Source organism: Micromonospora haikouensis (assembly GCF_000876225.1).
Taxonomy (GTDB): domain Bacteria; phylum Actinomycetota; class Actinomycetes; order Mycobacteriales; family Micromonosporaceae; genus Micromonospora; species Micromonospora haikouensis.
In genome coordinates this window covers 3,160,128-3,275,470 of sequence record NZ_JXSX01000001.1, presented here as the reverse complement: position 1 = coordinate 3,275,470, position 115,343 = coordinate 3,160,128, and the positions used below count along the sequence as shown (strand labels likewise).

Annotated in this window: 86 protein-coding genes and 1 pseudogene (2 of these 87 cut by a window edge); 37 read left to right on the top strand and 50 right to left on the bottom strand. The window is 75.5% G+C overall.

Annotated elements, in window-relative coordinates; translation table 11 throughout:
* Both TK50_RS13455 and TK50_RS13450 read right to left on the bottom strand, forming a co-directional pair.
* On the bottom strand, positions 1–281 hold the start of the coding sequence (locus tag TK50_RS13455; protein WP_043963057.1) for an extracellular catalytic domain type 1 short-chain-length polyhydroxyalkanoate depolymerase. The gene continues 1,033 nt to the left of window position 1, outside the view; 281 of the gene's 1,314 nt are visible here — the first part of the coding sequence; it begins with the start codon at positions 279–281; its stop codon lies off the left edge, out of view.
* 140 nt (positions 282–421) lie between these two features.
* Entirely contained in the window at positions 422–1,795 is a 1,374-nt protein-coding gene (locus TK50_RS13450; protein WP_043963056.1) for an endo-1,4-beta-xylanase, read from the bottom strand.
* Between the two features lie 391 nt (positions 1,796–2,186).
* Here TK50_RS13450 and TK50_RS13445 point away from each other — a divergent pair, with 391 nt between their 5' ends.
* Positions 2,187–3,047 carry an exonuclease/endonuclease/phosphatase family protein gene (locus tag TK50_RS13445; RefSeq protein ID WP_199486020.1) on the top strand — a complete coding sequence of 287 codons (861 nt, stop codon included), beginning with the start codon at positions 2,187–2,189 and terminating at the stop codon, positions 3,045–3,047.
* Here the strand turns inward: TK50_RS13445 and TK50_RS13440 are convergent.
* On the bottom strand, positions 3,028–3,477 hold the full coding sequence (locus TK50_RS13440) for an iron chaperone (protein ID WP_043963055.1): 450 nt from the start codon (positions 3,475–3,477) through the stop codon (positions 3,028–3,030). The genes TK50_RS13445 and TK50_RS13440 overlap by 20 nt on opposite strands.
* A gap of 152 nt (positions 3,478–3,629) precedes the next feature.
* Positions 3,630–4,601: a PaaX family transcriptional regulator gene (locus TK50_RS13435; protein ID WP_043963054.1), complete on the bottom strand. Its 972-nt coding sequence runs from the start codon at positions 4,599–4,601 to the stop codon at positions 3,630–3,632.
* 303 nt (positions 4,602–4,904) lie between these two features.
* Here TK50_RS13435 and TK50_RS13430 point away from each other — a divergent pair, with 303 nt between their 5' ends.
* Both TK50_RS13430 and TK50_RS13425 read left to right on the top strand, forming a co-directional pair.
* On the top strand, positions 4,905–6,254 hold the full coding sequence (locus tag TK50_RS13430; RefSeq protein WP_043963052.1) for an extracellular catalytic domain type 1 short-chain-length polyhydroxyalkanoate depolymerase: 1,350 nt from the start codon (positions 4,905–4,907) through the stop codon (positions 6,252–6,254).
* A 323-nt stretch (positions 6,255–6,577) separates the two neighbouring features.
* Positions 6,578–8,665, top strand: coding sequence for a HelD family protein (locus TK50_RS13425; protein ID WP_043963051.1), 2,088 nt, complete (start codon positions 6,578–6,580; stop codon positions 8,663–8,665).
* 17 nt (positions 8,666–8,682) lie between these two features.
* On the opposite strand, the gene TK50_RS13420 is transcribed toward TK50_RS13425, so the two are convergent.
* The 9 genes from TK50_RS13420 to TK50_RS13375 form a co-directional block, all read right to left on the bottom strand.
* Positions 8,683–8,985, bottom strand: coding sequence for a YbaB/EbfC family nucleoid-associated protein (locus TK50_RS13420; protein WP_144420230.1), 303 nt, complete (start codon positions 8,983–8,985; stop codon positions 8,683–8,685).
* On the bottom strand, positions 8,975–10,363 hold the full coding sequence (eccB, locus tag TK50_RS13415; RefSeq protein WP_043963050.1) for a type VII secretion protein EccB: 1,389 nt from the start codon (positions 10,361–10,363) through the stop codon (positions 8,975–8,977). The genes TK50_RS13420 and eccB overlap by 11 nt, the downstream gene beginning before the upstream one ends.
* Positions 10,364–10,371: 8 nt before the next feature.
* Entirely contained in the window at positions 10,372–11,778 is a 1,407-nt protein-coding gene (gene eccD / locus TK50_RS13410) for a type VII secretion integral membrane protein EccD (protein WP_043963049.1), read from the bottom strand.
* 1 nt (position 11,779) lies between these two features.
* Entirely contained in the window at positions 11,780–15,748 is a 3,969-nt protein-coding gene (locus tag TK50_RS13405) for a type VII secretion protein EccC (RefSeq protein WP_043963048.1), read from the bottom strand.
* Positions 15,749–15,773: 25 nt separating this feature from the next.
* Positions 15,774–16,118 (bottom strand): hypothetical protein, encoded by a 345-nt coding sequence (locus TK50_RS13400; protein WP_043963047.1) that lies wholly within the window; start codon positions 16,116–16,118, stop codon positions 15,774–15,776.
* Positions 16,111–18,657 carry a hypothetical protein gene (locus tag TK50_RS34140; protein WP_158499168.1) on the bottom strand — a complete coding sequence of 849 codons (2,547 nt, stop codon included), beginning with the start codon at positions 18,655–18,657 and terminating at the stop codon, positions 16,111–16,113. The genes TK50_RS13400 and TK50_RS34140 overlap by 8 nt, the downstream gene beginning before the upstream one ends.
* A gap of 54 nt (positions 18,658–18,711) precedes the next feature.
* On the bottom strand, positions 18,712–19,494 hold the full coding sequence (locus TK50_RS13385) for a hypothetical protein (RefSeq protein WP_043963045.1): 783 nt from the start codon (positions 19,492–19,494) through the stop codon (positions 18,712–18,714).
* An 84-nt stretch (positions 19,495–19,578) separates the two neighbouring features.
* Complete coding sequence (locus TK50_RS13380) at positions 19,579–19,881, bottom strand: WXG100 family type VII secretion target (protein ID WP_043963044.1); 303 nt, start codon at positions 19,879–19,881, stop codon at positions 19,579–19,581.
* Between the two features lie 27 nt (positions 19,882–19,908).
* The gene (locus TK50_RS13375) at positions 19,909–20,229 is read right to left on the bottom strand and encodes a WXG100 family type VII secretion target (protein WP_052503733.1); all 321 of its coding nucleotides are present in this window, start codon (positions 20,227–20,229) and stop codon (positions 19,909–19,911) included.
* A 273-nt stretch (positions 20,230–20,502) separates the two neighbouring features.
* Between TK50_RS13375 and TK50_RS33670 the strand changes: the two genes are divergently transcribed.
* From TK50_RS33670 to TK50_RS13350, 5 genes are all read left to right on the top strand, one after another.
* Positions 20,503–20,919 (top strand): YbaB/EbfC family nucleoid-associated protein, encoded by a 417-nt coding sequence (locus TK50_RS33670; RefSeq protein WP_043963043.1) that lies wholly within the window; start codon positions 20,503–20,505, stop codon positions 20,917–20,919.
* Positions 20,916–21,713: a hypothetical protein gene (locus TK50_RS13365; protein WP_043963042.1), complete on the top strand. Its 798-nt coding sequence runs from the start codon at positions 20,916–20,918 to the stop codon at positions 21,711–21,713. The genes TK50_RS33670 and TK50_RS13365 overlap by 4 nt, the downstream gene beginning before the upstream one ends.
* A 6-nt stretch (positions 21,714–21,719) precedes the next feature.
* Positions 21,720–36,491: a hypothetical protein gene (locus tag TK50_RS13360; protein WP_043963041.1), complete on the top strand. Its 14,772-nt coding sequence runs from the start codon at positions 21,720–21,722 to the stop codon at positions 36,489–36,491.
* Positions 36,492–36,640: 149 nt separating this feature from the next.
* Positions 36,641–37,705 (top strand): hypothetical protein, encoded by a 1,065-nt coding sequence (locus TK50_RS13355; RefSeq protein WP_052503732.1) that lies wholly within the window; start codon positions 36,641–36,643, stop codon positions 37,703–37,705.
* A 6-nt stretch (positions 37,706–37,711) separates the two neighbouring features.
* The gene (locus TK50_RS13350) at positions 37,712–38,488 is read left to right on the top strand and encodes a type VII secretion system-associated protein (RefSeq protein WP_063838569.1); all 777 of its coding nucleotides are present in this window, start codon (positions 37,712–37,714) and stop codon (positions 38,486–38,488) included.
* Here TK50_RS13350 and TK50_RS13345 read toward each other — a convergent pair.
* A complete protein-coding gene (locus TK50_RS13345) occupies positions 38,377–39,342 on the bottom strand; it encodes a GlcNAc-transferase family protein (protein ID WP_063838568.1) in 966 nt (321 codons plus the stop codon). The genes TK50_RS13350 and TK50_RS13345 overlap by 112 nt on opposite strands.
* Before the next feature lie 30 nt (positions 39,343–39,372).
* Complete coding sequence (locus TK50_RS13340; protein ID WP_241773985.1) at positions 39,373–40,287, bottom strand: AfsR/SARP family transcriptional regulator; 915 nt, start codon at positions 40,285–40,287, stop codon at positions 39,373–39,375.
* A 303-nt stretch (positions 40,288–40,590) separates the two neighbouring features.
* On the opposite strand from TK50_RS13340, the gene TK50_RS13335 reads away from it, so the two are divergent.
* From TK50_RS13335 to TK50_RS13305, 7 genes are all read left to right on the top strand, one after another.
* Positions 40,591–41,454 carry a hypothetical protein gene (locus TK50_RS13335; RefSeq protein ID WP_144420229.1) on the top strand — a complete coding sequence of 288 codons (864 nt, stop codon included), beginning with the start codon at positions 40,591–40,593 and terminating at the stop codon, positions 41,452–41,454.
* Positions 41,432–42,658: a sensor histidine kinase gene (locus TK50_RS32190; RefSeq protein WP_052503730.1), complete on the top strand. Its 1,227-nt coding sequence runs from the start codon at positions 41,432–41,434 to the stop codon at positions 42,656–42,658. The genes TK50_RS13335 and TK50_RS32190 overlap by 23 nt, the downstream gene beginning before the upstream one ends.
* Entirely contained in the window at positions 42,655–43,317 is a 663-nt protein-coding gene (locus TK50_RS13325) for a LuxR C-terminal-related transcriptional regulator (protein WP_043963038.1), read from the top strand. Before TK50_RS32190 ends, TK50_RS13325 begins: the two co-directional genes overlap by 4 nt.
* Before the next feature lie 225 nt (positions 43,318–43,542).
* Positions 43,543–46,023: a hypothetical protein gene (locus TK50_RS13320; protein ID WP_043963036.1), complete on the top strand. Its 2,481-nt coding sequence runs from the start codon at positions 43,543–43,545 to the stop codon at positions 46,021–46,023.
* Positions 46,020–49,289 carry a right-handed parallel beta-helix repeat-containing protein gene (locus TK50_RS13315; RefSeq protein ID WP_043963035.1) on the top strand — a complete coding sequence of 1,090 codons (3,270 nt, stop codon included), beginning with the start codon at positions 46,020–46,022 and terminating at the stop codon, positions 49,287–49,289. Before TK50_RS13320 ends, TK50_RS13315 begins: the two co-directional genes overlap by 4 nt.
* An 11-nt stretch (positions 49,290–49,300) precedes the next feature.
* On the top strand, positions 49,301–49,621 hold the full coding sequence (locus TK50_RS13310) for a hypothetical protein (protein WP_229404522.1): 321 nt from the start codon (positions 49,301–49,303) through the stop codon (positions 49,619–49,621).
* An 80-nt stretch (positions 49,622–49,701) separates the two neighbouring features.
* Positions 49,702–50,325: a helix-turn-helix transcriptional regulator gene (locus tag TK50_RS13305; RefSeq protein ID WP_043963034.1), complete on the top strand. Its 624-nt coding sequence runs from the start codon at positions 49,702–49,704 to the stop codon at positions 50,323–50,325.
* Between the two features lie 123 nt (positions 50,326–50,448).
* On the opposite strand, the gene TK50_RS13300 is transcribed toward TK50_RS13305, so the two are convergent.
* Positions 50,449–51,558, bottom strand: coding sequence for an NAD(P)/FAD-dependent oxidoreductase (locus TK50_RS13300; RefSeq protein WP_043963033.1), 1,110 nt, complete (start codon positions 51,556–51,558; stop codon positions 50,449–50,451).
* A gap of 55 nt (positions 51,559–51,613) precedes the next feature.
* Positions 51,614–52,258 (bottom strand): class I SAM-dependent DNA methyltransferase, encoded by a 645-nt coding sequence (locus TK50_RS13295; RefSeq protein WP_043963031.1) that lies wholly within the window; start codon positions 52,256–52,258, stop codon positions 51,614–51,616.
* Positions 52,259–52,334: 76 nt separating this feature from the next.
* Here TK50_RS13295 and TK50_RS13290 point away from each other — a divergent pair, with 76 nt between their 5' ends.
* From TK50_RS13290 to TK50_RS13275, 4 genes are read left to right on the top strand one after another with little or no spacing between them, the layout of a single operon-like run.
* On the top strand, positions 52,335–52,874 hold the full coding sequence (locus tag TK50_RS13290; RefSeq protein WP_043963030.1) for a PadR family transcriptional regulator: 540 nt from the start codon (positions 52,335–52,337) through the stop codon (positions 52,872–52,874).
* A gap of 34 nt (positions 52,875–52,908) precedes the next feature.
* Positions 52,909–53,652 carry an ABC transporter ATP-binding protein gene (locus TK50_RS13285; RefSeq protein ID WP_052503729.1) on the top strand — a complete coding sequence of 248 codons (744 nt, stop codon included), beginning with the start codon at positions 52,909–52,911 and terminating at the stop codon, positions 53,650–53,652.
* A gap of 1 nt (position 53,653) precedes the next feature.
* Complete coding sequence (locus TK50_RS13280) at positions 53,654–55,432, top strand: FtsX-like permease family protein (RefSeq protein WP_043963029.1); 1,779 nt, start codon at positions 53,654–53,656, stop codon at positions 55,430–55,432.
* A gap of 48 nt (positions 55,433–55,480) precedes the next feature.
* Entirely contained in the window at positions 55,481–56,035 is a 555-nt protein-coding gene (locus tag TK50_RS13275; protein ID WP_082106284.1) for a P-loop nucleotide/nucleoside kinase family protein, read from the top strand.
* 34 nt (positions 56,036–56,069) lie between these two features.
* Here TK50_RS13275 and TK50_RS13270 read toward each other — a convergent pair whose 3' ends face one another.
* Positions 56,070–57,038: an aldo/keto reductase gene (locus tag TK50_RS13270; RefSeq protein ID WP_043963028.1), complete on the bottom strand. Its 969-nt coding sequence runs from the start codon at positions 57,036–57,038 to the stop codon at positions 56,070–56,072.
* Positions 57,035–57,844 carry an SDR family NAD(P)-dependent oxidoreductase gene (locus TK50_RS13265; protein WP_043963027.1) on the bottom strand — a complete coding sequence of 270 codons (810 nt, stop codon included), beginning with the start codon at positions 57,842–57,844 and terminating at the stop codon, positions 57,035–57,037. The genes TK50_RS13270 and TK50_RS13265 overlap by 4 nt, the downstream gene beginning before the upstream one ends.
* A gap of 175 nt (positions 57,845–58,019) precedes the next feature.
* Here TK50_RS13265 and TK50_RS13260 point away from each other — a divergent pair, with 175 nt between their 5' ends.
* Positions 58,020–59,024 carry an LLM class flavin-dependent oxidoreductase gene (locus TK50_RS13260; RefSeq protein WP_241773984.1) on the top strand — a complete coding sequence of 335 codons (1,005 nt, stop codon included), beginning with the start codon at positions 58,020–58,022 and terminating at the stop codon, positions 59,022–59,024.
* A gap of 38 nt (positions 59,025–59,062) precedes the next feature.
* Here TK50_RS13260 and TK50_RS13255 read toward each other — a convergent pair whose 3' ends face one another.
* From TK50_RS13255 to TK50_RS13220, 8 genes are all read right to left on the bottom strand, one after another.
* The gene (locus TK50_RS13255) at positions 59,063–60,007 is read right to left on the bottom strand and encodes an acyltransferase domain-containing protein (RefSeq protein WP_043963025.1); all 945 of its coding nucleotides are present in this window, start codon (positions 60,005–60,007) and stop codon (positions 59,063–59,065) included.
* A gap of 156 nt (positions 60,008–60,163) precedes the next feature.
* Positions 60,164–60,616 (bottom strand): hypothetical protein, encoded by a 453-nt coding sequence (locus TK50_RS13250; protein ID WP_043963024.1) that lies wholly within the window; start codon positions 60,614–60,616, stop codon positions 60,164–60,166.
* Positions 60,617–60,641: 25 nt separating this feature from the next.
* Positions 60,642–61,550, bottom strand: a complete 909-nt coding sequence (locus tag TK50_RS13245) for a hypothetical protein (RefSeq protein WP_043963023.1) — start codon at positions 61,548–61,550, stop codon at positions 60,642–60,644.
* Between the two features lie 65 nt (positions 61,551–61,615).
* Positions 61,616–62,929: a M48 family metallopeptidase gene (locus TK50_RS13240; protein WP_144420228.1), complete on the bottom strand. Its 1,314-nt coding sequence runs from the start codon at positions 62,927–62,929 to the stop codon at positions 61,616–61,618.
* Between the two features lie 124 nt (positions 62,930–63,053).
* Entirely contained in the window at positions 63,054–63,455 is a 402-nt protein-coding gene (locus tag TK50_RS13235) for a hypothetical protein (protein ID WP_043963020.1), read from the bottom strand.
* A 2-nt stretch (positions 63,456–63,457) separates the two neighbouring features.
* A complete protein-coding gene (locus tag TK50_RS32185) occupies positions 63,458–63,883 on the bottom strand; it encodes a hypothetical protein (RefSeq protein WP_052503728.1) in 426 nt (141 codons plus the stop codon).
* Between the two features lie 149 nt (positions 63,884–64,032).
* On the bottom strand, positions 64,033–65,685 hold the full coding sequence (locus tag TK50_RS13225) for an ABC-F family ATP-binding cassette domain-containing protein (RefSeq protein WP_043963019.1): 1,653 nt from the start codon (positions 65,683–65,685) through the stop codon (positions 64,033–64,035).
* 238 nt (positions 65,686–65,923) lie between these two features.
* Positions 65,924–66,976, bottom strand: a complete 1,053-nt coding sequence (locus tag TK50_RS13220) for a LacI family DNA-binding transcriptional regulator (protein ID WP_043963018.1) — start codon at positions 66,974–66,976, stop codon at positions 65,924–65,926.
* A gap of 459 nt (positions 66,977–67,435) precedes the next feature.
* Between TK50_RS13220 and TK50_RS34860 the strand changes: the two are divergent.
* A pseudogene (locus TK50_RS34860) lies at positions 67,436–69,534 on the top strand (cellulase family glycosylhydrolase).
* A 100-nt stretch (positions 69,535–69,634) separates the two neighbouring features.
* On the opposite strand, the gene TK50_RS13210 reads toward TK50_RS34860, so the two are convergent.
* On the bottom strand, positions 69,635–70,462 hold the full coding sequence (locus TK50_RS13210) for a PIG-L family deacetylase (protein WP_144420227.1): 828 nt from the start codon (positions 70,460–70,462) through the stop codon (positions 69,635–69,637).
* A 73-nt stretch (positions 70,463–70,535) separates the two neighbouring features.
* Here TK50_RS13210 and TK50_RS13205 point away from each other — a divergent pair, with 73 nt between their 5' ends.
* The gene (locus TK50_RS13205) at positions 70,536–71,249 is read left to right on the top strand and encodes a hypothetical protein (protein WP_043963017.1); all 714 of its coding nucleotides are present in this window, start codon (positions 70,536–70,538) and stop codon (positions 71,247–71,249) included.
* 95 nt (positions 71,250–71,344) lie between these two features.
* On the opposite strand, the gene TK50_RS13200 is transcribed toward TK50_RS13205, so the two are convergent.
* Positions 71,345–72,163, bottom strand: a complete 819-nt coding sequence (locus tag TK50_RS13200) for an IclR family transcriptional regulator (RefSeq protein WP_277814339.1) — start codon at positions 72,161–72,163, stop codon at positions 71,345–71,347.
* 140 nt (positions 72,164–72,303) lie between these two features.
* Between TK50_RS13200 and TK50_RS13195 the strand changes: the two genes are divergently transcribed.
* Positions 72,304–73,239, top strand: a complete 936-nt coding sequence (locus tag TK50_RS13195; RefSeq protein WP_043963016.1) for an acetaldehyde dehydrogenase (acetylating) — start codon at positions 72,304–72,306, stop codon at positions 73,237–73,239.
* On the top strand, positions 73,236–74,249 hold the full coding sequence (gene dmpG, locus TK50_RS13190) for a 4-hydroxy-2-oxovalerate aldolase (protein ID WP_043963015.1): 1,014 nt from the start codon (positions 73,236–73,238) through the stop codon (positions 74,247–74,249). Before TK50_RS13195 ends, dmpG begins: the two co-directional genes overlap by 4 nt.
* Positions 74,250–74,277: 28 nt before the next feature.
* Here the strand turns inward: dmpG and TK50_RS13185 are convergent, their stop codons facing one another.
* The 6 genes from TK50_RS13185 to TK50_RS13160 all read right to left on the bottom strand — a co-directional run bounded on the left by TK50_RS13185 (position 74,278) and on the right by TK50_RS13160 (position 81,859).
* Complete coding sequence (locus TK50_RS13185) at positions 74,278–75,120, bottom strand: hypothetical protein (protein ID WP_043963014.1); 843 nt, start codon at positions 75,118–75,120, stop codon at positions 74,278–74,280.
* On the bottom strand, positions 75,117–75,626 hold the full coding sequence (locus TK50_RS13180) for an RNA polymerase sigma factor (RefSeq protein ID WP_043963013.1): 510 nt from the start codon (positions 75,624–75,626) through the stop codon (positions 75,117–75,119). The genes TK50_RS13185 and TK50_RS13180 overlap by 4 nt, the downstream gene beginning before the upstream one ends.
* Positions 75,627–75,729: 103 nt before the next feature.
* Positions 75,730–76,374: a hypothetical protein gene (locus TK50_RS13175; protein ID WP_043963012.1), complete on the bottom strand. Its 645-nt coding sequence runs from the start codon at positions 76,372–76,374 to the stop codon at positions 75,730–75,732.
* 202 nt (positions 76,375–76,576) lie between these two features.
* Positions 76,577–78,244, bottom strand: coding sequence for a PucR family transcriptional regulator (locus TK50_RS13170; RefSeq protein WP_199486017.1), 1,668 nt, complete (start codon positions 78,242–78,244; stop codon positions 76,577–76,579).
* Positions 78,245–78,287: 43 nt separating this feature from the next.
* Entirely contained in the window at positions 78,288–81,023 is a 2,736-nt protein-coding gene (locus TK50_RS13165; protein ID WP_043963011.1) for a molybdopterin-dependent oxidoreductase, read from the bottom strand.
* Positions 81,020–81,859: an FAD binding domain-containing protein gene (locus TK50_RS13160; RefSeq protein ID WP_241773982.1), complete on the bottom strand. Its 840-nt coding sequence runs from the start codon at positions 81,857–81,859 to the stop codon at positions 81,020–81,022. Before TK50_RS13160 ends, TK50_RS13165 begins: the two co-directional genes overlap by 4 nt.
* A gap of 342 nt (positions 81,860–82,201) precedes the next feature.
* Here TK50_RS13160 and TK50_RS13155 point away from each other — a divergent pair, with 342 nt between their 5' ends.
* From TK50_RS13155 to TK50_RS13115, 9 genes are all read left to right on the top strand, one after another.
* The gene (locus TK50_RS13155; protein ID WP_241773981.1) at positions 82,202–82,903 is read left to right on the top strand and encodes a nucleotidyltransferase family protein; all 702 of its coding nucleotides are present in this window, start codon (positions 82,202–82,204) and stop codon (positions 82,901–82,903) included.
* The gene (locus tag TK50_RS13150; RefSeq protein WP_043963007.1) at positions 82,896–84,005 is read left to right on the top strand and encodes an XdhC family protein; all 1,110 of its coding nucleotides are present in this window, start codon (positions 82,896–82,898) and stop codon (positions 84,003–84,005) included. The genes TK50_RS13155 and TK50_RS13150 overlap by 8 nt, the downstream gene beginning before the upstream one ends.
* 178 nt (positions 84,006–84,183) lie before the next feature.
* A complete protein-coding gene (gene uraD / locus TK50_RS13145) occupies positions 84,184–84,690 on the top strand; it encodes a 2-oxo-4-hydroxy-4-carboxy-5-ureidoimidazoline decarboxylase (RefSeq protein WP_241773980.1) in 507 nt (168 codons plus the stop codon).
* On the top strand, positions 84,677–85,030 hold the full coding sequence (gene uraH / locus TK50_RS13140; protein ID WP_043963006.1) for a hydroxyisourate hydrolase: 354 nt from the start codon (positions 84,677–84,679) through the stop codon (positions 85,028–85,030). Before uraD ends, uraH begins: the two co-directional genes overlap by 14 nt.
* A gap of 3 nt (positions 85,031–85,033) precedes the next feature.
* Positions 85,034–85,888 carry a factor-independent urate hydroxylase gene (gene pucL / locus TK50_RS13135; protein WP_043963005.1) on the top strand — a complete coding sequence of 285 codons (855 nt, stop codon included), beginning with the start codon at positions 85,034–85,036 and terminating at the stop codon, positions 85,886–85,888.
* Positions 85,889–85,892: 4 nt separating this feature from the next.
* Positions 85,893–87,248, top strand: a complete 1,356-nt coding sequence (locus TK50_RS13130) for an 8-oxoguanine deaminase (protein ID WP_043964429.1) — start codon at positions 85,893–85,895, stop codon at positions 87,246–87,248.
* The gene (gene allB, locus TK50_RS13125) at positions 87,245–88,561 is read left to right on the top strand and encodes an allantoinase AllB (protein WP_043963004.1); all 1,317 of its coding nucleotides are present in this window, start codon (positions 87,245–87,247) and stop codon (positions 88,559–88,561) included. Before TK50_RS13130 ends, allB begins: the two co-directional genes overlap by 4 nt.
* A complete protein-coding gene (gene alc, locus TK50_RS13120) occupies positions 88,558–89,640 on the top strand; it encodes an allantoicase (RefSeq protein WP_082106280.1) in 1,083 nt (360 codons plus the stop codon). Before allB ends, alc begins: the two co-directional genes overlap by 4 nt.
* A gap of 131 nt (positions 89,641–89,771) precedes the next feature.
* Positions 89,772–90,320: a hypothetical protein gene (locus TK50_RS13115; RefSeq protein WP_199486016.1), complete on the top strand. Its 549-nt coding sequence runs from the start codon at positions 89,772–89,774 to the stop codon at positions 90,318–90,320.
* Between the two features lie 109 nt (positions 90,321–90,429).
* On the opposite strand, the gene TK50_RS13110 is transcribed toward TK50_RS13115, so the two are convergent.
* The 3 genes from TK50_RS13110 to TK50_RS34135 are packed head-to-tail and all read right to left on the bottom strand — an operon-like array spanning position 90,430 to position 93,517.
* Entirely contained in the window at positions 90,430–91,629 is a 1,200-nt protein-coding gene (locus tag TK50_RS13110) for an ABC transporter permease (protein WP_043963003.1), read from the bottom strand.
* Entirely contained in the window at positions 91,626–92,306 is a 681-nt protein-coding gene (locus tag TK50_RS13105) for an ABC transporter ATP-binding protein (RefSeq protein ID WP_043963000.1), read from the bottom strand. The genes TK50_RS13110 and TK50_RS13105 overlap by 4 nt, the downstream gene beginning before the upstream one ends.
* Complete coding sequence (locus TK50_RS34135) at positions 92,303–93,517, bottom strand: efflux RND transporter periplasmic adaptor subunit (protein ID WP_052503725.1); 1,215 nt, start codon at positions 93,515–93,517, stop codon at positions 92,303–92,305. The genes TK50_RS13105 and TK50_RS34135 overlap by 4 nt, the downstream gene beginning before the upstream one ends.
* Before the next feature lie 176 nt (positions 93,518–93,693).
* On the opposite strand from TK50_RS34135, the gene TK50_RS13095 reads away from it, so the two are divergent.
* Positions 93,694–94,383: a response regulator transcription factor gene (locus tag TK50_RS13095; RefSeq protein WP_082106279.1), complete on the top strand. Its 690-nt coding sequence runs from the start codon at positions 93,694–93,696 to the stop codon at positions 94,381–94,383.
* An 11-nt stretch (positions 94,384–94,394) separates the two neighbouring features.
* Positions 94,395–96,194, top strand: a complete 1,800-nt coding sequence (locus TK50_RS13090; protein WP_052503724.1) for a sensor histidine kinase — start codon at positions 94,395–94,397, stop codon at positions 96,192–96,194.
* A 56-nt stretch (positions 96,195–96,250) separates the two neighbouring features.
* Here TK50_RS13090 and TK50_RS13085 read toward each other — a convergent pair whose 3' ends face one another.
* From TK50_RS13085 to TK50_RS13075, 3 genes are all read right to left on the bottom strand, one after another.
* Positions 96,251–97,000 (bottom strand): SAM-dependent methyltransferase, encoded by a 750-nt coding sequence (locus TK50_RS13085; RefSeq protein WP_043962997.1) that lies wholly within the window; start codon positions 96,998–97,000, stop codon positions 96,251–96,253.
* A gap of 79 nt (positions 97,001–97,079) precedes the next feature.
* Positions 97,080–97,685: a YdeI/OmpD-associated family protein gene (locus TK50_RS13080; protein WP_043964423.1), complete on the bottom strand. Its 606-nt coding sequence runs from the start codon at positions 97,683–97,685 to the stop codon at positions 97,080–97,082.
* Between the two features lie 98 nt (positions 97,686–97,783).
* Positions 97,784–98,380 carry a TetR family transcriptional regulator gene (locus TK50_RS13075; RefSeq protein WP_043962996.1) on the bottom strand — a complete coding sequence of 199 codons (597 nt, stop codon included), beginning with the start codon at positions 98,378–98,380 and terminating at the stop codon, positions 97,784–97,786.
* Between the two features lie 84 nt (positions 98,381–98,464).
* Between TK50_RS13075 and TK50_RS13070 the strand changes: the two genes are divergently transcribed.
* Positions 98,465–99,622, top strand: a complete 1,158-nt coding sequence (locus TK50_RS13070) for an FAD-dependent oxidoreductase (protein WP_043962995.1) — start codon at positions 98,465–98,467, stop codon at positions 99,620–99,622.
* A gap of 27 nt (positions 99,623–99,649) precedes the next feature.
* Here TK50_RS13070 and TK50_RS13065 read toward each other — a convergent pair whose 3' ends face one another.
* Both TK50_RS13065 and TK50_RS13060 read right to left on the bottom strand, forming a co-directional pair.
* The gene (locus TK50_RS13065) at positions 99,650–100,759 is read right to left on the bottom strand and encodes a Gfo/Idh/MocA family protein (protein WP_043962994.1); all 1,110 of its coding nucleotides are present in this window, start codon (positions 100,757–100,759) and stop codon (positions 99,650–99,652) included.
* Positions 100,732–101,439, bottom strand: a complete 708-nt coding sequence (locus TK50_RS13060) for a ThuA domain-containing protein (RefSeq protein ID WP_043962993.1) — start codon at positions 101,437–101,439, stop codon at positions 100,732–100,734. The genes TK50_RS13065 and TK50_RS13060 overlap by 28 nt, the downstream gene beginning before the upstream one ends.
* 299 nt (positions 101,440–101,738) lie before the next feature.
* Between TK50_RS13060 and TK50_RS32515 the strand changes: the two genes are divergently transcribed.
* Positions 101,739–103,427, top strand: a complete 1,689-nt coding sequence (locus TK50_RS32515) for a ricin-type beta-trefoil lectin domain protein (protein WP_144420226.1) — start codon at positions 101,739–101,741, stop codon at positions 103,425–103,427.
* Here TK50_RS32515 and TK50_RS13050 read toward each other — a convergent pair.
* The 7 genes from TK50_RS13050 to TK50_RS13020 all read right to left on the bottom strand — a co-directional run.
* The gene (locus TK50_RS13050) at positions 103,424–104,374 is read right to left on the bottom strand and encodes a hypothetical protein (RefSeq protein WP_043962992.1); all 951 of its coding nucleotides are present in this window, start codon (positions 104,372–104,374) and stop codon (positions 103,424–103,426) included. The two genes, TK50_RS32515 and TK50_RS13050, sit on opposite strands and share 4 nt — an antisense overlap.
* Positions 104,375–104,456: 82 nt before the next feature.
* Complete coding sequence (locus tag TK50_RS13045) at positions 104,457–105,080, bottom strand: sigma-70 family RNA polymerase sigma factor (protein ID WP_229404488.1); 624 nt, start codon at positions 105,078–105,080, stop codon at positions 104,457–104,459.
* A 228-nt stretch (positions 105,081–105,308) separates the two neighbouring features.
* Positions 105,309–108,674: an AAA family ATPase gene (locus TK50_RS13040; protein ID WP_052503723.1), complete on the bottom strand. Its 3,366-nt coding sequence runs from the start codon at positions 108,672–108,674 to the stop codon at positions 105,309–105,311.
* Positions 108,671–111,220 carry a hypothetical protein gene (locus TK50_RS13035; protein WP_043962991.1) on the bottom strand — a complete coding sequence of 850 codons (2,550 nt, stop codon included), beginning with the start codon at positions 111,218–111,220 and terminating at the stop codon, positions 108,671–108,673. Before TK50_RS13035 ends, TK50_RS13040 begins: the two co-directional genes overlap by 4 nt.
* A complete protein-coding gene (locus tag TK50_RS32180) occupies positions 111,213–112,265 on the bottom strand; it encodes a hypothetical protein (RefSeq protein WP_052503722.1) in 1,053 nt (350 codons plus the stop codon). Before TK50_RS32180 ends, TK50_RS13035 begins: the two co-directional genes overlap by 8 nt.
* Positions 112,262–113,344, bottom strand: a complete 1,083-nt coding sequence (locus tag TK50_RS13025) for a hypothetical protein (RefSeq protein WP_043962990.1) — start codon at positions 113,342–113,344, stop codon at positions 112,262–112,264. The genes TK50_RS32180 and TK50_RS13025 overlap by 4 nt, the downstream gene beginning before the upstream one ends.
* Positions 113,345–113,375: 31 nt before the next feature.
* Positions 113,376–115,343 carry the 3' portion of a toxin glutamine deamidase domain-containing protein gene (locus tag TK50_RS13020; protein ID WP_043962989.1) on the bottom strand. 23,109 nt of this gene lie beyond the right edge of the window, so the window shows 1,968 of its 25,077 coding nt (coding positions 23,110–25,077); its start codon lies off the right edge, out of view; it ends in the stop codon at positions 113,376–113,378.

Genomic DNA, 115,343 nt, shown 5'->3' with positions numbered 1-115,343 from the left:
ACGATGTAGCCGTAGCGGTCGGCGAGGGAGCTGAGCTGAAAGCCGGTGTGCACCGCCGGCCCGCTGCCGGTGCAGTAGTGCAGGGCCAGCAGCAGTGCGGGCCGGGCCGCCACCCGGTCCGGCACGTACAGGTGCATCTGGAGGTTGGTCGGGTTGGTGCCGAAGTTGGTCACCTGGGTGAGCGTCGCGGCCGACGCCGGGGTGGCGGCGGTGATCACGGCCGTCGTCGTCGCCAGGGCCGTCGCCAGCGCGGCCGCCAGCAGGGCGATCCTTCGTTTCATCGGCGGTTCCTTCGTGGTGGTGGGTGCGGCGGCAGGGCAGGGCAGGGCCCGGCCTGGTCGGGCCGGGCACCGGTCGCCGGGCCGGCCCGACCAGGGGCGTCGGCCCGACCCGGAGCACCCCGGGTCGGGCCGACGGTGGATCAGCTGGCGGTGCAGGTGGGGGTCTGGGTCGGCGCGGTGCCGTTGCCCTGGAACCCGAACTCCGTCACCTGACCGGCCGCGAGCTGACCGTTGTAGTCGACGTTGGCGAACCGCACCGTCCCCGAACTACCACTGGCCGTCGCCGACCACGTACCCGTGACACTCGTGCCACCCGGCAACGTCACACTCACGTTCCAACCCCGGGTACCACCAGAACCCGCGGTCACCTTCACCGTCGCCACGAAACCACCCGTCCACGAATTCGCCGACACCGTCGCCGAACAACCCGCCCCACCCGGCGGCGGAGTCGTCGGGTTCGGCGGGGTGGTGGTGGGGTTCGGCGGGGTGGTCGTCGGGTTGGGGATGCCGGTGCCCGCGTTGAGGGCGTTGAGGACGGAGTCGTACGCCGGCTTCTTGTTGCCGTTGCAGTCGAACAGCAGGGCGTTGTCGGACCCGCGCCACGAGTCGCAGTCCCGCACGCCCCACACCGTGATGCCAGTGCAGCGCGACACGTTCATGCAGGCCCGGGTCACCGCGCCGAAGATGTTGGCCTGGTTGCCGCCGGTCATGACGTCCAGCTCGGTGATCTGCACGTCGACGCCGAGGTCGGCGAAGCGCTGGAGGTTGGCCTGGTAGTCGCTGGCCAGGGTGGTGCCCAGGTGGGACTGGAAGCCGACGCAGTCGATCGGCACGCCCCGGGACTTGAAGTCGCGCACCATGTTGTAGATGCCGGTCGACTTCGCGTTGACCCCGTCGGTGTTGTAGTCGTTGTAGCAGAGCTTCGCGCCGGGGTCAGCGGCCCGCGCGGCGCGGAACGCCGCCTCGATCCAGTCGTTGCCGGTGCGCTGCAGGTTGGAGTCACGCCGGCCGCCGCTGCCACCGTCGGCGAACGCCTCGTTCACCACGTCCCAGGCGTAGATCTGCCCCTTGAAGTGGGTGGCGACCTGGGTGACGTGGTTGATCATCGCGCTGCGCAGGGCGCTGCCGGACATGCCCTGCGCCCAGCCCGGCTCCTGCTGGTGCCAGAGCAGGGCGTGGCCCCGCACGCTCATCCCGTTGGCCCGGGCGTGGCTGACGAGGCGGTCACCGCCGCTGTAGTTGAACACCCCCTGCTGCGGCTCGGTGGCGTCCCACTTCATCTCGTTCTCGGCCACGACGCTGTTGAACTCGCGGTTGAGAATCGTCGTGTACGTGCTGTTGGAGAGCTTGCCCGTCGCGACCGCGGCGCCGAAGTAGCGGCCCTTCTCGGCCGCGGCGGCCCGCAGGGTCGTGCCGGCGCTGGCGGCGGGGGCCATCGTCACCAGCACGCCGGCGGTGAGTGCGCCGGTGACCGCGAGGGTCACCGTCGTCAGGAGGACTCTCTTGCGTCTCATGTCGATTCCTTCTCCGGGTGGATTGCAGCGGTGGTGGTGCGCCCGGATTCGCTTCGCAGAGGAGATCCGGGCGGATGATCCTGGAGGGTCACTGTTGCCGCACGAGGCCCGTCCCGCCGTCGCCGGCGGCGCTGTGGGGGTGCTGACACGACGCCCGCATGCCCTGTCGGGAAGTCGCGATCCCGAGGTTCGACCAGCAGGCCCGCCCGGTGGACCATCGACGCTGGTTATCCTCGGCATCGACTGTGAACGATAACAAGGTCGTTCGTCAAGTCCTGCCGAATCGCGCCAGTTCGAGCCGCCGCTCGGGGGCAGCCGAACTGCCCGCGCCGGGTGCGGGCCGCCGGCCGCCACGCCGACGCCGCCGGCCGCCGCACAGTAGGATCCGGCGGTGGTCGGTCGTCGGCGCCGCGTCCTCCGCCGGGCCCTGGCGGCCGGGCTCCTGGTCGTCGCCGCCGCGCTGCCCGCCGCCGCGCCGGCGTCCCCCGTCACGTCCACGACGCTCACGGTGCTCCAGCTGAACCTCTGCAACAGCGGCCGGGCCGGCTGCTACACCGGCCGGGCGGTGCCCCGGGCCGCCGAGGTGATCCGCGCCGAGGCACCGCAGCTGGTGTCCCTGAACGAGGTCTGCCAGGGCGACGTGCCCGAACTCGGGCGGGCGTTCGCGCGGGTCCACCACGGCGGCACGGTGGTGGCGGAGTTCAGGGCCGCCGACGACCGCCCGAGCGGCGGCGTCACCCGGTGCCGCGACGGCCAGCCGTACGGCATCGGCCTGCTGGTCCGGCTTCCCGTGCCGCACCGGGGACACACGGTGCACAGCGGGATCTACCCGGTGCAGGACCTCGCGGACCCGGAGCTGCGGGCCTGGCTCTGCGTCCACGTCCCCGGCGTCGTCAACGCCTGCACCACCCACCTCGCGGCGTTCAGCGCCCGCACGGCGCTCGCCCAGTGCGGCCACCTGTTCGACGCGGTCGTGCCGGCGGTCCTCGGCCGCGCCGGGTACGCGCCGACCGTGCTGGGCGGCGACCTCAACCTCCGCTCCGGCGGCTCACCCGACCTGCGGTCGTGCGTGCCGCCGGAGCGTCCCCGGGTCGACGACGGCTCCGTGCAGCAGATCGTGGCCACGGCGGGCGTCACCGTCGCCGCCGGCCGGTCGGTGGACATGCGCGCCGCCACCGACCACCCGGGACTGCTGGCCACGCTCACGATCGAGCACGGCCGGCCGCCCCCGGTCAGGAGACCGCGGCCGTGACCAGCTCGACGACCTTCCGCTCGACGGCGGGGCTCCACGCCCGCAGCGCGTACGCCACCGGCCACAGGTCCCCGTCGTCGAGGTTGGCCGCGTCCTGGAAGCCGAGGGTCGAGTAGCGGTAGTTGAACTTGCCCGAGTCCTGGAAGAAGACGACGATCTTGCCGTCCGCGTTGGCGTAGGCGGGCATCCCGTACCAGGTCTTGGGTGACAGCTGCGGGGCGGCGGCGGTCACCGCCACGTGCACGCGCTCGGCGAGCGCGCGGTCCTCCGGCGCCATCTGCGCGATCCGGTCGAGGACCGCCTGGATCCCGTCGGCCTTCTTGGCGCCCTTCCTGCCCTCGGCGCGCAGCTCGGCGGCGCGCTCCTTCATCGCGGCACGCTCCTCGGGGGTGAAGCCGTCGGACGTGGTCGTGGACTCCGTGGCGGACATGCGGGGCTCCCTTGCGCCGTTGCGGGCCGGGCGGAGTGCCGGCTACCTGGCAAAAGGCTAGGCCCGGCGGCGTGGCCGTGCTTCTCGATTCCTGATCTCCTCCGCCGGGTGGGCGGACGCCTTCGCCGCGCGTCCCCGCGACGGCGGGGAGGTCACGGCGCGGGCGGAGCGGCGCCGCATTCGCCGGCGAGGAGGTCGGCGGTGGTGTGGGCGGCGATGCCGGGCTGCGCGCCGTCGGCGAACCGCGCGACGACCGCCCGGACGTGCCGCTCGGCGGGTGCGGCGAGGCCGTCGTAGACCGCCGCGAACAACTCCCGGGCCCGCTGCCTGGGCCACCCCTGCGGCAGCAGTTCCAGGGGCAACTGCGGATCGAGGACGGGAAAGCGCCGGTAGGTGTCCATGACCTCGGTGCGCGCCCGCACCGCCGCCGCGCCGTCGATCCGTCCGGACCTCACCCGGGGCAGCAGCGGGGTCCACCGCCGCAGGAACGCCTGGTAGTGCCGGCTGATCACGTCGATGTCCCAGGCGTCGACGGGAGCCCGGTGGCCGATCGCGTCGAGCGCGGCCTGCCGACCACGGAACACCGTGACGGCACCGGGGGTGAGCTCGGCGAGGTGCGCCCGCGCCTTGGGCGTCAGGTCGTGCGGCGAGATCCACAACCCGTCGTACAGCGGCGCGTAGCCGAGCCAGCGGAGCTGGCCGCGCAGGGCCCGCCGCTGTGCGCTGCGCTCCTGCGGCAGCGAGAAGGCCACGATCGTCCAGCGCCCGTCCCACGGCACCGCCGTGGTGGTGGAGGCCACGATCCAGTTCCCTCCGGCGGCCAGGTTCGCGGCGGCGAGGCGGCTGAGCCGGTAGGCGCTGCGCCGGCCCTGGCGGCTGCCCTCCAGCACGCCCCGGCGGGCCAGCCGGCTGATCGCGGTCCGCGCGCCGGCCGTGGACACCCCGGCCTCGGCGAGCAGCGCGACGATCGCGGCGGACGGGAGCGCGGCCCGGGCCCGCAGGGTGTAGTCCGCCAGGAGGGTCACCGCGACCCCCTGGGGTGAGTTGCCGGCCTGCCTCCGGGGCAGCCGCAGCGGGCGCCCGTCGTCCGGATAGATCTCCTCGATGCTGAACGGGCTTGCCACAGGCGCTCCGGGCTCGAAGTCTCGGGGACAACCCACGACTGTAGACGGATCTCCCGGCGGGCCGGCTCGCCGTGGGGGCCCACCGGGGCGGCCGGGTCGACGATCCGCAATGATCGAGCTACGTCGATTGACACTTGTGTGCCCCGGGGGAACACTAACTGCTACGCGATGCCCTACGGAGCCGGGCGGGCGAGCACACGCAGTGGGCGACACGCATCCCACGGGGCCGGGCAACCCCGACCGGGACGCGCGTGGCCCGACCCAGCCCGCACACCCGCACAGGTGACCGAAGGAGTCGTCCCCGTGAGAATCAGAAGGAAACTGCTGCTCGGCCTGGCCACGACCCTGGTGGCGGCCGGCCTGGTGGCGCCGACGTTCCAGCCCGCGTACGCGGCGTCGCTGGTCGAGGTGACCAGCTTCGGCAACAACCCGGGCCGGATGCGCATGCACGTCTACGTGCCGGACAACCGCCCGGCCCACCCGGCGACGGTGATCGCCATGCACGGCTGCGGCGGCTCGGGCCCCGCCTTCTATTCCGGCAGCGAGTTCGCTTCCCTCGCCGACCGGTACGGGTTCATCGTGATCTACCCGACCGCGACCCAGCAGGCCGGCTTCGGCAACTGCTTCGACACCTGGTCGGACGCCGCCAAGCGCCACGACGGCGGCAGCGACCCGGTGTCGCTCGTGTCGATGGTCCGCTACGCGCAGCAGCAGTACGGCGCGGACCCCGAGCGGGTCTACGCCACCGGCAGCTCGTCCGGCGGCATGATGACCAACCACATGCTGGCCGTCTACCCCGAGGTGTTCAAGGCCGGCGCGGCGTTCATGGGGGTGCCCTACAACTGCTTCGCCGGCGCGGCGGACTACCCGCCCGGCAGCAGCCAGTGCACGGGCGGCAGCATGAACCGGACCCCGCAGCAGTGGGGCGACGCGGTCCGCCAGCAGGCGTACCCCGGCTACTCCGGCCCGCGCCCGCGCGTGCAGGTGTGGCACGGCACCGCCGACACGCTCGTGCCGTACAGCCTGCTCCAGGAGTCGATCGAGCAGTGGACGAACGTGTTCGGCCTCAGCCAGACCCCCACGTCCAGCGACACCCCGCAGGCCGGCTGGAACCGCCGCCGCTACGCCGACGGCAGCGGCACCGTCCAGGTCGAGGCGTACAGCATCCAGGGCGCCGGGCACAGCCTGCCCTCCGGCGGCATGGCCGCGGCCGCCATCGCGTTCTTCGGCCTGACCAGCACGCCGAGCCCGACCACCACCCCCAGCCCCACCGTGACGCCCACCCCCACCACGACCCCCAGCCCGACCCTGCCCCCCACCACGCCGCCGGCTTCCGGAGCCTGTCGCGTGACCGTCGCCGTCAACGCCTGGAACACGGGGCTGACCGCGAACCTCACCATCACCAACACCGGCGCCAGTGCCGTCAACGGCTGGTCCCTGGTGTTCGGTCTGCCCGCCGGGCAGACCATCACCTCCGGCTGGAACGCCACCTACTCCCCCACCACGGGGCAGGTGACGGCCAGGAACCTCGCCTACAACGCGGCCATCCCCGCCAACGGATCGATCGACATCGGCTTCCAGGTCACCCACGGCGGCAACGCCGCCAAGCCGACCTCGTTCGCCCTCAACGGCGCGTCCTGCACGGTCGCCTGACAAGGCCGCGCTCCGGGGAGGCGTGCCCCGGCATGTCTCCCCGGAGCACCGGCGGGTGTCACCACCGCCGCGCGAACGAACCGGCGGGCCGCGCCCGCCCCCTGTGCCATCTCCATCATATGGGTCGGTCAAGCCGCCCGAATCGTCCGGGATGCCGATCTTCTGTCCCCGGCCGACGCATAGTGTCGACACGTCCGCGCCGGCCGCGCGCCCCGTGAGGCGCGCGGGCCGCAGCCGCCGCGCGCCTGTCGACCCGACACGCGCACGCCGAGGCGCCCGGCCAGGGCCGCGCGGAGCGACGCACGCAGGAATCGGGGGGCACCGTGTCGGAAGCAGCACACCAGATCGCCGTCGAGCAGCAGGTGGTCGACCGGGTGTACGCGCGCCTGGAGGTCATGCGCGAGCAGACGAGGCAACTGAGCGCGGAGGGACACCGCCGCGCCGGCTCCGGGCCGGTCACCGGCCTGGTCGAGCGGGACGCCATGGTCCTGGGCGCCGCCGCCAGGCTCGCCGAGCTCGACGGCCAGGAGGAGGGCATCGTCTTCGGCCGGCTGGACTTCGACGACGGTTACACCTACCGCATCGGCCGGCTCGGCGTACGCGACGAGGACCGGGAGCCGCTCGTGGTGGACTGGCGCGCGCCCGCCGCCGCGCCGTTCTACCGCGCCACCCCGGGCGAGCCGCTCGGGGTGGCACGCCGCCGCGTCATCACCTGCGCGGGTGACCGGGTCGTCGGCCTCGACGACGAGGTCCTCACCACGCGGGACGTCGACGGCGTGGTCGGCGAGGGAGCCCTGCTCACGTCGCTGACCCGGGCGCGCGGCGAACACATGCGCGACATCGTCGCCACGATCCAACGCGAGCAGGACGAGGCGATCCGCGCGCCCGCGCACGGCGTCACGCTGATCACCGGCGGCCCGGGCACCGGCAAGACGCAGGTGGCCCTGCACCGCGCGGCCTACCTGCTCTACACCGACCGGGGCAGGTTCACCGACGGGCGGGTGCTGGTGGTCGGCCCGTCGACGGTGTTCACGGAGTACATCGGCAAGGTGCTTCCCGGGCTCGGCGAGGACAGCGTCCACCTGCGCGCGATCGGTGAGCTGTTCGACGGCGTCGTCGCCACCCGGCGGGACCCCGCCGCCGTGGCCCGGTCCAAGGGCGACCTGACGATGGTCCGGGTGCTGGCCGACCTGGCCTGGGACACCCCGCCCCACGCGCCGGACCACCTGCGCGGCCTCACCGCCGACGACCTGGCGAAGGCCCGCGTCGAGATCCGGCGCAGGTGCGAGGCCAGGGGCGTCACGGTCAACGGCGCGCGGGCCGAGGCCGCGCGGGTGCTCGCCGAACTGCTGGACGGCAGGGAGGCGCCGGAGGCCTTCCTGAACGCGTGGTGGCCGCCGCTGACCCCGCAGGACGTCCTGCCCGCGCAGGACGGGCAGTGGTCGGTCGACGACGTCCCGCTGCTCGACGAGCTGGCCGAGATCCTGGGCAGGCCGCCGGAGCCGACCCGGGCCAAGCCGGAGTGGCAGCTCCGTGAGCTGCGCAGCGGCGCCCGCCTCGCGGAGACCTTCGTGCTGAGCTGGAGCCTCAACGACGGCTGGCAGCTCTTCGCGCCCGGCCTGGCCACGCCGATGGCGTCGTCCGGCCAGTCCATCGACCACAACGGCTACTGGGCGGCGCAGCGGTGGGCCGCCGCGATCGTCCTGCGCGAGGGCCACCAGGTGGTGAGCTGGGTCGACGGCTTCGACCCGTACGGCGAGGAGGGCTACGTGCCGGTGCTGGCCGAGCCGTTGCCGGTGGCCGAGACCGAGGAACCCGTCGGCGACGCCTACCTGCACGTCATCCTCGACGAGGCGCAGGACCTGTCGCCGATGGAGTGCCGGATGATCGCCCGCCGCGCCGCGCACGCCTCGATGACCATCGTGGGCGACCTCGGCCAGGCCACCCACCCGCTGGCCGCCGACTCCTGGCCGGAGCTGGTGCGGCGGCTGGGCAAGCGCGAGGCCAGGACCCTCGACCTGCCCACCGGCTACCGGGTGCCGCAGGTCATCGCCGACTTCGCCGCCCGTGCCCTCGCGCCGGGGATCCCGCCCACCCGGTCCTTCCGGCCCGGCGGCAGCCTGGAGATCCGACAGGTCGACGACCTGGCCGAGGCCGTCGCCCGCGAGACGGGCACCGTCATCGCCCCCGACCACCTGGCCGCCGCCCTGGGCGCCGTGCCGGTCAGCCAGGTCAAGGGCCTGGAGTACGACCGCGTGGTGCTGGTGGAGCCGGCCGACATCGTCGCCGCCGAGCCCCGCGGGATGAACCGCCTCTACGTCGCCCTCACCCGGGCCGTCGCGGAGCTGGTCGTCCTGCACACCAGGCCGCTGCCGGAGAACCTCACCGGCGGCGGGCCGCAGGCAGGATGACCCGGCCCGTCCGGCGCTCAGAAGACGGACATGAACTCGATCGGCCCCATCCTGGCCGAGGCGAGGCGGCGGACCGACTCCGCCCCGTCCCGCACGGCCGCCACGAACAGCTCCTCCAACCGCCGGGCGTCGCCCTCGGCGAACACCGCCGGGTCGACGTGCACCTGCCGCAGCTCGCCCAGCCCGGACAGGGTCACCGTCACCAGTCCCCCGCCGGCCCGGCCCGTCACCGACGTGCGGTCCAGCTCCTCCTGGGCGCTGGCCATCCGCTGCCGCAGCCGCTCGGCGCGGTCCAGCACGGCCCTGACCTCAGCTTGCACGCTCGCCTCCTGCGGGTTGCCGGGTGATCTGTTCCGCCGCCGCGGCCCGGCTCAGCCGGGGGCCCTGCGGCAGCACCGCCAGCAGCTGGCGGGGAAAGGGGACGGGCGGTCGCCCGCCGAGTTGGAGCGCCGCCACCGCCTGCGCGTCGGCGAGCGGGAACGCGACGCCGCCGTCGGAGATCAGCGACATCCCGGGCGCGGGGCCCGTCCCGTCGCCCGGGACGGCGACGACGAGCATGCCGGAGGCGGGTCCCGCGTGCACGAAGCCCCGCCCCCGGGCGTCGACCGCGGCCTGCTCGCGCGGGGCCAGGACGACGGTGCTGGCGTACGTGCTGGCCGAGGTGGGCTGCTGCCGCAGGCACAGCACCCGGCCGCTTGGGTCCTGCCACCCGGCCGCCGACAGGTCGGGCAGGCGGGACAGCAGCGAACGGTCCGCCGACCTGGGCGCCCCGGCCAGCGCGGCGGTGTCCAGCTCGATCGCGGCCCCGGCCGGCCCCGCCTCCAGGAACAGGGCCTCGGTGCGGTTCACCGGGGCGAGGCCGTCGGCGCGCAGCACGAAGTAGCGCCGCTCGCCGGAGGCCAGCTCCTGCCGGTACAGGGTGCCGATCGGGCGGCTGCGCCCGCCGACCTGCGGGCCCGCCGCGCCGGCCCCCGCGATGGTGGCCGCCCGCAGCGCCGGGCCGTCCGGGAGCCAGTCGAGCCACCGCTGCGGCGCCCGGACCGGGCGGGCGTCGAGGGCGCCGAGCGCGACCGGGACCGCGTCGTCGAGCACCCGGTGCTTCACGCCGGCGTGGATCAGGAACCGCGCCCCGTCCGGCCCCCGCACCAGCAGGAACCGCCCGGCGGGCAGCGGCTCGGCGACGGCGCGTGGGTCGAGGTTGACGCCGAGGGACTCGCCGGGGGTGTCGACGACCGAGCCGGGCAGGCAGGCCAGCCACGGACCGGTGGTCAGCTCGGCCGGCGACGGCACGAGCTGCGGGGCGTCCGCGATCCCCAGGGCCGGGCCGCGCGGGACGTCCCGCAGCGAGTTGCGGGAGATCAGCTTGACCTTCGCCTGGCCGCCCTGCAGCAGCATCGCCGACGCCAGGTTCGGGGTGGGGTGCAGCACCCCGTCGAGATAGACGTACCGCGTGCCGGACTCCTTCTCGACGAGGATCGCGCCCTTCTCCCGGAAGGCCGCGCTGCCGCCCGGGACGATCCAGCCGTAGACGCCGAACCCGGCCGCGACGAGCACCGCGACCAGGATGCCGAAGCCGAGACCGGTCAGGGCCCGCCGGGCCGGGAACACCGCCGTGCCGGGGTCGCCGAGCACGAGGGCGCAGCTGAGCCGGTCCATCATGAACTGGTACGCGTGGACGTGGTCCCGCTGGGTCTGCATCCCCGCCCCTAACCGAACAGGCCCCGGGCCCAGGCGTACCCGCCCAGGACGTGCGTCAGCAGCGGAAGCACCGCCAGCCCGGTCGTGACGTCGAAGAACGTCGCCAGGTACTCCCAGATCGGGAGCATCCGGCGCGGCCACGGCCGGATCGCCGCGAGCACCAGCGCCACGACGAGGCAGGCCAGGGCGACGAGCAGGCCCAGCCGTGCCCCCGGCGTCGCCCGCGCGGCGAACGTCGTGACCACCAGCAGGAGTCCGGATCCTCCGGCTGCCACCAGCGCCACCCGCTGCCACAGGCCCGTGAACGTCCGGGCCCGCAGCAGGACCGCGCTGGCCAGGACCGTCACGAGGGTCCAGCCGACCCAGCCCGGCGTCGCCATGACGAACAGGAAGAGCACCGGCAGCAGCAGCGCCGCGACGACCATCGTCACGGTCAGGTACGTGTCGGCCAGGTAGGTGCGGTCCCGGACCTCGTCCGACGGCGCGGGCTCGATGTCGACGGTCATGTCGGCGCCCGTCTTGGGCAGCTGCGGCCCCCGAAGCCCGGACATCCGGATCGCCGCCCTGGGTGCCAGCACCACGGCGACGACCACCGCCGTGGCCGCCACCGCCGCGGCCCGCTCGGCGCTCATGCCCATCGTGGCGTGCAGCGAGATCACGCAGACCACGACCAGCGCGGCGACGATCACCACGAGGAACGGCGCGAGCGGCAGCGCCGGGGCGACCGTACGCTGGGCGACGATCAACAGCACGGCCACGGCGGTGGCGGCCACCGCGGCGGCGCTGCCGGCCTCCGCCGTGACCGCGATCCGCTCCGGCGCGCCGTCGACGGCCGCGGCGGCGGCCAGGGCCGCGAAGGCCGCGGACGCCACGGCGAACACCAGCGACAGCGCCGAGTCGGCCATCCGCCGGGCGATCCGCAACGCGGCGGCGCCACAGGCGACGGCCAGCACGGCGGTGCCGGCCACCTGGGCCGGCAGCGGCCCGCGCGCCGCCGACGCGTACCCGAGCAGGCCGAGCGCCACGGCGGCGAGCGCGAGGAAGAGCCGGCGGCGGTGGTGCGGCTGCCAGCGGTCCGCGCGGCGGTTGACGCTGGTGGCGATGCCGTCGGCCAGGTCGTCGAAGTCCAGTTCCGGCAGCGGGTCCTCGGCCGGGCGCAGCACGAGTTCCTCGCCCTCCAGCCAGTCGAGGCTCTCCGGCGTGCCGGCCAGGTCGAACGGGGCCTCGCCGACCCGCTGCAACACCCACCCGGCCGCGCCGGCCGCGCCGGTGGGTGGGCCCGCCGTCGCCGTGTGTCGCAGCAGGATCGGCAGCAGCGTCGCGACCGGGGTGCCCGACGGCACGGCCAGGTCCACCTTCCGCCGGGGGCCGGTCACGGTGATCCGGCAGAGGTCGTTGTCCAGTGTGCTGCTCACGTCATCTCCCGGTGGTCACGAAGCCGGTCTGGACCAGGCGTACGCCGCGCCGGGTCACCAGTTGGGCGCGGCCGGCCGGCAACTGTCGCGGCGCGGCCTCGCCGAGGAACCTGCCCTCCTCCTTGGGGTAGGAGAACAGCAGGGCGGGGCTGCCGAGCTCCCACAGCCGGCGGATGACCGGGTCCATCATCGCCCGCATCGCCCCCGACGTGCTCCGGGCGACGATCAGGTGCAGGCCGATGTAGGCGCCCTGGGCCAGCAGCGGCAGCAGCGGGTCGAGGGTCGAGCCGGCGCCGACGCCCCTGGTCATCAGGTCGTAGTCGTCGACGACGACGAACAGCTCCGGGCCCTGCCACCAGTCCCGCCGGCGCATCCGCTCCGACGAGACGTCCGGGCCGGGGATGCGGCGGCTCATCGACACCGACGCCTGGCCCGCCAGCTCGAACAGCTTGTCGCCGGTGAGGCCGGTGCCGACCTGGTACTCGGCCGGCAGGGCGGTGTCCAGGTCCCGCCGGGTGTCGCCCAGCACGACCTTCGCCTCGTCCGGGCCGTAGCGGCGGCGGACCGCGTCCAGCACCAGGCGCAGCGCGTTGGACTTCCCGGTCTCGGCGTCGCCGAACACCAGCAGGTGCGGGGTGGTCAGGAAGTCGTGCCACACCGGGGCGAGGCGCTGCTCGTCGCGGCCCACGCACACCCTGAACTCGGGCTCCGGCGGCGGCAGCTGGGCGACGGGCAGCCGGGTGGGCAGCAGCCGCACCTCGGGGGCGAGGCGACCCGGCCAGAACACCCGGATCTCCTCGGTCACCGCCTTGGTGGCCTCCGCCAGGTCGTCGACCGCCGAGCTGCCGTCCATCCGGGGCAGGGCGGTCAGGAAGTGCAGGCCGTCCGCGGTGATGCCGCGCCCCGGCTGGTTCGGCACGGTGGCCGCCTTGCGCGAGCCCACCTCCGACTCCATCGAGTCGCCGAGACGCAGCTCGACCTTCGTGCCCAGCAGGTCCCGCAGCCAGGTCCGCAGCTCCGACCAGCGGGTCGCGGTGACGACGAGGTGGATGCCGAACGACAGGCCACGGGAGGCCAGCTCGCCGATCCGCTGCTCCAGGTCGGGGTAGTCCTGCTTCACCGTGTACCAGCCGTCGACGACGAGGAACACGTGCCCGAACGGGTCGTCGATCGCACCCGCCGCCCGCTGCGCCAGATAGGTGGCCATGGAGTCGATGCCGCGCTCGACGAACTCGGCCTCCCGCCGCTCCAGGATCTGCCGGACCTCCTCGACGGTGCGGACCACCCGGTCGCGTTCCAGCCGGGTCGCGACGGAGCCGACGTGCGGCAGCCCGGCCACCGCCGCCAGGCCACCGCCGCTGAAGTCGAGGCCGTAGATCTGCGCCTCCTCGGGGGTGTGGGTCACCGCCAGCGACAGGATCAGGGTGCGCAGCAGGGTCGACTTGCCGCTCTGCGGCGCACCGGCGACGCCGACGTGCCCGTCGGCCCCGGACAGGTCCGCGACGAACAGCTCGCGGAGCTGGTCCTGCGGCCGGTCGACGATTCCGACCGGCACCCGCAGGCGTCCGCGCAGCGCCGGGTCCCCGACGGTCGCGCCCCGCGCCGGGTCGGGAACGACGCTGGGCAGCAGCGTGTCCAGGCTGGGCGGGTCGGACAGCGGCGGCAGCCACACCTGGCGGGCCGGCGGGCCCGACCCCGCCAGCCGGCCGACGAGGACGTCGACGAGGCTGGGGCCGGTGGCCTCGTCGTCGGGTCCCGCCCCGTCCGCCGGCTCGACCGCGGGGGCGTCCACCCGCGCCGGGTCGTGCCGGACGCGGGCCTGCCGGGTGCCGAACAGGACCACGTCGGCGGGCTCCCGTGCCTGCCGGCCGGGCTCGTCCGCGACCGGTCGCCCGCCGCTGTACGGGCCGGACACGTACGCCGACTTGAACCGGACCAGGTTGCTGGTGTCGACCTTCAGGTAGCCGTTGCCCGGCTCGGACGGCAGCTCGTAGGCGGAGCCCACGCCGATGACGGCGCGGGACTCCATGGTGGAGAACGTCCGCAGGGCCAGCCGGTAGGACAGGTGCCCCTCGACCCGGTTGATCCGGCCCTCGTCGAGCCGCTGCGAGGCGAGCAGCAGGTGGACGCCGAGGCTGCGGCCCAACCGGCCGATGGAGACGAAGAGGTCCATGAACTCGCTCTTGCTGGACAGCAGCTCGCTGAACTCGTCGACGACGACCAGCAGCACCGGGAACGGCACCAGCGGGGCGCCCGCCGCGCGGGCCTTCTCGTAGTCGAACAGCGACGCGTGGCCGCTGGCCCGCAGCACCTCCTGCCGCCGCGTCAGCTCGCCGTTGAGCGCGTCCTGCATCCGGTCGACCAGGGGCAGCTCGTCGGCCAGGTTGGTGATGACGGCCGAGGTGTGTGGCAGCCGCTCCATGCCGAGGAACGTCGCGCCGCCCTTGAAGTCCACCAGGACGAGGTTGAGGATCTCGGAGGAGTGGGTGGCGGCGAGCGCGCAGACCAGGGTACGCAGCAGCTCGCTCTTGCCCGAGCCGGTGGCGCCGATGAGGAGCCCGTGCGGGCCCATCCCGCCCTGGGCGGACTCCTTCAGGTCGAGCTCGATGACCTCGCCGTCGGCGGTGACCCCGATCGGCACGGTGAGCCGGGAGCGCTGCGGCTGCCGGCCGCGCCACGACGCTTGCACGTCGAAGGTGTGCGCGTCGCGGATGCCGAGCAGGGTGGTCAGGTCGAAGCTCGACTCCAGGGGCTTCTCGACCGCTTCGAGGGTGCCGCTGGTCCGCTTCGGCGCGATGACGCGGGCCAGCGCCTCGGCCGGCACCACGCCGAGACCGTCGCGCTCGGCCGACCGCGTCTCGTCACCGGCGGGGAAGGCGACCTCGGTGTCCCGCACGTCGAGCCGGAGCACCCTCGGCCCGCCGGGCAGGGCCCCGGTCAGGTCGAGCAGCACGACGTTGCGCAGCCCCGCGCCGTACAGGCGGGAGCTGTCCGGAAGCCGCGCCAGGTAGGCCAGGATGACGACGAACGGCTCCGCCGAGCTGGGCCGGGCCGACTGGTCGTGGTCGCCGCGGTCGACCACCTCCTGCCCGAGCAGGTCCATCAGCTCGTCGTGGCCGGCGGCGAAGAGCCGCGCCGGGCCGGCGGCGTCGTGCGCGGTGGGGTGCGCGTTGTGCGGCAGCCACTTGATCCAGTCCCATTCGGCGCGGTGCTCCTCGGCGGCCAGCACCGCGATCCGCAGCTCGTCGGGGGCGTGGAAGGTGGCCAGCTGGGCGAGCATCGCCCGCGCCAGTTCGGCCGCCGGGCCGCCCTCACCCTCGAACTCGATGCTGGTGAAGCTGCGCAGACCGACGGCGATCGGTACGCCCGACACCGTGCGGTACGCCTCGGAGAAGCGGCGCAGGGAGATCGACGAGAGGGGTTCGAGATCCTCGATCGGCTTGGTGGTCGGGGGCAGGAACCGCATCATCGCGTTCTGCCGGCCCAGGCCGATCCGCACCTTGCCGAAGTCGTCGTGGCTCGGGCGGCGTTCCCAGAGGCGGCTGCTCATCGCCACCGACCAGAGCGTGTCCGGCTGGGGGTTGTCCCACAGCACGGCCTGCCGGTGCTGGTTGGCGGCCTTGCGGGCCTGCCGGCGGAGCTGGGTGACGTAGCGCAGGAAGTCCCGCCGTTCACCGCGCATCTTGCGCTTGCGGTCGGCGGCGGCCCGGCCGATCTGGACCAGCCCCATGAACAGCATCCCGGCGGCCATCGCGCCGCCCATGACGTACAGGATGGGGGTGCGGTTGAACAGGCCGAACATCATCATCATGCCGCCCATGCCCAGGCCCATCGGGACCATCATGGCGAACGACCGGAAGTCCAGCGGGGCCTCCTCGGCCATCAGCGGGGGCTCCTGGAGCTCGACCTCCCCGTCCGGGGCCTCCGGTCCGGCGGCACGCGGCGGCCGCTTCACGGTGATCGTGTTCACGTGCACCCTCCTCGGGTCCGGCTGCTCATCCGCCGCCCCAGGCGTCGTCCTCCCGCAGCAGCGTGACCGCGTACCGCGTGTCCTTCCCGGCGTCCTTCGCCGGCTCCTCGCCCATGGGGTCGTCGGCGGCGGCGACGTCGGCCGCGTCGGCGACGGGCCGGCGCCCGGCGCGTGCGCGCGAGGCCGCGCGGCGCTCCTCGGCCTCCGCCTCGGCCCGGGCCCGCTGCTCCGCCTCGGCCCGGGCCCGCAGCTCGGCCCGCTCGGCCGCGGTGTAGTCCGGCCCGCCGCAGCGCGGCGGCTGTTCCTCGGCGAGGGGCGTGCCCCGCCGGTCCCGCCGCCAGGTGCGGGACGGTTCCGGCCGGCTACGCATCCGTCCCCCGGTCCGCCCGGTCCGGGTCGGCGGCCGGCAGGTCCGCGCCGGCCAGCCACCACCGTTCGCCCGGCGCGTCCCAGGCGCTGGTGTCCTCGGGCTCGCCGGTCGGGCGTACCACCGGCACCCGGTCCGAAGCCGGCGCGTCGTCGGCGGCCCAGCTCGTCGGGGCCTCGGTCAGCAGCTCGGCGGCCTCGGGCCGCTCGGCCTTCTCGCGTTCTCCGGGCCTGGGCACCGAACCGACCGGTGCGGCCGCCCACCCCGGCCGCACCGGCGCGGCGGGGCCGCCCGGTGGGTCGACGGCGCGCTCCGGGCCGGGCTCACGTTCCGGCCCAGGCACACGTTCCGTGCCGGGCACACGCTGCGGCTCGGGGTCACCCTGCGAGCCGGCGGCACGCTTCGGGCCGGGCTTGCGCTGCGGCTCGGGGTCACCCTGCGGGCCGGCGGCCCGCGACGGCACGGGCAGCGGCACCGGCACCGGCAGGTCCTGGTGCCAGCCCGGTTCGGGATCGAGCAGTTCGGCGGCGTCCGGCCGCTCCGGCGCGGCGCGCCCGTCGGGATCGGCCGGTGCGACCGGCGGCGCCACCACCGGTGGCAGGCCGGATCCACCGGGCGGCGCGCCCTGCGGGGCGTCCGGCGCGTCGACGCCGTCCGGCACCGGAGGCTGCCACGTCTGCGGCTCGCCCTCGACCAGGCCGGACGCGTCCGGACGGTCGGGCGCACCGCCCCCCGCGCCACCGGGCGCACCCGACGGCGGCGGCAGGAACGGGGGCACGCCGCCGCTCCCCGCCGGGGCGGGCGACGCCGGGGACGCGCCGAGCCCGCTGCCCCCGGCCTCCGTGCCGCCCGGCGAGTACGGCACGTCGACGCCGCCCGAGAGCGGCGGGTCCCAGGTCTGCCGCTCCCCCTCGACCAGGCCGGACGCGTCCGGACGGTCGGGCGCACCGCCCCCCGCGCCACCCGGCGCACCCGACGGCGGCGGCAGGAACGGGGGTGCCCCGGAGGTGCCGTCCGGCCTGCCGCCACCGGTCGCATCGGGCGGATCCACGCCACCGAGCACCGGCGGGGCGAGCCCACCGGGCCCGTCCACGCCGGGCGGGTCGACCGTCGGCGGAGCGTCGACGCCCGGTGCCTCGAACCCCGGGAGCCCGCCGCCGTTCTGGCCGCCCGGCACCCCGCCGCTGCGGGGCGGTGGCGTGCCGGTCGGTGCCGGCGGCGTACCGCCGGGCCGGTCCACGCGCGGCGGGGGCGTGGTCACCGGCGGCGTGCCGACGGGCGGTCGCGGGGAGCCGACCGGCAGGGGCGTCGGCGGCCTCGGCGGCGGCGTCAGCACCGGAGGGGACGTCACCGGCGGCGTCACGACCGGGGCCGTCACCGTGGGCTTCGGCGGCGACGTCACCACCGGGGACCTCGACGGCGGCCTCGTCACCGGCGGCGTCACCACGGGCGCGGAGGTCGACAACGGCGGCCTCGTCACCGGCGGCGTCACCACCGGGGGGACCGTCGCCGACGGCCGCGTCGCCACCGACGGCGTCACCACCGGGGTCGTCAACGACGGCTTCGTCGCCGGCGGCGTGACCGTCGGCGGCTTCGCGGTGGTCGCCGGCGGCTTGGTCGAGGTGGGAGGCGGCGTGCCGGTCGGCGGCGTGCCGGTCGGCGGCTTCGTGGGCGAGGGTTTCGGGGGCGGCGGCTTCGTGGTCGTCGGCGGCGGCTTCGTCGTGGTGGTGGGCGGTGGCTTCGTGGTCGTCGTCGGCGGCTTGGTGGTGGTGGTGGTGGTGGCCGGCGGCGTCGTCGTGGGCCTGGTCGTGGTCGTCGGCGGCGTCGTCTGGAAGCTCTGGCTCGGGGTCGGTGGGACCACCCGGCCGTACGTGAGCTGGTACTGACCGGCGAGCGTGTCCACCACCTCGAACATCTGGGCGGTCATCGGCTTGACGTACTCGGTCGAGCTGATCGCGACGAGCCCGGTGTCGGTCACTCCCGCGCCGTTCGCCTTGGCGATCTCCGCCCAGCCGACGTCGATCGTCTCCATGGCGTTCTGCGCCCAGGCGAGGTAGTTGGCGCTGTTCCAGAGCTGGTCGGGAACCGATCCGGTGCCCCCGCTGCCGCCCCCGCCGGCGATCCGTTCGGCGTTGGCCCCGAGGTAGTCGGCGAACAACTGCATCTTGGCGAGGAACGCCTCGGCGGCCACTCCCGCCCACGCCCGGTCCTCGCCCGCGATCGCGTGCGCCTGGTCGTAGATGAACGACTCCAGCCAGGACAGCAGCTCGTACGCGTACTGGAAGGCGCCGTAGGCGTCGGCGAGGGACTGCGCGTCGACGATGCCGCTGGCGATCGCCGTCTTCTCCGCCCCGGAAATGGCGGTGGCCGACACCCCGACGACCGATGCCTTCAGCTTCTTCCACTGCGGCGGGTCGCTGTTGGCCCAGTCGACGTAGTCGTTGAGATCCTTGGCGGTGGCCGCCGTGCTGCCGAAGACGGCGTCCGGATCGATGTTCGGACGCTTCCAGTCGGCATCGGGGTCGGAGTTGTTGTCCGCCACGGTTCATCCTCGATCCATCTGAAGTACGACCGGCTGGCAACGGCCGGCTCTCCCCTACGGCTGGGCGGTGGTGCCCTCGTCGTCGCCACCGGTCGAGCCGCCCGGCACGCCCGAACTGCTGTTGCCGTAGTCCTTGAACATGCCGATCTTGGACCAGGTGTCCCGCATGGCGTTGTCGAACGTGGCGGCGGTCAGCTTGTTGAGGTCCTCGGCGCTCTCGTATTCCCGCAGCATCGCGCGCAGGTTCTTGGCGAGGCCGACTAGTGCCTGGTCGACCGCGTTGAGGAAGCCGATGGTGTCGCCCTTGAGGCCGTAGTTGGTGGTGGAGCCGCTGGGCCCGGTGATCACCTCGCGCAGGGCGACGGCGTGACCGAAGGTGCCCGGTTTGATGTCCAGCACCGACAGTTTCCGCACCGCCTGGGTGAGCGACCCGTCCTCGGTGATGCTCTCGATCTGTCGGCAGAAGTATTCGATGGCCGCCGAGCTGATGACGACCTCGCCCCGGTCGCCCGACCTTCCGTGCACGCCCGTCGGCGGCTCGAATTCGATGGGCGGCTTGTCCGTGTAGTGGCGCTCCGGGTCGTAGTCGCCGGGGTCGGGGGCCGGATTCTCGACGAGCTTCTCCCACTTGTCCTGCGGGAGGATGTGGTCCCGGTAGTAGATCCAGATGTTGGTCTCGTACTGGGTGTACTCGTTGTCCGCGTAGTTGTCTGCGAAGTCCTCCCGCATACGCACCATGGTGTCGAACGCCCAGCCCGGATAGTGATCGCCGTCGAAGCGGTCGAGCAGCCCCAGGCTCTTGATGGCTTCGTCGTTCGGCGTGCTGTAGTCGACCATCTGACCTCCAGAACACGATGACCAGGAATGGCGTCGGCCGGGTGGGTGTCGAGGCCGCCGTCGCGCAGCAGCCCCGACGCGCGGTCACCCGCCCCGGACGTCGTTCCAGATCTTGGCCGCGTTCTGTTCGGTGGTGCCGTAGTTGTCCGCGATGCTGAGCAGCGTCTGCCGCGCCGAATCCAGCGCGACCGTCATCTGGGCGGCCGCCGCGTTCCAGGCCGCCTTCGACACCTGGTACTGCTCCTGCGCCGCGCCGGTCCATTCGGCGAGCGTCCGCTCGACGTTGCCCTCCATCTCGGCCAGCGCGGAGGTGATACGCCCGTTGATCCCGTTCATGTCGGTCAGCGTGGCGTCGGCCTGGGTGAAGCTGAAACGGTAGTTCGACATCGGTCAGATCCTTTCTCGACGGTTCGGTCAGAAGCCCGGCAGCGCCTGCGCGAAGGATGCCGCCGTGGAGGACGCCTCGTCCTCGGCGGCCGAGTAGGACTGGGTGTTGACACCCATGGCCTCCATGATGGTCAGCAGCTCGTTGATCACCTTCTGGAACGCGTTCTCCCAGGCGTCCATGGCCGAGTTGAACTGAGCCGACGCCTCACCGGTCCAGGACGCCTGCAGCATTCCCATCTGGTCGTTGACGTTGCGCAGGTGAGTGGTGAACTCCTCTGCGCGGCTGGCGAACTCCTGGGCCGCCTGCTGCATGCCCGGTTCGTTGGTCTGCACCACTGGCATCGTCACAGCGAATCTCCTCCGAACGGTCGTTCCGCGATGACGCCGCGCGGTCGGCGATCCGGTTCCGTCGGCGTCGGCGACAGTTTTGCCAATCGACGTGCCCGTCGGGAGGCTTCCGCTGGCGGGATTGCCCGTTCGACGCCCCGGATTGCCTCCCGGTGCCCTGGCGGCACACTCGGGAAGATCCGCTGCCTGTTCCGCCCTGATCGGTCGTCGGCGCCTTGGCCACGGCCGCCGCCGGTCCTGTACTGGGGGCCGCGTCCGGCGAAGGAGGAGCGCGTGGAGTTCAGCGAGCGCATCGAGAGCCTGTTCCAGCGGTACCAGCAGCAACGCGACGGCCTCGGCGCCCTGCGGCGGCGGATGCGGTCGATCGCCGTCACCCGCACGTCGCCCCGGCGCGAGGTGTCCGTGACCGTGGGGCACAACGGCGTCGTCTCGGACATCACCTTCCCCACCAACGCCTACCGCCGGCTCGCGCCGGCCGAGCTGCGCACCCTGCTCATGCAGGCCATCGGGGAGGCGCGGGAGGAGGCCCAGTCACAGGCCGCGGCGGTCATCGCGCCCCTGCTGCCGGACGGGCTGAACGCCCGGGACCTGATCAGCGGCGACGTGGACACCGACACGCTGCTGCCGCCGCAGCCGCGGATGGTCAACAGCGTCCGGCAGCAGTTGGGGCTGGGGCGGGTGTCCGGATGAGCGGCGACCTCTTCGTCGACCCGGAGGGCCTGGGCCGCCTCGGGGACCAGTACCGCGGCCGGGCGGACGCGTTCCGCCAGCTCCAGGCGTACATCGAGGCCCTGCGCCACACGTACGGGACCAGCTGGGGCAACGACGACCTGGGCCAGCAGTTCGCCGCGAAGTTCGTCGCCGGGCTGCTCGCGCTGGAGAACATCGTCGGCGCGGCGGCCGACACGCTCGACTACACGGCCGACGGCCTGACCGTCTCCGGCACGACCTTCCGGGGCGCCGACGACGACGCGTACGGTGCCGGCCGCAAACTCGGGACCGTCTTCGGGAACCTCCGCCCGAACTCCGGCACCAACCCCGCCACGGACAACCGCCGCTACGAGAAGCTACGGCCGGCGCTGCTGCGTACCGTGCCGGACCGACTGGAGCCGGAACGGCTGAGGCCGGGGCTGGTCCTCACCGTGCCGGCGGGCACGCTCAGCTCCTCGGTCCTCGCCCCGGCGCTGCCGCCGGACGCCGAAGTCCTGGTCGGCGGCGTGCCGGTGGGCGACCACCAGCAGGTGGTGTACTTCCGGGAGGTCGCGCCGGGCACCGTGCGGGTGGACGCCAACCACTACCGCGCGATCACCCCCCTGCCGCCCGGGACGGACGTGCGGCTGGGCGGCACGCCGTTCGAAGTGAAGGACGGCTACCAGCTGTTCCTGGTGGAACGCGCGCCGGCCGACGGTCCGCCCGCCGGGCCCACGTACGTCGACTACCACCCCGACGGCACGTCCGAGCCGTACGGCACGGCTCAGGGATAGCGCCCGATGCCCGACCTGCACATCTCGACCGACCCGGAATGGCAGTGGGTCTACGACGCCATCCTCTACGGCGTCGGCGAGGAGTACCCGGAGGCCGACCCGACCGCCCTGCGCCAGATGGGTGACGAGCTGCTCGCCTTCACCAACACCCTCAACGAGGAGGTGGCCGGGACCGCCGGCCTCGCGGGCAACATGCCCGCGCTCCTGAGCGGCGACGCGGCGCAGGCGTTCGAGCACTTCGCGCAGAGCCTCACCACGAACGTGCCGGTCGCCGGCGACATCTCCACCGCCCTCGGGCAGAGCGCCTACGACTTCGCCCTCGACGCGGAGCAGACGCAGTACAACATCGCCATCGCGATGTTCACCACGCTGTGGGACGTCTTCCTGGCCCTGTCCGGCGGAGCGAGCGCCTTCATGGTGCCGGCCCTGATCCGGACCGGCAGCGAGATCGTCAGCACCCTGATCGCGCAGTTACGCAGCCGCATCCTGCAACGCATCGCCAACCTGACGTTCGACGCCATCGGCGAGGGTTTCGAGGAGCTGTGGCAGGGCCTGGCCGCCCAGGGCCTGCAGATGGCCGAGGGTAACCGGGACAAGATCGACGGCAACGACGTGCTGCTGGACTTCCTCGCCGGCATGCTGATCGGGGCGACGGCGAGCGGCGTGATGCAGGCCGGCGCGAAGTGGTTCCCCAAGGTCGGCACCCACCGGTACGGCCAGGAGATCTTCGCCGCAGCCGGCGAACTCCTCGGCGAGACGTTCCTCTGGGGGATCCTCGGCGGCGACTTCAACCCGGGTGCCACGGTGACCTCGTCCGTCATCACCGGCTTCACCCAGCAGTGGGCCGAGGACGTCGGCCAGCACGTCCGCCCCGGGCCGCAGTCCGGGCCCGGCGGCCACGGCCAGGGCGGAGACGGCATCGGGGACCCGGCCGGCCTGGACGGCCCGAAGACCGACCGGTCCGGCCCCGGGCAGGACCCGTGGCGGCCGGGCGACGACTCCCCGGCAGGGCAGTCCGGTGCCGACGGGCCGGGCGGCGACCCGCCCCCGTACGAGCAGCCGCCCTCGCACGACGACGTGACCGGGGGCCCGTTGCCGGTGACGGACGGTGGGCTGCCCGGCGGGCCGGGGCGCGAGCCCGGCGCGCAGCGCCCCGGCCCGCCGACGAACGTCGACGACGAGCCGGAGCCGCGCTCGTCCACGGGCGGCTCGACGGACCCCACCGACCGGCGCGAACCCCCGCCCGTGACCCGGGACCCCGCCGCCGAGGCCGGGCCCCGCACCCGCGACGAGACGCCGGCGACCCGCGACGGCGCGCCAGGCGACCCCGCGCCCCTGGACCCCGCGCCTGTCACCGGCCCACCCGCCACCCACGAGTCCGTCACCCGCCCGCCCACCGGCCCGGGTGACCTGCCCGCCGGCGGGGACGCGCCGCCCCTGGACCCGCCCACCGACGGGGAGACGCCGCCCGTCGACCCGCCCACCGACGGGGAGACGCCGCCCCTCGACCGGGACGGCCCCTCCCGCGGTCCCGAGCACGCGCCGCAGCGGCCCGGTGAGCAGCCGTCCACCCTCGACCCCGGGCGCGCCGACCCTGGCGAGACGCCGTCCCCGGTGGGCGACACACCCGGTCCGGCCGACCCGGAACACCGTGTCGGCGACCCGGAGCACCGCCCTGCCGGCCCCGAGAACCGTCTCGACGGCCCGGAGCACCGCTCCCCGGGCCCGGAGAGCCACCTCGGCGACCCGGCGAGCCGGCCCGGCGACCCGGCGACCCGGCCCGGCGACCCGGAGGCGCGCCCGCACGGCCCCGGCGGCCACCTGCCCCCGCCCGTGGACACCGGCCTGCGGGGCGGCCCCTTCCCCCAGGACGCCGAGGGCGTCACCGCCGGGCCCACCGGCAACCCGCGCGGCCTCGACGGCCCGGCTCCCCTCGGCGGCCCGCCCGTGCCGACGGGCCCGGCCGACGAACGGCCCGACGGCACCGGCCTGCCCGGCGTGGTGACCCAGTTGACGCCCACCGGCCCGACCCCGCCGGGCGGCCCGGCGGCCGGGCCGGAGGCCGCCACCACGGCCACCGCGCCGGCCACGACCGCCCCGGCCACCGGCACCACCGGCCCGGCCACCGGCGCCATGCGCCCGACCACCGGCACCGAGGGCCCGACCACCGCGCCGACCACCCCGGCCCGCGACGGCACCACCGCACCCCCGCGCGGAGCCACCACCAGTCCGCCCCGGCGGCGCGGACACCCCCCTCGATACGCCGACCCGCGCACCGCCACCGGCTCCGCCGCCGGCCCGCCACCACAGGTCGCCGACAGCATCGTCCGGCCGGTCGAGCCGCCGGTCGGGACCGCCCCGCCCGGGCCCGTCGCCCCTCCGGCCGAGGCGACCCGGTTGACCAAGCCGGCCCAGTCGACCGAGGCGGCCCAGTCCAGTGAGACGGCCCGGTCGACCGAGCCGGTGCGGGCCACCGCCGAGCCGCCCCTGCCGACCATGCCTGCGGGCGGCGAGGTCAGGCCGGCCCCGACCGACGGGCCACCGCAGGCCCAGGCCGACGGGCCACAGCCGGTCCCGGCCGGGTGGGCGCTCGTCGACCCGTACGACACGACCCACGCCGAGGCCGCCCGCTCGTTCCCCGCCCGCGACGGCGAGCTCGTCGTCTTCGCCCACGGCACCCCCGACCACCTGGTGCTCGGCGACCGGCGGGTCACGCCCGAGCAGCTCACCGAGCTGCTCGGGGCGGACCGTCCACAGCGGATCGTCCTGATCTCGTGCGACACGGGTGCGGACGCCGACGGCTTCGCGGCCAAGCTGTCGCGGCTGCTGCCGGGCACCTCGGTCACCGCCCCCACCGGCACGGTCTGGACGACCCCCGGCGGGCACGCGTTCGTCGCGGGCACCGCCTACGGCCCCGACGGACGCCCCCGCCCGGCCGAGCCGGACGCCGGCCACGGGTGGCGGACGTTCACCAGTGACGCCCCCGGCGACACCCACGTGCAGGAGGCCGGCGCCGACCTGCCGGGCACCCCGCCCCGCCCGGTCGCGGACGCGGTCGGGGACGCGGTCGCGTGGAAGGGCAACGGCCGGCCGTACACCAACCGGCCGGTCCTGGAGACCACCGAGCACCTGATCTTCGCGACCCACCTGGAGGAGCAGCTCGGGGCGTACCTGTACCGGCTGCCCCGGGTGCGGCGGGCGGCGCAGGCCACCGTCGCGCGGCTCCGGGAGGTGCTGGACGTCTTCGACGGTCGTCCCGGCGGCGTGTGGCGCTCGTTCATCAAGGACGACCCGACCAGCGCCGGGCAGGTGGGTGACCAGCTCACCGCCGCGCAGGTCGACGAGCTGCTGGACGACGGCAACCTGCGCGAGCTGATGACGGCCTTCTACAACGCCGCCTACTTCCACCACGCCTCGCCCGACCCGACGCTGAAGACCGTCGTCCAGGAGCTGTTCGCCGACACGGACTGGGACCGGGCGGCGCAGCTCGGCCTGGACGTGCCGGCCCTGCAACGCCAGCACGAGCAGCTCGACACGCTCTCCGGTGCGCTGATCGGTGGGCTGGCCAAGCTGGTCGGCCGGGGGCACACCTTCGGCGAGGGCGACCCGTTCGCCCTCGGCCGGGTGGCCGGGCAGTCGGAGAAACCGCTGACCGACCTGATCGCGCTCGGCGGCAGCCAGGCCAACCGGATCGCCCGCCACGACGACCAGGCGAACCGTGGCGGGCCCGGCAAGTTCACCCCCACCCACCTGGCTTCGCTCGGCGCGCCGCTGAGCGACCGGGAGAAGAGGTACCTCGCCGGCCGGGGACGTCGGCCCTTCACCGCCGTCGGGACGGACGGCACCGAGACGGTCCACGCCGAGCCCGACACCTCGTGGACCGCCGAGGGTTCGCTGGGCGTCGAGATGCCCCTGCCCTGGGTCGGCGGCCGGGCCGGCGTCGTGCTGGACACCGGTTCCCGGCTGGCGTCGGTCTGGTACCGCCGGACCCACCACGAGGCGGGCCTGCCGGTGACGGCCGGCATCTCCGGCACCACGGCCCGGCTCATGATGGCGTTCGAGTGGCTGAACGTGCCGGGGGTCAGCCGCGAGGACTTCCTGCTGGCCGTCATCGCGTGGATGCTCACCTTCCAGGACCACTCGCTGTACGAGATCCTGCGCGGCGCCGAGATCGTGGGCAGCGGCCCTCCGGTGTCCACCATGGCCGCCGACGAGGTGTACGAAGCGCTCGCCGCCCTCGGCGTTCCGGCCCCCGTCCTGCGCCAGGTCGGCGATCCGGAGCACCGGTTGCCGGCGGCCGGTCCCGAGGGAATGCCTCCGGCGGTCGACCTGGACGACACGGCGCTCCTGGAGCAGCTGCTGCCGCACGAGGCCGCCTACTTCGCCAAGGCCCGGGCCGCGCACACCGCGCACGGCTACGCCGCGGTGACGTCCGACGAGTTGGACGGGTCCCTGGAGGTGGCCGACGAGTTGGCCAACGCCGCCTACGACGTGGCGACGGCCAAGCAGCTCACCCAGGAGTGGCTCAACTTCAACTCCGTGGACCCGAAGGCCCTGGCCAACCGGCTCACCCGGGCCCACCTGCTCGCCCTGCAGGTGTGGACCGGCTCCAACCACAGCCTGCTCAACGCGGTCGCCCCCGCCGGCCCGTTCACCGACCTCGCCTCCGAGCTGGTGCTGGAGCACAAGATCCGGGAGGCCGTCGACCTGCTCGTCGACCTCGTTCCGGCCGAGATCCCGTCCATCCTCGCCAACGACCCGATCCTGCGTGGCCTGCACGACGAGATGGCCACCGACCCCGACCGGACGCCGGAGCGGATCGCCGCCGTGCGGGAGCAGGCGCAGGACCGGGGCCGGGAGATCCGGGACGCCGTCGAGGCCGAGCTACGGGCGCACTTCGACATGGTCGTCGACGCGCTGCGGCAGCTCCCCCCGGCCGACAAGGGCGTCGTGTGGCGCGCGGACTGGGCGGCCGGCGGCCTGACCAACCCGCTGGGGAAGATGTTCTCGGCCTACGGCGGGGACGACCTCACCCTCTCCGGCCTGAACAGCGCCAGCCGGGACGAGCGCGTCGCCCAGGGGATCCTGGCCAAGTACACCAACAGCGCCACCAGCCATCGGGTGCTGATCGGGATCGAGCTGGCCGGTCACGCCGGCCGGGACATCACCCCCTTCTCGGCAAAGCCCACCGAGCAGGAGGTGCTCTTCCTTCCGGGCGCCCGCTTCGTCGTCACGTCCCGCGAGATCGACGAGGCCGCCGGCATCGAAAAGATCATGATGAGGGAGGTGGAGCCCGAAGGGGTCGCCCGGGAGGCGCTCGTCGCCGAGGCCAAGCGGTCCATCGCGGAGGTGTCGGGGCTCGGCACCGCGGTCCGGAGTCTGGCCGAGGCCGTTCCCCCTCTGGCTGAGCAGGTGCGGGCGCTGACGCCGGAGTTGACCGCAGCCCTCGCGACGTTCCGTGACCTGCTCGACAGGTCCACGGCCTCGTCCGGCGCCGACGAGGCGGTGCGGGAGCGGCGGAGCAGGGTGCTGGCGGCGCAGCGGACGACCGCCGCCTACGAGAACACGATCGCGAACGCCTGGGCCGCCGTGCGGGACCTGGAGGACCGGGCGCAGGACCCGGGCAACGCCCGGGCGATCGTGACGGAGGCCGAACGGATCTGGGCCGACCTGCACCAGGCCGGCGAGGACGCCCACGACATCCTCGAGGCCATGGAGCACGAGGCCCTGGCCACCAGCCGGGCCCTCGGCCAGGCGCAGCACGTCCTCTTCACGGCCTTTCACGCTACCGAGTCGGGGCCGCGCACCATCGACGAGGCCGGGCGGGCCGTGGACACCATCGAGGACGGCGTCACGCAGCTCGCCGCAGCCGAGCAGGAGTCCGCCCGGCTCACCCACGGCCTGCCGGCCGACGACGACGATGGGCTGCTGGACCGGTCGGCGGCGCTGGCGCGCAACCGCGACGCCGCCACCCGGGCGATGCTGGAGGCCGAGGCGGCGCACGCCCACCTGCCGACGCAGATCCGTGGCCTGGCCGACGATCTCCGGCTGGTCGAGACGGCGGTCGCCAACGCGGAGTGGGAGATCGGCAGCGCCGACTCCGCCCTCGACGCGGTCCGGTCCCTGGCCGGGCAGATCGACGCCCGGTACGCCCGGTCGCAGGAGCTGGCCCGGTTGATCGACGAACTCCTCGACGACCTCGACGTGCTCGTGTTCGACGCCGCCAACACCTTCGGGCCGGCCGCCTCGCCGCTGGAGGGCGAGCTGACCATCGGCTGGGTCACCGACCCGGTCGTCGACGAGCAGGTCCCGGCCGGCCGGGTCCTGGTCACCGCGGCCGACGGGGCGAACATCGACGCCGCGCGTGCCTTCCCGGCCGACCCCGACCGATACGTGATCTTCGCGCACGGCACGCCGCACGAACTCGACCTCGGCGGGGGGCGGGGCCGCAGCCCGGCGGACGTGGCCCGGTTGATCAGGGACGACCCCGGGTGGCAGGGCCGGCCGATCCTGCTGATGTCGTGTCACACCGCCGCCGACGCCGACACCGGCTTCGCCGCCGCGCTGGCCCGCCTGCTCGACGTGCCGGTGACCGCCCCGACCGGCACCGCCTGGAGCACCCCGGACGGTTCGGCGCTCGTCGCCGGCACCGTCCTCGACGCCGAGGGGCGGCCCCGGCCCGCGCAACCGGGCCCGGACGACGGGTGGCGCACCTTCACCCCCACGGCCGACGACCTCCTCGCCGTCGACGACCTGGGGCCCCGCCTCGCCGGGTCGGCTCCGCCCCACACCACCGCCTCCGCGCCGCCGCCGCACCCGGTCGCCTGGGGCCCCGACAGCCGCCCCTACGGCGCCCGGCCCATCCTCGACACCGCCGAGTACCGGGAACACGCCACCCGGTTCGAACGCGACCTCGGCGCCCATCTCTACCAGCTCCCCCACGTCCAGCACGCCGCGAAGGCCACCGTCGAACGGCTGCGTGAGGTCCTGGAGGCGTACGCGAACGACGGGCGTCCCGACGGCGTGCGCCGCTCGTTCGTCAAGGACGACCCGACCAGCGCCGGCCAGGTGGGCGACCACCTCACCGACGCGGAGGTCCGTGCGCTGCTGCGCGACGGCAACCTGCGTGAACTCATGACCGCCTTCTACAACGCGGCCTACTACAACGACGCCGGCCCCGAGGCCACCCTCAAGAAGGTCGTCCAGAGCATCGTCGCGGACCAGGACTGGACCCGGGCCGACGCGTTGGGCCTCGACAGCGCCGCGCTGCGGAAGCTGCGCCGGCAGTTGACCGGCTGGAACCGCACCGTCATGCAGGGCATCGCCGGCATCGTCGGCAAGGGCTACAACTACGCCTTCGACCCCTTCGCCCTCGGGAACATCACCGCCCTGTCGAAGAAGCCGGCCGCCGACACCACCGCCATCACCGCCAGCCAGGCGGGCCGCTCCAACCGGCTCGGCACGGCCGACTTCGCCAAGAACCTCGGCGTGCCCGGCAAGCTCACCCCACGGCAACTCGCCGCCCTCGGTGCCGCGCTCAGCGACCGGGAACGCCGCTACCTCACCGGCCCCGGGCGCAGGGCCTTCACCGTCACCACCGCCGACGGCACCGAGCAGCGCCATGCCCAGCCGGAGAGCAGCTGGACGGACGAGGGCGCCCTCGGGGTCGAGCTGCCCCTGCCCTGGGTCGGCGGACGCGCCTGGTTCGACAACGACACCACCTCGCTGTGGTACCGCCACACCCACACCAAGACCGGCCTGCCGGTCGTCGCCGGCATCTCCGGCACCACCGCCCGGCTGCTCGCCGCGTTCGCCTGGCTCAAGGTCCCGGGCGTCGCGCCGGAGCACTTCCTGCTGGCCATCGCCGCGTGGATGCTCACCTCCGAGGACCACTCGCTGTACGAGATCCTCCGCGGGGCCGAGATCGTCGACGTCGGGCCCGTCGTGTCGGAGGCGACGAGCGCCGAGGACGTCTACCACGCGCTCGCCACGCTCGGCCTGCCGGTCACGACCCTGCGTGGCCTCGCCGACACCGGGATGCTCCCGCACGAGGCCGCCTACCAGGCCAAGGCGGAGGCACACGGGTTCAAGAGCCTCACACCGGGCGACCTGGCGCGCGCCGGCAGGAGGCGGTACGAGCTGTGGCAGGCGGCGGGCCAGCCGCAACGGGCGTCGACGGCCATGCTCGACTGGATCGCCACCAACGGGATGGACACCCGGGCGCTGACCCGGCAACTCACCCCGGCGCACTTCACCGCGCTCCAGGCGTACACGGGCAGCAACCACAGCCTGCTCAACGCCGTCGCGCCCGCCCCCGTCGTGGGCACCGTCGCGTCGGGCCTGCTCCTCGAACGTGCGGTGCGAAGGAGCGTCGACCGCCTCGTCGAGATGGTCCTCGGCGCTGCGCCCAACGAGATCCCCTCGGCGGTCAGCGCGGACCCGGCGGTAGTCGAGCTGCTCGGGCAGTTCCAGGCCGACCCGAAGAAACACGACAAGGCGGACTCCTACCGGCAGAAGCTGCGCGACCGGGCGCGCGCCCTGGCGGCCGAGCTCGAGGCGGAGATGCGGGTGCACTTCGACATGGCCATCGAGGCCATCCAGCTGCTCCCGCCCGCGACGGGCATGACGGTCTGGCGCAGTGACTGGGCCGCCGGGAAGCTGGGTGACCCGATGTCGGGGAAACTCGGCCAGTACGGCGGCACCGAGATCACCTTCGGATCGCTCAGCAGCGCGAGCCGGCGGAGCCGGGTCGCGGAGGAGTTCCTGGCGGGCCACACCGCCGACGGCACGAGCCATCCGGTGCTCCTGGAGATGCAGCTCGACGGCCATGCGGGACGGGACATCACGCCGTTGTCGGCCGAGCCCGACGAACAGGAGGTGCTCTTCCTGCCCGGCGCCCGCTTCGAGGTGGTCAGCCGCACGACCAACGACCAGTACGAACACATCGTCGTCCGGGAGGTCACGCCGGCCGCCATCGCCCTGCACACCTTCGACACCACCGCCGAGCACGCACTGTTCGAGCTGACGGGCATCGGCCGCAGCATCGAACGGACCGTCGACACGGTCACCGACCTGACCGCCGCAGCGACCCGGACGGCGGCGCAGGTCGACAAGGCCGCCGCCGACGTCGGCCCGCCGCACCGACGGGTGGCCGACCTCGCCCGGCAGGCCCGGACCACCCTCGGCGAGGCGAAGGCACTCGACGAGCAGGCCGGACGCGACCGGCAGGCCGCGCTGACCGTCGGCGAGCGGGCCCTCGCGGAGATCGCGCCCCTGGTCACCGACCGGCCGACGCCGGCGGCGCAGCGGGCCCGGCAACGGCGGGACGCGTTGACCCAGGCGCTGCGGGACGCGATCGCCGCCCGGTCCGCCGCCCAGCAGGCCCTGCAAGGCGCCCTGCACGCCACCCGACAGCTCGACCTGCTCGACCGGGCGACCCGCCACGCGGCCGACGTCGCCTCGCGGGCCGCCGCCTACACCGACGGCGTCGCCCGGCACGCCCGGCAGGCGGAGACGACGGCACAGGCCAGCGCCACCACGATCGCCACCGCCATCGCCGCCGCCTCCGTTCTGGCGAAGCAGGCAACCGACGGGACGGCAACCGACCCGAGGACCACCGCGAGGCAGCTGGCCCGGCACCGGGACTCGGCCGGCCACGCGGCGGCGGACGCCGAGTCGGCCCGGTCCGCCACCGAGGCCGGGATGGCCCACGCCCCCCGCGCCCTCGCCGACGCCACCCGGGCCCTCGCCGGGGCGACGGCCAACGCCGGCACGGCCGAGCAGTACCGGGGTCGGCTCGACGCCGAACGCCGACACGTCGAGCACCACGCGAACGAGGTCGCGCGCCTGAACGCGCTCGTCGTGCAGGCCGCGGCGGACGCGGTCGACGCGGCCGAGATCGCCGGCATCGAGGACATGGCCGCCCTCGACGCCGCCCTCACCGACCTGAGCGCCGAGGTCACGGCCGCGTCGACCGAGGCGGGCCGGCTCACCGGAGAGTCGCGGTCGCACCGCCGCACGACGGATCTCGACCGCGCGGCGACGGCCGGGATCGCCGCCGCCGAGGCCGCCCACGGGCAGGCGCGCACGGCGTACGACGACGCCCGCGCGGCCGTCGAGCTGGCGGCAGCGGAGGTCGCCGAGCTCGCCGCCAAGGTGCCCGCCGCCAGGCTCCAGCCGGCGCGGGACGCCCAGTCGGCCGCGCAGGACGCCGTCAGCCGGACCGAGAAGGCGCTGGCCACCGCCGCCGGGTCGCTCGACGGTGCCCGGGAGACGGCCGAGCGCCTGCACGCGTACGCCGCGTCGGTCCACCCGGCCGTCGCGCAGCTCGACCAGGCCGCGAAGGACGTCACCGAGGCGACCGCCGAGGTCGCCAGGGCGCAGGCCGCGGCCCGGGACGGCGCGGCCCGGATCGCCGCCGCCGAACCCCACTCGGCCGCCGCCCGCCTGGCCGCCCGCGAGGCATGGGCGGCGTACGCCGCGGCGAAGTCGGCCCACGGCCGGGCCCGGGCCGCGCTCACCGCTGCCGCCGACGGCCTCGCGCGGGCGGACGCGGCGGCGGGCAGCCCCGAGCAGTGGTCGGCCGCCCTCGACGCGGCCCTGCCTGAGGTCACGCGGCAGCAGCGCAGCGCGACCCGGCTCGCCGGGGAGACGACCGAATTGGCGACCACGGTGACCACGGCCGCGCAGCAGGCGGCCCGGGAGCCCGTGCCGTGGGCGCGGGGGGACGCGCCCGGCGACGTGGTCGACCTGTCCGTGCCCGCCGGACGGGTGCTGGTGCCGGGGTCGGACCGGGCCAACCTCGACGCCGCCCGCGCCTTCGCGCCCGACCCCGACCGGTACGTCGTCTTCGCCCACGGCACGCCCGAGCACCTCGTCGTCGGCGACCGCCGGATCACGCCCGCGCAGCTCGCGCGGATGATCCAGGACGACCCCGCCTGGGGCGGCCGGCCGATCGTCCTGATGGCGTGCGACACGGCCGCGTCGCCGGCCGGGGCGGCGGCGCCGTCGGCGAGCTTCGCCGAAACGCTGGCGGGCCTGCTGCCGGGGACTCCCGTCACCGCGCCGAACGGCACGGCGTGGCTGGCCGGGGACGGTCAGGCGTTCGTGGCGGGCACCGACTACGACGCCGACGGGCGTCCCCGGCCGGCCCCCAGCACAGAAGCCGACCAGTGGCGGACGGTGACCGTGGATCCGGACACCGGTCAGGTCGACTCCCGTCCCGACGGGGCACGCCTGGGCGGGGCGGCGCACCCGGCGGTGGCCGGGCCGGTCAGCTGGGCGCCGTCACCGCCGCCGCCGTCCTGGGAGCAGCAGGCGTGGCAGGCCTTCCAGGACCTGCAGGAGGCCCGGGGCTCGGAGCGACAGGCGGAGCGGGAGCAGCAGCTCCAAGCCCTCGCCGGCACCCCGGAGCAGCAGCAGAAGCTGCTGCTCATGGTGAGCGACCACGTGATCGAGACGACGAAGCGGCATCTCTACCGCGGCTCGGCGAACCAGGTCGACCACGTGGCCCGCACCGGCGGGCTGACCCACGAGTATCTCGGCAAGGTCCGCAGCGGCGACTACTTCACGCCGGACCAGGATCCGGCCGTGCGCCTGGCCCAGCAGGGCGTGGTCGCCACGCACCTGCACACCGGCAACTGCGGCGAGAACGCCGCGCTGGCATTCTCGCTGCTCTGGCAGCTGCTGCCCGGGGTCCGGCTGACCCAGATCAACCACAGCCTCGACCACGCGTTCGTGGTCATCGGCGACCCCGACAGCGCCGACGCGGTGATCTGCGATCCCTGGCCGGTCCAGGCCACCGCGACGACCCGCCGCGACTACTTCATGTCCAACTACGACGGTCAGGACCGCTTCACGGCGGTCTCCGACGGCACGGACCTGCTGGCCCGCGCCGCGTCCACCGTAGACCTGGAGGCCCTGGGCGCGGTGATGGACATGGAACGGCCCAGTGTCGGACTCGACGAACTCACCAGCCAGTTCGGCGACACCCTTCCGCGGGGCCTGTACCGGCACCTGCACACCACCGCCAACCCGCCCCCGCCCGTGGCGGCGGCCACCGGGCCCGGCGACGGCGACACCGGGGGCGGCGGCCGGGCCGATGCGGAGTCGGAGTCCGACGGCGGGGCCGACGCCATGGACACCGAAGACCTCGACGACGACGCCTCGGACGACGACGCGACAACCGACGATGCCATGGACGATGCCATGGGCGATGCCATGGACGACGCGATGGACGAGGCCCCGGACCCGGCCGACTCGGACGGCTCGGACGACGACGAGGGGGGCGACGCCGGCGACGACATGGAGCTGGACGACATCGACGGCGACGGGATGGACGTGGACGCGCCCGCCGCCGTCCGATTCGCCCAGCCGCCGACCGCCGCCGGTCCGGGCCCGATCGTGTCCACACCCGTGCCCGCCGGGTTCGCCTGGCTGCCGGCCGCCGACACCGCCAACCTGGACCTCGCCGCCAGCCACCCGCACACCTCGGGCCGGTACCTCGTCTTCGCCCACGGCACCCCCACCCACCTCGCCGCCGCCGACGCCACGCTGACCGCCGCCGAGCTCGCCGCCCTCGTCCGCGCCGACCCGGCCTGGCGTCCCGGGCAGGCCGTCACCCTCGTCAGCTGCGACACCGCCGCCCGACCCGACGGGTTCGCCACCCAGCTCGCCCACCACCTCGGCGTGCCCGTCACCGCGCCCACCCACGCCGCCTGGACCACGCCCGACCACCACACCTTCACGGCACCCACCGTCTACACCGCGGACGGCCGCCCCCGACCCGGTGGCGCCGGCACCGCCGTCTGGCACCACATCACCCCCGGCGCCGGGGCCACCACCAGCGCCGGGCCCCACCTCGACCAGCCGGCGACGGCGCCCGGCCCGGTGGCGGTGCCGTGGGGCCCGGCCACGGCACCGGTGGCCCCGCGACCGGTGCCGGCCGGGCTGCTGCTCGCCGACCCGGACGACACCACCGCCCTCGACGCCGCACGACGCTTCCCCGCCCGCGACGGCACGTTCGTCGTCTTCGCCGACGGCGACTCCGGCGGGATCGTCGTCGGCGACACGCCGCTGTCACCCACGCAGCTCGCGGACGCGATCCGCGCGGACCCACGCTGGACGGGGCGGCCGGTGCTGCTCGTCGCCGGGCGCACGGCGGCCGAGTCGGGCTTCGCCGAGCAGCTCGCCCGGCTGCTGCCCGGCACACCCGTCACCGCCCCGGAGGGTACGGCGTGGACCACGTCGGACGGCCGGGCGTTCGTCGCGCCCACCCGGCTCGACGACGGCCGGGGCCGACCGGCGGAGCCCACCACCGCCGACCGGTGGAGGACGTTCACCGTCGACCCGGCGACGGGCCTGACGAGCGAGGAGTTCCTCGCCGCCGCGCTGCTCCCGGCGCTCCCCGACGCCGTGCCGACCGGCGGGGAGGACCCGGTCTCCTGGGACGTGTCGGCGGCCGGACCGGGCGCGCCGGACCCCACCGGCGACACCGACCTGGGCATCGGCGACACCGAGAACATCGTGCTCACGGACAGCTCGGGGAAGGTGGTCGCCGTCGTCTTCCCCGTTCAGCCCCGCGACCGCGAGCACATGCCCGAGAGCGTGCTGGGGATCGATCAGGACGACGATCTGGGGTCCTACACGCAGGCCACCAGCCTCCAACCGGACAGCGAGGAGCAGGAGCTGCCGATGCCCTTCGGCGGCCGTCGGGCGTTCGGCGGACGGCAACCGGTGTACGTCTACACCCAGGGAAACCCGACGAGGTTCGCGGTCGCGCTGCGCGGCGGCGGCACCAGACTGCTCACGGGCGGGGACTTCGCCGCCCTCGTCCGGCAGACGGGGGCGTTACGGCGGGCGCGTTCCGGTGCGCTGGCGCCGATCCTGTTCCTGACGCCCTCCAGCGCCCGCTACCCGGGCCCGGGCGGTGCCGCGCACGACTTCTTCCGGCAGGTGCAGCAGTGGGGACATCTCGGCGAGGCGTACGGGCCGACCCAGCGGCTCGTGCCGTCCATCTTCGAGAAGAACAAGATCACTGTCTCCGACATGGGGATGTTCGTGCAGCTCCCCCAGTCGCCGGGCGACCTCACACCTGCGCCGCCGACGGCACCGGCCGTGCCCCTGGCCGTCACCGTGCCGACCGCCGCGGACCAGCCGACCAGGCGGGGACAGCCCCTGACCATCGACGACGTCGAACACGTCGTCGTGCGCAAGGCGGACCGGGTCGTCGGCATCGTCTTCCCGATCAAGGGCAGCACCAGGATCTGGTACGAGTTCCAGGATGTCGCCGAGGACGACCCGCTGGACCACTACGCCCAGACCAGTGACGGCGACCCCGACAGTTTCCAGCAGGAGCTGCCGACCCCGTTCGGCGGTCGCGCGGGGCTCGGCCAGCGGCAACTGTTCTACATCAGCGCCCACGCCGACCCGGCGAGCTTCCTCGTCCGGCTGGCGGCCAGCGGCGCGCACCGCAAGCTCAGGGGCAACGAGCTGGCGTTCCTGGTGTGGCAGTCCGGCGCCCTCCTCCAGGCGCCCTCCGGCCGGCAGGCGCCGCTGCTGTTCGTGTCGTGCAGCGGCGCCCGCCATCCCGGGCCGGGTGGCGCAGTGTACGAGTTCGTGCGCAGCGTCCAGGCGTGGGGACACGACGGCGAGGCGTACGGCGGCACGCAGACCACGTGGGTGTCGCTCACCGACAAGCACAAGATCACCGTGTCCGACATGGGGACGCTCGTGACGTTCCCGGGCTCCGGCCGGCCGGCCGGGGGGCCGCCGCCCTGACGTGACGCCCGGCCGAGGCGGCCTGCCCGGCCTGGGCGCGGTGCGGTCGGGCAGTCCACCGCGATGCCGGGGCAACGATGCGCGGGCACGGCTCGCGGGACGCCGCGCCGCCGTAGGTTGGGGCGCAACGACAGGACGGGAGGCAGGCGATGACCGAACCGACGACGCTCGGGCGTTACCACGAACTGCTGCTCAGGCTGGCCGGACGGGTGTCGGACGTGGTCGTCACGGGGGCCCGGCAACGGCTGTCCGAGGGGCGCGTCGGGGACGTGGCCCGGGCGCTGCGCGCCGCGGTCGGGTCGGGCCGGCTGACCGTCGACGCCGCCGAGGCGGCGCTGCTGGCCGCCGCCCTGCCGGACGTCGACGATCCCGCCCCGCCGAACGCCGGGCGGGCGGCTGCCCTGCCGGCGTACGCCTTCGCGCCGCTGCTGCCCGGGGCTTCCGCCACGATGGTGCCGGTGGTGCTGGACCTCACGTCGACCGTGGCCGCCGACAGCGGTCCGGACGCGGCGGCCGTCGCCGTGGCGGCCACCGCGCCGGGGGCCGTCGGCCTGTGGCGGGCGTGGCGGGCGCCCAACGCCACGAACCCGGGCCGGCCGGTGCCGGTCTACCTGCTGGAGACCACGGCCGATCCCGAGGAGCAGCCCGGCATCGCCGCCGCCGTGCAGGGCGCGCTGTGGGCCGCCGGGGTCGAACACCCGCAGGTCGAGGTGTACGGTCCGGCGACCGCGCTGCCGCCGTACCAGCGGCTCGCGCGCGGCCGTTCCGCGCTGCTGTGGGCCGCGCGGCCCGCCGGCCCGGTCACGATCGCCCGGGTCTTCGACCGGGTCGACCCGGTCGCCGGGCCGCGCTTCGACCCCGGCCACGAGGTGCTGCCGGTCGGCCCGGAGCGGGACCGCGTCCTGTCCTACCTGCGCGCCGGGCACGTGCTGATGGCGACGACCGCCGGCGCACCCGACGTCGTCGAGCCGCGGCGCGGCGACGTGGTGCCGATGAGCTACCGCACCGACGGGGCCTGGATCTGGACCGACACCGTGGCGTACTACCTGGAGAACCACGGGCTGAGCCCCGACGTCGAGCTGATGGCGCACCTACGGTCGGCCGGTGACCGTCCCGTCGTCGACTCGGTGGCCGCGCACCGCGCGATGGTGGCGCTGACCGCTCCCGTCGAGCAGCCGCCCGCCTGGACCGTCGCCGCGGCTCCGGCCCGGTGAGGTCCGGTGCCCCCGACCCGAGAGGCCGCCGAGATGCAGCCTGAGCTGCCGCACGACGCCGCGCACTACTTCCTCCTGATGGACCCGGCCTGGGAGCCGGAGCCGGGCGAGGAGGTGCCGCCGCTGGAGGTGGTCGTCGGCGGGTGGCCGGTGACCGACGGCGGCGACATCGGGGCGTTCCGGGCGAACCCCGGTTACGTGCCGAGCGACGAGAACGCCCCGACGGATCCGCTGGACGCCGTGCTGCGGCTCGTCATGTCCCACCGGGCCGACGCGGAACAGTTGCAGCTCGTCCTCCGCGACTCTGTCCTCGACATCGGCATGGACGGCGACGGGCGGCCCCTGGTCGCCCGGTCCCCCGACGGCGTGCCCTGCGTGGTGGTGGCCACCGGGCCCGCGCACCGGGCCCGCAGCGCGCCGCCGGCGTGGCGGCGCGGGGACCTCGACGACCTGGTGACCCTGCTGGTCGACGGCGTCGACGTGCTGGTCAACCCGGGTGGCCCGGCCGCCACCCGGCTGACCGGCGAGTTCGTCCGCGAGACGGTGCTGATGACCGACGCGGAGGTGAGCGCCGCTGCCGGGCGCTGCCTGCGCGCCGACGACCGCGTCGCCGTCGTCCGGTGGGACACTCCCCCGGCCGACGGCGACGCGGCCCGCCCCGGCGGCGGCGCTCAACCGGCCGCGCCGACGCCCACCGGGGCCCCGGACGACGGCTCCACGCCCGAGCGGCACTCCGGCGAGCTGGTGCCCGACCGGAACCCGATCCCCGCGTACCGTTCGTAGTCGGCGACCGTGCGCGCCGGGCCGCACCCCCACGGGCCCGGCGTCGGGTTGCGCAGCATCGTCACGACCCGGCGGCGGCTCGCCCGGTCCCGCGCCCACCAGGGCTTTCCCGCCCCGGGCTCGGTGTGGTCGGTCCAGTGCTTCGCGCCCTCCTCGCGGAGGTAGTAGTGCCAGGCCAGCGGGTCCGGCAGGTGGAACAGGTCGTAACCCCAGGTGTACGCGCGGACGGTCAGGCTGATCTCCTCGCCCATGAAGTAGACCCGTGGGTCGTACGGGACCTCGGTGACGAACGACCCGGGCGCGAAGAGGAAGTGCGCCGAGACGAACCGCGCCCGGGGCGGGGCGGCGAGCTTCTGCCAGCCGTCGATGGCCCGCTGGCCGAACAGCGGGATGCCGTCGTCGGTGAAGCTCTCGCACACCATCACGGTCGGCTCGCCCGTGCCGTCGCAGTCGGTGCCCGGCTCGTAGGCCGGCAGGTACGACGTGACGATCGGCTTCGCCGCACCGGTGGCCGCCGCGTGCCGCAGCACCCTGCTGTCCCAGCCCGGCGCGAACCGGGTGTGACTGTCGATCTGGAGGAAGTGGTCCTCGCCGTCGTAGAGCCGCATGACCTCGGCGCGGGCCCAGCAGGCGCCCCGGCTCTCGGCCGCGTCGAACTCTACGATCCTGATCCGCGCGTCGCCGCGCAGCGCGGAGATGTCCTCTCCGTCGGCGTGCTGCCAGTTGACCCCGATGCGGAGGCTCTCGGGCCGGTCGGCCTTGGCCAGGCAGTCCTGGACCGTGGCGACGAGCTCCGGGTCGCGGTACGAGGCCACGGACACGAAGATCGTCCTGTTGGTGGCCGGTTCGGTCATTCCTGCTCCCTGGTTGGTCTGGCTTCCCGGTCAGGCCGTGCGCGCCGGGGCGGGGTCGTGCCGGAACGGGACCGGGTGGTCGCGGCCGTGGCCGCGCGCCGCCGACGCCGGGGCGGCCTCGGCCCGGGCCGGGGGACGCCCGCCCGCCGCCAGCACCCGGCGGTACGCGGCGCGCAGGGCCGGACCGGGCTCGACGCCGAGTTCCTCCCGCAGGGTGCGCCGCAGCCGTCGGAACACCACGAGGGCGTCGGCGTGGCGGCCGGCCCGGTGCAGCGCCCGGATCAGCAGCTCGTGGACGGGTTCGTGCAGGCAGTTGGCGCGGGCCAGGCCCGCCAGCTCGGCCACCAGCCCGTCGTCGCGGCCACGGTCGAGCAGCAGCCGGGCCCACTGCTCGGCGGCGGCCAGCCGCAGCTCGGTCAACCGCTCCCGCTCCCACTCCAGGTGCGGCGCGCGGAGCCCGGCGTAGGGGTCGCCGTGCCACAACCGCAGCGCGTCGCCCAGCCGCCCGATGGCGCCCTCGGCGTCCCCGGCGGCCACCTTCGCCGCCGCCTCGGCCCGCCAGCGCTCGAAGACCGCCGCGTCCAGCGCGTCGCCGGGCAGCCGCAGCACGTAGCCGTGCGGCGTGGAGGTGAGCAGGTCGCCGGCCGGGGGGCGGGCCGGGTCCGGCTGGAGCCGGCGGCGCAGCCCGCAGACGTACGTGTAGACGCTGCCGACCGCCGTGGCCGGCGGGGAGGCGCCCCACACCGCCTCGACCAGCTCGTCCCGGCCGACCGCCCGGCCTGCCCGGGCGGCGAGCACCGCGAACACGGCCCGCTGCCGCGCCGGGCCGAGGTCGATCTCACTGCCGTGCACCCAGGCGCGGAGCCGGCCCAGGACCGACACCCGCAGGCGCACCGCGGCCGCTCCGCCGACGGCGACCCGTTCCATCTGTTCTGTCCCCACCATTGCTGACCGCCTTTGCGCAGCTTCGACGAACCGTCTTCCCGGCCGCCGCCGGGTGGACGCCGGAAAACATAGGTCAGCGGTTTACGGCGACGATGGGTCCAAGTGCCCACCGCGGTCGTTGTGGGGGGCCCAATTCGCGGGCCCCGCCGTCGTTTCGCAATGGCGGCGCCGGATCGCCGGACGACAGTTTCCGGCGAGATCGCGCTGTTCGCATCCATGCTGGACACCGGACGGAAACACCGCGTCAATCTGCTCAGGCTCAACTTGCTCCGCTTCCGCCGCGGCCGGTATCGTGCCCGAATCATGGGGACGGGGGACGATGTGGGCGGGAAGGATTCGTCCACAGAGGACACCGCCGGGTCCGACCGGCACATTCTCCCCCGGGGCGAGGCCCAGCGTCGCGTCCAGCTCGGCGCGCTTCTCGTCGGCGTCGCCGTGGCGACGATCGCCCTGCCGTCTCTGATCATGGGGCCCGGCGACGACGACCCGCCGGCGACGAGCCCACCGGCGATGGCGGTGTCGGTTCCGGCGAGCACGCCCGTCGGCCCACCGGCCTCGTCCGGCTCGCCGACCCCGGTGCCGTCGTCGGCTGCCGCGTCGCCGAGGTCCGGCGCGGCCACGCCCTCCGGCGGCTCCGCGTCGCGTCCCGCTTCCGGGTCGACCGCGTCGGGCACGACGCCTCGCTGCGCCGCCGAACCCGAGGGGAACGACGTCACCCTCACCGCGGCGGTTTCCTGCGGCGTCTACAACGCTGGCTTCGGCAACGGCTGGCGGGCAACCGGCGACGGGCTGAAGCTCCTGCCCGGCTGGAAGGTCCCGGACACCGGCGAGGTCGGCCTGCGGGTGGAGCGCACCCGGCCGGGGCTGCCGCAGACCGAGATGGCGCTGATCGCGGCCCGGCCCGTCCGCATCGACGGTGACGACGTGCTGCGGTTCCGGGTGTGGGGCGGCCGGGACTACGGCACCGTCCTGCGGGTCTCCGTCTCCCCCGCCGGGCGCGGCATGGTCACCGTCAGCGCCGGCGCGGACCGGTGGACCAACTACTCGGTCCGGCTGGGTCAGCTGACCGGCGCCGCCTCGCTGACCCGCATCGACCTGGTGGTGGCCGCCGACGAGGTCCCACAAGTCAACCGGTTCTACCTCGATGACATCGCCATCGTCGGCTGACCGGATCCACTCGGCCACCCAGGTCGAGCGGCTGGCGGCGGTGGCGGCGCTGTGCCGCGCCGTCCTGCTCGGGCGGGCGGTCGTCACGGTCACCGCCTCGGCCGCCGGCCTGCTCATCGTCGAGCGCCCGGACCGGCTGCTGATGGTGATCGGCCTCGTCGTGCTGTCGACCGCCGTCGAGGTGACCGTGCTCTCCCGGCACCCCCACTGCGTGCGGTTCGTCGGCTCCGCCCTCACCATCGACGCGCTGCTGCTCGGCGCGGTGCTCGCCCTCCAGGCCGGCGGCGCGGCGTTCTTCCTGTTCGCCGCCGGCGGCGCCGCCCTGGCCGGGGTGCTGCTGGGCACCCGCGCCTGGCCGCTGTGGGCGGTGGACGCGCTCCTCGGGTTCATCGCCGCGGCGCGGATCCTGCGCGCCGACGACGTGCCGTCGGAGGTGTCCGCGTTCGTGGTGGCGTTCCCGATGGCGACCGTCGTGACGGGGATCGTCGCCGCGTGGGTGACGCAGGCGACCGTGCGGCACGTGGACATGCTGGTCGACATCATCGGGGTCGCGCAGCGGTCGGCGGCGGCCTCCGAGCGGGCTCGGCTGGCCCGGGAGCTGCACGACTCGGTGGCGAAGACGTTGCGGGGGGTCTCCTTCGCCGCCCTGGCCCTGCCGGCGTCGCTGCGCAGCGGCCCGGAGCTGGCCGAACAGCTCGCCAACGTCGTCGCGGCCGGCGCCGACGCCGCCGCCGGCGAGGCGCGCGACCTGATCGAGGGCCTCCGCCTCGACGACGCCGACCAGGACTTCGCCGCCAGCCTCGACCGGATCTGCCGGGAGTGGTCGGCGGCCACGGGGACGCCAGTGCGGCTGACCGCCGAGGACGTCGACCCGACGGCGGCCGTACGCTACGAACTGAGCCGGATCCTGCGGGAGGCGCTGCACAACGTCGAGCGGCACGCCGAGGCCGGCCGGGTGACGGTCGGCCTCGCGCACACCGGCACGGTGCTCCGGCTGACCATCGAGGACGACGGGAAGGGCTTCGACGTGCCGGCCGACCTCACCGAGCTGCGCGCCAGGGGCCACTACGGCCTGCTGGGGATCGCGGAGCGGGCCCGCACGGTCGGCGGCACGGCCACGGTGCGCTCCAGCCCGGGGCGCGGCCTGACGGTCGAGGTCGGCGTGCCGCGACCCGCGCCGGTCGCCGCGCACCGACCGGCATGATCGACCTCGTCGTCGTGGACGACAACCCGATCGTCCGGGCGGCCGTGCGGGGCTTCCTCGCCGCGGCGTCCGACGTGCGGATCGTCGGCGAGGCGTCGGACGGCCGGGAGGCGCTGCGGCTGGTGACCAGCCTGCGCCCGCACGTGACGCTGCTCGACTACCGCATGCCGGTCGCCGACGGGCTTTCGGTCGTCGGCGACCTGAGCGCGCACACCAGGATCCTGGCGTTGACCAGCGACACCGACCCCGGGACGGTCTCCGGGATGCTGCGCGGCGGGGCCGGCGGCTATCTGGTCTGGGGCCAGTTCCGGCCGGACGACCTGCTCGACGCCGTCCGGGAGGTCGCCGCCGGGGGAAGCTGGCTGTCGCCCACCGCGGCCTCCGTCGCGGTCACCGCGCTGCGCCGGCACGAGCCCCCGCCGGACGACACCCGGGACCGCGACCTGGCCCGGCGGTCGGCGCTGCGCAGGTACGGACTGTCCCGGCGCGAACAGGAGGTGCTCGACCTGCTGGGCACCGGCCTCACCAACGCCGCCATCGGCCGCCGGCTGGGGCTCACCGAGAAGACCGTGAAGAACCACCTCAACCACGTCTTCGCGAAGCTCGGCGTCCAGAACCGCACCGAGGCCGTCCTGCTCTGGCTGAACCACGACCACTGATCCACCCCGTCGCCCCCGCCGGTCTGATTCTGCACCGCCCCGAGGCCCGCACTCGTCCAGCCTGGCGCTCGCGTGCAGTCATGTTGCGCGCTCGTACCTCCCCGCCGCCGGGGCGCAGACCCGGCCGGGCCCCCGCTTGTACGGTCCGGTTGCCGCATGGCCCGCAGCGGGCGAGCCGCGCGGGTCGTGCGCCCGTCACCCGACCTCGACGGAAGGTGGAACGCCGTGGTATCCCTGCTCCGAGGCCGCTTCCGTGGTGACCGGGACCCCGGAGGCATCGTCCGGCACACCGTGGGCAACGCCGTGGTGCTGCACGCCGAGGGCGTGATCAGCCCGGAGGCCCAGTCGCTGGCGCTCTCCGTGGCCGAGGACCACGAGAACGACGTGGTCGTGCTGGACCTCGCCGACGGGATGCCGATCACGTCGTGGGAGTCGATGGCCGGGGCGCTGCCCCGCCGCCGCCGGGGCATCCGCCTGATGACCTGCGGTCGCCAGCACGGGCCGGCGGCGATGGCCGGGCAGTGGCTGTCCGAGCGGCTCAACCGCACGGTCGTCGCCCCCGACGGCACCCTCGTCCGGGGGGCGGCCGGATCGCTGTTCGTCCACTCCGCCTCCGACAGCGGCTGGATCCGGTTCCGGCCCGGCCGGGCACCGGAATGGGACTCGAAGCGCTATCCGGCGCCGTCCTGGGACGCCGCCGCCGTGCGGCGTCGCGCGTCCAGCTCGACGGGGGAGATCGAGCCGCTGCCGGGCGGCGTGTGGATCCACGACACCGGCGAGCCGGAGCTGATCGAGCGGCACCGCGACCGGCTGGTGAGCGGCGTGCCGTGCCACCACGAGACGATGACCGTGCTCCTCGGCTGCCCCGGCACCGCGCCGCTGTCGCTCGACGACGTGATGCGGTTCTGGCGCGATCTCGACGCGGACAGCCGCACCCGGGCCCGCTTCGTCCAGTACGGCACCGTCGACCTGCCCGACGGCGAGGCCCTCGGCCAGCGGCTCGCCGACCTCTTCCAGTCCACGGTGGTCTGCTACACCGGGGTGCCGATCGGCACCCCGGACCAGACCGAGTTCCGCACCGTACGCGCCGACGCGTCGCTGGGCTGGCCCGTCTTCGCCAGCGAGCTCGGATACGCGCCCCGGTCCCGCCCCCGGTCGGCGGCCCGGTGTCCCGTGGTGCTCAGCCACCGTGGCCCGCTGCGCTGGAGCGACGAGGTGGAGCCGCGCGTCTACTGGTACGCCGCGGACGCCGTGATCGAGGTCGTGCAGGCCGGGCTGTGGATCCGGCCGCCGCAGGTGCCCCCGAACGCCGAGCGGGTGCGCGCCGCGTTCGTCGACCCGGAGCACAGCACCCTGTTCTTCGACGACTCGGTCGAGGAGACCGCCGCCCGGATGCGGGAGCTCGCCGCGGACGTGCTGGCCCGGCTCGACGAGCGCACGGCGGCGGGCAACGTGCTGCTGCCCGCGTCGGCCCTGGCCCCGGAGCCACGGCCCGCCGGGCCGGCGCTCGGCGCGCTGAGCCCCGACGCGGATCGGCCGCCGGTCGCGGCGCTCTCGGCCGTCCCGGCGTCACCGGCCGTCGGAGTCCTGCCGCCCGCCCCCACCATCGGGACCGCCGCTGCCGTCGTGGGTGTCGCCGCCGAGGTCCTCGCCGCCGAGGTCGTCGCCGCGATCGAGCCGGTCACGGCCGTCGGGCCGGAGCCGGCCGCCGCCGTGCCGATCGCCGCCGTGCCGGAGCCGATCGCGCTGGCGGTCGGGCTGGCGCCGGTGTCGCCCGGACCGACGTCCGCCCCGCCGCCCCCCACGCCGCGCCCGCACGGCACCGCCTCCGACGCGACCGGCACCGCCCCCACGCCGCGCCCGCCCGCGCCCGCACCGGCCCCGGTCCGCCGGCAACCCGTCCCCGCTCCGGCGGCGGCTGCGCTGCTGGTCGAGGGACGACCGCTGACCGACGAGCGGGCCTGGCTGCGGCGGACGCTGAGCCGCGAGTTCGACCAGCTGGCCAGCTCGGTGGCCCGGTTGCTGTCCGAGCATCCGGGGATGCAGCGCAGCGCCGGGCACGCCGTCGACGAGGTCCTGGCCGACTGGGTGGCCGTCCGCCTCTACCTGTCCCGGCGCGGCGCGGCCATCGACGCGGGCCTGCGCAGCGGGGAGCCCGGCCCGCACGTGCCCTTCGCCCGCTGCGCGGTCGCCGGCCTGTCCCGGCTGCCGTCGCACCGGGGCGCCACCGTCTACACGACCACGGCCTCCGACGCCCAGTGGGCGCTCTACCGCCGGGGCGGGCTGGTCACCGAGTGGGGCTTCGTCAACGCCCTCACCGCGCCGTGCGCCGGTCAGGACGGCGACGTGGACGTGCTGCTGTGGTCGATGACCGCGCGCCGGACCGCCCTGCTCGAACCCGGCGGCGAGGAACGCGCCGACGACCGGGTGCTGTTCGTGCCCGGCACCAGCTTCAAGATCCTTGAGGTACGCCGCCCTGAGGGCGGCCGGCGCGGTCACGTCATGATGCGGGAGCTCGGCACCAACGAGATCGACCCCGACGGGCGGGTCGACCCCCACCGGCTGTCCCTGGACGAGCTGGCCCTGACCACGCTGCGGCGCGGGATGGACCGGTGGGCCGAGGCCGAACCCGCCACGCGGGTGGGCCCCGGGGCGGCGGGCCGGTTCGCCGCGCTGCCCGGCCTCGTCGGCGGTGCGGCGCGATGAGCGGCGAGGTGCTGGTGGTCGGCGGCGGCCGCCCGAACGCGTACCCGACCATCGGCTCCGCGCTGTCGCGGGCCCGCCCGGGCACGACCATCGCAGTGCACGCCGGGCGCTACAGCGAGAGGCTCGTTGTCGGCAACAGCGTCACGATCGCCGCCGAGGACGGCGTCGGCACCGTCGAGGTGCACGTCGAGGAGGGCAGCGTCCTGGTCGGCAACGGCACGGGGGCGCAACTGCGCGGCATCGTGCTCTCCAGCGCGGACGACCGGCTCGCCGCCGTGGACGTGCACTCCGGGCAGGTCGCGCTGGACAACTGCACGGTCCGGGGTGCCGCGTGGGTGGCGTTGCTGGCCCGGCACGAGGGCTCCATCGCGCTGCACGGCTGCACGGTCGGCAGCACGGGCGGCGCCGGCATCGTGGTCACCTCGGACCGGCTCAGCACGGTCGAGGACACGGTGGTCACCGACGTCAGCTCGTCCGGCATCGTGGTCGCCGAGAAGGGCGTGCTCACCCTGCGGCGCAGCGCCGTGCGCAGCCCCGGCGACAACGGCATCTGCGTCAACGGCGACGCCCGCTGCGTCATCGAGGAGTGCGGGATCACCGGTGCGGGCAAGCCCGCGCTGGTGGTGGAGCAGCGCGGGCACGCCCGGGTCACCGGGCTCACCGTCCGCGACAGCCGCAACGTCGACCTCTACGTGCGCGGCGAGGTGGACGTGACGATCACGGGCTCCGAGTTCACCGGCGCCGAGGTGCAGGCGGCGCACGTGGCCGACGGCGCCACGCCGCACTTCCACGACTGCCTCTTCCGCTCGGCGGGCGGGGCCGCCGTGCACGTCACCGGCGGGGCCCGCCCCCGCTTCACCGACTGCACGGTCGCCGACTCCCCCGTCGGCGTCCAGGCCGACGGCGGGAGCCGGCCACGGTTCGACGGCCTGACCGTGCACGGCACCGGCGAGCACGTCGCCAGGGTCGTCGGCGGCGCCGGCGTCGAGCTGAGCCGGCTGCGCGCGGACCGGTTCGCCGGCGCCGGCCTGCTGGTGGACGGCGCGACGGTCGAGGGCACGGACCTGCGGGTGGACGGCGGCGCGGGGGTCGCCGTCGAGGTCCGGGGCGGGGGCGTCGCGACGGTGTGCGACGCGCGGCTCTCCGGCGGCGGCGAGCACGCCGTCACGGTCGGCGGCGGGTCCACCCTGGGGCTCGAATCGGCCCGGCTGCGGGGCGCCGGACTGCTCGCCGTGGACGCGGCGACCGTCACCGTCCGCGACTGCGAGATCGTGGCGGCATCGGGCACCGCGCTGACCGCCGGGGACGGGGTGCTGCTCACGGCCGCCCGTACCCGGATCCGCGACGCCGGCGGCACCGGCGTGCTGCTGGGCCCCGGCAGCAGCGGCACCCTCACCGAGTGCGAGGTGCTGGACAGCGCCGGCGACGGGGTCGGCGTCGACACCGGCCTGCCGGTCGAGCTGACCCGTTGCACGGTGCGGGGCAGCGCCGGGGAGGACCTGCGCCGCGGCGCGGACGCCCGGGTGGCGCTGCGGGACACGGAGGACCCCGTTCGCGCGCCGGGCCACTCCCCCCGCCCGCCCGACGCGTCCCCGGCCGACGACGGGCAGCCGACCCCACCGCCCGGCGCGGAGTCGCCGGCCGGGGCGCTGGGTGAACTCGCCGGCCTGATCGGGCTCAGGGGCGTCAAGCAGGAGGTCAGCGCCCTGGTCAACCTCATCCGGATGGCGCAGGCGCGGCAGCGGATGGGCCTGCCGATGCCGCCGATGAGCCGGCACCTCGTCTTCGCCGGCCCGCCGGGCACCGGCAAGACCACGGTGGCCCGGCTCTACGGCTCGGTCCTGGCCGAGCTCGGTGTCCTGACCAAGGGACACCTGGTCGAGGCGGCCCGGGCGGACCTGGTCGGGCAGTACATCGGATCGACCGCGATCAAGACCACCGAGCTGGTCACCAGGGCGCTGGGTGGGGTCCTGTTCGTCGACGAGGCGTACACGCTCTCCGCCGGCTCGGGTGGGTCCGGGCCGGACTTCGGCCAGGAGGCCATCGACGCGCTGATGAAGATGATGGAGGACCACCGCGACGAGCTGGTCGTGATCGTGGCCGGCTACTCGGAGCTGATGGGGCGGTTCCTCGACTCCAACCCCGGCCTGGCCTCCCGGTTCACCCGGACCGTCGAGTTCCCGAACTACTCGGTCGACGAGCTGGTCACGATCACGTCGAACCTGTGCGCCAAGCACTACTACGAGCTGACCGACGACGCCCACGACGCCGTGGCCCGCTACTTCGAGCGGGTGCCGAAGGGGCCGACGTTCGGCAACGGCCGGGTCGCCCGCAAGCTGTTCGAGGCGATGATCAACAACCAGGCGTCCCGGCTGGCGGCCCTGCCGCCGGGCCGGGACGTCGCCCTGAACCGCCTGACCGCTGCCGACCTGGGGCCGGAGCTGGCCCTGCTCGACGAGCTGCCGACACCGGCCGACGCCGCGCCCGACGCGGCGGCCGACCCGGCCGGCGCGGTCGACGCGACCCACGGCTGGCGGCGGATGGGCGAGCTGGTCGGCGGCGAGGCCGTGCGCGAGGCCGCCGCGGCGACCCTGGTGGAGCTCTGCCGGCTACGCGGCCGTCAACGGTCGATCGGCAGAGCCGGCAACGTCGTCATCACCGGCCGGCGGGGCGACGGCCGCACCGAGTACGCCCGGCACTACGCTGCGGCGCTGTCCGAGCTGGGCCTGGTGTCGACCGGCCAGCTGGTCCGGGTGTCGGTGGCCGGCGAGCTCGCGCCGCAGTGGCCCGGCCAGGCCCGCCACCTGGTCCGGGCGGCAGTCCGCGACGCGCGGGGCGGGGTGCTGGTCGTCGAGCACGCCCGCGCCGAGGGCGCCGCCGAGGTGTTGGAGGCGTTGGTCGACGAGATGCGCGACAACCCGGCCGACCCGCTGGTGGTCCTGATCGGCGAGGAACCGGTGACCGACGGGGTGCCGGGGCTGGCGGACGCCTTCGGCCGGCGCTGGCGGGTGCCGCCGCACTCGGCCGCCGAGCTGGGCGAGATCGCCGTACGGCAGCTGCTGCGCCGGGGACACGAGGTGCCCGACGACGTACGCGCGGCGATCGCGGAGCTGGCCGCGCGGCTGGCCGAGCCCACCGTACGCGGTGCGCACCTGCTCGCCGCCGGCCTGGCCCGCACCGCCGCGTCGCGTACCCTCGCCGTGGCCGACCTGGTCGGCGTGAGCTGGAGCCCGCAGCCGACGGGCGGCCTGGCCGCGGTCGGCTGAGGGCGGGCCCGTTGGACGCCGAGGACTTCGCCGGGGACCTGTTCCTCGCCCTGGCCACGCAGGGCCGCCTGGAGCTGGACGCGGCGGTGGCCGACGAGGCCGTCGCCGGGCTGCGGCGCACGCTGGACGTCGTCGTGGACCGGATGCGAATCCTGCGGGTGTGGGAGGGTGGGGCCCGCCCCGCCGTGTGCGACCTGCCGCCGGGGCTCGCCCAGGCCGTGGTGGACGTCGTCTTCGCCGAGCAGCTGACGCCCGGCCGGCTGGAGCACGCCGCCCGGGAGCTACCCAAGTACATCGAGGCCCTCCGGCTCGCCCGCCGGCCGCCGCGGTGAGCCGCCCGCCGGGATCGTGAAGGGTTCGTGAAGACGCCCTGCCGACACTTGGTCGCGTGCCGAGTCACCGGGAGGTTGTTGTGGAACAGGTCAGGGTCGCCGTGCACACGACGGATCCGCTGAGCCGGGCCGGCGTCGGCGACTACCTGCGGCATCGTGCCGAGGTGACCCTGCTCGACGACGGGCGGCAGGGCGAGGCCGACGTGCTGCTCGTCGTCGCCGACCGGCTCACCACCGACGTCGTGGCGGTGCTGCGGCGCAACGCGGCCGCAACCGGCGCGCCCACCGTCCTGATCGCCAACGAGATCAGCCAGGCGGAGTTGATCACGGCGGTCGACTGCCGGGTGGTGGCGATCCAGCCCCGGGCGGCGATCACCACGGACCGGCTCGTCGACAGCCTGGTGGCGGCCCGCGACGGCGGCGGGGTGATGCCCCCGAACCTGGTCGGCGAGCTACTCAAGCACATCGAGCGGCTCCAGCGCGACGTGCTCACCCCGCACGGCCTGACCGCCTCGGGCCTGAACGCGCGGGAGATCGACGTGCTCCGGCTGATGGCCGAGGGCCTGGACACCAACGAGATCGCCAGCCGGCTCTGCTACTCCGAACGCACCGTCAAGAACGTCATCTACGGCTTCACGCACCGCCTCAAGCTGCGCAACCGCTCGCACGCCGTCGCGTACGCCCTCCGTGCCGGGATGATCTGACCGCGGGCGACCGGCGCCGGGCAGACGGGCCCGCGCAGGGCGATGCCGAACGCCGACAGCACGACGCCCGAGACGGTCTCCCGGACGTCCTCGACCGACAACCCGCCTGGTCCGGGTTCAGGGTCAGAACCGCTCGAACCGGAACGCGGCCAGGGCGTCGTCCCGGTTCTCGCCGAGCGCCTCGGCGGCGACCAGGTCGCCGGCGTGCACGCTCAGGGTCGCCCCGCTGTGTGAGACGGCGAAGTGGAAGTTGGGCAGGTCGACCACGCGGCCCAGCACCGGCAGGCCGTCACCGGGGATGGGGCGCTCGCCGACCCGCACGCTCTCCACGACCACGTCCCGCAGCCCCGGGTACAACGCGCGGCCGGCGGCGAGCACCCTGTCGACCGCCGGTTGGTCGACGCTGATCTCGCCACTGTCGTCGAGGTGCGCCGCGCCGTCGATCTCATGGGTGTGCAGCAGGAGCCGTCCGCCGCCGTCGGGGCGCAGGTGCACACCCGGTGCGTGGACGACGCGGGACACCGCGACCGCGGCCGGGGACGTGTAGACGAGCACGCCGCGGGTGTTGCGCATCGGCAGCGCCAGCCCCGCCAGGCCGGCGATCCGGTCGGTCCCCGGCCCCGCGCAGTTCACGACCGCGTCCGTGACGATCTTCCGCCCCGAGACGAGGTGCACGGACCGGACCAGGCCGTCCGCCACCTCGAGGCCGGTGACGGCGTCGTGGCGCACCAACTCCGCGCCGGCGACGACAGCGGTCGAGAGCAGGTGGCCGATCAGCCGGGTCGGCTCGATCCAGCCCTCCTGCGGGAAGTAGGCGATCCCGTCGTCGGGCAGCTCGGCGGGGTTCATGTCCGGTTCCAGGCGCAGCGCCTGCGCCCGGGTGAGCCAGCGCGCCTCGTACCCGTAGTCGAGGACGCCTTCGACCTTCCGACGCAGTTTCGCGCGCCCGGCCTCGTCGTCGGCCCATTCCAGGTTGCCGCCCTCGTGGTACCAGTCGCTCAGTGGCACCTCGGCCGCCAGCCTGCGGTGTGCCGCCATGCCCGCGACGCTCAGGTCGTGGTACGGCCGGGGCTGCTTGCCGCAGGAGTTGGTCCAGGAGAACGTCGCGCCGGAGGTGCCGCCGGCCGGCACCGCCGCGTCGACGACGGTGACGTGGGCACCGCGCCGGGTCAGCGCGGCGGTCACCGCCGCGCCATAGACGCCGGCGCCGATGACGACTACGTGCTCAGCCATGATGATCTGGGTTCCGTTTCTCTCCGTGGGACAGGTCGGGTCGCTGACGGGAGTCTTAGAACACTCGAAGCGGCGCTGGATTCGGCGCGCCCTCACCCCCTGGGGCGACCGCCGCGACGGCGGCGTGCGGCCGACGGGTGGCGTCGCCGGGGTGTTGCAGGCGCTCGACCTCCGTGAAGCCGGCGCGCGCCAGCCGCGCGGAGAACACGTCGACGGGCCAGCGCCAGGCGGTCACGACCTTGTGGTCGAAGGCGGCGACCTGGTCACCGACGAAGATGCCGACCACCAACCGTCCGCCCGGGGCGATGACCCGCCGGAACTCGGCGAGCACGCCGTCGAGGTCCGGCGGCCGCAGGTGGATCACCGAACCCCAGGCCAGGATGCCGGCCACACGGTGGTCGGCGACGGCAAGCCTCTCCATCGACCCGAGCAGGTACCGGCCGTCCGTATGGGTCGCCCGCGCATGGTCGACGAACTCGCCGACCAGGTCGATTCCCGTCGCGTCGACGCCCAGCGAGCGGAGGTGGGCGGTGAGGTGGCCGGGCCCGCAGCCCAGGTCGAGCACCGGGCCGGGCCGGCCCGCCAGGTGGCGTTCGATGAAGGCGAGGTCGTCGGGGTGCACCTGTCGGGTCGTCCCGAGCAGCCCGATGTAGAGCTCCGCGGCGGACGCGTACGCCCGCCGGACCCGTTCCGTGTCCATCTCCCCACCCTACGGTGATTTGACACCTCCTATGGATAACGGTTATCTATTACCGGTCGACGGAGGGTGGGGCCGGGTGCAGGACGTGGTGCTGGCCATGCTGGCCAAGGAGCCGGCGTACGGCTACGACCTGCGCAGCCGGTTGCGGGCCGCGCTCGGCCCCCTCGGCGAGACGATGAACGCGGGGCAGATCTACGTGACGCTGACCCGGCTGGCCAAGGCGGGGCTGGTGACCTCGCAGCGCGTCGAGGGTCTGCCGGACCGGCCCGACCGCCGGGTCTACGCGTTGACCCCGGCCGGGCAGCAGCGGGTCGCCGCCTGGCTGGCCGAGGTGCACTGGCCGAGGCCCGACCTCACCGAGTTCCACCTCAAGCTGGTGGCCGCCGCTGCCGCCCGGCTCGCCGATCCGGTGGATCTGGTCGACGCGCAGCGGCGTGAGGTGCTGCGCCGCCTGCGCGACGCCCAGCGGGCCGCGTTGGACCGGGCGGTGGATCCCGTCGTCGGGTTGCTGTTGGAGGGGGTCGTGTTGCGGCTGCGGGCCGACCTGGAGTGGCTGGAAGCGTGCGAGCGGACCTGGACCGGGCATGACCAGGCCGGGCAGAAGGGAAAGCGATGACCGAGCGCAGCGGGGGCACGCCGGGTGGCGCCGCATGACCGGGCCGGCGCTGCTGCGGGCACGCGCGGTGAGCAGGTGGTACGGCCGCGACAGCGCCCTGGTGCGCGCGGTCGACGACGTCGACCTGGAGGTGCCGGCGGGGCAGACGCTTGCCATCATGGGTCCCAGCGGCTGCGGCAAGTCGACCCTGCTGCACCTGCTCGGCGGGCTGCAACGCCCCACCCACGGCGAGATCGTGCTGGCCGGGCACCGGATCGACGCCATGAGCGAACGCGCCCTCGCCCGGCTGCGGCGACAGCACATCGGCTTCGTCTTCCAGTCGTTCCACCTCATGGACGAGCTGACCGCCGTGGAGAACGTCGAGCTGGCCGCCTTGCTGGCCGGGCGGTCTCCCCGCCGGGCCCGGCAACGCGCCCTGCACCTGCTGGACCGGGTCGGGCTCGCCGACCGCGCTCGGCACCTGCCGTCGGCGTTGTCCGGCGGGCAGCGGCAGCGGGTCGCGATCGCCCGGGCGTTGAGCAACGAGCCGCTGGTCGTGCTGGCCGACGAGCCCACCGGAAACCTGGACAGCGCCGCCACCCTGGAGGTGCTGCGGCTGTTCGAGGAGCTGCGCGCGGCGGGGCAGACGCTGGTGGTGGTCACCCACGACGCGCGCATCGCCGCGGTCGCCGACCGGGTGATCTCGATGCGGGACGGGGCGTTCGCCGACGACAGCCGGTTCGCCGCCGGCACCGCCGGCCGCGCGGGCACCGGCACCGTCTACGGCGGGGGGCGCTGACATGACCGGGCGTCTGCTGCTCGTGTGTCGGCTGCTGGCGCGGGACCTGCGCCGACGCCGCGTCGAGACCGCACTGCTGCTGCTCGCCATCAGCGCCGCGACCGCGACGCTGACCCTCGGCCTCACCCTGAACGACGCGCTCGCGAAGCCGTACGAGCGGACCCGGGCCGCCACCGCGGGCCCCGACGTGGTGGCGATGCCGGGTGCGACGGGCCCGGCGGCCCTGGCCGCCCTCGCGCCGCTGGCCACCGCGCCCGGCGTCACCGCGCACAGCGGACCGTACCCGGTCGGCTATCTGATGCTGACCGCCCGAGGACGGGCCGTGCAGGCCGTCGTCCAGGGCCGCGACGACTCCCCGGCGACCCTGGACCGGCCGGCGGTGACCGGCGGCACCTGGGTGCGCCCCGGCGGCGTGGTCGTCGAGCACGCCTTCGCCGCCGCCCTCGACATGCGCATCGGCGACACGGTCAGCATCGACCGCCACCCCCTGCGGGTGGTCGGGACCGCGGTGACCGCCGCCCGCGCCGTCTACCCGCGCGCAGACTGGCGCGCCGATGCGGGCAGCCCTCTGACGGAGAGCGCCGGCCTGGTGTGGGTCGACCGCGGCGAGATCGCGGCGCTGGCCGGCGCACGGCCGCTGTCGTACGCCCTGAACCTGAGATACGCGGACCCGCACGTCGGCACCTCCTTCACCCACAAGCGCGAAGACGGAATCGAGTACACGAGCTGGACAGGGATCGCCGAGGCGAACGGCAGGCTCGTCACGGGGGCGCGGCTGGCCCTGCTGGTCGGCAGCTGGCTGCTCACCGCCCTCGCGGTGGTCGGCGTCGCCAACATCGTCGCCGGACGCGTCGCCGACCAGCGTCGCCGGGTGGGGCTGCTCAAGGCCGTCGGCGCCGGACCGGCCATGGTCGCCGCCGTCCACCTCGCCGAACACCTCGTCGTCGGGCTCGCCGCCGCCGGCACCGGCCTCGCCGCCGGCTGGCTCGCCGCGCCGGCGCTGACCGACCCCGGCGCCGGGCTCCTGGGCGCCACCGGCACCCCGCCACCCGGGCTGCGCGCCGTGGTCGCCGGCACCGCCCTCGCCCTCGCCATCGCCGCCGCGGCGACGCTGGCACCCGTGCTCCGCGCCGCCACCACCGACACCGTCCACGCGCTGGCCGACGCCGCCACGCCACCCCGGCGGCGCGGATGGCGCGTCTGGCTGTCCCGCCGGATGCCCACCGCCCTGCTGATCGGGGTACGCGTCAACGCCCGCCGCCCCCGCCGCGCCCGCCTCGTCATGGTGAACACCCTGATCACCACGACCGGCCTCGCCGCCCTGCTCATGGGCCTGCGGCAGGACCGGCAGGTCGGGCTCGGCGGGGCGGAGCTGGCCAATCCCCGCGACGCCCGGACCATCCAGGCCATGCTGCTCGTCATCGGCGTGCTGTGCGTCCTCGGGCTGGTCAACGCCATCGTGAGCACCTGGACCGCGGTCCTCGACGCCCGCCACCCCCTGGCCGTCGCCCGCACGCTCGGTGCCACGCCGGCGCAGGTGACCATGGGGATGGCGGTGGCGCAGCTCCTCCCCGCGACGCTCGGCGTCGCCGTCGGGGTCCCGGCCGGCATCGGCCTGTACCTGGTCGTCAGCGCGGGCGAGCAGCGGTACGCACCCGTCTCCTGGCTGCTCGCCATGGCCTGCGCGGTGCTGCTCGCCGTCGCCGCGCTCGCCGCCGTCCCCGCCCTGTCCGCCGCCCGGCGGCCCGTCGCCGACGTCCTGCGGTCCACCCCGGCCTGACCGGCCGTCGCGACCGCCCACCGCACCCGGTTGAGCTATAACGACCTGATGGGAACAAGGCCGACGCTCGTCGTCGTCAGCGGACCGTCGGGGGCGGGCAAGACGACACTCGCCCACCTGCTCGCCCGGCGGATCGGGTGCCCGGCGATCTGCCGGGACGAGATCAAGGAGGGCATGGTCCACGCGGCCGGCGACTTCGTCGCCGCACCGACCGACGAGCTGAGCCTCCGGACCCTGCCCACGTTCTTCGAGGTGCTGCGGCTGCTGTTGACCGCAGGCGTCACGACGGTCGCCGAGGCGGCCTTCCAGGACCGCCTCTGGCGCCCCGGCCTGCAGCCGTTGCTCGGGATCGCCGACGTCCGGGTGGTGCACTGTCAGGTCACCGCGCAGGCGGCCTTCGACCGCGTCCGGCGACGGCAGGACGAGAACGCGATCCGGCGGGCCCACGCCGACGCGTACCTCGGTGACCGGCAGACCCACGCCCTCGGCCACCGGGGCTTCCAACCCGTCCGGCTCGCCGTGCCCGAATTCGAGGTGGACACCAGCGACGGCTACCGCCCGGGGCTCGACGAGATCGCCGCCTTCGTGAATGCCGGCCGATGAGGCGCTGCCGCCCGCACGCCGCACGGAGGGGAGGTCACAGGTCGATGAGCCCCTCGGCCAGCAGATCGCCCCACAGGGCGTCGGGCACCGGCGTGGCGGCGAGCTGCACGTTGCGGTCGACCTGTTCGGCGTTGCCCGCGCCGAACAGCACGGAGACGACGGCGGGATGCCGCGCCACGAAGGCCATGGCCGCCTGCGGCAGGCTCACCCCGTGCGTGCGGCACACCTGCGCGATCCGCACCGCCCGGGCGTACGTCGCGTCCGGCACCGGCCCGTAGTCGTACGTCCGGCCCGGTGGCTCGGTGGCGAGGATGCCGCTGTTGAAGACCCCGGCGGCGAGCACACCGACCGACCGTTCCCGGCACCGGGGAAGCAGCGTACGCGCCGCCGACTGGTCGAGCAGGGTGTAACGGCCGGCGAGCATCACGGCGTCGATGTCGGTGTCGGTGACGAACCGCTCCAGCATCTGCCACTGGTTCATCCCGACGCCGATCGCGCCCACCACGCCGGCGTCGCGCAGCTCGTGCAGGGCCGGGTACGCCTCGTCGACCGCCTGCCGCCAGTGCTCGTCCGGGTCGTGGATCAGCACGACGTCCACCCGGTCGAGGCCCAGCCGGGCGAGGCTGGACTCCAGCGACCGGCGTACCCCGTCGGCGCTGAAGTCCCAGCGGCGCGCGTGGTCGGCGGGTACGTCGAACCCGCCGGCGTCGTCGCGCAGGTGCGCGGTCTGCGGCGACGGCACCAGGATCCGGCCGACCTTCGTGGAGACCGTGAACTCCGCGCGGGGCCGGCCCGTCAGCGCCGCGCCGAGCCGGCGCTCCGACAGGCCGAGGCCGTAGTGCGGGGCGGTGTCGTAGTAGCGGATGCCGGCCTGCCACGCGGCCTCGACCGCCCGGCGGGCCGTGTCGTCGTCGACCGCCCGGTACAGGTTGCCGATCCCGGCCGCGCCGAACCCCACTGTCGTGACCGGGGCCGACGAGCGCCCCAGGCGGGTGGTCCTCATGACGTCTCCTCGTTGCCGGGTCGGAGGTGGGTGCCCGGCGGGGAGCCGCCGGCGGCGGTCGGCCGGACGCGGAGACCGTGTACGCCGCCGTCGACGGCGAGCACGGTCCCGGTGGTGGAGGCGGCCAGCGGGCTGGCCAGGTAGGCGATCGCGGCGGCGACCTCGTCGGCGGCGACCAGCCGGCCCATGGGCTGGCGGGCCCGCAGGGCGGCGAGCTCGGCGGCCGGGTCGGCGGCGGAGTCGAGCAGCCGGCGCACCCAGGGGGTGTCGGCGGTGCCCGGGTTGACGCAGTTGACCCTGATCCCCTCCGCGACGTGGTCGGCGGCCATGGCGAGGGTCAACGCCTGCACGGCACCCTTCGTGGCGCTGTAGAGCGCCCGGTCGGGCAGACCCACGGTCGCCGCGATGGAGCAGGTGTTGACGACGGCCGCGCAGGCGGAGGCCCGCAGGTGGGGCAGGGCCGCCCGGGTGACCCGGACGATGCCCACCACGTTGACGTCGAAGACCCGGTGCCACTCGTCGGACGGATTCGCCTCGACGGACCCCTGCGCGCCGACGCCGGCGTTGTTGACCAGGATGTCGATGCCGCCGAGGTGGTGGGCCGCGGCGGCGACGGCCCCGGTCACCGACGTGTCGCTCGTGACGTCGCAGCGCAGGCCGTGCAGCGGGGCCGGCACCCCGAACGGGTCCAGGTCGAGGCAGGCGACGGCCGCCCCCCGCCCCGCGAGCATGCGGGCGGTGGCCAGGCCGATGCCGGAGGCACCGCCGGTCACCACGGCGGTCAGTCCGGTGAACTCGCCGGTCATGACTCTCCCCACTCGGTCCGGACGCGGCCGTCCCGGCCGGCGTGGTCGCTCATCGTCTCCTGTCGAAGCATCGCACCGAAACCCCGGCGACGCAGTCACCACCGGTCGCCCATTTCCCATGCCCCAGGGGGGTTATCGTGGTGACGCCCTCCTCCCACCAGCGATGGAGACCCCGGTGTCCCTGCACAAGCTCGGCTTCCTCACGATCGGCCTCTTCGACGAGGCGGATCCCCTGGCGGGCCACGAGGCGACGCTGAGCCTCATCGAGCTCGGCGAGCAGCTCGGCTTCGACAGCGCCTGGGTGCGCCACCGCCACCTCCAGTTCGGCATCTCCTCGCCGGTGGCGGTGCTGGCGGCCGCCACGCAGCGCACCCGCCGCATCGAGCTCGGCACCGCGGTCATCCCGCTCGGCTGGGAGAACCCGCTCCGCCTCGCGGAGGACCTGGCCACGGTGGACGTCCTCTCCGGCGGCCGGTTGAACCCGGGGGTCAGCGTGGGCCCGCCGATGCACTACGACCGGGTGCGGCACGCACTGTATCCGGACACCGGCGACGCCGAGGACTTCGGCCACACCCGGGTCCGCCGGCTACTCGACCTCGTACGCGGGGAGCAGGCCAGCGACCTCGACGGCGTCGAGGGGTTCGAGGCGTACTCCCGCCGGGTGCAGCCGTACTCCCCCGGCCTGATCCACCGGATGTGGTACGGCGCCGGCAGCCTCCGGTCGGCGCGCTGGGCCGGCGAGCAGGGCATGAACCTGCTGACCAGCAGCGTGGTCAAGGCCGAGGAGGCCACCGACTTCGACGACATCCAGCTCGCGCACATCCGCGCGTACCGGGCCCACCACCCGGCCGGGCCCGCCGCCCGGGTGTCGCAGGGTCTGGTGGTCATTCCCACCGACAGCGCCACCGCCGAGCAGCGCGCCCGCTACGAGGAGTACGTCCGCCGGCGCACCCCCCGGACGGCAGCGCCGCAGGGGCCGCAGCGGATGGTGTTCGCCCGCGACCTGATCGGGCCGTCCGACCGGATCGCCGAGGAACTGGCCTCCCTCGCCGCGTTCCGGGAGGTCGACGAGGTGGCCTTCGCCCTGCCCTTCACCTTCGACCACGCCGACTACGTGCAGCTGCTCACCGACATCGCGACCCGGCTGGGCCCCCTGCTCGGCTGGCACCCGGCGCGCTGACCGGCGCCCCCCGGGACAGGGCAGGCCCGTCGGGCGGCCTAGAGCGGGAAGCGGCCCTGGCGCCACTGCCAGTGGCGGCCGGCCGTCAGGTGGTCGACGACCGCGCGCTGGAGCGCGGTGCGGCGCGGCAGCCGGTCCAGCGGCGTGGTCAGGGTGCGGAACACGAACCGCAGCACCTCGACGTCGGCGTCGAGCCCTTCCGGCTCCTCGTAGGGCTCCAGCTCGAACCTCCGCTGGAACCGCACGATGTTGGAGCTCTCGGGCAGGTATTCCCGAAGCTGCGGGTCGAGCAGCCACGAGCCGCAGGCGAACGCCGTGTAGCGCTCGTCGGGGAAGTGGCGCGGGAAGAACGCGCGGGCCTCGTCGAGCGACGCCGCGACCGCCTCCGGGGTCAACGGCCCCGAGTCGGGGATGTGCAGGCCGATCGCGCCGTCGCCCCGGTGGTGCTGCAACCGGCCCAGCTCGTAGAGGCCGCCGCGCACGTGCAGCGTCAGCCAGCTCTGCATCACCGGCCAGCCCTCGCCGCGCATCCGCCGGTCGACCGCGAGATTGCGGCCCAGGTCCGCGAGGGTCGTCCACGACACGGCGTCGGCGATGCCGTGGTCGCGGTGGTAGCCCCTGACGACGTCGACCAGCGCCAGGTAGGCGTAGCCGTAGAGGTGCCGCCAGGCGGGGCCCCGGTCGCGGGGCAGCGCCGGGCCGGGCGACAGCCAGCCGTGCCCCCCGAGGTCTGCGCGGACCAGGGCGGTCGAGCGGTCGAGCAGCCAGCGCAGCTCGGGTGTCCACAGCGGAGAGTCGGCGTCCGGCCAGCCGGCCATGATCTCGGCGGCGTCGTCCGGGGGCACCGCGAGCCGGTCGAGGATGGCGGGCGCGTCGGCCCTCGCGGGCAGCGGCGCCGACGGCCCGTCCCCGGCGAGCCGGTGCACGCGCTCGACGTCCTCGACGGGCACCCCGAGCCGGGCGGCGATGGCGACGAAATCCACGCCGACGACGCTACCGGCCGCCGGACCGCCGCGACAGTCCGGCGACGACCGGCCCGCGCGACAGGTGGGGGCTTGGCCGCGCCCGCCGACCCGGCGGGCCGCTACGGTGATCGCCGTGGCGGGCTGGGAGAGGACGGGACCGGGGGCACGAGCCGGTCAGCGCCGGTGCTGCGCCGCCGGGTCGAAGCGGGCGACGAAACGCCGCTGCCACGGCGTCTCCACGGCCTGGGGCAGGTAGTGCGCGCGGACGTAGGCGACGGCCTGGGCCGGGGGCACGCCGTCGAGGATCGCCAGGCACGACAGCCCCGTCCCGGTGCGCCCGAAGCCGCCCCCGCAGGCCAGCTCGACCCGTTGCGTGCCGGCCCGGTCCAGCGCCTCGCGCAGGGCGGCCGCGAAGTCCGCGCGGTCGGCCGGCAGCCAGAAGTCGCGGCAGCGGACCCACCGGCTGTCCCACGGCACCGGCTCCGGCGGGGCACCCACCAGGTAGACCCCGAACTGCGGCTCGGGCCCGTCCGGCAGCGGGTTCCGCAGGCCACGGCCACGCACCAGCCGCCCGGACGGCAGTCGCATGACGCCCGGCGCGCTCGGCTGCCAACCGGCTTCGGTCATCGCCACACCTTCCCCACGGCCGGCGTCAGCGCCGGGCACCGCCCGGTCGACGCCGGTCGCCGCCGGCGGCCCGGTGGCCGACGCGGGGAGCCTGCACCACCGGGGAGTTGCCCCGCCCGGGGCGGGGGCTTCGCGCCGCGTCGGCGACCATCTCGTCGGGGTCGTCACGGAGCGCCTGCCGGATGTGCGGCGGGACCAGCTCCGACGTCGCCACCGCCATCCGCACCTGCACCGACCGGTCGTCGACCAGGTGCCGCAGGTCCGCCTCGGTCAGCTCGACCGCGAGCACCAACGCGACGCGCACGTCCGCCACGGGGTCCCGGGCGAGCGCGCCACGCTGGGCGGTGCTGGTCCGCGGGTTGCGGGCGAGCCCCCGGCGTACGCGCGCGGTGCGGTCGGCCAGCAGGGCGGTGATCACCTCGGGGTCGTGGGTGTGGGTGGCGAGACGTTCCCGCACCTCGGGGGAGACGTCGTCGACCAGCCGCGCGGCCAGGTCGGGCTCCAGTTCGCGCGACTCGGCGAGGAGACCGCGAAGCTCCTTGTCGTGGGCCTGCGCCATCACCTGGCGAACCGACTCGTCGCAGGCCGGATTGCCGGCGACCGCCCAGCGGACCCACCGGTCGGCGTCCTTGACCAGCCGCACCAGGTTGCCGACCGAGGCCGAGGGGTTCCTCGCCACGGCCTCCCTGACCTGACGGTCGTGGTCCCGGGCCAACGGCCGCAGCGCCTGGGCGGGCGCGTCGGTGCGGCCCGCGACCGCCCTGCGGACCAGGGGCGACGGGTCGGCCGCCAGGTCGATGAGGGTCAGCTGGGGCGTCTCGGGGTGCTGGGCGAGGGCGAGCCGCGCCTCGGCGCTGTCACCGTCCGCGCCGTCCGCGAGAGCGCCCGACCCACTGCGGCGGTGGGGCCCGCCGACGTCCCCCTGGTTTGCCATGGGCGCCATCATGTCACGGGCCCGTCCGGGTACGAAGTTCGTCGCCCGGGCGGCGGGCGGGCGCCTCAGAACCGGTCCCGGGTTCCCAGGAGGGCGTGGTGCGCGGCGCGACGCCAGGGCTTGAGTTCGGTGTCGATCGCGGCCCAGCGGGTGTCGTCGATGCGGAGGGTCCCGTCGACGTCGGGCAGGGCCTCGATCAGCCGCATCCGCTGGTCCTCGCTCGGGTGGGTGCTCCACAGGTCGGTGGCCCGCCGGCTGACCTGACGGGCCAGCGGCAGCTGGACGGCCAGGCGTTGCCGGGCCTCGGCCGCCAACTCCTCGAGCTGCTCACCGTCGATGCGGGGCGCCAGGTGCCACAGGTCCCGCCAGATCCGGTCGGCGAGCAGCACCGTCTCCGACGAGCGGAGGAAGGGCGCGGTGCCGGCGACCCGGCGGGCGACCAGATCGGCCCGGTACTCGGCGCGGCGGCTGTCGGGCATCGCGACGCTGTCGACGAGCAGCTGCACGGTCGCGCCGACGACGTTGACCAGGGCGATGGTCCCGTGGACGGCCATCCCAAGGAGGACGACCAGGCCGCCCTGCCGTTCGGCCAGCGAGTCCGCCGTGTCGAGGGCCCGCCGCCACGGGTTCCGCCCACCGGTGGCCGCCACCGCCCGGGTGCCGAACGTCCTCGCCGGCAGCGTCCACCGCACCCGCAACGGGTCGCCGTTGGCGAGGTGACCCAGCTCGTGGGCCAGGACCGAGACGCGCGCGGCCCGCGGCAGCATCACCCAGAGGGGGATGCCGATGACGAGCACCGGCCGCTGGCGCCACCCCAGCTGGGCGACCCCGGCGTTGATGCTCAGGTCGGCGCAGATCACGTCGGGCACCGGCGTTCCGGCGGCGTCGGCGACCTCGCGCACCAGCCGGTGCAGCTCGGGGGCCGCGCGCTCGGTGATCAGGCCATGCCTGGGCACCCGCCCGAACGAGGGCTTGACCAGCAGCAGGACGAGCACGGCGGGGATCGCCAGGACCAGCCGGATCCCCGGCGACAGGTCGCTGGCCACCACGAGCCAGCCGAGGTGGCCCAGCGCGACCACCCCGAGCAGGGCCAGCACCACGGAGACCGCCAACAGCCAGACCTCACCGGTCGACGCACCGGCCTCGCGCCCCTGCGGGTCGGCCAGCAGCTGCTCGTGCGTCGACCGGTCGAGCTTGAGCCCGCGCCGGAATCCCCATCGGCCGATCGCCCTGGTGCCGCGCCAGGGAGCCAGAGCGACGTCGTAGACCTCCAGGTTCCACCGGCAGGCGGGGCACCAGGAGACCGTGCCCACCTCCGGCGGAACCAGGTCGTGGGCACAGGACGGACACCTGCTCGGCGTCCCCGTCGTCGTCGGCACGACGCCGGAGTCTATAGCGCGGCGCCTGCGGATCCAGGCGTGGCGATCAGACGGGTCGCGTCGGGCGCGCCGAGGTAGCCGCCGGCACCGGCCGGCGGCTACCGTCCACTGTGGCAGGCCGGCGTCACGCCGGTTGGCCCCAGACGACGGCGACGCTGTTCGGGTCGGCCGGACTGTAGCGGACCGCCACCGTGCCGCCGGGCCGGAGTTGACCGAGGTACACCGGCGGCACGAGGCCGGTGTGCGTGGCGGGGAACGGCGGCCGGTCGACGGGGGTGACCATGAGCCGGATCTCGACGAGGGGGGCGTGGTTGACGTACCCCCCGGTCTGGCGGAGGCCGACGATCGTGGCCGTCGCCGGCGTGCCGGTCGTGGCGAGGTGGGCGGTCGCCTGCTGGCCGGCCAGTTGCTGGCGCATGTGTTGCATGGCGGCCAGCCCCTGGCGCAGTTGGGCCCCCGGGTCGTAGGTGCGGTCGATCTCGTCGGCCTGGCGGCGCAGGTCCCGCAGCGAGCTGAGGAATCCCATGGTCAGACCTGCGCTTCCTGGTAGAGCCGGCCGAAGTGGGTGGCGAGCTGCATGTCGCCCCGCATCCGGGCGTTCCACCCGGCGACGGCCGCCGGCCAGGTGGCCGGGTCGACGCCGAGGGTGGCCGCGTACCGGGCCATGCCGGCCTCGTCGAGGCCGCGGGTGGCGGCGGCCTTGGACGCCCGGGCGTACAGCTCCAGGCCGACCCCCTCGATCGGGGTGAGGCGCGGGTCGCCCGGCGGCACGTCGGCCGGCTGCGGCACCGCCACGTTGCCGTAGCCGGCGACGCCACCGCCGTAGCCGGGGCCGAAGCCGCCGGCGGCCTGGGCCTGGATGGCCTGCTGCTGCAGGGCGCGGGCCTCGGAGATCATCGCGGGAGCCGCCTCGACGACGTTCCGCATGTCCTTGAGCTGCTTGAACAGTCCCATTGCCGGGTTCCTTCCCTGTCGGCGCCGGCGCGGTGCCGGCGGTGCAACCAGTTCACGCCACGGCGCGGCCCGGCACCTGAGTAGCCGCTACTCATCCCCTGCCCAGGCCGTTGCTCAGCCGTCAGGCGGCGCACACCCCCCAGAGCGTCCTAGGACAGATCCGGCGGCAGGTGGGCAGGCCCGCCCGCCTCGGTGAGCCGGCCGCCGGCCAGCCGGAGCCAGCGGTCCACCCCGATCGCGGCCAGGAAACGGTCGTCGTGGCTGACCACGACGAACGCCCCCCGGTACGCCAGGAGCGCGCTCTCCAGCTGGGCCACGCTGGCCAGGTCGAGGTTGTTGGTGGGCTCGTCGAGCAGCAGCAGCTGCGGTGCCGGCTCGGCGTTCAGGACGCACGCCAGCGTGGCGCGCAGCAGTTCGCCGCCGGACAGCACGCCGACCGGCAGGTGGGCGCGGGCGCCCCGGAACAGGAAGCGGGCCAGCAGGTTCATCCGGTCCGCCTCGCTGCGCGAGGGCGCGAAGACGGCGAGGTTGTCGGCGACCGTCCGGTCCGCGTCGAGCAGGTCGAGGCGCTGCGACAGGTACGCCACCCGGCCCTCCGCCCGCGTGACGGCGCCGGAGACCGGCTCCTGGTGGCCGCCGACCAACCGCAGCAGGGTGGACTTGCCCGCGCCGTTCGGCCCGACGAGGGCGACCCGTTCGGGGCCGCGGATGTCCAGGCCGACGCCCTCGCCGGCGAAGACCGGACGCCCGTCGTACGCGGCCTGCAGGGCCTCGCCGTGGAAGACGGTGCGGCCGGCGGGCACCGTCGTCTCCGGCAGGTCGAGGGCGAGGTGGTCGTCCCGGCGGGCAGCCGCGCTCGCCTGGTCCAGCCGGGCCTGCGCCGCGCCGAGGCGCGCGGCGTGCACGTCGTTGGACCTGGCCGCCGACACCTGCGCGTCGCGCTTGAGGTTGCCGGCGACGATCCGGGCCAGCCCCGCGTCGGCCAGGTTGCGCGAGGCGGTGGACGCGCGGCGGGCGGCCCGCTCGCGGGCCTGCTGGAGCTCGCGCTTCTGCCGCTTGACGTCCTGCTCGGCCTGCCGTACCTGCCGCTCGGCGACCTCCCGTTCGGCCCGCACCGCCTGCTCGTACTCGGTGTGGTTGCCGCCGTACCAGCGGATCTCGCCGTGGTCGAGGGCGGCGATGCGGTCCATCTCGTCCAGCAGCGCCCGGTCGTGGCTGACCACGAGCAGGCAGCCGGTCCAGGAGCGGAGCACGGCGGTCAGCCGCGCCCGCGCCTCGCCGTCGAGGTTGTTGGTCGGCTCGTCCAGCAGGAGCACGTCGGGCCGCTTGAGCAGCTGGGCGGCGAGACCGAGGGACACCACCTCGCCGCCGCTGAGGGTGCCCAGCCGGCGGTCCAACGCGACGTCGGTCAACCCGAGGCGGTCGAGTTCGGCGCGGGCCCGTTCCTCGACGTCCCAGTCGTCGCCGACGGTGGTGAAGTGCTCCTCGGCGGCGTCGCCGGCCTCGATGGCGTGCAGCGCGGCGACGACGTGGTCGACCCCGAGCACCCGGGCGACCGTCTGATGCCGGGTGAAGGGCAGGTGCTGGGGCAGGTAGCCCAGCGTTCCCGCGACGGTGATGCTGCCGCCGGTGGGCCGGAGCTCACCGGCGACGAGCCGCAACAGGGTCGACTTGCCGGCACCGTTGGGCGCGACCAGGCCGGTGCGGCCGCCGGGCACGGAGAACGACAGGTCCTGGAAGACGGGGGTGCCGTCCGGCCAGGAAAAGGACAGGGCGGAGCTGACGACATGACTGTCGGACATGGGGAACCTCAGCAGACAGGTGATCCGGGCGCGCACGCGCCGCCCGGCGTGAGCAGGGCATGACGACATGGGCGACGCGACGGCACGGGTCGTGCTCCGTCGGTCACCGCTGCGGGCTCTCACCCGGAGATGTCGTCGTCACCTGCCACGCTGCGCTCCTGTCCTGGCTACTCGCGCCAGGATAGCCCACCGGGCCGCCCCCGGGCCGCGCTCGACCCGCCGGGCCGGGTCGGTCAGGTCAGCTCGCCGGGGGCGCGGTGCTCTGCCGGACGGTGAGGGTCGTCGCCAACTCCAGTCGCACCTGGGCGCTGCGTTCCCCCCGCCCGAGGGCGAGCGCCAGCTCGGTGGCGGTGGCGGCCATCTCGACCAGCGGCTGGTGGACGGTGGTCAGCGGGGGGTCGGTCAGCGCCGCCAGCGGCAGGTCGTCGAAGCCCACCACGCTGAGGTCGGCGGGGATCCGCAGGCCGCGCTCCCGCGCGGCCTGGTAGACGCCGAGGGCCTGCTGGTCGTTGCAGGCGAAGATCGCCGTGGGCCGGTCGGGTCGGCCCAGCAGGTCGAGCGCGGCGGACCTGCCGTCGACGGGGTTCAGCCCGGCGTGGACGACCAGGCCGGGCTCCACCGACAGGCCCGACGCGTCGATGGCGGCCCGGTAGCCGTCCAGCCGGGCCCGACAGCACAGGATGTGCTCCGGGCCCCCGATCATCGCGATGCGCCGGTGGCCCAGCTCGATCAGGTGGCGGGTGGCGGACCTCCCGCCGGCCCAGTTGGTCGCTCCGACGAACGGCACGTCGTCGGGCAGCTCGGTGGTGGGATCGAAGACCACGAAGGGGATCCCGCGGGCGCGTAGCTGGTCGTGCTGCTCCGCGCCGAGCTGGGCCACCACCACCAGGCAGTCCGGGCGGCGGGCGAGGGTGTCGTCGATCCAGTACCGGATCGCGTTGTGCTGCGGGCCGAACTCCGTCAGGACGACGCCGACCCGCTGCTTCCGGGCCGCCCGCTCGACGCCGCGGATGATCTGCAGGCCCCACATGTCCTCGATCTCGTCGAAGACGAGCTCCATCATGTTGCTGCGGGTGACGGGCGCCGACCGACGGTATCCGTGCTGGCTGAGGGCCGCCTCCACCCTGGCGCGGGTGTCGGCGGCGACGCCGGACCTCCCGTTGATCACCTTTGACACGGTCGGGATCGACACCCCGGCCGACCGGGCGATGACGGCGATCGTCACCGGCCTGGTCGAATCGGCGACCGAACCCGCCTCGTCGACCGGCTCGCCCGACTCGCCGTGCGTCAACCCGGCCTCCTCTGCAGCGCTCCCGCGACGGCCGCCCGCCACGCCAGTGCCGCGTGGCGGGCCACCAGCGTCGTTCCGCGCGCAAGGATAGCCGTTCGGCCGTCGCCCGACGGGCATCGATGGCTTTCCAGGCTCGATCTGAAACTTTCCAAAGTGGATCACCACGCGCTGGGGGAGGCTTTCTCACCTGGCGAGGACCCGGCAACCCCGCCGCCCGCCGGCACCACACCCCGGGGGGAGCGAGCTTCATTGACGCACATCACCGGTTGACGTACCGTCGGGCCAGAAACTTTCGGCCTTGACGGACCGATCGTTTCCATTCGGGAGCCTCGAAGGCCGCGGCGGACGCCTGGGCAGCGTCCGCACACTCCGCATTCTCCGGTCGCGCGGGCGGGCAGCGCTGTTCGCCCGCGCGGCCCCGCGTACCCCCTCAACCGCCACCATGGCGAGGAGTCCCTGATGAGTTCGCAGTACCTCGGAAAGACGCGACGGCGGATCGGCCTGATCGCCGCCGCGGTCGCCACGCTGATGATGGCGGGCACGATGGTCGCCGGCAACGCCCAGGCGGCGGCCGGCTGCCGGGTGGCGTACGCGGTGCCGTCCCAGTGGCAGGGCGGCTTCACCGCCGACGTGTCGGTCACCAACCTCGGCGACGCGGTCAACGGGTGGACGCTGGGCTGGACGTTCCCGTCCGGCCAGCGGGTCACCCAGGCGTGGAACGCCACGGTCACCTCGTCGGGTGACCAGGTCACCGCGAAGAGCATGAGCTACAACGCGGCGATCGCCACGAACGGCTCGGTCTCCTTCGGCTTCAACGGCTCGTGGTCGGGCAGCAACACCGCACCGACCTCGTTCACCCTCAACGGTGTGGCCTGCACCGGGAGCGTGGGCGGCACGCCGACCCCGACCCCGACCAGCACCCCTCCCCCGTCCCCGACGCCCACCACCTCGCCGTCGCCGTCGCCGGGTGGGGACGCGATGGCCACGGTCGCGGCGATGCAGCCCGGGTGGAACCTGGGCAACACCTACGACGCCATCCCCGACGAGACCGCCTGGGGCAACCCGCCGGTGACCCAGGCGCTGCTGCAGAAGATCCGTTCGCAGGGCTACCGCAGCATCCGGATCCCGGTGACCTGGAGCAACCACCACGGGCCCGCGCCGACGTACACCCTCGACCCGGCCTGGCTGGCCAAGGTCCGGCAGGTCGTCGACTGGTCGCTGGCGGAGGGTCTCTACGTGTTGGTCAACCTGCACCACGACTCCTGGCAGTGGATCAACACCTATCCCGGTGACCGCACGAACGTGATGAACCGGTACACCGCGCTGTGGACCCAGCTCGCCACCACCTTCCGCGACTACTCGGCGAAGCTGACGTTCGAGAGCATCAACGAGCCGCAGTTCGCCGGCACGTCCGGGGACGCCGAGAGCGACGAGGTGCTGCGTGAGCTGAACGTCGCGTTCGTCCGCCTGGTGCGTCAGTCCGGGGGCAACAACGCCACCCGGCTGCTCGTGCTGCCCACCCTCTACACCAACTCCAACCAGGAGCGGCTCGACGCGCTGACGGCCACGATCGACCAGCTCGGGGACCGCAACATCGCCGCGACCGTCCACTTCTACGGCTGGTGGCCGTTCAGCGTCAACATCGCCGGCGGCACCCGCTACGACAGCAACGTCGAGCAGGACATCGTCGACGGCTTCGACCGCGTCCAGCAGACGTTCGTCTCCCGGGGCATCCCGGTGATCGTCGGCGAGTGGGCGCTGCTCAGCTACGACTACACCCGGCCCGGGATCATCGAACGCGGCGAGCTGCTCAAGTTCTTCGAGGCCGTCGGCTACCACGCCCGGATCCGCAAGCTCACCACGATGCTCTGGGACGCGGGCTCGTTCCTCAACCGCAACACGCTGCAATGGCGGGACCAGGGCATCTACGACATGATGAAGGCGAGCCTGACCACCCGCTCCGCCACCGCCTCCTCGGACCAGGTCTACGTGCCCCGCACCGGCGCCATCACCAGCAAGTCGCTCACCCTGAACCTCAACGGGGCCACGTTCCAGGGCCTGCGGCAGGGCAGCACCAACCTGGTCTCCGGCACCGACTACACCGTCTCCGGCACCACCCTCACCCTGACCGCCTCGGCGCTGACCCGGCTGGTCGGCAGCCGCGCCTACGGCGTCAACGCCACCATCGAGGCCCGCTTCTCGCAGGGCGTGCCGTGGCAGATCAGCATCATCACCTACGACCCGCCGACCCAGGCGGCGGCCACCGGGACGACCAGCTCGTTCACCATCCCGACCCAGTTCCGCGGCGACCAGCTCGCCACCATGAGGCCACGTACGCCGACGGCAGCCCCGCCGGCCCGGCCAACTGGACCCCCTACAAGGAGTTCTGGTCCAACTTCCAGCCCGACTACACCGCGAACACGATCATCATGAAGCCCGAGTTCTTCGCCGAGGTCAAGGACGGTCCGGTCACGCTGACGTTCCACTTCTGGAGCGGCACGAAGATCAAATACCAGGTGACCAGGTCCGGGACGTCGGTCACCGGCGCGCCCGCCTGACCCGCGCCCGGCAACAGGCGGGGCCCGCAGCCAGGCGGCTGCGGGCCCCGTCGCGTCGGGGACAGCGGGGATACGGCCCGCCGGGGCGGGCGCGTCGGCCTCAGCGCAGCCCGGCGAACAGGTCGTCCTCGGGCGTCGGCGCGCCGGTGGTGTCGCGGACCCGGACGAAGGTCTCCACGCCCATCAGCTCGGTGAACCGTTCCTGGCCCAGTTGCAGGAAGAAGATGTTCTCGGCCTGGCTGGCGTGCGTGGCCAGCGACTCGAACTTCTGCGCGCCGTAGGCGCTCGTGTCCACCCAGGTGGTGATCTCCTCGTCGGGCAGGCCGAGCGGCGGCAGCTCCGCGGACCCGTCCGGCTCGGGGAACTCGGCGCCGATCTCCTTCATGACGCGGCCGAACTCCTGGAACGCGCTGCGCGGCACGGTGGTCCAGTAGACCTTCGCCGGGATGCCCGTCCGCTCGACGGCGGCCATGGTGATCCGGTGCGCCTGGATGTGGTCCGGGTGGCCGTAGAAGCCGTTCTCGTCGTAGGTGACGACGACGTCGGGCCGGTAGCGCCGCATCAACTCGGCCAGCCGGTCGGCCGCCTCCGCCACCGGCGTGTTCCAGAACGCGCCCGGCGCGTCGTTGGCCGCCCAACCCATCATGCCCGAGTCGGCGTAGTCGAGCGTCTCCAGGTGCGTGACCTTCAGCGCCTCGCAACTGGCCGCCAACTCGGCCCGGCGCATCGCCACCACGGCCTGCGGGTCGTGCGCCTCGTCCCCCGGCTTGACGCCGCCGGGACCGTCGCCGCACCCGCCGTCCGTGCAGGTCACGAGCACCGTCGTGATGCCCTCCGCCGCATAGCGGGCGAGGACGCCGCCGGTGCTGGTCGCCTCGTCGTCGGGGTGCGCGTGCACCGCCATCAGGGTCAGGTTTCGCTGGGCCACCCCACCACGATACGGGGCAAGCCCGGCCCACTAGCATTGCCGCGGTCCGCGACGTCTGCTGAATCGAGGCGAGATGCGTTGGCTGCGGCAGTTGCTGGGTGGCAACCGGGTCCAGCTCGACCCGGAGCGGCAGCAGGCGCTGCTGCGCGACGTCCGGCACCGGTACGGCGCCCGCTCGCAGGCGCGGTTCCCGGAACAGGCCGAGGCCATCGCCCGGCTGCTGGACGACGACGACGGGCTGGTGGTGGCGGCCCGGATCCTCGGCGAGGCCGCCGACGAGGCCCACGCGGAGCTGCAGGCCCAGGTGCACGACGTGCACCGGCGCACGGGCCGGCGGCTGCTGCTGCACCGCCGCAACTACCGGCCGCTGTGGAAGGAGGCCGGCCCCTCGCTGCGCTGGCCGTTGTTCGCGCTGCCGTCCGGCCTGCACCCGTACGCGCAGGTGGCCGCCGCCGTCGCGGTGGTCGGCAGCCGGGCGTCCCGGCTCGACCGGGTGACCGACCCGACCCCGCTGGTGACCCACGTGTTCGAGGTGCTCGACCTCACCACCGCCGGCTGGGAGTACGGCCGGGTGCGGGTGGACACCGACGCCGCCGCCCTGGCCGAGCGTCTGATCTCGACCGCCGGGCAGGTCCTCGCCACCATGGACGACCCGCCCCGGCTGCCGCCCGCGGTGCGCGAGCTGATGCGCCGCAACAACACCCTCGACGTGCACGACCCGACCGGCCCCCGGGTGGTCGGCGGGTTCAACCCGGGCGCGCGGATGCGGGAGGTCCTGCTCGCCTGAGGCCGCGCGGGCCGGCGGGCGGCGACGACCTGCGGCGACGGCCCCGACCGGGCCGCGCGGCGGTCCATCGCGAGCGGGCGGGCCGCCGGGGAGCCTCAGTCGTCGCCGGGCGCCCGGGACAGGACGCGGGAGAGGGCGAGGCTGGCGGTACGCACCGCCGGGGCGAGCCGGGCCGGCGGCAGCCGGTGGGCGGGCACCGAGATGGACAGCGCGGCGACGATCCGGCCGTGCACCAGGACGGGCGACGCCACGCAGGAGAGCCCCGGGGCCGCCTCCTGCCGGTCGTAGCCGACGCCGGCGTGGCGGATCCGGGCCAGCTCGTCGGCGAGCCGCCCGGGGTCGGTGACCGAGTGCGGGGTCAGCCGGGGCAGCGGCTGCGCCAGCACCTCGTCGATGAGCTCCTGCCCGGACCAGGCGAGCAGCACCTTGCCGAGGCCGGTGCAGGTCAGCGGCAGGCGACCGCCGACCCGCGACGGCGTGTCGACGCCCGCGTGTCCGCGGATCCGGTCGGCGTAGACGACGTCGAGGCCGTCGCGGACGCCGAGGTGGATGGTCTCGTGGGTGGCCTCGTAGAGGTCCTGCAGGAACGGCAGCGCGGCCTCGCGCAGGCGCAGCTTGACCGGCACGAGTTCGCCCAGTTCGAACAGCCCGATGCCGAGCCCGAAGCCCACCGGGGCGCGGCGCAGCAGCCCCAGCTCGACGAGTTGCTCGGCCAGCCGGTGCACGGTGGCCTTCGGCAGGCCCGTGCGCCGGGACAGCTCGGTCAGGCGCAGGGCCTCCTCCGCCGGGCGGAACGCGCGCAGCAGCCGTACCCCCCGGTCGAGCACGTTGCCCCGGGCGGGGCCCACCGGGCCGGACGACGACGCGCCCGGGCCGCCGGGGTCGGCGAATCCCGCCGTGTTGTTCCGTGGCATGGAACACGAGGTTGCCAGCCGGTGGGCGCGGCGTCTACACCTGGAGGCCGGGATGCCGGGTGCGCCAGCGCCGGCATGGTCGTCCCGCCGGGCGGAACGGCCGGGGTGTCCGTTTCGTCCCAGGCCAAGGAGCAGGAGACATGCCCAAGACGAAGGTCGCCATCATCGGCTCCGGCAACATCGGCACCGACCTGATGATCAAGATCCTGCGGGGGTCGGAGACGATGGAGGTCGCCGCCCTCGTCGGCATCGACCCCCGCTCCGACGGGCTGGCGCGGGCGGCGCGGCTCGGCGTGCCGGTCGTCCCGACCGGCGTGCGGGGGCTGCTCGACCATCCCGACTTCGGCGACGTCCGGATCGTGTTCGACGCCACGTCGGCGCAGGCCCACATCGCCAACGACGCCGCCCTGCGGGGGGCCGACCTCACGCTCGTCGACCTGACGCCGGCGGCGATCGGCCCGTACGTGGTGCCGCCGGTCAACCTCGACGAGCACCTCGGCGCCCGCAACCTGAACATGGTGACCTGCGGCGGGCAGGCGACCATCCCGATGGTCGCCGCGATCTCCTCGGCCGCCACCACGCACTACGCCGAGATCGTCGCCTCGATCTCGTCGCGCTCGGCCGGCCCCGGCACCCGGGCCAACATCGACGAGTTCACCGAGACCACCTCCCGGGCGATCGAGCAGGTGGGCGGGGTCCGGCGCGGCAAGGCGATCATCGTGCTGAACCCCGCCGAGCCGCCGCTGATCATGCGCGACACCGTCTTCTGCGTCGTCGACGACTGCGACCGCGACGCGGTCACGGCGGCGGTGCTGGCCATGGCCGAGAAGGTCCGGGCGTACGTGCCCGGGTACCGGCTCAAGCAGGACGTCCAGTTCCGCCGGATCACGGCGAGCAGCCCGGAAGCCGACCTCGTCCCGCACGCCCCACCCCGCGACCGCTGGGTGGTCAGCGTGTTCCTGGAGGTGGAGGGGGCGGGCCACTACCTGCCGACGTACGCGGGCAACCTGGACATCATGACCTCCGCCGCGCGGCAGGTCGGCGAGCGACTGGCGACGGCGGTGGCGGCCCGATGAGCACCCGGATCTACGTCCAGGACGTCACCCTCCGCGACGGCATGCACGCCATCCGGCACCGCTACACCCTCGACCAGGTCCGGGCCGTCGCCGCGGCCCTGGACGCCGCCGGCGTCGCCGCGATCGAGGTGTCGCACGGCGACGGGCTCGCCGGCAGCAGCATCAACTACGGCCCCGGGGCGCACACCGACTGGGAGTGGATCGAGGCCGCCGCCGAGGTGGTGCGCCGGGCGACCCTCACCGGCCTCCTGCTGCCCGGCATCGGCACCGTGCGCGAGCTGCGGAAGGCCTGGGACCACGGCGTCCGTTCGATCCGCATCGCCACCCACTGCACCGAGGCCGACATCGCCAACCAGCACATCGCCGCCGCGCGGGAGCTGGGCATGGACGTCTCGGGCTTCCTGATGATGTCGCACATGGCGCCGCCGAAGCTGCTCGCCGAGCAGGCGAGGATCATGGAGGCGGCGGGGGCGCACTGCGTCTACGTCACCGACTCCGGGGGCCGGCTGACGATGGACGGCGTCCGGGAGCGCGTGCGCGCGTACCGCGACGTGCTCGCGCCGGAGACCCAGATCGGCATCCACGCCCACCACAACCTCGGCCTCGGCGTGGCCAACTCGGTCGCCGCCGTCGAGGAGGGGGTGTACCGGGTCGACGCGTCCCTGGCGGGCCAGGGCGCCGGTGCCGGGAACTGCCCGATCGAGGCGTTCGTCGCCGTCGCCGACCTCACCGGCTGGGAGCACGGCTGCGACCTGTTCGCGCTCATGGACGCCGCCGACGACATCGTCCGCCCGCTCCAGGACCGTCCGGTGCGCGTCGACCGCGAGACGCTGACCCTCGGGTACGCCGGGGTCTACTCCAGCTTCCTGCGCCACGCCGAGGCCGCCGCCGCCGAGTACGGCCTCGACACCCGCAGCATCCTCGTCGAGGTGGGCCGGCGGAAGTTGGTCGGTGGCCAGGAGGACATGATCGTCGACATCGCGCTCGACCTGCGACGGCAGCGGTCGTAGCGGCCCGGCGCAGCCCCTCCCCGGCCGGTCAGCCCGGCGCGGAGCCGTTGTCGACCAGCCGGAACCGGGTGGTCACGGCCGCGTCGCCGGCCTCCTCCAGGATCAGTCCCCACGTCGGCGAGAACTGCAGGTACGCCGACTGGCTGCTGATCGCGTACGCCGAGCCGTCGCGGACGACCGTGAACCGCTGCCTCGGTTCGTCCCGCGCGCATCCGGCCGCCTCGACCCGCAGCGGCTCGCTGCCCGACGACCGGACCTCCCAGCAGGTGTCGGCCCCGTCGGGGCCGGGCTCTGCGGCGCGGATCTGGTAGGTGTCCCCCAGCGGCGCGAAGACGAACAGCTGGCGGCCCTCGTCGCCGTCGACCTCGGCCAGCCGGCCGCCGTCGAGCAGCGACACGCCGCCCGCCGAGGCGGCCACCCGGACGACGGTGACCTGACGCTGCCCGGACAGCACCGGGTCGCCACCCGGGGGGCCGGCAGGCGGGCCGGACGATCCGGTGGGCGGGGCGGACGTGCCGCCGGTCGGCCCGGACGACGTGCGCTCCGGCCCGGACGACGTGCGCTCCGGCGCGGGCGAGGTGCGGTCCGGCCCCGGCGACGTGGGGTCCGGCCAGGGCGACGCGACCGGGGCGGAGGTGGGGCCCGCCGGCCCGATCGGGACGGGGTGCGGCCGGCCACCGGACCCGGCGAGGGCGACACCCGCGCCGAGCGCGGCGACGGCGAGGGCGGCGAGCGACACCGACGCGGCCCGTCGCCGCCGGCGGCGGGCGTCGCCGCGCCGCCGGACGTCGGCGGCGGCGGGGACCGTCCCCTGCCCGCCGTGGCCCGCCAGCGCCCGCAGGGCGTCGGCGAGCTGGTTGTCAGAACTCATGACCGCGCCCTTTCGTCCACGCCGTGGTGCTCCGGTTCGGTCAGGTGTGCGGCGAGGGCCCGACGGCCCCGGGCCAGCCGCGTCTTGACGGTGTTCTCGTTGGTGCCGACCTCCGCCGCGATCTCGGCCACGCTCAGCCCGACCAGGTGGTACAGCACCACGGCCCGGCGTTGCTCGGCGGGAATGTGCCGCAGCGCGGCCACGATCGCGACGTGGTCGACCGAGGCCGCGTCGACGCGTTGCTCGGTGGCCTCCCGGCGGTGGGCACGCATCCGGTTGACGGTCTTGCGCCAGGCGCTGACCGCCACCCGGTACGCCACCCGGCGTACCCACGCCTCCGGGCTGTCGCACCCGCGCACCGCGGCCCAGCGGTCCCAGGCCCGGGCGTACGCCTCGGCCACCGCGTCCTCGGCCTCGGCCCGGTTGCCGACCATCGCGTACAACTGTCCCAGCACCCGGTGGGCGGACGCGGAGTAGAAGGCGTCGAACTCCGCGGCGTCACGCATCGGTCAAAGTCTCCACCAGAGCTGGTCGGTTCCGGAAATGGGGTCCTCCCGGGTGACGTCGGCGGCCCGGCGGGGGAACGGCCGGCCGGGCCGCCGACGGGGGTCACCGGCGCGGGGCGGGCCCCGTGTCGTTGAACCGGAAGCTGCTGACCGGCGGGGCGTCGCCCAGCTCCTCCAGGATCAGCCCGGACCGCGCCGAGTCGCGCAGGTACGCCCACCGGTTGCTGACCAGGTACTCGCGCGCCCCGCCGCCGGGGGCGGGCGCGATGGCGAACCGCTGCGCCGGGTCGTCCGCCCGGCAGGTGGCACCGGCGACGTACAGCGGCTGGCCGTTGTTCGGGTTGCGCGCCTGCCAGCAGACCGGCTTCCCGGTGCCGCCGCCGTAGTACGCCTTGATCAGGTACTCCCCCGCGCCCAGCGGGGTCGGCACGAAGACCTGCCGGCCACGGTCGTCGTCCACCTCGGCCAGCCGCCCGCCGTCGAGCAGGGACAGCCCCGACTCGAACGACCCCACCCGGACGATGGTGACCCGGCGCTTGCCCGACAGGACCGGGTCCGTGCTCGCCCGCGCCGCCGGTGCCGCCGGGGCCGCGGCCCCGGGCGGTGCCACCCCCGCCGCCACCGGCGCCGGCGCCACCCCGGCCGGCGCGGTGTCGCCCGCGGACGCGGACAGCGCGCCGTAGAGCGTCGCGGCGGCACCGGTCAACACCGCCAGGCCCGCCCCGGCGAGCCACCTACGCACCAACACCGTTACCTCCCCACTGCCCCGGCTCCCCGAGGCCCCGGCCGAGACCGGCCAGCCCTGCCGGCTGGCGGTCCTCGCTCGACTCGATCTGATGACGCGCGAGGCGGGCCGCAGGTTTCAGCAGATCCCATCGAGGTACGTCTGCGGCCGCGCGGTTGGCCGCCGGCCGGGCGCCGCCCCGGTCGGTCGGCGCCGGCCGCCGGGGTCAGGAACCGGACGGCCCGCCCAGCCGCAGGGCCAGGAAGAGGTCCACCCGGTCGGCGAACCGGTCGAGGTCGCGGCCGGTGAGCCGCTCGATCTGACCGATCCGGTACCGCAGGGTGTTGACGTGCACGTGCAGCGACTCGGCGCACCGCCGCCAGGCGCCGTTGGCGGACAGGAACGCGTTCAGGGTGTGCACCAGCTCCGTGCCGTGCTGCCGGTCGTAGCCGGTCAGCGGGTCCAGCAGCCGGGCCCGGAAGGCGCGCTGGGTGTCGGCCGGCACCCCGGCGAGCAGCATCAGGTGGGAGGCCACCTCGTCGGAGCGGACCACGGCCACCGGCCCGGGTCGGGCCGCCGCCGCGCGCAGGGCGTGGGTGGCCTCCTGCACGAGACCCGGCAGCGCCGTGGCGGCCCGGCCGGCGGTGCTGATCCCGACCGAGAGACGCCCGGTGCCCAGCCCGGCCGCCAGGACGTCGAGGGCGTCGCGGAACGCGCCGGCCACGCTCGCGGCGGTCGGCCCGGACGCGGCGTCGCCCACCACCGCCAGCAGGGTCCCGTCCGGCGCGTCACCGGGCAGCGCCGCCGTCACGGCCGCCGGCAGGCCCGTGGTGCGGATCGTCTCGCGCAGCACCGCCAGGGCCAGCGCCGGGGGCGTCCGCAGGCCGGTCAGGGTCGCGGCCAGCGCCACGAAGCCCCGGTCCGGCGCCAGCCCGCAGGCCCGCAGCCGGGCCCGCAGGTCGGCCTCGTCGCCGTCGCCGGCCAGCGCCCGCCCCACCTGGTCGGCCAGGCGCTGCTCGACCCGCTCGGCCTCGTCGGCCTGGGTCCGTTCCAGGGCGACCACGTCGACCAGCTCGGCCAGCACGTCGTCCCCGCCAGGCTCCGGCCCGGCCGGCGGGAGCGCCGCGGCCGGGCGGTGCGCCCCGTCCGGCACGTGCGCGCCGGCCGGGGCGCAGGCGAGCAGCCAGGACGCCATCCGGTGCTCCGGGGATCCGGTGATCGCGGTGACCGACACCCGGGCCCCGTCGACCCGGGTGGTCGTCGGCAGCCGGGTGGCTGTCAGGAAGGCGGTGCACAGCTCCCGGGCGGCCGGGGCCGGCAGCGGGGCGGTGCCGGCGATCAGCCGGCCGGCGGGCGAGAGCAACCAGCAGCGTACGCCCAGGTCGGCGGCGATGGCCGGGAGCAGGTCGGGCAGCCGGGCCCCCGCGGCCATCGCGGCGACCACCCCCCGCTGCCGGCCGAGCATGGTGGCCAGCCCGGTCGCCCGCTGCTTCCACACCGACGGCGCGAACGCCTCGATGACCTCGCGGAAGGACACCTCCACCGGAACCTCGAACAGGGGCACGTCGTGCCGGCGGCACGCCTCGACCAGGTCGGCCGGCACCCGGCCGAGAGCCGCGTGACCGGCGCCGATCGCGGTGACCCGGGCCGTGGCGCAGGACCGGACGAAGGTCTCGGCGTCCGTGGCCCCCCGCCGCCACATCAGGCCGGTGAGCACCACCTCCCCGCCGCGGAGGTAGCGGCGGGGGTCGGGCAGGTCGGTGACGAAGACCTGGGTCACCGGCCGGTCCAGCCCGTCGCCGCCGGTGAGCAGGGTCAGCCTGAGGGCCGGTAGGGCCAGCGCGTCGCGCAGCAGCATCGTCATCCCCGTCGTCGAGGAACCCGATCGGCACACGGTAGGACGGTGAGGTTTCGGTTACGTGTCCGATCCTCGCGGCTCACGGCGGAACGCGGCGGCCGTCCTGACCGGACAGACGGTGCCACACCCGGTCGCGGGTGAACGGCAGCTCGGTGAAGCGGACCCCGGTCGCGTCGCGCAGCGCGTTGGCCATGGCCGCGGCGACCGGGTTGAACGGGCTCTCGCTCATCGACTTCGCCCCGGCCGGCCCCACCGGGTCGGCGGTGCGCGCGAAGTGCACCTCCGTACGCGGCACGTCGGCGAAGGTCGGCAGGTGGTAGTCGCGGAAGCCGGTGGTGGTCACCCGGCCGCCGGCGTCGAGGCGGACGTGCTCGGCGAGGGTGGCGCCGAGGGCCTGCGCCACGCCCCCCTCGACCTGGGCGCGGCACTGCATCGGGTTCAGCACCGTGCCGGCGTCCGCGGCGTGCACGCTGCGCAGCACCCTGATCTCGCCGGTCTCGGGGTCGACGGCGACGCGGAACCAGTGGACGTTGAACGCCACCGACCGCTCGGCACCGTCGGCGTGCCCGGCGGCGGTCGGCGGGACGCCCCGGGCGGCGGCCAGCCGGTGCAGGTCGGCCAGGGGCAGCGGCGCGCCGCCGCCGTGGACGGCGTCGGGGCCCAGCCGCAGGCCGGCGGGGTCGGCGCCGGGGCGGGCCCCGGCCGCGAGGTCGAGCAGCAGCGCGCGCAGCGCGGTGGCCGCCCGGAGCACGGCGGTGCCCGCCACCGTCGTGGCGGTGGAGGCGAACGCGCCGGTGTCGTGCCCGACCAGCGCCGTGTCCGACTGCCGGACCCGGATCCGGTCCACTGTGGCCCCCAGCACGTCGGCGGCGATCTGCCGGTGGACCGTGGTGGAGCCGTTGCCGAACTCGGCCGTCCCCACGTCGAGCTGGTAGCCGCCGGCCGGGGTGAGGCTCAGTCGGGCCCGGCCGTGGTGTCCCCCCGGCGGCCCGGTCGCGATCATGGCCACAGCGGATCCCTCGCCGACCAGCCATCCGGCCGGCGCGCCGGCCCCGGTGCCCGGCCGCGCCGCCGCCGAGCGGACGACGTCGAGGCACTGGTCCAGGCCGTAGCTGCGGATCGCGAGGTCGGCCGCGTGGCCGGCCGGGGTGACCAGGTCGTCGCCGTCGCGGACGACGTTGCGGGCGCGGAACTCCTCCGGCGCGACGCCCAGCCGGCGGGCAAGCTCGTCGACGGCGGACTCGACGGCGAAGGAGACCTGGCCGAGGCCGTACCCCCGGAAGGCCCCGGCCGGGACGGTGTTGGTGTAGACCGCGAAGGCGTCGATGCGCGTGGCGGGGCACCGGTAGACGGCCACCGACTCCGCGCAGCCGTGGAAGAGCACCCCCGGGCCGTGGTTGCCGTACGCGCCGGTGTCCGAGACCACCCGCAGCCGCAGCGCGGTCAGCGTCCCGTCGCGCCGGCCGCCGACGCGGACCCGGACGGTGAACGGGTGCCGGGTGGTGGCGGCCGTGAACTGCTCGGCCCGGGTGAACTCCAGCTTCACCGGCCGCCCGGTGCGCAGCGCGGCGAGCAGCGCCACGTCCTCGACCAGCATCTCCTGCTTGCCGCCGAAACCGCCGCCGACCCGGCCGGCGACCACCCGGATCCGCTCGGCCGGCAGGTCGAAGATGCGGGCGAGGGCCCGCCGGGTGAGGAACGGCGTCTGGGTGCTGCTGCGCACGACGATCCGCCCGTCCGGGTCGAACGACACGATGGCGCAGTGCGTCTCCAGGTGCGCGTGCTGCACCCGCTGGGTGCGGAACGTCTCCTCGTACACCACGTCGGCGGCGGCGAACCCGGCGGCGACGTCGCCGCACCCGCCGTGCAGCTCGGCGGCCACGTTGCCGGCCGGTCGGGCGATCCGGGACCGCGCGCCCTTGTCGCCGTGGATCGCCGGCGCGCCCGCCCGCATCGCCCGCTCGGGGTCGGTGACGGCGGGCAGCGGCCGGTAGTCGACGCGGACCAGGGCGCAGCCCTGCTCGGCGGCGGCCTCGGTCTCGGCGACCACGGCGGCGACCCGCTGCCCGACGTGCCGGACCACGTCGTCGAGGACCCGGGTGTCGGCCGGGTCGTCGTCGGGGTTCTCGTGCTGGGCGGTGGAGAAGAGCGTCGCCGGGGCGTCCCGGTGGGTGAGGACGGCGAGCACGCCGGGCACGGCCAGGGCCGCGCTCGCGTCGATGTCGACGATCCGGGCGTGCGGCAGCGGGGAGCGGACCAGCCGGACGTGGGCCAGGCCGGGCACCGAGACGTCGGCGGTGAACCGGGCCGCGCCGGTGACGATGTCGGGCCCGGCCGGGGCCGGCAGGTTACGGCCCACCGCCTCGCCCGGTGCCGCGTCCTCGGTGGTGCGGACGCCGTGCAGCGCGTCGGCGATCGACCGGTACCCGGTGCACCGGCACAGGTTGCCCTTCAGCGCGGCGGGCAGGTCGGCGCGCTGCGCCTCGTCGAGGGCGACGGCGGTCATGATGAACCCGGCGGTGCAGAAGCCGCACTGGAAGCCCTGGGCGTCGAGGAACCGCCGTTGCGTCTCGGCCCCGCCGGGCACCGCGGCGACGCCCTCGATGGTGGTCACCTCGCGGCCGACGGCCCGCACGGCGGGATAGAGGCAACTGTGCACCGGCACGCCGTCGACGTGCACCGTGCACGCCCCGCAGTCGCCGGTGTCGCAGCCCTTCTTCACCCCGAACCAGCCCTGTTCCCGCAGGTAGCCGCGCAGGCACTGGCCGCCGGTCGGCGCGACGGCGCACGGCTGGCCGTTCACCCGTACGCTCACCGCGCCGTCGCCCGTGCCAGCTCGGCGCGGACCTGCTCGGCCAGTCGCAGGGTCATCCGCCGCCGCCACGCCGGCAGGCCGTGCACGTCGTCGTACCAGTCCCCGGCGGGGATCCGGGCGTCCAGCAGCTCGGCCAGCTCACCCGGCCGGGGCGGGCCGGGCAGGGCGACGCCGACCGGCCGCCGGGTGGCGGCGGTCACGGTGATGGTGAACGCCCCGGTGTCGGAGTCCCGGTGACCGACGACGAGCGCCGCCGAACGGCCGAGCGGGTGCAGCGACGCCCGCCGCAGCGCGAACCGGCCGCCCAGCACCCGCGCGGGCAGGCGGATCGTGTGCAGGTACTCGTCCGGGCGCAGCACCGTGACGCCCACGTCGCGGACCAGCCCGGTCGCCGGCACGCGCCGTCGCCGCCCGGCCAGGTCCCGGATCAGGCAGCTCCCCGCGGCGGCGGTGACCAGCGAGATCATCGGCCCGGCCGGCAGCGCCGCGCAGAGGTTCCCGCCGACCGTCGCGACGTTCCACACCTTGAACGAGGCGAGGAACGCGTCGCAGCAGCCCCGGATCAGCGGGCCCAGCGACGGCCAGCACGGCGGCGGCGCGTACCGGGACAGCTCGGCGACGGTGCAGGTCGCGGCGACGTCGAGGCCCGGCTCGTCCGGGTCGGGGCTGACCCGCAGCGGGGGCCAGCCCAGGGCGGTGAGGTCGCGCAGCCGGCGGACCTGCGGTTGCGGCTGCGCGAAGAGGTGGGTGCCGCCGCCGAGCCAGCGGTCGCCCTCCCGCCACGCGTCGGCGTCCGCGGCGATCACGTCCTGCACGGTGAACAGGTCCACAGGCATCGCGCTTTCGTTGGGGGCGGATGCCGCCGGCCGAAGCGCCCGGGGTACGGGGGCGGGCCGGCGGCGGTGGCCGTTCAGGGGAATCCAAGCAACCCGGCCGCCGGCCCGACAATGCGCGCCGGCGACAACGCGGCCGGGGGGCGGGACCGTCCCGGTTGGACGAAGCTCCAAACCGGGGCGGGCGGGGCCGGGCCGGGGGCGGACACCCTTGACAGCCTCCCGGCCCGCTCCGCATGGTGGGCCGGTCCGACGCCGTTCGGGCCGCGCCGCGCCGGGACCGCCCGTGGCCCGGCGCGGGCCATCGGCGGGCGTGGGCGCTCCACCCGGCGCGAGGGAGACGTCGTGCAGCTGTCCCGTACCCCCGGTTCGCCCCCCGCCGTCGCCGGGCTGGTGCTCGCCGCCGGCGCCGGCCGCCGCTACGGCAGGCCCAAGGCGCTCGTGCACCACCGCGGCTCGCTGCTGGTGGAACGCGCGGTGCGTACCCTCGTCGGGGCCGGCTGCTCGCCGGCGCTGGTGGTGCTCGGCGCGGCGGCCGACCGGGTCCGCGCCGACGCCGACCTCTCCGCCGCCCGGGTGGTGGGCAACCCCCGGTGGGCCACCGGGCTGGGCTCCTCGCTGCGGGTGGGGCTGCGGGCGCTGGCCGGCACCGAGGCGGTGGCCGTGGTGGTGCTGCTGGTCGACATGCCGGGCGTCTCCGCCGAGGCGGTGCGGCGGGTCGCGGCCGGCGCCACCCCGGCGTGCCTGGCCACGGCCGGCTACGGGCCGGGCCGCCGGGGTCATCCGGTGCTGCTGGGCCGGGAGCACTGGGCCGGCGTGTGCGCCTGCGCCGTCGGTGACAGCGGCGCGGGCAGCTACCTGCGGCAACGGCTCGACCGGGTGCGGATCGTGCCGTGCGCCGACGTGGCCGACGACGCCGACCTCGACGTCCCGCCCGCCGCCCCCGCCGCCGCCACACCGACCGCCGCCGCCGGGCTCGCCCTCGCCGCCACGCCGACCTCCGCCACCGGGTCCGCCGCCGCCGACGGGCGGCCGGGCCGTGGATGAGGTGCTCGCCGAGCTGGTGCGCCGCTGCGCCGACGGCGACGCCGTCGGCCTGGCCACCGTCGTCGAGACCTGGCGCAGCGCGCCCCACCCGGCCGGCACCGCGATGCTGGTCGGCCCGGACGGCGCGGTCACCGGCAGCGTCTCCGGCGGCTGCGTCGAGGCCGCGCTGCACGAGTCCTGCCGCCAGGCCGTGCGCACCGGGCGGCCCGCGCTGCTGCGCTTCGGGGTGACCGGTGCCGACGCGTTCGCGGCGGGCCTGACCTGCGGGGGAACCATCGAGGTGTACGTCGAGCGGGTCGACCGCGCCGGCTTCGCGGAGCTGCCGGTGCTGGCCGGTGCCGTCCGCGCGGGCACGGCCGTGGCGGTGCTGACCTGCGTGCAGGGGCCGCCGGGGCGGCTCGGCCGGCGGATGGTCGCCGGGCCGGACGGCCACCACGGCAGCCTCGGCGACCCCCGGCTGGACGAGGCGGCGCTGGCCGCCGGCCGCCGGCTGCTGGCCGAGGGCCGTAGCGGGCCGGTGCGGCTGCCGCCCGCCGGTCCCGGCGCGGCGGGACAGGTGCGGGTGCTGGTGCGCTCCTATCCCCCGCCGCCCCGGCTGATCGTGTGCGGCGCGATCGACGTGGCGGCCGAGCTGGCCCGCGTCGGCGTCGTCCTCGGCTACCGGGTCACCGTCTGCGACGCCCGCCCGGTCTTCGCCACCGCGCGCCGCTTCCCGCAGGCCCGGGAGGTGGTGGTCGACTGGCCGCACCGCTACCTCGCGGCCGAGGCCGAGGCGGGGCGGCTGGACGGGCGCACCGCCGTGTGCGTGCTCACCCACGACCCCAGGTTCGACGTCCCGGTGCTGCGGCTGGCCCTCGACCTCCCGCTGGGCTTCGTCGGGGCGCTGGGGTCCCGGCGGACCCACCACGACCGGCTCGGCCGGCTCCGCGAGGCCGGCGTCACCGAGGCGGCGCTGGCCCGGCTGAGCTCCCCCGTGGGCCTGGACGTGGGGGGCCGCGACGCCGCCGAGGTCGCGGTCAGCATCGCCGCGGAACTCGTCGCGGTGCGGCACGGCCGCGCGGGCGGCCGGCTGCGCGACGCCACCGGCAGCATCCACGGCTGACGCGCCCGCTCGCCCTGGCAACGGCTGCGGCTGCGCGTGGTCGGGCCCGGTGGGCGCTGGACGAACGTACAACGGCGGGGCCGGCGAGCCCGGCGGTTTTGGTCGTCGCGGCGCTGTCGACCCCGCCGGCCGGCCTGTTTGACTGCTCCTGCGAGAGGCGGGCCAGGGGAGGCGACCGGTGACACGGATCGAGGAGTTCAACGCCCTCGCCCCGCAGCGGGCCGAGGACGATCTGCTGGCCTGCTGCGCCGTGCCCCGTTGGGCCCGCGAGGTCGCGGCCGGGCGGCCGTACCCGGACCTGGCCGCGCTGCTGGCCACGGCGCAGGCCGCCAGCGCGCGGCTGACCTGGCCGGAGGTCGCGCGGGCCCTCACCGCCCACCCGCGCATCGGCCAGCGCCCGGCCGGGCAGCGCCGGGAGGACGGCTGGTCGCGCGCCGAACAGTCCGGCCTCGACGCAGCGTCCGCCCGGACCCGGGCCGCCATCGCCGAGGCCAACGAGGCGTACGAGCGCCGCTTCGGGCACCTGTTCCTGGTCTGCGCCGCCGGCCGCAGCGACACGGAGCTGCTCGCCACCGCCCGGGACCGGCTGGCGCACGACGAGGCCACCGAACGGGAGGTGGTACGCGGGGAACTGGCGAAGATCGCCGCGCTGCGGATCAGGAAGCTGCTCGATGGGCCGGCCTGACGCGGGGGCGACCGCGCCGCTGTCCACGCACGTGCTGGACACGGTCGTCGGCGCGCCCGCGCCGGGCATCGGCGTCCGGCTCGACCGGCTCGACGGCACGCGGTGGCGGCAGGTCGCCGCCGGCCGCACCGACGCCGACGGCCGGCTGCGCGACTGGGTGCCGGCGGCACAGTGGAGGGTCGGCCGGTACCGGCTCGTCTTCGGCCTCGACGGGCACCTCGGGCCGGATCCCTTCTTCCCGGAGGTGGTGCTCACCTTCACCGTCGGCGACCCCACGGCGCACCTGCACCTGCCGCTGCTGCTCAGCCCGTTCGGCTACACCACCTACCGAGGGAGTTGACAGATGGGAATCGTGCTGGGGCCCAACCGGTACGGCAAGGCCCAGGTGCGCGTGGTCCACGTGGTCCGCGACGGCGACCGGCACACGCTGCGGGACCTCGACGTGCGCACCGCCCTCGCCGGCGACCTGGCCGCCACCCATCTCACCGGCGACAACAGCCAGGTGCTGCCGACCGACTCGCAGAAGAACACGGTGTACGCGTTCGCCCGCAAACACGGCGTCGCCTCCCCCGAGGCGTTCGCGCTCCTGCTGGCCCGGCACTTCGTGCACAGCCAACCGGCCGTCCGGCGCGCCGAGGTGGCGGTGCGGGAGTTCGGCTGGCAGCGGCTCGGGCAGCACTCCTTCCAGCGCGGCGGCGCGGAGACCCGCACCGCGACGGCCACCTACGACGGCGAGACCGTCCGGGTCGTGTCGGGGCTGACCGACCTGGTGCTGTTGAACACCACGAACTCCGAGTTCCACGGCTTCGTGCGCGACGAGTACACGACGCTGCCGGAGACCACCGACCGGATCCTGGCCACCGCCGTGGACGCCCGCTGGCGGCACCTCGACGCCGACGCCGACTGGGACGCCGCTTACCGGCAGGTGCGCGAGGCGCTGGTCGCCGCGTTCGTCGAGACGTACAGCAGGTCGTTGCAGCAGACCCTGTACGCGATGGGCCGCCGGGTGCTGGAGGCCAGGCCGGAGGTGGCGGAGATCAAGCTGTCGCTGCCCAACCGGCACCACATCCCGGTCGACCTGTCGCCGTTCGGGCTGGACAACCCCAACGCCGTCTTCGTCGCCACCGACCAGCCGTACGGGGTGATCGAGGGCACCGTCGGCCGCGACGGTGTCGCCCCGGCCGACGGCGACTGGTGACGCCGTGATCGTCATCGACAACTGCGCCGTCGCCACGGTCGACGCCGCCGGCACCGAGCACCGCGCCGGGCACGTGGTGATCGGCGACGACGGGCGGATCGCCGCCGTCGGGGCCGGGCCGGCCGGCCCGGTGGACCCGTCGGCCCGCCGGGTCGACGGCACCGGCTGCCTGGCCACCCCGGGCCTGGTCAACACCCACCACCACCTCTACCAGTGGGTGACCCGGGGGCTGGCCCAGCAGTCGGACCTGTTCGGCTGGCTCACCAGCCTCTACCCCGTCTGGGCGCACCTGGACGCCGACATCGTCCACGCGGCGGCGGCCGCCGGGCTGGGCTGGCTCGCCCTGTCCGGCTGCACCACCAGCACGGACCACCACTACGTGTTCCCCCCGGGCGGCGACGACCCGCTGGCCGCCGAGATCGAGGCCGCCCGGCTGGTCGGGCTGCGCTTCCAGCCGTGCCGGGGGTCGATGGACCTCGGCCGGTCGGCGGGCGGCCTGCCCCCGGACTCGCTCGTGGAGGGCACCGAGGCGGCGCTGCTGGCCACCGAGGCCGCCATCGACCGCCACCACGACCCGTCCCCCGGCTCGATGCTGCGCGTCTCCGTCGCCCCGTGCTCGCCGTTCTCGGTCACCGGCACCCTGATGCGGGAGTCCGCCGCGCTGGCCCGGAGGCGGGGGGTCCGGCTGCACACCCACCTCGCGGAGACCGTCGAGGAGGAGGAATACTGCCGCGCCACCCACGGCTGCACCCCGGTCGAGTACGCCGAACAGCTCGGCTGGCTCGGCGACGACGTGTGGCTGGCCCACGGCGTACACCTGGCCGACCCGGCGGTGGCGATGCTGGCCGCCACCGGCACGGCGGTGGCGCACTGCCCCAGCTCGAACGCCCGCCTCGGCGCCGGCATCGCCCGCGTGCCGGACCTGCTCGCCGCCGGGGTGCCGGTGGGCCTCGGCGTCGACGGCGCGGCCTCCCAGGAGGCCGGCCAGCTCGGCGCGGAGCTGCGCCAGGCGCTGTACGCGGCCCGCCTGCGCGGCGGCCCGGCGGCGCTGACCGCCCGGCAGGCCCTCGCCCTGGGCACCATGGGCGGGGCGCGGTGCCTCGGCCGCGCCGACGAGATCGGCTCGCTGGAGGTGGGCAAGCTCGCCGACGTCGCGCTCTGGCGGGTCGACGGGCTGGGCCACGCCGGCATCGACGACCCGGTGGCGGCGCTGGTGCTCGGCCCACCAGCGCCGCTGGCGCTGCTGCTGGTCGGCGGCCGGACCGTCGTCGAGGACGCGGAGCTGCGCACCGCCGACGCCGACGCCCTCGCCCGGGCGGCCACCGGCGCGCACCGCCGGCTGCTGGAGCGGGCCCGATGAGGTACGACCTGGTGGTTCGCTCCCGCCGGGCGGTGCTGCCGCACGGGCAGCGGCCGGCGGCGGTCGCCGTGGCAGACGGCCGGATCGCCGCGCTCGCCGGCTACGACGCGCCGCTCGACGCCGTCGTCGACGAGGACCTGGGCGACGTCGCCCTGCTGCCCGGCCTGGTGGACACGCACGTGCACGTCAACGAGCCCGGCCGCACCGAGTGGGAGGGTTTCGCCAGCGCCACCCGGGCCGCCGCGGCCGGCGGCGTCACCACCCTGGTCGACATGCCGCTCAACAGCGTCCCGCCGACGGTCACCGTGGCCGCGCTGGAGACGAAGCGCGCCGCCGCGCGGGGCCGCTGCCACGTCGACGTCGGGTTCTGGGGCGGCGTCGTGCCGGGCAACCTCGGCGACCTCGTGGCGCTGCGCCGGGCCGGGGTGTTCGGCTTCAAGGCGTTCCTCGTCGACTCCGGCGTGCCGGAGTTCCCGCCGGTCGACGCCGGCCTGCTGGAGCGGGCCCTGGCGACGGTCGACGCGCTCTTCGTCGTGCACGCCGAGGACCCCGGGTCGGTACGCGGGTCGCCCCCGTCGCCGCGCTACGCCGACTTCGTGGCGTCCCGGCCGCCGGAGGCCGAGCGGTCGGCCGTCGCCACGGTGGTGGCCGCCGCCCGCCGCACCGGCTCCCGCGTGCACGTGCTGCACCTGTCGTCGGTCGGCGCCCTGCCCGAGCTGGTCGCCGCGCGGGCCGACGGCGTGCGGCTGACCGTGGAGACGTGCCCGCACTACCTCGCGTTGGCGGCCGAGCAGGTACCCGACGGCGCGACGGAGTTCAAGTGCTGCCCGCCGATCCGGGACCGGGACAACCAGGACCGCCTCTGGGCGGCGCTGGCCGACGGCACGGTGGACTGCGTGGTCAGCGACCACTCGCCCTGCCTGCCGGAGCTGAAGCGGGCCGACACCGGTGACTTCGCCGCCGCCTGGGGCGGCATCGCGTCGGTGCAGCTCAGCCTGCCGGTGGTGTGGACCCAGGCCCGTCGCCGGGGGCACGGCCTTTCCGATGTCATCCGGTGGATGGCCACCGGCCCGGCCGACCTGGTCGGGCTGCCCGGCAAGGGGCGGATCGCGGTGGGCGCCGACGCGGACCTGGTGGCCTTCGACGCGGACGCCGGCTTCCGCGTCGAGCCGGGCCTGCTGCGCCACCGGCACCCCGTGACGCCGTACGCCGGCCAGCGGCTGACCGGGGTGGTGCGGGCCACCTGGCTGCGCGGCGAACCGGTCACCGGCGACGCCCCGCACGGCCGGCTGGTGCGGGCGGGTGCGGCATGAGCGGCCGTCCCGAACCGGCCGCCCGTCCCGACCCGGCTGACCTGGCCGACCTCGCCGCCCTGCCCGATCTGGCGTCACGCGCCTTCGGCGGCGGCGTGGTCGCCGCCAACGACGAGTTCTTCGCCGCCGCGGACAACCTGGTCGACCCGCTGCCGCCGACGTTCTCCCCCCGCACGTTCGCCGCGAAGGGCCAGGTCTACGACGGCTGGGAGACCCGCCGCCGCCGCGAGCCCGGCTCCGACCACGCCATCGTCCGGCTCGGCCTGCCGGGCGTCGTGCGGCTGCTGGTCGTCGACACCAGCTTCTTCACCGGCAACTATCCGCCGTTCGCCGCCGTCGACGGGTGCGCCGTCGACGGCTACCCGGGGCCGGACGAGCTAGCCGGGACGCGCTGGGTGCCGCTGCTCGACCGCTCGCCGCTGGCCGGCGACAGCCGCAACGTCTTCCCGGTCGACGTGCCCCACCACGTCACCCACGTGCGGCTCACCATCTTCCCCGACGGCGGCGTCGCCCGGCTGCGGGTGCACGGGGACGTGGTGCCCGACCCCCGGTTGCTGCCCGACGTCCTCGACCTGGCCGCGACGGAACACGGCGGCCGGGTGCAGGCGTGCAGCGACCGGTTCTACGGCGCCCCGCAGAACCTGCTCGCCCCCGGCCCCGCCCGGGTGATGGGCGAGGGCTGGGAGACCGCCCGCCGCCGCGACGACGGCAACGACTGGGTGCTGGTCCGGCTGGGCGTGCCGGGGGTCGCGCAGTTCGTGGACCTGGACACCAGCCACTTCAAGGGCAACGCCCCGGGCCGGGCCACGCTGCGCGCCGCCGACGAGCGCCACGGCGACCTCGACGACCCGGCGGCGTGGTTCCCCCTGCTGCCGGAGACCCGGCTGCGGCCGGACACCCGGCACCGCTTCCCGGTCGACGCGCCCCGGGCCGCCACCCACGTCCGGCTGGACATCTTCCCCGACGGCGGAATGGCCCGGCTGCGGGTGACCGGCCGGATCGACGCCGCCGGCCGGGACGCTCTGGTCGCCCGCTGGCGGCGCACCCGGCCGCCGACGGCCGGCCCCGGCGGCGGCTGAACCCGGCCGGTCGCGTCGGGCCGATCAGCGCCGGCCGGACGCGGCGGGCACACAGCTTCCTGACAGTTGGCGGCGATCCTGGGCACCGGCGCGACCGCGTCACGCCGAACGTCCGACAGGAAGGCGTCACGATGAGGAAGTACCCGATGGCCGCGCTCCTCCTGGCCGTCATGATCGGTGGCACGGGGTGCTCGAACACCGGATCCGACCAGACCGACACCGCCGAGCCGCCGGAGGTGGCCACGCTGCGCACCGAAACGCCCTCCGTCGCCCCGTCGGCGTCGGCGGCCGAGCGTCCCCGCGAGCGCCTCGACGACACCGAGGAGGACGCGAAGGCGCGCGCGCGGCCGTACGAGAAGTGCATGGCCGACCACGGCGTCGACGTCCGCCGGGAACGGGCCGGCGGCACCACGTCGGGCCGCATCGGGAAGGCGAACAAGGCGTGCGAGAACCTGCTGCCGCTGCCGCCGTGGGAGCTCGACCCGGCCAACCCGGAGGCGAGGGACTTCGCGCGGGACGTCGTGGCGTGCCTCAAGGAGAAGGGCGTGCGCTACGTCGAGGTCAACCCCGACGGCCCGGGCTGGTCGTTCGGCGGCGAACAGAACGACGCGGAGTCGATCTCGAAGGGCATGCGGTTCTCGCCGGAATGCGAGCGTGAGGTCGCCGCGAAGCGCAAGTGACCCGCGAACCGGAGGCGCCACCCGCGATCGGGTGGCGCCTCCGTCGTTCTCCCGTGCGGCGGCCGGAACGTTCTCTCCTCCCCCGCGTGCTCCTTCTTCCCCGCGACGGTCAGGTCGAGGCGAGCGCCTCGGTCGGCGTGAGCCGGGCGGCCCTGATCGACGGGTAGACCCCGGCGACGACGCCGACCACGACGGCGCCGCCGAGCCCCGCGAGCGTCGCCGGCAGCGGGACCACGACCGGCCAGCCCTGGTGGACCGCGTACGCGGCGGTGGCGGCCAGGCCGACCAGGGTCCCGGCGACACCGCCGAGGGCGGCCAGCGCGGCCGACTCGGTGAGGAACTGGGCGCGGATCTGGCCCCGGTGCGCGCCCAGCGCCCGACGCAGGCCGATCTCGGTGCGGCGTTCCCACACGGCGATCACCATCGTGTTCGCCACCCCGATGCCGCCGACGAGCAGCGCGACCGCGGCGAGGCCGAGGAGCAGGGCGGAGAAGGCGCCCTCGGTGGCCCGCTTCGCGGCGAGGGCGTCCGACGGGCGGGTCACCACGACCTGCCCGGGCTGCACCGGCGAGACGGTGGCGGGCAGGACCGCGCGGACGGTCTCGATCGCCGACTCTCGGCACTGGACGTAGATGACGGTGGGATGGCCGTCGAAGCGGAGCTGGCTGCGGGCCGCCTCCCAGCCGACCAGGACCGAGCGGTCGATGTCGGGGGAGAGCGGCGTGGCGGCGAGGATGCCGACGACGGTGAACCACCGGTCGCCGATGATCACCATCGGCGCCGGGCCGCCGGTGGCGGGCAGGTCCGCGAACCCGAGCCGGGTGGCGGCGACCGAGCCGAGCACCACGGTCGGGAACCGCTCGGTGACGGGGTCGAGCCAGCGCCCGGAACGCACCGTGGCGTTGATGGCCCGCGGCAGGTCGAGGCGGGCGGCGAGCACGGTCAGGCCGGAGCCGTCGCGGGCGTCGGTGCGGTCGTTGCGGCGCACCAGCGCGTGGGTGTTGGCGACCGCGCTCGCGACCGTGACCGGGCCGATGCGCTGCACCATCGCCACGGACTCCTCGGGCAGCTGCGGTGGCGAGTCCGTGTTGGGCTGCGCCATGACCTGGAGGCTGTTGGTGCCCAGGGCGGACAGTTCGCGCAGCAGCGCCGCCTGGCTGGCGGCGGGGACGCCGGTGACCAGGACCGTGGTGGCGATGCCGATCGCGATGCCCAGGGCCGAGAACGCGGCCCGCATCCTGCGGGTACGGATGCCGAGCAACCCGACGTCGAGCAGGTCGAGCGGGGAGAGGCGGACGGGGCGGATCATCGGACGGCCGCCGTGTCCCGCACGAGCCGGCCGTCGCGGATCTCGACGCGGCGGGGCAGGCTGGCGGCGATCTCGTTGTCGTGGGTGATGACGGCGATGGTGGTGCCCTCCTCGTTGAGTCTGCGCAGCAGGCGCAGGACGGCGTGCCCGGTGCCGGTGTCGAGGGCGCCGGTGGGCTCGTCGGCCAGCACCAGGGCGGGTCCGTTGACGATGGCCCGGGCGATGGCGACCCGCTGGCGTTCGCCACCGGAGAGCTGGGCCGGGCGGTGGCCCACCCGGTGGGCGAGGCCGACCCGGTCGAGGGCGTCGAGCGCGAGCGCCCGGCGACGCCTGCGCGGGACACCGGCGTACAGCAGGCCGGTGGCCACGTTCTCGGCGGCGGTGAGGCCCTCGGCGAGGTGGAACTGCTGGAAGACGAAGCCGAGCCAGCGGCCCCGCAGGGCGGAGAGCTGACGGTCGGAGAGCGCGGCGACGTCCTGCCCCGCGATCCGGATGGTGCCGGAGGTGGGCCGGTCGAGGGTGCCCATGAGGTGGAGCAGGGTCGACTTGCCGGAGCCGGACGGCCCGACGATGGCGAGCAGCTCGCCTTCGGCGATGTCGAGGCAGATCCCGCGCAGCGCGTCGACCCCGCCCGGGTAGCGCCTGCTGACGTCGCGCGCGGACAGGACGGTGCTCACGAGGTGGTCACCACCCGCGTGCCCGGGGCGAGCCCGTCTCCGCTGATCTCGACGAGGCCCTTGGCGAACATGCCGGTCTCGACCGCGACCAGGCCGCCGCCCTCGACCTGGACGGCGTAGCCGCCCTCGGCGAGCGCCAGCAGCGCGCCGACCGGCGCGACGAGGACGTCCTCGTGGGTCTCGGCGACGAAGTCGACCTGCACGTCGGCAAAACTGATCTTGGCGACGGCGGCGGACTTGTCCAGGGTGACCGTCACGGTGACCTTGGCCGGGCCGCCGCCCGTCGGGTCGTCGCCCGCCGCGGCCTGCACGGCCTGGCCGACGGCGGCGACCTTGCCGCCGACGGCGCTCTCGTCGGGCAGCCGCACGTCCACCACGTCGCCCGGCTCGACCGAGGCGGCGTCACCGACGTCCATCTGCACGGTGACCACCTTCGCGGTCTGCGTGACCGACATCAGCGGGGAGTTCGCGCTGTCCCCGGGCTGGGCGGCGACCGAGTCGACCCGGACCCCGCCGACGAGCACCGCCACGTCCCCGGGCTCGACCGCGCCGGTCGCCGGGACCCCCAGGTCGTTCTGCCAGCGCTTGACGGCCGCGCGCAGCGCGGCCGTCAGGACGCCCTCGCCCCGGCCCACCGTCACCGCCGGCCGGGACGCGGTCGGCGACGGAGCCGGCGACGGGACCAGCCGGGTGCCGGGCCTCGGCTGGTCGCCGATCTCGTAGCCGAGGGCGTCGAGGTTGTCGGCGACGATCCGCACGTCCCGGCCGACCGTGCCGAGGTCACGCAGCGGGCGGTACAGCGGCATCCCGCCGTAGAACAACGGCACCGGCCGGTCGTCGACGCGGTAGAGCTGCTGGCCGCGCCGGACCGACGCCCCCGGCGCGGGCAGCCACGTCACCGTGCCGTCCTTGCCGCCCTTGAGCACCCGGGCGGCGCCGTAGCCGAGGGTGCCCGGCAGCGACTGCGCCATCGACATGTCCTGCCGCACCAGCGCGACGCTGCGCACCCCGGCGGGTTCGTCGACGGCCGGCGGTCGTCCGCTGTCCCGGCCGGACCAGACGACACCCGCCGTGACGGCCAGCACCGCGAGGACGACGGCGGGCGCCACCAGCCTCGGCAGGCGTCGGCGGCGCGGCGGCGGTTCCGCGCCGACGACCGGGATGACCTGGGTTTCGGTGTCCGACGGTGGCACCGTCCGGGGCAGTGGCATGGCGCGATCGTGGCCCGGGAATATCAGGATCCTGTCAGGCCCGGGCGTGACCTTTTCCGCACCGCCGCCGCGCCGCGCGGCGCACCGCCCCTGGGCTGCCCGGGCGCGGTGCGACCCGCGTCGCGGCCGAGTTCGCAGCCGGTTCGGGGCCTGGCGCCTGACCTATAGTCCCCACCATGTGCGCACAGGTGATGCTCGCGGAGGACGACCGGCGGCAGGCCGAGGCGCTGCGCCGCTACCTGGCCGCGGAGGGACACGAGGCGACGGTCGTGTACGACGGCGAGGCGGCGCTGCGGCAGGCCCGGCAGCAGCCGTTCGACCTGCTCGTGCTCGACGTGATGCTGCCGGGGCTGGACGGCATGCAGGTCTGCCGCATCCTCCGGCAGGAGTCGGACGTGCTGATGCTGATGCTGACCGCCCGGTCGAGCGAGGACGACCTCCTGCGCGGCCTGGACCTGGGCGCCGACGACTACATGACCAAGCCGTTCAGCCCCCGGGAACTGGTGGCCCGGATCCGGACGCTGCTGCGGCGCGTCCGGACGACGGGGCAGGACTCCCCCGTGCACCGGGTCGGGCGGCTCACCGTCGACGAGCCACGGCACACCGTGACCGCCGGTGGCGTCCCGGTCGACTGCACCGCCGGCGAGTTCGCGATCCTGGCCGCGATGACCCGCCAGCCGGGACGGGTGTTCACCCGCGGCCAACTGCTGGAACACACCCGGGGCGTCGAGCGGGAGTCGACCGAGCGCACCATCGACGTACACGTGATGAACCTGCGCCGCAAGATCGAGCTGAACCCCCGCCGGCCCCAGCAACTGCTGACCGTCTACGGCGTCGGCTACAAGCTCAGCCCCGGGGCGCCGTGAGGCGGCGGCGGGTGCCGCCGCACCGCAGTCTGGTGGTGCGGCTGCTGGCCACCTCCCTGCTGGTGGCGGTCTGCGCGATCCTGGCGACGACGTGGCTGGCCGTGCAGTCGACGACCCGGGCGATCCGGCAGGAGCAGGGCCGCTCGCTCGCCGACGACAAGAGCATCTACGACACGATGGTGGGCTACGCCGCCACCCACCGGGACTGGTCGCAGGTGGCCCCCGTGCTCGCCGAGCGGGCCGGCAAGCTCGAACGGCGGATCACCCTGATGACCCCCGACCGGCAGGTCATCGCCGACACCGCGCCGCAGGGCCCGTCGCTGCACGCGGCGCGGCCGTCGGCGACCGTCGACCCGTTGCAGGTGGACCTGGGCCTGACCGGCGGGACCGAGCGGATCGACCCGCGCGCGCTCGGGCCGTACGTGTTGACCGCGCAGGAGAGTGCCTTCAGCCGGGCGCTGGCCTCCCGGTGGCTCGGCTGCATCCGCGGCGAGTCCACGCTGGACGGCAAGGTCGTCGTCGGCCCGGGCGGGCGGGCGTCGGTGCAGGTGATCGGGCCGGACGTGCGCGACGTCGCCGGCTTCTGCCTGCCGACCGAGCTGGCCGAGCCGCTGCCGAGCGAGGCCAAGGGGATCGCGCAGCTGAGGACCGCGACGAAGACCTGCCTGCGCGAGGCGGGGCTGCCCGACCGGGTCGCGATCAGGGCGGACCGCACCGCGACCCCGAGCGGCGACGCCCGCGTCGACCGGCAGACCGACGCCTGCCTGCAGAAGGCGCGGCTCGCCCAGCTCAGGTCGTACGTGGCCCCGCCGGCCCTGCTCTTCGTGACCGACGAGGCACAGGGCACCGCCGAACCGGTGTTCAACCTGTCCCGGGACAACGCGATCCGCATCGCCCAGGTGACGGGAACGGTGCTGGCCGCCACCGTGCTGATCACCGTCCTGGTCGGGCGGCGGCTGGTCCGGCCGCTGCGGGCGCTGACCGACGCCACCCGACGACCGATGGACGAACAGGCCCGGGTCCCCGTGACCACCCGCGACGAGATCGGCCTGCTCGCCACCGCCCTCAACGACCTCGCCGCCCGGCGGGAACAGACCGAGGCGCTGCGCAAGAGCATGGTCAGCGACGTGGCGCACGAGCTGCGTACGCCGCTGACCAACATCCGCAGCTGGCTGGAGGCCGCCCAGGACGGCCTCGCCCAGCCCGACGCGCAACTGCTCAGCCTGCTGCTCGACGAGGCGCTGCTGTTGCAGCACATCATCGACGACCTGCGGGACCTGGCCGCCGCCGACGCCGGTGACCTGCGCATCCACCGCGAGCCGCACTTCGTGGCGGACCTGCTGGAGCAGGTCGTCGAGGCGCACCGGGGCGCCGCCGAGGCCGCCGGGGTGCGGCTGGGCACCGAGCTGCTCGCCGACCCGGAGCTGCCGGTCGACGGCGCCCGGCTGCGGCAGCTCGTCGGCAACGTCGTCGCCAACGCGGTCCGGCACACCCCCGCCGGCGGCTCGGTCACCGTGCGCTGCGCGGTGCGCGACGACCAGGTCGCCATCGCCGTGTCCGACACCGGGACCGGCATCGCGCCCGCCGACCAGGCCAAGGTCTTCGACCGGTTCTGGCGGGCCGACGACTCGCGGGCCCGCAGCACCGGGGGCAGCGGGCTCGGCCTGTCGATCGCCCGCAAGCTCGCCGAGGCCCACGGCGGCACGATCGGCCTCGAGAGCGTCCTCGGCCGGGGCAGCACCTTCACCATCCGGCTGCCGATCGCCGAGCCGGCGGCCTCCGGTCACCGCCGTCCCGTCGCCGGGCGGTAGCGGAGCGGGGCGGCGCCTGTCGGGTCGCCGGGCCGGCCGCAGGGCGGGCGCGGTGCTCACCGCCCGCCGCGGCGCAGCACCAGCGTCACGAAACCCAGCACGTGGCGGTATCCGCGCAACCACTGGTCGCGGTGCTCCCGGGCGGCGGTGAGCGCCTCGGCCGCGTCCGGGTGGCCGGGGTTGTCCAGCGCCCACTCCGTGAGCGAGCCGATCCACGACCATTCGTAGTCGTCCCACTCGGCGGCGTCGCTGACGTGGGCGTACGTCGGCGTCCAGCCGGCCCGCTCGGCGGTGTCGACCAGGCCGGCGAGGTCGGTGAACTCCTCGGGCTTCACGCCGAGCGCCGCCAGCGCCTGCGGGGTCGGCGGGACCTGCCAGAACCCCTCGCCGACCAGGAGGACGCCGCCGGCGTTCACGTGCCGGCCGGCCAGCTCCAGCGTCCCGTCGAACCCGCCGAACGCGTGGGTCGAGCCGACGCACAGCACCAGGTCGTAGTCGCCGTCGGGCACGTACGTCCGGGCGTCGCGCCGGTGCAGGGTGAGCCGGTCCGCAAGGCCGCGCGCCTCGGCGGCGCCGGCGGCGCGTTCGAGGGCGTACGCGCTGACGTCCACGCCGTCCGCGTGCCCGTCCGGATGGTGGGCGAGGGCCTGCAGCGCCCAGGCCGCCTCGCCACAGCCGAGGTCGAGGACGCGGGCCGTCGGTTGCCGGCCCGCCCGGCGCAGGAGCCGGTTGACGTTGACCCCGAAGATCGGGGCCGCGATCGGGTGGCGCGAGTGCGCGATGCTGCTGAGCCGTTGACGATCCACCGCCCGAGTCAACACGACTCCGGTCGCCCACCGCACCGGGGTTGTCGGGCCGGGCTCGGCCCCGCCACGGGCGGACCGGTCACGGCGGATTCAGCGGCCTGGACTTCTGCGGGTGGATCGTCTCGTGACGGGCCAGCATCGCGACGAACTCGGCGATCTTCCGCTCGCGGGTCTCCGCTCGCTTGACGGCGTTGAGGCGGTAGACGAGAGCGAACCGGTTGGTCCTGGTGAGCACGTCGAACATGGCCTGGGCGGCGGGGTCGGCGGCGATGGCGGCGAGGAGGTCGGCCGGCACCTCGGCCTCCGACGACGGGGCGTAGGCGGCCGTCCACCGCCCGTCGGCCTTGGCGGCCTCCACCGCCGCGCGGCCCGGGGGCAGCATCCGCCCGTCCGCCTCCAGCCGGGCCACGTGGGCGACGTTGCGCTGCGACCAGACGCTGCGGGGCCGGCGCGGGGTGAACCGGATCCAGGAGGTCTCCTCGTCCCGCTTGCGGGCCTGCCCGTCGATCCAGCCGAAGCACAGGGCCTCGTCGACCGCCTGCTGCCAGGTCAGCGTCGTGACGGTGCCGCCCTTGCGGGTCAGGGCGAGCCAGACGCCGGGCGACGTGGCGTGGTGGACCGACAGCCACGCGCGCAGCGCGTCCGCGTCCGCGACGATCAACTCGTCCAGTTCGGCAGTCGCCATGACCGGCAGGTTAGTCGCTGCCGCGGTGGCCGCGCCCTCCGCCCGTCGCCTCGCCCGGCCGGCCGAGCCGGCGGGTGGCTCGTCGCGCGCGGATCCGGTCACGAGGTGACGGCTCGGGAACCGTCGATCAGCGCGGTCATCGCGCGGCGGATGCGGCTCTCCGCCGCCGGGTCGGTTCCGTCGGTGAGGGCGACGTGGTGGAGGACGCCGACCACCGCCAGGGTCAGCGCCTCGGCGTCGGCACCCGCCGGTATCCGCCCGAGTCGTCGTTCGGCGGCCAGGTATTCGACGACCGCCCGGTGTAGTGGGCGCAGTGCGGCGGTGCCGGCGCCCAGCACCGCTTCGGTCCTCGCGGCCAGCGTCGGCCGACAGGCGATCAGGCGGGTGACGGCGAGGACGGTGAGCAACGGGGTCGCCAGGACCGTCTCGCTGAGGTTCCCGGCGACCGTGCTCGTGCCGGCGCGTCCGGTGAGGCCGGTGGCGGCGCCGGCGATCTGGAAGCTCCGGTCGACCGCGTAGCCGACCAGGAAGTCGTCGAAGTTCGCGAAGTGGGCGAACAGCAGCCCCGTGGCGACGCCGGCCTCGCGGGTGACGGCCCGGCTGGTGAGCTCGCCGGGGCCGCTGGCGGCGATCACGCGTTCCGCGGCGGCGAACAGGTGCTGCCGGGGTTCGACGATGGGGACTCCGCGTGGCATGCCCGAAGTCTACGCGTATTGCATCCGAATGAGCAGACGCTCATACTGTTTGAGCAGTTGCTCATTCCAACCTCGGGAGTGCGGATGAAACGAGCGGTGATCGTGGGCGCCGGCATCGCCGGTCTCGCCACGGCCCGACGGCTGGCACAGGACGGGTGGCACCCGCTCGTCGTGGAACGCGCCCCGGCCCGGCGCAGCGGTGGATACCTGGTGAACCTGCTCGGCGCGGGCTACGACGCCGCCGAGCGGCTCGGCCTGGTCCCGGCGCTGTCCGATCGCGCGCTGGGCCTGTTCACGACAGTGCTGGTCCGAGCGGACGGGCGGCCGAAGCTCACGGTGCCCTCGGCCGTCGCCGCGGCCGCGCTCGGCCCCCGGACCATGACGGTGTTCCGGGGCGACCTCGAGAATGCGCTGTACGAAGCGGTACGCGACCACGCCGAGATCCGCTTCGGCACCACGATCGCCACGATCAACCAGGACGCCGGCCGGGTGAAGATCAGCTTCAGCGACGGCACCACCGAGAACGCCGACCTGCTCGTCGGCGCCGACGGCGTGCACTCCGCGACCCGCACGGCGTTGTTCGGCCCGGATCACCGGGTCGACCTGCCGTACGTGGTGGCCGCGTTCCCGCTCCCCCAGCCGCCGGCGGAGGTGCCCGAGTCGTCCGCCACGACCTTCATCGGCCCCGGACGCACGGCGGCGATCGTCAACCTGGGCCCGCACCGCTCCTCGGCCTTCTTCACCTACCGCTGCGCCGACCCGGGCCGGGAGCTGACACGCGGACCGGTGGACGCGCTCCGCGCGGCATTCGGTGACCTGGCAGGGGGCGTACCCGAGGCGATCCGCCACGTGGAGACCGACCCGAGCAGCGCCTACTTCGACCGGGTCAGCCAGGTAGACGCGCCACGGTGGAGCATCGGCCGCGTCGCGCTCCTCGGCGACGCGGCCTGGTGCGTCACGCTCTTCGCCGGACACGGCGCGGCCCTGGCACTCGCCGGCGCCGACCAGCTCGGCGCCGCCCTGCGACGACACGGCCACGACGTCCCGTCCGCCCTCGCGGAATGGGAGACCGGCCTACGCCCCGAGATCGTCAAGCGGCAGGCGCTCGCCCGCCGCGGCATGTACCAGTACGCGCCACCGAGCCGGTTCCACGTCTGGATGAACGACGTCACGATCCGGGCGATCACCCTCCCCGGCATCCACGGCCTCGTCCGGCGCGGCATCGAACGACAGAACCGCTGACAGCGCGTCCCGGCCTCGCCAGCGGCGTCACGCCCGGTATGCCCTCCACTGTTCGGCCGGGGTGAGCGGCACGAGCGGGGGCCGCTCCACGGCCGTGGTCAGCTCGATCCGCCGGCCCTCGGCCGCCGAGCGCAGCAGGGCGGTCATCGTGTCGAGCACGTGCAGCGCCACGTCGCCGCCGGCCCGCGGCGGACGTCGGCCGCCGGCGGTGACGGCGTCGATCAGGCCGACGCCCCGGGAACCGTCGACGTAGCCGGCCCCCGGCGGCACGACCTGCCATTCGGTGCCGCCGAGCGCGAACAGCCGGACCTCGCCGTCGAAGTAGTTCGGATCGGGCACGGCGAGCGTGCCGGTCTCCCCGTGCACCTCGATCGGCGCGGCCGTCGTCGCGACGCCGTCGAAGCTCGTGGTGAGGGTGGACAGGGCGCCGTCGGCGTGTTCGAGCACGCCGGTGACGTGGGTGTCCACCAGCACCGGAACCCGCTGGCCGAGGCGCGGGCCCGAGCCGATGACGCGCTCGGGGCGCAGCCGGCTGGCGGCTCCGTGCACCGCGCGGACCGGCCCGAGCAGGTGGACGAGCGCCGAGATGTAGTAGGGCCCCATGTCCAGCAGCGGCCCCCCGCCCGGGGCGTAGTAGAAGTCGGGGTGGGGATGCCAGCGCTCGTGCCCCGGGGTGACCATGACGGCCGACGCGGACAGGGGGCGGCCGATGAGCCCCCCGTCGATGGTGGCGCGCGCCGTCTGCGTGCCCGTGCCCAGGACGGTGTCCGGCGCGCACCCGACGCGGACGCCGGCCGCCGCGGCCCGCTCGACGGTCGCACGGCCGTCCGGCAGCGTGGCGGCGAGCGGCTTCTCGACGTACACGTGCTTGCCCGCATCGATCGCGCCGAGCGAGATCTCGGCGTGCGCCGCGGGGATCGTGAGGTTGAGCACCGTCTGCACGTCGGGGCGGTCGAGCAGGCGCTCGACGCTCACCGCCTCGGCTCCGGGAAGCCCGGCGGCGGTCGCGGCGGACCGGGAGGCGTCGAGGTCGGCCACCGCCACGATGTCCACCGCCGGGTGGTTCGCGAGCGTGTCCAGGTAGGCGCGGGAGATGACCCCGAGCCCTACTACGCCGACGCGGTGCGGGTCGCCCACACCATCCCCCTCTCGATGACGGTACGGATGCTCGGGTGCTCCAGCACGTCGAGGCTGTGCCCCGGGGTCGTCACGACGACGCGCCCGGCGCCCCACTGCCGGGTCCAGATCGCCGGCGAGGTGACCGGCCGGTGCCACGGCTGCCACGGCTGCGCCGGGTGGGTGGTGGTGGCCAGCACCTCGATGAGGTCGTCGTGCAGCACCCAGTACTGCTCGGTGACCAGCTCGATGTCCGGAATCCCCGCGGTGATCGGATGCTGCCGCCCCAGGTCGGTGACGCGTACGGTGTGCGGCAGGAAGTTGTCCTCCGCCCCACCGCGGCGCTCGCACGGCTCCTTGCCCGGATGGGTCGCGAACTGGCCGCCGACCAGGTGCAGATAGTCGGACGACATCCGGAACGAGTCCACGATGCCGCCGTGCCAGCCGGTGAACCCGGTCCCGGCGACGACCGCCGCGCACAGGCCCGCCACCTGCTCCGGGGTGATCTGCGACATCGTCACGCACTGCACCACGAGGTCGGTGCCGGCCATCTCGGCGGCGTCGGCGTAGACGTCCGTCGACTCCTCGATCCGCACCGCGTAGCCGCTGCGTTCGAGGAACGGAAGGAACAACTCCGTCGCCCGGACCGGCTCGTGTCCCTCCCACCCGCCCCGCACCACCAGCGCTCTGCGCCGCGTCATCCTCGCTCCCTCCCCGGATCGCCGCCCCGCCGGCCGTTGCCGGCCCGGCGGGGCGCCCCGATGCCTGTGCCCGTCGCGCAACCGTACTCACTCGACGGTGGATGCGGCACCGGCCGGATTCGGGGCGCGGTCGGGATGACCTCGGCCGTCCGGGGCGCGCCCGAGGCCGGTCACCCCGTTCCACCAGCGCGGTTGCCGCGTACCGGCCCTGCGGGCAAACTCCTTCCTGATCTGACTGAACCGTCGACCGGTTCAGCCCGTTGAGGGGTCGAATCCGCAGCCTGCCGAGGAGCGCCACGGTGCCACTGACCTCCAAGCCCCACCGCCAGCGCCTGGGACGGCTCGTCGGTGCGTTGCGGCGTCGGATGCCCCGGCTCCCCGGCCCGCCGCTGGTCACCCGGATCGCCGCCGGCGTCCTCGTGCTGGCCCTCGCCGTGCTGGCCGGCTTCGCGGCGAGCGCCGGCTTCGGCACGGCCACCGCCGAGACGGTGCGCGAGGGCAGGCCGGTCCCCGCCGACCAGGCACAGATGATCGCCCAGGCCGCGCTCTCCTGCCCGACGCTCACCGCCCCGCGCCTGGCCGGTCAGCTCATGGCCGCGTCGGGCTTCGACCCCGAGGCGCGCACCGACAACGGCGGCTCCGGGGTCGCCGGCCTGAGCGACGAGCTCTGGCAGCGCTGGCGTCCCTGGCCCGACGCGCCCCGGCTGGACGTCGCGGCGAACATCGTCGCGCTCGCCCACCACATGTGCGACCTCGTCGGGCAGCTCCGGCACGGCGACATCGACGGCGACGCGTGGGAGCTGGCCCTCGCCGCCCACCACTCGGGGTTCTCCGTCGTGCAGGCCGACCGGCGCATCCCCGACGCGGCGGCCCCGTACGTGCGCACCGTCGTCGGATACACCGCGTGGTATTCCCGGCAGCCCGACTTCGACCGCGACGCCGCCGGCGGCCCGCCGACCGCCGCCCAGCCGGCACCGGCCGCCGGCAGCGCGCCGCGCGCCATCCCCCAGGAGCACCTGGAGCTGATCCTCGCCGCCGGCAAGGTCTGTCCGGCGGTGACGGCGGCGAAGATCGCCGGCCAGCTGATGGCGGCGTCGGGGTTCAACCCGCACCTGCTCGGCGCGAACGGGGCCCAGGGCATCGCCCAGTTCCTCCCCACGCTCTGGAGCCGGTACGCCACCGCCGGGCAGTCGCCGTGGGAGCCGGCGGCGGCGATCCCCACCCTCGCCCGGACGATGTGTGCCCTCACCACCGACCTCGCCGGGCTCGCCGCCGACCCGTACCCGATCGCGCTGGCCACCTTCCAGTGGGGCCCGGGGGTGCAGGCCGGCGGCGCACCGAACCTGTCCACGGTGGAGCAGCACGCCGGCCGGGTGCTCGCCTACGCCGCCTTCTACGCCCAGGACCCGCGCCTGGGCGGCCGTCCGTCGCCGCGTCCCACCGTCGCGCCGGCCGCCCCCACCGGGCCGGCGCTGGCCCTGCCCACCCGCAGGCCCGCCGCGGGCGGCGACGCGTCCCGCCCGGCCGCCGCGACGACCAGGACCACGGCCGCGGCCCCCCGCCCCACCCCGACGACCCCCCGGGCGACCACCGCAGCGCCCGCGGCGACCAGCTACCAGATCAAAGGGTACGGCGGGAAGTGCGTGCACGCGCCCACGGCCGCCGACGGCCAGCAGCTCGTGCTCTGGGGCTGCGGCAGCTCGACCCGGCAGAAGTGGACGTTCGGCGGCGACGGGACCGTCCGGATGGGCAAGCTCTGCATGGACCTGGCGAACGCCGCCACGGCCGACGGCACCCGGGTCCAGCTCGCGACCTGCAACGGCGGCTGGGCCCAGAAGTTCTGGGTCAACCCCTCCGGTGACCTGGTCAACTCGGTCGTCGGCAGGTGCGTCGAGGTGCGGGACTGGTCCACCGCCAACGGCACCGGCCTGCAGCTGGCCACGTGCAGCGGCGGGGCCAACCAGAAGTGGACGAAGGTGCGCGGCTAGCGGGGGGCGCCGAGGCGCGCCGACACCACGGCCGTGCCGTCGGCGTCGGCGACGGCGAAGAACGCCAGGGTGTCGACGGGGACGGCGATCTCGCCGGTGACCTCCTGCGTCCCGGCCGTCGCCGTCCACCGCGCCACCTGGTGGGTCCGGGTGTCGGCGGCGACCGCGTAGAGGCGGTATTCGACCCCGGCGGTCAGGCCGACCACGGTGGCCCGCACGTCGGCAACCGCGCCGGGCCGGTCGGCGCGGGCCGAGACGGTGACGGAGAGCCGCGCGGTGGCGCCGACTCCCTCCACCGTCACGCCCGCGTTGACCGGGTTGACGGTGGCCGGGCCGGCCTCGGGCGCCCGCCCGGCGTAGCGCTGGCCGAGGGAGACGCCGAGGGACACCGCCGCGACCACGGCGAGCCCACCGGCGACGAACCACAGCCGGCGGCCACGCCGGGCCAGGTCGGGGGCGTGTCCGGCCGGGCCCCGCCCCGCCGGACCGGTGGCGCCCGCCGGGCGGCGGCCCGGCCGGCTCCGACCCGTGCCCCCGGCGGGATCCGGCTCGACGGTCGGCCCGGCGGGCGGGGTGGAGTCGGGGCCGGCGGCGCGGGCGGAAGCGGGGCCGGCGGCGGGCTCGCCGGCACGGGTGGGGTCGGGGCCGGCGGCGGGCTCCTGGTCGGCGCGGGCCACGGCGGGCGGGGCCGGCTCCTCGGCCGGGGCGGGCGCGGAACCGACCGCGAGCAGCTCGGCGGCCTCGTCGCTGGTGAGCCCGGAGAACGCGGTCACCAGCGGGCCCAGCCGGTCGCACTCGTCCAGGCAGAGGGAGCACGTCCCGAGGTGGCGTTCGAAGTCCTGTTCGCCCTGCGGGTCGAGGTCACCCCACAGGTAGGGGGCGCACAACTCCAGTGGGGCGTGGGCCACCGGACCGGGGGCGTCGCTGTCGCTTCGGAGGTCGGTCATGGTCCGTCAGCTCTGCTCGGGGAGGCAGCGCCTCGCGGTTCTGCCGCCGCAATCGTATGCCATCGCGGTGGCGGCGGACGCCTCACGCACCGTCGACCGTACCGATGACGGCGCGCAACGCGCGCAGGGCGTAGTAGGCGCGGGACTTGACCGTGCCCTCGGCGATGCCGAACGCGGCCGCGATCTCGGCGGTGGACAGCCCCCGGAAGTAGACGGCCTCCACGACCCGGCGGTGCTCGACGCTGATCTTCGGCAACGCGTCCCGGATGGTCTGGGTGGTCACCACGCCCTCGGCCACGTCGCCGGTCGCCGGCATCCGGTTGAGGTCCAGCGAGCCGACCTCGGCCGGGCGGGCCTGTCGGGCCCGCGCCACGTCGATGGCGACCCGGCGCGCCACGGTGAACAGCCAGCGCCGCTGCGTCTCCGGGTCGACGGCGAGGTTGTCGATGTTGCGCCAGGCCCGGACCATCGTCTCCTGGAGCAGGTCCTCGGCGAGTTGCCGCTCACCGAGGGCCAGCCGCAGCAGGAAGCGGAACAGCGGATCGGCGTGGGCGTCGTGCAGCGCCCGCAGCCGCGCGTCGGGCGGGAGGTGCGCCGCCGACGACGTGGCCTCGACGTCAGCCGGAGACGAAGCCCGGTCGTCGACCCGGGTGTCGCCTGCGACCACCTCGATGCCGGCCCCGCCCGGCGCTTCCGCGTCCGGCACGCGAGAAAGACCTGCCACCCGGCGCCTCCCCAGCACACTCACCGTCCGCGTGACCGGCTGCGCAGGCGCATTCGGACAATCGGTCACACGGCGACTCAGGAGAGCATACGGGTAGCCCGCCGACGGCCCTTCGCTGCTGTCGCCCGGTGGCGGGCGGCGGGGCCGGGTCCCGTGGGCGCGGCCGGACCGCCGCACCCGTGGCGCGGCGGTCACGGCGTCCGCCACCGGCTAGACATGGGCGGCCGTCACGGGGGTGACGTCCTCGGCGCGCAGCGTACGCAGGTCCGCCACGGTCGGGCCGGTCAGTCCGCGCAGCCGGCCCGCCTGCCGGGTCACCGCCTCGTCGAGGACCTGGCGGGCGTACCGGCCGTTGCCGAAGGCCCGGCCGTGGGGCACCTGCTCGAAGTGCCGGCGCAGGGCCGTCAGGGTGTCCCCGGGGCAGTCGTAGCCGCCGGCCCGCGCGATGCCCTCGAAGATGGCGACCAGCTCGTCGGCCGTGTACGGGGCGAAGTGGATCCGCCGCGAGAAGCGGGACGCCAGGCCGGCGTTCGCGGCGAGGAACTGCTCGATCTCCGCCTCGTACCCGGCGACGATCACCACCACCTCGTCGCGGTGGTCCTCCATCAGCTTGACCAGCGTGTCGATCGCTTCCCGGCCGAAGTCGTTGCGGGCGTCGGGCGGGGCCAGCGTGTACGCCTCGTCGATGAACAGCACCCCGCCCCGGGCCCGCTCGAACGCCTCCCGGGTGCGCTGCGCGGTGTGCCCGACGTACTCGCCGACCAGGTCGGCGCGGGCCACCTCGACCAGTTGCCCGCCGCGCAGCACGCCCAGCGCGGTCAGCAGCTGCCCGTAGAGGCGGGCCACCGTGGTCTTGCCCGTGCCGGGCGGGCCGGAGAAGACGAGGTGCCGGGAGACCGACGGGGCCGGCAGGCCGGCCCGGACCCGGGTCCGGACGGCGGCCAGCAGGTCGATCAGCTCGGCCACCTCCTGCTTCACCGCGTCCAGGCCGACCATGGCGTGCAGCCGGGCCAGCAGGGCGTCCACGGCGGCCGCGGGTGGCTCGTCGTCTGCCGGGCCCGTGCCCACCTCGCCGAGATCCTGCGGCAGCAGCTGCGCCAGCTCCACCCCGGACGCGGCGCCGCTGCCCGACAGCCGGAACGCCTGCCGGCTGACCATCTCCTCGAAGGTCTGCCGGGCCACCCGGGCGTTGCCGAACGAGCCGGTGCGCGGCATCGCCTCGAACAACGTCTCCAGGGCCAGGCGGGTGTCGTACTCCAGGGCGTAGTGGTGGCTGCTGCACAGGCGCTCGACGATCTGCACCAGCTCCGGGGTGCTGTAGCTCTCGAACTCGACGGTCTTGGAGAACCGGGAGGCCAGCCCCGGGTTCGCCGCCAGGAACGTGCGCATCTGCGCCGAGTACCCGGCGACGATCACCACCACCTCGTCGCGGTGGTCCTCCATCAGCTTGACCAGCGTGTCGATCGCCTCCCGGCCGAAGTCGTGCCCCGAGCCGCCGCCGTCGACCGGGGCCAGGGTGTACGCCTCGTCGACGAAGAGCACGCCGCCGATGGCCTCCCGGAACCGCTCGGTGGTCTTCACGGCCGTGCCGCCGATGTGTTCGGCGACCAGGTCGGCGCGGGCCACCTCGACGAGTTGCCCGCCGGGCAGCACGCCGAGGGCGGCCAGGATCTGGCCGTAGAGCCGGGCGACGGTCGTCTTCCCGGTGCCCGGCGCGCCCGCGAAGATCATGTGCCGGGACATCGGCGGCGCGGGCAGCCCGGCCGCCGCCCGGCGCTGGCTGATCCGGTGCAGCCCGACCAGCGTCGCCACCTCCCGTTTCACCCCGGCGAGGCCGACCAGCGCGTCCAGTTGGGCCAGCAGCGGCGCGACCGGGTCGTCGGCGGCGGGCGCCGACGGCGGGGCCGGTGCCGCCGCCGCGCCGGTGGACGCCGGTGCCGGCGGGTCGTCGCGTACCGGCGGCTGCGGCGAGCGTTCCCGGCCCGGCCCGGCCCCGTCGGCGGGCCCGGCCGGGTCGACCGGCGGCGTGCCGCCGTCGCCGCCGACGATTTCCACGGCGGCGTCGGCGACCGTGGTACGCACCGGCCCTCCCTCGTTGCCGCGCAGTTCCGTACGGACCAGCCGCACCGGCTGGCGCGTCTCGACCAGCACCCCGGCCCCGGCGTTGCCGAACACCTCGCACCCGGTCAGCTCGCCCTGCGAGTCCCCGGCGAACCGCACCCCCGGCCCGCCGCTGCCCCGCACCCGGCTGCGCCGCAGGTGCACGGCCGCCCCGCGCTGCGCGGTGAGCCCGGCACCCCGGCTGCCGAGCACGTCCATGCCGGCCGCCCGCAGCCGCCCGGCCGCCACGACCAGCCCGCTCGCACAGTCGCGCAGCGTCACGCCGTCCAGGACCAGTTCGCCGCCGGTGACCGCCGCGCCGGCCGTGCCGGCCCCCGTCACCTCGCCCCGCCGGACGCTGACCCGGGCCTCCTCGGCGACCCGCAGCCCGTCCTCGGCCGGCCCGGTGACGGTGAGGTCCTCGACCTCGGGCCGGGAGTTGCCCCGGGCCAGGAGCCCGGAACGGGCCCCGGCGACCGTCACCCCGTGGACGCTGCCGGTCGCCGCCCCGGCGAAGACGAGACCCGCCCCGTCGGTGGCGGTCAACGTGCCGCCCTCGATCCGGGGAGCCGCCGTGCCGGTGGCCACCAGGGCCGCGCCGGTCGTCACCTCGACGCGGAGCCCGCGATAGGTGCCGGTGGCGGTGGCCTGGACGCTGATGCCGTGCCCGCTCCCGACGGCCACGACGCAGTCGCGCAGCGTCGGGTCGGCGTGCCCGTCGACCAGCACCGCCGGGCCGGTCGCCGCGTGGATCTCGCAGCCGGTCAGCTCCGGGCCGCCCCCGGTCACCAGCACCGGATGGCCGGCGGTGTCCGCGATCCGGGTGTCGACCAGTCGCACCGCGCCGTCCTCGACGACCAGCCCCGGGCCGTCGACGGCGCTGATCACGCACTGTTCCAGCAGCCCCCGTCCGCCGGCGGTGCACAGCACCCCGCTACCGCGGACGTCGGTGAGGGTGCACTCGCGCAGGACCGGGTCACCGCCGGTGATGGCGACGGCCACCGTGCCGATGCCGGCAATCGCGGTCCGGGTGACCTGTCCCGTGCCGGCACGTTCGAAGAGGAGACCGGCGCCGCCGGGGTTGCCGACCCGACCGTCCCGCATGGCCAGTTCGCCGCCGGGCACGTGCACCGCGACGATGCCGCCGGCCCGCACGGCGCACCGGGTGAGCTCCAGCCGCCCGCCGCGGACCTGGACCGTCGGGAGCTGCCCCGCGCCGCCGACCAGCTCGATGCCGTGCAGCGTCACCGATCCCCCGCCGACGAAGAGCGCGACGCCCTCGCCGCCGTCGATGGTCACCGTGCCCGGCCCCTCCTCGGCGATCAGCGTGACGTCGCCGCCGAGCTGGATCTGCTCGCGGTAGTGCCCCGGCTGCACGACGACGGTGGCGCCGGCCGGTGCGACGGCCAACGCGCCCGCGATCGTCGACTGGCAGCCCGGCTCCGTCTGGGAGACCGCCATCACCGTACCGTTCACCCCTCACCACCCTCTCGTCCTGTCGGTTGGGCCCGCCCCGGCGGTCCGTCGGGGGGCGCGACCACGCCCCGCCGGTCGTCCCGCCCGGCGTCGTCGGGGAGGGCGAACAGCCGCCCGGCCGCGTCGAAGCCGGGTGCCACGGCCAGCGGCGCCGTCGTGGCCGTCGCCCGGGCCCCGGCCCCGGCGGCCGCCCGCAGCCGGACCAGGGTCTGTTCGCCGCCGGAGGCCGCCCGGCCGGGCGGCAGTTCCCGGAGGAAGACCCGCTGGGAGTCCCGGACGCCGGACGGCTCCAGGGCGAGCACCTCGAAGCAGGTCCCGGCGGGGAAGACGGCGGGGCCGGACGCGCCGTCGGCGCGGGGGGCGGCCCGCGTGCCGGGCGGGCCGCCGCGCGGGGCGGGGCCGGCCACGGCGAGGCCGCCGAGCCGGCGGGCCCCGGTGGACCAGATCACCAGCTCGGCTCCGCCGTCGGGGACGACGGGGGGCACCGGGTCGACGTCGAGGAAGGCCGGCTCGACCAGGAGCGTGCCGGGCCGGTACCCGGGCTCGGGCAGTGCGGTCGCCGCGCGGAAGACCGGGCCGAAGACCGCTGGCAGGCGGCGCAGCCCGTAGGCGATCCAGCGGGCCAGCAGCGCCGGGTCGGCGGCCGGGTCGGGTCCGGTGCCGTCGCGCAGGGCCGCGTTCACCGTCTCCCGCTCGCCCGCGCAGTAGGCGCGGACGGCGACCAGGCCGGCCGGCAGGTCCGGGGCGCCCGTCGCCGCCACCCGCAGCCCCGGCTCCTCCGCCAGGGTCCGGGTCACCACCTGGGTGTGCGAGTCGTACCGGCCGGCGAGGATCCGGCGCAGCGCCGCCCGGTCTTCGGCGGCGAGCGTACGCCCGTCGGGCCGCCACGGCAGCGGAACCCGGGCCGGGCCGGTCGGCGGGGCGACCGGCCGCCCCGAGGCGGGCTCGCCGGCGCGGGCCGGCGGCGCGGTGGCGACTGCCGCACCGGACGGGGCCGGTGCCGCCGGTCCCGCCGCCGCGCCCGATCCCGACGCGGCCACCGCGCGGGGGGTACCCGACGCGCCCACCGCGCGGGGCGGCTCCGGCGGTCCCGCCGGCGGGCTCGGCGCCGGCGGTTCCGGCACGACGCCCGCCGGGGGCGGGTCCGCCGGCGGGGCCGACGCCGGCTCGGGCGGGCCGGCCGGTGCCGGGTCGATCCGCAGCAGGTCGAGGCCGGGGGCCCGGAGCCCTCGCCACCGTCGCGCGACGTCCGGCGGCACGAGCGCCGCATCGACGGCCGACGCGGACCGGCCGACCGCGAGCACCGACGCGACAGCGGTCGCCGCGGGTGGCGCGGGGTCGGCCGGGCTCGGCGGCGACGGCGCGGGCTCCGGCGCAGGCGTGCCGGACGGCGCGGGTTCGGGCGGGGCCGGTGAGACGGACCGCGCGGTGCTGGCGCGCGGGGGCAGGACGGGACCGAGGTCGCTCACCAGCCGGGCGGCACCGGCGGGGCCCCGGGGATGCCACCGGCGGAAGGTGCCCGGGGTGGTGAGCAGGCCCGTCGCGGTGACCTCGACCCGGGCGTCGCTGGCGACCACCGGGCGGGCGAGTGCGTCGGCGAGGGCCCCGAACAGCATCCCGGCCACGGCGGGGTAGGGCATGCTGCCGCGAAGCGCCACGGGCCGCCCGTCGCGCCACACCGCGGCCAGGTGGCCGGCGAGCACCCCGGGCGGCACCGGACGCCCGCCGACGCGGAAACCGCCGGCCCCGATCGCCACCTCTACCAGGAACGCGTCGAGGGGCTCCGGGTCGGACCGGCGGGGCTCCTCGGCGTCCAGGAAGGACCAGCCGCCCGGGATCGCCCGGCCCGGCGGCGGCCCGGCGGCGGCCGGCGGGAGCGGTGGTCTGCCGGTCGCGGCGGTGGGCCGGGGCGGGCCGGGGCGGGCGGGTTCCGGGTCGGACGTCGGCAGGACCGGCAGCCAGGTGTACCCGTCGCCGGCCCGGGTCACCCGCCAGCCCTCGGGCATCCCCGGCGAGGCCGGCCCCGGGTCGTCGCCCGGCCGGGGCGGCGTGGGCTCGTCGACCGGCCGGGATGGACCAGGGTCGTCGACCGGCCTCGGCGGGTCCGGCAGCGGGGCGCGCCAGGCCGCGGGCGGGTTCTCCGGCCGGGCCGGCCCGCCGTCGGCGCGGATCCACCGCAGCGCCGCCGGGACGGCCCGGGTGGACACGGCCGGGGCGTCCAGCGGCACCGACCCGTCGATCCCGAGATCCGTGGCGAGCCCCGCCGCCAGGTCGGGCACCGCGCCGGGGTCGGCGTAGCGGCCGAGCGGGACCAGCCGGAAGCCGGAAGCCGAACCGCCGAGATGGCGGGGCAGCAGGTCGGCGAGGAGACCGAACAGGTCCGGCCGCTCCGAGACGGCCGACGAGCAGAGCACCGGGGTCCGGTCCGGGTCGGCCGGCAGGCGGGCGGCGACGCCGGTGAGGGCGGCGAACGGCTCGGCCTCGCCGTGGACGAGGAGCACGTCGCCGACGAGAACCGCGTGGACGGTCTCGGACGGGTCACTCATCGCCGGCCTCCCCGCCGCCCGCCCGCCGGGGGGACGCGGGGTCGCCCGGCCCTCCGACGGCCCCGGCCAGCGCCGCCCGCGCCCGGTGCACCGCCACCGCGTCCACGTCGGGCATGGTGTAGTCGGCCGCCCGGATCGCGGCCAGCAGCCCCGGGTCCGGGGCGACCCGGTACCGGGTCAGGTAGTGCCCGGCGGCGGCCGACCAGATCCACCGGCCGTCGCCGCGCAGGTCCGTCGGCACCTCCCGGGTCGGCTCGATGACGTCGGGCACCCGCACCGGGCTGGCGACCAGGCAGAACCCGGCGGCCAGGTACCCGGCGACCCGGTCGGCCTCGACCGCCGACAGCCGGGGCCGGTCAGCGCCGAACGTCGGGATCCCGGCGGCGTCGAGGGCGTCGAAGGTCGCCGCGATCCGCACCGGCTCGGCCGGGCGGGCGGCCCAGAGCAGGACGGCCCGCCTCAGCGCGTGGCGCTGGTAGGACGACAGGTCGGCGACGTCTGCGAAGACCTCGACCAGCGGGTCGTGCTCGCCGGCCGCCACCAGCGCGGCCTGGATACGCGCGGCGAGCGCGACCGCGCCGGCGCGGGCCTGCGCCAGGTAGACGCGCCTGGCCGGCGGGTACGCCGTCGCCGTGGCCGGGCGCCGCCAGGCCCGCCACAGTCCGACGGGTTCGGCGCTGCCGTCGACGGCGGCGACCGCAGCCCGGTCGACCGGGTCCGGTCCGGCTTCGCCGGCCGGCTCCGCGCGCCCGCCGGCGGGACGCGCCGGGGTCAGGGCGTAGGGCGGCGGGTCGTCCCGCTCGCACCGGGGCACGTCGGCGAGCAGGTCGTCCGGGAAACCGGTGGCGGTGAGCGCGCCGGTGAGCAGCCGCGCGTCGGCGTCGGTCAGGCGGACCTGCCGGGCCAGGGCGGCGAAGGCCAGCGCCCGGGCCACCTCGGTCACCTCGCCCGCGGCCAGCCACCGGCGGGCGGCGGCCAGCAGCGGCTCGGGGGCGTGCCCGGCGACCCGCAGCAGCACCCGGTGCAACGCCGACGGCACGGTCATGCCCCCACAACGGGGGGTCCACCCGGTTGGTTCAACCCGATCCGGTCCGCGTCGCACATCGCGGCGAACAGGAACGACAGCGAGCGGTGCACCGCCACCGCGTCGACCGGCGGCGCGGTGTAGCCGGCGGCCCGGATCTCCGCGAGCAGGCCCGGATCGGGGGCGAGGCCGTACTGGTCGGTGTAGTAGGTGACCGCCTCCGACCACAGCCACCGCCCGTCGCCCCGGAGCCCCGTCGGCACCCCGGCGTCGTCGGAGTCCGGGGCGAAGACGTCCGCCGACCGTTGCGGGCTGGTCAGCAGCGGCACGCCCGCCCCCAGGTACGCCGCGACCCGTTCCGCCTCGTCGTCGGTGAGCGCCTCGGGCGGGGCGGCGGGGTCGGGCGGCGCGGCCATCCGCAGCGGCTCTGCGGGGCGGGCCGCCCAGAGCAGGGCCGAGTAGGCCAGCGCCCGCCGCTGGTACGGCGGCAGCTCCGCCGGGTCGGCGAAGACCTCGACCAGCGGATGCTGCTCACCGGCGGCCTCCAAAGCGGAGCCGACCCGGGCCGCGAGGGCGACCGGCTCTGCGGCCTGCACGAGGTAGAGCCGCTTCGCAGGCGGATACCGCGCGTCGACGGCGGGGTAGCGCCAGGACCGCCACAGTCCCGCCGACCCCGGTTGCCCGGCCACGGCGGCCACGGCGGCCCGGTCGAGGTCGTCGGGCCCGCCGAACTCCTCCCCGCCTGCGGTCAGGTCCAGGCTGTACGGGACCCGGACCCCGGGCACGGCCAGCACCTGCGGGCCGACCGGGGCCATCCCGTACGCCACCTGCTGCTCCGGCTCACCCGGGAGCAGCCCGGCCTCGACGCCGCCGTCCTCGCCGAGGATCCCGGCGAGCAGTTCCGCCTCGGCCCCGGTGACCCGGACCCGCCCGGTCAGGCAGGTGAACGCCAGCGCCTGGGCCACCTCGGCGAGCTGGCCCGCCGCGAGCCACTGCCGGGCCGCGCTGACCAGGTCGTCCGGTGCCTGTCCGGCGAGACGCAACAGGAGCCGGTGCACGGCGGTGCCCCGGTCGGTGGCCGGATCGGTCGTCGCAGTCATGCCACCACAACGGGCACCGGGGCGGGCCGGTTCACCCCCGGTCCGGCACCGGGCGAGGGGTCCGGTTCCGGCGGCGGGGCGGGCTGCCGGGGCGGTCCGGTGCCGGATCGGGCGACGGGGCGGGTGTCGCCGGCTGCGCACCGGGCGGATAGACCGGCAGACCGGTGCCGCCGGCCGCCAGGACGTCACCGAGGCCCGGCACGACGACGGTGCCCGGCACGACCACACCCACCCATGCCGCACCCGGCGGAGCGGCACCGGTCGAACCGGCGTTCGGCCCGACGACGGGGTCGGGCACGGCATCCGGCGGGACGGCGGCGACGGCGGCGGGTCGATCACCGGCGGCGGACGGGGCCCGCTCGGGGCGCGGTCGGTGCCGGGCGTTCGGCTCGTCCGGCAGCATCCGGCTGGCCTCCTCGACGACGACGACCGGGGTGCCGGCGGCGGCGAGCGCGTCCAGGTCACGCGCCCCACCGTCGCCCGCCACCGCGTCCGGGTCGGTCGCGTAGCTGGCCAGCGAGCCGGGTTCGGCCCGGTCGACCAGGGCGGCGAAGTCGCGGGCCGGGAAGACGTACACCTGCGTGTCGCCCGGGGCGGTGAACGCGTCGGCGTCGACCACGAACTGACGTACCACCGGGCCGTCGCCGGGTGGCAGGCCGAGCTGCGCGACGTGGTCGGCCATCCCCCGGGCCACGCCGTACGCCGTCTCCGGCCGCGCGAACACGGCGACCGGGGCGTACGGGTCACCGCCCCGCACCCGGAGCTGGCCGGTGTCCGGGTCCTGGTGCAGGTCGGTCGACACGGCCCCCGCCGTGGCGTGGGTCGCTTCGGCGACGAGGTGCAGCCGGACCTGGCCCGGGCGGGGCCGCACCGGCTCGGGTCCGGCCGCCCCCGCAGCCGGTCGGGCCGGACCAGCCGGGACAGTCGGTCCAGCCGGCCGGTCGTCGAGGAGCCGGTTCGAGACGTCGCTCGGATCGCCGCCGGCATCGTCCCGGTTGACCAACCGGACGAGGTCGGCCCGACCGGCGGCGATGCCGTCGCGGACCTGTTGGGCGAGGCGGTGCATCGCGCGCAGGCGGGGCCGGTCCGGCTCTCCGCCGTCCCAGAGCACGGTCATCCGCTGGAGGGTGCGCACCAGCGTCATCCAGTCGGCGAGCGGACCCGGTGCGCCGGGGATCCCGGCGAGGCCGGCGCGACCGGGGTCGCGGCTGATCCGGAACGTGTCCAGGGCGGCGGTCGCCGTGCCGAGCAGGCCGTCGAGCATCGCCTCCCGGGTGTTCAACCGGAGGCGATCCAGCTGCAGGTCGGTGCGCAGACCCACCACGGCCAGCGCGTCGTCGAGCTTGGCGAGGGCGCGGTCGACCTCCGCCTGGTCGAGGCTGGGGAGCATGCCGCGGGCCAGTGCCTCGACGGCCCCGGCGGCCCGGTCGACCGCCGCGAGGTCCGGGTTGCCGTCGCCGAGCCCGCGAACCACCTCGTGGTACGCGTCGAGCGCCGCGGCGGCGGCCCCGAAGAGCCGTCCGCTGGCGATCGGGCCGGGGCCCTCCGGCGCGCCGAACCACAGCGCCCCGAGCGTCTGGGTCAGCAGTTGCCAGCCGTGCACCTGAATGATCGGCTCGTCCAGCGCGACCTCGGTGGCGGCCCGCAGCCGGGTCAGCTCGGCGCGGAACCGGGCCAGCGCCGCGACGTGGTCGGTGTCGTCCGGTCGGTGGCCGTCGACCAGCGGCGTCAGGTCGAGGTCCCGCTGGGCGGCCGGGGCCAGGTCGATCAGCGGCACCAGGTCGGCGATCGCGTCGAGCGTCCCGGTGGCGCGCGCGACGAGGGCTGCGCCATCGACGTCCCCGGTACGCCAGTGTCGCGCCCACTGGCCCACCAGCCAGCGGAACTCGCCGAGCACGCCGTTCACCTGTTCGGCGCGGGCGGTGAACGGGACGGCCAGGGTCGGCGTGGCGAGCACCGGCAGCAGCCGGACCAGGACGGCGGCGAGCTGGTAGACGAC

What these genes read in the sequence shown, in the direction of transcription:
- TK50_RS13450 (WP_043963056.1), bottom strand. Translation starts at nt 1,795, where the DNA reads ATGAGACGCAAGAGAGTCCTCCTGACGACGGTGACCCTCGCGGTCACC.
- TK50_RS13440 (WP_043963055.1), bottom strand. Translation starts at nt 3,477, where the DNA reads ATGTCCGCCACGGAGTCCACGACCACGTCCGACGGCTTCACCCCCGAG.
- eccB (WP_043963050.1), bottom strand. Translation starts at nt 10,363, where the DNA reads ATGCAGACCCAGCGGGACCACGTCCACGCGTACCAGTTCATGATGGAC.
- TK50_RS13400 (WP_043963047.1), bottom strand. Translation starts at nt 16,118, where the DNA reads ATGCGTAGCCGGCCGGAACCGTCCCGCACCTGGCGGCGGGACCGGCGG.
- TK50_RS13385 (WP_043963045.1), bottom strand. Translation starts at nt 19,494, where the DNA reads ATGGTCGACTACAGCACGCCGAACGACGAAGCCATCAAGAGCCTGGGG.
- TK50_RS13380 (WP_043963044.1), bottom strand. Translation starts at nt 19,881, where the DNA reads ATGTCGAACTACCGTTTCAGCTTCACCCAGGCCGACGCCACGCTGACC.
- TK50_RS13365 (WP_043963042.1), top strand. Translation starts at nt 20,916, where the DNA reads ATGAGCGGCGACCTCTTCGTCGACCCGGAGGGCCTGGGCCGCCTCGGG.
- TK50_RS13360 (WP_043963041.1), top strand. Translation starts at nt 21,720, where the DNA reads ATGCCCGACCTGCACATCTCGACCGACCCGGAATGGCAGTGGGTCTAC.
- TK50_RS13355 (WP_052503732.1), top strand. Translation starts at nt 36,641, where the DNA reads ATGACCGAACCGACGACGCTCGGGCGTTACCACGAACTGCTGCTCAGG.
- TK50_RS13345 (WP_063838568.1), bottom strand. Translation starts at nt 39,342, where the DNA reads ATGACCGAACCGGCCACCAACAGGACGATCTTCGTGTCCGTGGCCTCG.
- TK50_RS13340 (WP_241773985.1), bottom strand. Translation starts at nt 40,287, where the DNA reads ATGGTGGGGACAGAACAGATGGAACGGGTCGCCGTCGGCGGAGCGGCC.
- TK50_RS13335 (WP_144420229.1), top strand. Translation starts at nt 40,591, where the DNA reads ATGGGGACGGGGGACGATGTGGGCGGGAAGGATTCGTCCACAGAGGAC.
- TK50_RS32190 (WP_052503730.1), top strand. Translation starts at nt 41,432, where the DNA reads ATGACATCGCCATCGTCGGCTGACCGGATCCACTCGGCCACCCAGGTC.
- TK50_RS13325 (WP_043963038.1), top strand. Translation starts at nt 42,655, where the DNA reads ATGATCGACCTCGTCGTCGTGGACGACAACCCGATCGTCCGGGCGGCC.
- TK50_RS13315 (WP_043963035.1), top strand. Translation starts at nt 46,020, where the DNA reads ATGAGCGGCGAGGTGCTGGTGGTCGGCGGCGGCCGCCCGAACGCGTAC.
- TK50_RS13300 (WP_043963033.1), bottom strand. Translation starts at nt 51,558, where the DNA reads ATGGCTGAGCACGTAGTCGTCATCGGCGCCGGCGTCTATGGCGCGGCG.
- TK50_RS13295 (WP_043963031.1), bottom strand. Translation starts at nt 52,258, where the DNA reads ATGGACACGGAACGGGTCCGGCGGGCGTACGCGTCCGCCGCGGAGCTC.
- TK50_RS13285 (WP_052503729.1), top strand. Translation starts at nt 52,909, where the DNA reads ATGACCGGGCCGGCGCTGCTGCGGGCACGCGCGGTGAGCAGGTGGTAC.
- TK50_RS13280 (WP_043963029.1), top strand. Translation starts at nt 53,654, where the DNA reads ATGACCGGGCGTCTGCTGCTCGTGTGTCGGCTGCTGGCGCGGGACCTG.
- TK50_RS13275 (WP_082106284.1), top strand. Translation starts at nt 55,481, where the DNA reads ATGGGAACAAGGCCGACGCTCGTCGTCGTCAGCGGACCGTCGGGGGCG.
- TK50_RS13270 (WP_043963028.1), bottom strand. Translation starts at nt 57,038, where the DNA reads ATGAGGACCACCCGCCTGGGGCGCTCGTCGGCCCCGGTCACGACAGTG.
- TK50_RS13265 (WP_043963027.1), bottom strand. Translation starts at nt 57,844, where the DNA reads ATGACCGGCGAGTTCACCGGACTGACCGCCGTGGTGACCGGCGGTGCC.
- TK50_RS13250 (WP_043963024.1), bottom strand. Translation starts at nt 60,616, where the DNA reads ATGACCGAAGCCGGTTGGCAGCCGAGCGCGCCGGGCGTCATGCGACTG.
- TK50_RS13245 (WP_043963023.1), bottom strand. Translation starts at nt 61,550, where the DNA reads ATGGCAAACCAGGGGGACGTCGGCGGGCCCCACCGCCGCAGTGGGTCG.
- TK50_RS13235 (WP_043963020.1), bottom strand. Translation starts at nt 63,455, where the DNA reads ATGGGATTCCTCAGCTCGCTGCGGGACCTGCGCCGCCAGGCCGACGAG.
- TK50_RS32185 (WP_052503728.1), bottom strand. Translation starts at nt 63,883, where the DNA reads ATGGGACTGTTCAAGCAGCTCAAGGACATGCGGAACGTCGTCGAGGCG.
- TK50_RS13225 (WP_043963019.1), bottom strand. Translation starts at nt 65,685, where the DNA reads ATGTCCGACAGTCATGTCGTCAGCTCCGCCCTGTCCTTTTCCTGGCCG.
- TK50_RS13205 (WP_043963017.1), top strand. Translation starts at nt 70,536, where the DNA reads ATGCGTTGGCTGCGGCAGTTGCTGGGTGGCAACCGGGTCCAGCTCGAC.
- TK50_RS13200 (WP_277814339.1), bottom strand. Translation starts at nt 72,163, where the DNA reads ATGCCACGGAACAACACGGCGGGATTCGCCGACCCCGGCGGCCCGGGC.
- TK50_RS13195 (WP_043963016.1), top strand. Translation starts at nt 72,304, where the DNA reads ATGCCCAAGACGAAGGTCGCCATCATCGGCTCCGGCAACATCGGCACC.
- dmpG (WP_043963015.1), top strand. Translation starts at nt 73,236, where the DNA reads ATGAGCACCCGGATCTACGTCCAGGACGTCACCCTCCGCGACGGCATG.
- TK50_RS13185 (WP_043963014.1), bottom strand. Translation starts at nt 75,120, where the DNA reads ATGAGTTCTGACAACCAGCTCGCCGACGCCCTGCGGGCGCTGGCGGGC.
- TK50_RS13180 (WP_043963013.1), bottom strand. Translation starts at nt 75,626, where the DNA reads ATGCGTGACGCCGCGGAGTTCGACGCCTTCTACTCCGCGTCCGCCCAC.
- TK50_RS13160 (WP_241773982.1), bottom strand. Translation starts at nt 81,859, where the DNA reads ATGCCTGTGGACCTGTTCACCGTGCAGGACGTGATCGCCGCGGACGCC.
- uraH (WP_043963006.1), top strand. Translation starts at nt 84,677, where the DNA reads ATGGGCCGGCCTGACGCGGGGGCGACCGCGCCGCTGTCCACGCACGTG.
- pucL (WP_043963005.1), top strand. Translation starts at nt 85,034, where the DNA reads ATGGGAATCGTGCTGGGGCCCAACCGGTACGGCAAGGCCCAGGTGCGC.
- allB (WP_043963004.1), top strand. Translation starts at nt 87,245, where the DNA reads ATGAGGTACGACCTGGTGGTTCGCTCCCGCCGGGCGGTGCTGCCGCAC.
- alc (WP_082106280.1), top strand. Translation starts at nt 88,558, where the DNA reads ATGAGCGGCCGTCCCGAACCGGCCGCCCGTCCCGACCCGGCTGACCTG.
- TK50_RS13115 (WP_199486016.1), top strand. Translation starts at nt 89,772, where the DNA reads ATGAGGAAGTACCCGATGGCCGCGCTCCTCCTGGCCGTCATGATCGGT.
- TK50_RS13110 (WP_043963003.1), bottom strand. Translation starts at nt 91,629, where the DNA reads ATGATCCGCCCCGTCCGCCTCTCCCCGCTCGACCTGCTCGACGTCGGG.
- TK50_RS34135 (WP_052503725.1), bottom strand. Translation starts at nt 93,517, where the DNA reads ATGCCACTGCCCCGGACGGTGCCACCGTCGGACACCGAAACCCAGGTC.
- TK50_RS13095 (WP_082106279.1), top strand. Translation starts at nt 93,694, where the DNA reads ATGTGCGCACAGGTGATGCTCGCGGAGGACGACCGGCGGCAGGCCGAG.
- TK50_RS13080 (WP_043964423.1), bottom strand. Translation starts at nt 97,685, where the DNA reads ATGGCGACTGCCGAACTGGACGAGTTGATCGTCGCGGACGCGGACGCG.
- TK50_RS13075 (WP_043962996.1), bottom strand. Translation starts at nt 98,380, where the DNA reads ATGCCACGCGGAGTCCCCATCGTCGAACCCCGGCAGCACCTGTTCGCC.
- TK50_RS13070 (WP_043962995.1), top strand. Translation starts at nt 98,465, where the DNA reads ATGAAACGAGCGGTGATCGTGGGCGCCGGCATCGCCGGTCTCGCCACG.
- TK50_RS13060 (WP_043962993.1), bottom strand. Translation starts at nt 101,439, where the DNA reads ATGACGCGGCGCAGAGCGCTGGTGGTGCGGGGCGGGTGGGAGGGACAC.
- TK50_RS13050 (WP_043962992.1), bottom strand. Translation starts at nt 104,374, where the DNA reads ATGACCGACCTCCGAAGCGACAGCGACGCCCCCGGTCCGGTGGCCCAC.
- TK50_RS13035 (WP_043962991.1), bottom strand. Translation starts at nt 111,220, where the DNA reads ATGAGTGACCCGTCCGAGACCGTCCACGCGGTTCTCGTCGGCGACGTG.
- TK50_RS32180 (WP_052503722.1), bottom strand. Translation starts at nt 112,265, where the DNA reads ATGACCGTGCCGTCGGCGTTGCACCGGGTGCTGCTGCGGGTCGCCGGG.
- TK50_RS13025 (WP_043962990.1), bottom strand. Translation starts at nt 113,344, where the DNA reads ATGACTGCGACGACCGATCCGGCCACCGACCGGGGCACCGCCGTGCAC.